This is a genomic window from Shewanella psychropiezotolerans (assembly GCF_007197555.1).
GTDB lineage: Bacteria > Pseudomonadota > Gammaproteobacteria > Enterobacterales > Shewanellaceae > Shewanella > Shewanella psychropiezotolerans.
The window spans coordinates 403,701-519,043 of record NZ_CP041614.1 but is presented as its reverse complement, the minus strand read 5'-3'; the positions used below and the strand labels follow the sequence as shown (position 1 = coordinate 519,043).

Annotated in this window: 96 protein-coding genes and 3 pseudogenes (2 of these 99 cut by a window edge); 30 read left to right on the top strand and 69 right to left on the bottom strand. The window is 46.2% G+C overall.

What is annotated here, in order from left to right; genetic code table 11:
- Positions 1–217, top strand: the 3' portion of a protein-coding gene (locus tag FM037_RS02235) for a hypothetical protein (protein ID WP_144044665.1). 152 nt of this gene lie to the left of the window's left edge; 217 of the gene's 369 nt are visible here — the last part of the coding sequence; its start codon lies off the left edge, out of view; its stop codon occupies positions 215–217.
- Positions 218–252: 35 nt separating this feature from the next.
- Entirely contained in the window at positions 253–618 is a 366-nt protein-coding gene (locus FM037_RS02230) for a hypothetical protein (RefSeq protein WP_227993103.1), read from the top strand.
- 117 nt (positions 619–735) lie between these two features.
- On the opposite strand, the gene FM037_RS02225 is transcribed toward FM037_RS02230, so the two are convergent.
- The 5 genes from FM037_RS02225 to FM037_RS02205 form a co-directional block, all read right to left on the bottom strand.
- A complete protein-coding gene (locus FM037_RS02225) occupies positions 736–1,038 on the bottom strand; it encodes a hypothetical protein (RefSeq protein ID WP_144044663.1) in 303 nt (100 codons plus the stop codon).
- A 238-nt stretch (positions 1,039–1,276) separates the two neighbouring features.
- Positions 1,277–1,690 (bottom strand): hypothetical protein, encoded by a 414-nt coding sequence (locus FM037_RS02220; protein ID WP_144044662.1) that lies wholly within the window; start codon positions 1,688–1,690, stop codon positions 1,277–1,279.
- A gap of 534 nt (positions 1,691–2,224) precedes the next feature.
- A complete protein-coding gene (locus FM037_RS02215; RefSeq protein WP_144044661.1) occupies positions 2,225–4,630 on the bottom strand; it encodes a zinc-dependent metalloprotease in 2,406 nt (801 codons plus the stop codon).
- Positions 4,631–4,848: 218 nt separating this feature from the next.
- The gene (locus FM037_RS02210; protein WP_144044660.1) at positions 4,849–8,556 is read right to left on the bottom strand and encodes a response regulator; all 3,708 of its coding nucleotides are present in this window, start codon (positions 8,554–8,556) and stop codon (positions 4,849–4,851) included.
- A gap of 282 nt (positions 8,557–8,838) precedes the next feature.
- Complete coding sequence (locus FM037_RS02205) at positions 8,839–10,233, bottom strand: PhoH family protein (protein WP_144044659.1); 1,395 nt, start codon at positions 10,231–10,233, stop codon at positions 8,839–8,841.
- 408 nt (positions 10,234–10,641) lie between these two features.
- On the opposite strand from FM037_RS02205, the gene rapA reads away from it, so the two are divergent.
- Positions 10,642–13,548 carry an RNA polymerase-associated protein RapA gene (gene rapA, locus FM037_RS02200; protein WP_144044658.1) on the top strand — a complete coding sequence of 969 codons (2,907 nt, stop codon included), beginning with the start codon at positions 10,642–10,644 and terminating at the stop codon, positions 13,546–13,548.
- 112 nt (positions 13,549–13,660) lie between these two features.
- Entirely contained in the window at positions 13,661–14,587 is a 927-nt protein-coding gene (locus FM037_RS02195) for a DUF3530 family protein (RefSeq protein ID WP_144044657.1), read from the top strand.
- 29 nt (positions 14,588–14,616) lie between these two features.
- Here the strand turns inward: FM037_RS02195 and FM037_RS02190 are convergent, their stop codons facing one another.
- Positions 14,617–15,423, bottom strand: coding sequence for a crotonase/enoyl-CoA hydratase family protein (locus tag FM037_RS02190; protein WP_144044656.1), 807 nt, complete (start codon positions 15,421–15,423; stop codon positions 14,617–14,619).
- A gap of 273 nt (positions 15,424–15,696) precedes the next feature.
- On the opposite strand from FM037_RS02190, the gene FM037_RS02185 reads away from it, so the two are divergent.
- Both FM037_RS02185 and FM037_RS02180 read left to right on the top strand, forming a co-directional pair.
- Positions 15,697–16,692: a response regulator gene (locus tag FM037_RS02185; RefSeq protein ID WP_144044655.1), complete on the top strand. Its 996-nt coding sequence runs from the start codon at positions 15,697–15,699 to the stop codon at positions 16,690–16,692.
- A 13-nt stretch (positions 16,693–16,705) separates the two neighbouring features.
- Positions 16,706–17,674 (top strand): GGDEF domain-containing protein, encoded by a 969-nt coding sequence (locus tag FM037_RS02180; protein ID WP_144044654.1) that lies wholly within the window; start codon positions 16,706–16,708, stop codon positions 17,672–17,674.
- A gap of 128 nt (positions 17,675–17,802) precedes the next feature.
- On the opposite strand, the gene rraB is transcribed toward FM037_RS02180, so the two are convergent.
- The 6 genes from rraB to FM037_RS28380 all read right to left on the bottom strand — a co-directional run bounded on the left by rraB (position 17,803) and on the right by FM037_RS28380 (position 22,788).
- Entirely contained in the window at positions 17,803–18,219 is a 417-nt protein-coding gene (gene rraB / locus FM037_RS02175) for a ribonuclease E inhibitor RraB (RefSeq protein ID WP_144044653.1), read from the bottom strand.
- A 145-nt stretch (positions 18,220–18,364) separates the two neighbouring features.
- The gene (locus FM037_RS02170; RefSeq protein ID WP_144044652.1) at positions 18,365–19,090 is read right to left on the bottom strand and encodes a 1-acylglycerol-3-phosphate O-acyltransferase; all 726 of its coding nucleotides are present in this window, start codon (positions 19,088–19,090) and stop codon (positions 18,365–18,367) included.
- A 163-nt stretch (positions 19,091–19,253) separates the two neighbouring features.
- On the bottom strand, positions 19,254–20,051 hold the full coding sequence (locus FM037_RS02165; RefSeq protein ID WP_144044651.1) for a metal ABC transporter permease: 798 nt from the start codon (positions 20,049–20,051) through the stop codon (positions 19,254–19,256).
- 78 nt (positions 20,052–20,129) lie between these two features.
- On the bottom strand, positions 20,130–21,044 hold the full coding sequence (locus tag FM037_RS02160) for a metal ABC transporter solute-binding protein, Zn/Mn family (RefSeq protein WP_185976940.1): 915 nt from the start codon (positions 21,042–21,044) through the stop codon (positions 20,130–20,132).
- Positions 21,028–22,254: a hypothetical protein gene (locus tag FM037_RS02155; RefSeq protein WP_144044650.1), complete on the bottom strand. Its 1,227-nt coding sequence runs from the start codon at positions 22,252–22,254 to the stop codon at positions 21,028–21,030. The genes FM037_RS02160 and FM037_RS02155 overlap by 17 nt, the downstream gene beginning before the upstream one ends.
- A gap of 249 nt (positions 22,255–22,503) precedes the next feature.
- Entirely contained in the window at positions 22,504–22,788 is a 285-nt protein-coding gene (locus tag FM037_RS28380) for an ABC-type zinc uptake system zinc chaperone (protein ID WP_185976939.1), read from the bottom strand.
- Between the two features lie 342 nt (positions 22,789–23,130).
- Here FM037_RS28380 and FM037_RS29890 point away from each other — a divergent pair, with 342 nt between their 5' ends.
- Complete coding sequence (locus FM037_RS29890; protein ID WP_265575354.1) at positions 23,131–23,256, top strand: hypothetical protein; 126 nt, start codon at positions 23,131–23,133, stop codon at positions 23,254–23,256.
- 33 nt (positions 23,257–23,289) lie between these two features.
- Here FM037_RS29890 and FM037_RS02150 read toward each other — a convergent pair whose 3' ends face one another.
- Positions 23,290–23,625, bottom strand: a complete 336-nt coding sequence (locus FM037_RS02150; RefSeq protein ID WP_144044649.1) for a hypothetical protein — start codon at positions 23,623–23,625, stop codon at positions 23,290–23,292.
- A gap of 216 nt (positions 23,626–23,841) precedes the next feature.
- Here FM037_RS02150 and FM037_RS02145 point away from each other — a divergent pair, with 216 nt between their 5' ends.
- Positions 23,842–25,446, top strand: coding sequence for a mechanosensitive ion channel family protein (locus FM037_RS02145; protein WP_144044648.1), 1,605 nt, complete (start codon positions 23,842–23,844; stop codon positions 25,444–25,446).
- Positions 25,447–25,530: 84 nt separating this feature from the next.
- Here the strand turns inward: FM037_RS02145 and FM037_RS02140 are convergent, their stop codons facing one another.
- The 4 genes from FM037_RS02140 to FM037_RS02125 all read right to left on the bottom strand — a co-directional run bounded on the left by FM037_RS02140 (position 25,531) and on the right by FM037_RS02125 (position 30,400).
- Positions 25,531–27,243, bottom strand: a complete 1,713-nt coding sequence (locus FM037_RS02140; RefSeq protein ID WP_144044647.1) for a formate--tetrahydrofolate ligase — start codon at positions 27,241–27,243, stop codon at positions 25,531–25,533.
- 330 nt (positions 27,244–27,573) lie between these two features.
- Positions 27,574–28,407, bottom strand: coding sequence for a MaoC/PaaZ C-terminal domain-containing protein (locus tag FM037_RS02135; protein ID WP_144048782.1), 834 nt, complete (start codon positions 28,405–28,407; stop codon positions 27,574–27,576).
- A 319-nt stretch (positions 28,408–28,726) separates the two neighbouring features.
- Entirely contained in the window at positions 28,727–29,392 is a 666-nt protein-coding gene (locus tag FM037_RS02130; protein WP_229381048.1) for a chemoreceptor glutamine deamidase CheD, read from the bottom strand.
- Between the two features lie 126 nt (positions 29,393–29,518).
- Positions 29,519–30,400: a TraB/GumN family protein gene (locus FM037_RS02125; protein ID WP_144044646.1), complete on the bottom strand. Its 882-nt coding sequence runs from the start codon at positions 30,398–30,400 to the stop codon at positions 29,519–29,521.
- A gap of 56 nt (positions 30,401–30,456) precedes the next feature.
- On the opposite strand from FM037_RS02125, the gene FM037_RS02120 reads away from it, so the two are divergent.
- A complete protein-coding gene (locus tag FM037_RS02120; RefSeq protein WP_144044645.1) occupies positions 30,457–30,768 on the top strand; it encodes a prephenate dehydrogenase in 312 nt (103 codons plus the stop codon).
- Between the two features lie 108 nt (positions 30,769–30,876).
- On the opposite strand, the gene FM037_RS02115 is transcribed toward FM037_RS02120, so the two are convergent.
- A complete protein-coding gene (locus tag FM037_RS02115; protein WP_144044644.1) occupies positions 30,877–31,413 on the bottom strand; it encodes a DUF3016 domain-containing protein in 537 nt (178 codons plus the stop codon).
- Between the two features lie 226 nt (positions 31,414–31,639).
- Between FM037_RS02115 and FM037_RS02110 the strand changes: the two genes are divergently transcribed.
- The 3 genes from FM037_RS02110 (at position 31,640) to FM037_RS02100 (ending at position 33,064) form a co-directional block, all read left to right on the top strand.
- Positions 31,640–31,945: a hypothetical protein gene (locus FM037_RS02110; RefSeq protein WP_144044643.1), complete on the top strand. Its 306-nt coding sequence runs from the start codon at positions 31,640–31,642 to the stop codon at positions 31,943–31,945.
- Between the two features lie 73 nt (positions 31,946–32,018).
- Positions 32,019–32,339, top strand: a complete 321-nt coding sequence (locus FM037_RS02105; protein WP_144044642.1) for a hypothetical protein — start codon at positions 32,019–32,021, stop codon at positions 32,337–32,339.
- A gap of 407 nt (positions 32,340–32,746) precedes the next feature.
- Entirely contained in the window at positions 32,747–33,064 is a 318-nt protein-coding gene (locus FM037_RS02100) for a hypothetical protein (RefSeq protein WP_144044641.1), read from the top strand.
- Between the two features lie 104 nt (positions 33,065–33,168).
- Here FM037_RS02100 and FM037_RS02095 read toward each other — a convergent pair whose 3' ends face one another.
- Positions 33,169–33,678, bottom strand: a complete 510-nt coding sequence (locus FM037_RS02095) for a DUF4240 domain-containing protein (protein WP_144044640.1) — start codon at positions 33,676–33,678, stop codon at positions 33,169–33,171.
- Positions 33,679–33,939: 261 nt separating this feature from the next.
- On the opposite strand from FM037_RS02095, the gene FM037_RS02090 reads away from it, so the two are divergent.
- The 8 genes and pseudogenes from FM037_RS02090 to FM037_RS02060 all read left to right on the top strand — a co-directional run bounded on the left by FM037_RS02090 (position 33,940) and on the right by FM037_RS02060 (position 40,445).
- Positions 33,940–34,341 (top strand): hypothetical protein, encoded by a 402-nt coding sequence (locus FM037_RS02090; RefSeq protein WP_144044639.1) that lies wholly within the window; start codon positions 33,940–33,942, stop codon positions 34,339–34,341.
- 76 nt (positions 34,342–34,417) lie between these two features.
- Entirely contained in the window at positions 34,418–35,215 is a 798-nt protein-coding gene (locus tag FM037_RS02085; protein ID WP_144044638.1) for a response regulator, read from the top strand.
- Positions 35,216–35,475: 260 nt separating this feature from the next.
- Positions 35,476–35,751, top strand: a complete 276-nt coding sequence (locus FM037_RS02080; RefSeq protein ID WP_144044637.1) for an HU family DNA-binding protein — start codon at positions 35,476–35,478, stop codon at positions 35,749–35,751.
- A 258-nt stretch (positions 35,752–36,009) separates the two neighbouring features.
- Positions 36,010–36,702: a TorF family putative porin gene (locus tag FM037_RS02075; protein WP_144044636.1), complete on the top strand. Its 693-nt coding sequence runs from the start codon at positions 36,010–36,012 to the stop codon at positions 36,700–36,702.
- Positions 36,703–37,102: 400 nt separating this feature from the next.
- The gene (locus FM037_RS28375) at positions 37,103–37,276 is read left to right on the top strand and encodes a hypothetical protein (protein WP_185976938.1); all 174 of its coding nucleotides are present in this window, start codon (positions 37,103–37,105) and stop codon (positions 37,274–37,276) included.
- Positions 37,277–37,443: 167 nt separating this feature from the next.
- Positions 37,444–38,385 (top strand): HlyD family secretion protein, encoded by a 942-nt coding sequence (locus FM037_RS02070; protein WP_144044635.1) that lies wholly within the window; start codon positions 37,444–37,446, stop codon positions 38,383–38,385.
- A pseudogene (locus FM037_RS02065) lies at positions 38,382–39,340 on the top strand (ABC transporter ATP-binding protein). The gene FM037_RS02070 and the pseudogene FM037_RS02065 overlap by 4 nt, the downstream one beginning before the upstream one ends.
- A gap of 1 nt (position 39,341) precedes the next feature.
- A complete protein-coding gene (locus tag FM037_RS02060; protein WP_144044634.1) occupies positions 39,342–40,445 on the top strand; it encodes an ABC transporter permease in 1,104 nt (367 codons plus the stop codon).
- Between the two features lie 91 nt (positions 40,446–40,536).
- On the opposite strand, the gene FM037_RS02055 is transcribed toward FM037_RS02060, so the two are convergent.
- From FM037_RS02055 to FM037_RS02030, 5 genes are all read right to left on the bottom strand, one after another.
- Complete coding sequence (locus FM037_RS02055) at positions 40,537–41,910, bottom strand: alanine/glycine:cation symporter family protein (RefSeq protein WP_144044633.1); 1,374 nt, start codon at positions 41,908–41,910, stop codon at positions 40,537–40,539.
- Positions 41,911–42,689: 779 nt separating this feature from the next.
- Positions 42,690–43,175: an Atu1372/SO_1960 family protein gene (locus FM037_RS02045; RefSeq protein ID WP_227993260.1), complete on the bottom strand. Its 486-nt coding sequence runs from the start codon at positions 43,173–43,175 to the stop codon at positions 42,690–42,692.
- Between the two features lie 27 nt (positions 43,176–43,202).
- Entirely contained in the window at positions 43,203–44,069 is an 867-nt protein-coding gene (locus tag FM037_RS02040; RefSeq protein ID WP_185976937.1) for a glycine betaine ABC transporter substrate-binding protein, read from the bottom strand.
- A 73-nt stretch (positions 44,070–44,142) separates the two neighbouring features.
- Positions 44,143–44,601 (bottom strand): VOC family protein, encoded by a 459-nt coding sequence (locus FM037_RS02035; RefSeq protein ID WP_144044631.1) that lies wholly within the window; start codon positions 44,599–44,601, stop codon positions 44,143–44,145.
- Between the two features lie 414 nt (positions 44,602–45,015).
- A complete protein-coding gene (locus FM037_RS02030) occupies positions 45,016–45,981 on the bottom strand; it encodes a LysR family transcriptional regulator (RefSeq protein WP_227993246.1) in 966 nt (321 codons plus the stop codon).
- A 219-nt stretch (positions 45,982–46,200) separates the two neighbouring features.
- Between FM037_RS02030 and xapA the strand changes: the two genes are divergently transcribed.
- Entirely contained in the window at positions 46,201–47,031 is an 831-nt protein-coding gene (gene xapA / locus FM037_RS02025) for a xanthosine phosphorylase (RefSeq protein ID WP_144044629.1), read from the top strand.
- A 285-nt stretch (positions 47,032–47,316) separates the two neighbouring features.
- Here the strand turns inward: xapA and arsJ are convergent, their stop codons facing one another.
- From arsJ to pmbA, 5 genes are all read right to left on the bottom strand, one after another.
- Positions 47,317–48,564, bottom strand: coding sequence for an organoarsenical effux MFS transporter ArsJ (gene arsJ / locus FM037_RS02020; RefSeq protein ID WP_144044628.1), 1,248 nt, complete (start codon positions 48,562–48,564; stop codon positions 47,317–47,319).
- Between the two features lie 68 nt (positions 48,565–48,632).
- Positions 48,633–49,655 (bottom strand): ArsJ-associated glyceraldehyde-3-phosphate dehydrogenase, encoded by a 1,023-nt coding sequence (locus tag FM037_RS02015; protein WP_144044627.1) that lies wholly within the window; start codon positions 49,653–49,655, stop codon positions 48,633–48,635.
- Between the two features lie 128 nt (positions 49,656–49,783).
- Positions 49,784–50,830 (bottom strand): ACR3 family arsenite efflux transporter, encoded by a 1,047-nt coding sequence (gene arsB / locus FM037_RS02010; RefSeq protein WP_144044626.1) that lies wholly within the window; start codon positions 50,828–50,830, stop codon positions 49,784–49,786.
- Between the two features lie 25 nt (positions 50,831–50,855).
- A complete protein-coding gene (locus tag FM037_RS02005) occupies positions 50,856–51,203 on the bottom strand; it encodes a metalloregulator ArsR/SmtB family transcription factor (RefSeq protein ID WP_144044625.1) in 348 nt (115 codons plus the stop codon).
- A gap of 385 nt (positions 51,204–51,588) precedes the next feature.
- A complete protein-coding gene (pmbA, locus tag FM037_RS02000) occupies positions 51,589–52,929 on the bottom strand; it encodes a metalloprotease PmbA (protein WP_144044624.1) in 1,341 nt (446 codons plus the stop codon).
- A 140-nt stretch (positions 52,930–53,069) separates the two neighbouring features.
- On the opposite strand from pmbA, the gene yjgA reads away from it, so the two are divergent.
- Positions 53,070–53,609: a ribosome biogenesis factor YjgA gene (yjgA, locus tag FM037_RS01995; protein WP_144044623.1), complete on the top strand. Its 540-nt coding sequence runs from the start codon at positions 53,070–53,072 to the stop codon at positions 53,607–53,609.
- A gap of 82 nt (positions 53,610–53,691) precedes the next feature.
- The gene (locus FM037_RS01990; protein ID WP_144044622.1) at positions 53,692–56,238 is read left to right on the top strand and encodes an Ig-like domain-containing protein; all 2,547 of its coding nucleotides are present in this window, start codon (positions 53,692–53,694) and stop codon (positions 56,236–56,238) included.
- A gap of 480 nt (positions 56,239–56,718) precedes the next feature.
- On the opposite strand, the gene FM037_RS01985 is transcribed toward FM037_RS01990, so the two are convergent.
- The 36 genes and pseudogenes from FM037_RS01985 to FM037_RS01810 form a co-directional block, all read right to left on the bottom strand.
- The gene (locus tag FM037_RS01985) at positions 56,719–57,867 is read right to left on the bottom strand and encodes an ABC transporter permease (protein ID WP_144048779.1); all 1,149 of its coding nucleotides are present in this window, start codon (positions 57,865–57,867) and stop codon (positions 56,719–56,721) included.
- Between the two features lie 7 nt (positions 57,868–57,874).
- On the bottom strand, positions 57,875–59,080 hold the full coding sequence (locus tag FM037_RS01980) for an ABC transporter permease (protein WP_144044621.1): 1,206 nt from the start codon (positions 59,078–59,080) through the stop codon (positions 57,875–57,877).
- Between the two features lie 13 nt (positions 59,081–59,093).
- Complete coding sequence (locus FM037_RS01975) at positions 59,094–60,065, bottom strand: HlyD family secretion protein (protein ID WP_144044620.1); 972 nt, start codon at positions 60,063–60,065, stop codon at positions 59,094–59,096.
- A complete protein-coding gene (locus FM037_RS01970) occupies positions 60,055–61,470 on the bottom strand; it encodes a TolC family protein (protein WP_144044619.1) in 1,416 nt (471 codons plus the stop codon). Before FM037_RS01970 ends, FM037_RS01975 begins: the two co-directional genes overlap by 11 nt.
- 127 nt (positions 61,471–61,597) lie before the next feature.
- A complete protein-coding gene (tldD, locus tag FM037_RS01965; protein WP_144044618.1) occupies positions 61,598–63,049 on the bottom strand; it encodes a metalloprotease TldD in 1,452 nt (483 codons plus the stop codon).
- A gap of 51 nt (positions 63,050–63,100) precedes the next feature.
- Positions 63,101–63,949, bottom strand: a complete 849-nt coding sequence (locus FM037_RS01960) for a carbon-nitrogen hydrolase family protein (RefSeq protein ID WP_144044617.1) — start codon at positions 63,947–63,949, stop codon at positions 63,101–63,103.
- The gene (locus FM037_RS01955; RefSeq protein WP_144044616.1) at positions 63,873–68,054 is read right to left on the bottom strand and encodes a YhdP family protein; all 4,182 of its coding nucleotides are present in this window, start codon (positions 68,052–68,054) and stop codon (positions 63,873–63,875) included. The genes FM037_RS01960 and FM037_RS01955 overlap by 77 nt, the downstream gene beginning before the upstream one ends.
- Entirely contained in the window at positions 68,054–69,556 is a 1,503-nt protein-coding gene (rng, locus tag FM037_RS01950; RefSeq protein ID WP_144044615.1) for a ribonuclease G, read from the bottom strand. The genes FM037_RS01955 and rng overlap by 1 nt, the downstream gene beginning before the upstream one ends.
- Before the next feature lie 56 nt (positions 69,557–69,612).
- Positions 69,613–70,209 carry a Maf family protein gene (locus FM037_RS01945; RefSeq protein ID WP_144044614.1) on the bottom strand — a complete coding sequence of 199 codons (597 nt, stop codon included), beginning with the start codon at positions 70,207–70,209 and terminating at the stop codon, positions 69,613–69,615.
- Between the two features lie 2 nt (positions 70,210–70,211).
- Positions 70,212–70,700 (bottom strand): rod shape-determining protein MreD, encoded by a 489-nt coding sequence (gene mreD / locus FM037_RS01940; RefSeq protein WP_144044613.1) that lies wholly within the window; start codon positions 70,698–70,700, stop codon positions 70,212–70,214.
- Positions 70,697–71,593, bottom strand: coding sequence for a rod shape-determining protein MreC (mreC, locus tag FM037_RS01935; RefSeq protein WP_144044612.1), 897 nt, complete (start codon positions 71,591–71,593; stop codon positions 70,697–70,699). Before mreC ends, mreD begins: the two co-directional genes overlap by 4 nt.
- Positions 71,594–71,729: 136 nt before the next feature.
- Positions 71,730–72,778 (bottom strand): annotated as a pseudogene (locus FM037_RS01930) (rod shape-determining protein).
- Positions 72,779–73,053: 275 nt separating this feature from the next.
- Positions 73,054–77,199, bottom strand: a complete 4,146-nt coding sequence (locus tag FM037_RS01925; protein WP_229381047.1) for a DUF6701 domain-containing protein — start codon at positions 77,197–77,199, stop codon at positions 73,054–73,056.
- A gap of 262 nt (positions 77,200–77,461) precedes the next feature.
- The gene (locus tag FM037_RS01920) at positions 77,462–77,938 is read right to left on the bottom strand and encodes an MSHA biogenesis protein MshP (protein ID WP_407695625.1); all 477 of its coding nucleotides are present in this window, start codon (positions 77,936–77,938) and stop codon (positions 77,462–77,464) included.
- Positions 77,928–78,761 carry a PilW family protein gene (locus FM037_RS01915; protein WP_144044611.1) on the bottom strand — a complete coding sequence of 278 codons (834 nt, stop codon included), beginning with the start codon at positions 78,759–78,761 and terminating at the stop codon, positions 77,928–77,930. The genes FM037_RS01920 and FM037_RS01915 overlap by 11 nt, the downstream gene beginning before the upstream one ends.
- Positions 78,761–79,339 (bottom strand): prepilin-type N-terminal cleavage/methylation domain-containing protein, encoded by a 579-nt coding sequence (locus FM037_RS01910; RefSeq protein WP_407695624.1) that lies wholly within the window; start codon positions 79,337–79,339, stop codon positions 78,761–78,763. Before FM037_RS01910 ends, FM037_RS01915 begins: the two co-directional genes overlap by 1 nt.
- The gene (locus tag FM037_RS01905) at positions 79,329–79,784 is read right to left on the bottom strand and encodes a pilus assembly FimT family protein (protein ID WP_144044609.1); all 456 of its coding nucleotides are present in this window, start codon (positions 79,782–79,784) and stop codon (positions 79,329–79,331) included. The genes FM037_RS01910 and FM037_RS01905 overlap by 11 nt, the downstream gene beginning before the upstream one ends.
- 211 nt (positions 79,785–79,995) lie before the next feature.
- A pseudogene (locus FM037_RS30080) lies at positions 79,996–80,516 on the bottom strand (type II secretion system protein).
- A gap of 228 nt (positions 80,517–80,744) precedes the next feature.
- The gene (locus FM037_RS30075) at positions 80,745–81,269 is read right to left on the bottom strand and encodes a prepilin-type N-terminal cleavage/methylation domain-containing protein (RefSeq protein WP_144044607.1); all 525 of its coding nucleotides are present in this window, start codon (positions 81,267–81,269) and stop codon (positions 80,745–80,747) included.
- 36 nt (positions 81,270–81,305) lie between these two features.
- Positions 81,306–81,851: a type II secretion system protein gene (locus tag FM037_RS01890; protein ID WP_144044606.1), complete on the bottom strand. Its 546-nt coding sequence runs from the start codon at positions 81,849–81,851 to the stop codon at positions 81,306–81,308.
- A gap of 98 nt (positions 81,852–81,949) precedes the next feature.
- The gene (locus FM037_RS01885; RefSeq protein WP_144044605.1) at positions 81,950–82,561 is read right to left on the bottom strand and encodes a prepilin-type N-terminal cleavage/methylation domain-containing protein; all 612 of its coding nucleotides are present in this window, start codon (positions 82,559–82,561) and stop codon (positions 81,950–81,952) included.
- A gap of 142 nt (positions 82,562–82,703) precedes the next feature.
- The gene (locus FM037_RS01880; protein WP_144044604.1) at positions 82,704–83,222 is read right to left on the bottom strand and encodes a hypothetical protein; all 519 of its coding nucleotides are present in this window, start codon (positions 83,220–83,222) and stop codon (positions 82,704–82,706) included.
- 350 nt (positions 83,223–83,572) lie between these two features.
- The gene (locus FM037_RS01875) at positions 83,573–84,793 is read right to left on the bottom strand and encodes a type II secretion system F family protein (protein ID WP_144044603.1); all 1,221 of its coding nucleotides are present in this window, start codon (positions 84,791–84,793) and stop codon (positions 83,573–83,575) included.
- Between the two features lie 156 nt (positions 84,794–84,949).
- A complete protein-coding gene (locus FM037_RS01870) occupies positions 84,950–86,695 on the bottom strand; it encodes a GspE/PulE family protein (RefSeq protein WP_144044602.1) in 1,746 nt (581 codons plus the stop codon).
- The gene (locus tag FM037_RS01865; protein WP_144044601.1) at positions 86,692–87,900 is read right to left on the bottom strand and encodes a tetratricopeptide repeat protein; all 1,209 of its coding nucleotides are present in this window, start codon (positions 87,898–87,900) and stop codon (positions 86,692–86,694) included. The genes FM037_RS01870 and FM037_RS01865 overlap by 4 nt, the downstream gene beginning before the upstream one ends.
- Positions 87,897–88,805 (bottom strand): ExeA family protein, encoded by a 909-nt coding sequence (locus tag FM037_RS01860; RefSeq protein ID WP_144044600.1) that lies wholly within the window; start codon positions 88,803–88,805, stop codon positions 87,897–87,899. The genes FM037_RS01865 and FM037_RS01860 overlap by 4 nt, the downstream gene beginning before the upstream one ends.
- A gap of 3 nt (positions 88,806–88,808) precedes the next feature.
- A complete protein-coding gene (gene mshL, locus FM037_RS01855) occupies positions 88,809–90,512 on the bottom strand; it encodes a pilus (MSHA type) biogenesis protein MshL (RefSeq protein WP_144044599.1) in 1,704 nt (567 codons plus the stop codon).
- A 6-nt stretch (positions 90,513–90,518) separates the two neighbouring features.
- A complete protein-coding gene (locus FM037_RS01850; protein WP_144044598.1) occupies positions 90,519–90,848 on the bottom strand; it encodes an MSHA biogenesis protein MshK in 330 nt (109 codons plus the stop codon).
- A complete protein-coding gene (locus FM037_RS01845) occupies positions 90,829–91,485 on the bottom strand; it encodes an MSHA biogenesis protein MshJ (protein WP_144044597.1) in 657 nt (218 codons plus the stop codon). The genes FM037_RS01850 and FM037_RS01845 overlap by 20 nt, the downstream gene beginning before the upstream one ends.
- Entirely contained in the window at positions 91,482–92,087 is a 606-nt protein-coding gene (locus FM037_RS01840) for a PilN domain-containing protein (protein ID WP_144044596.1), read from the bottom strand. Before FM037_RS01840 ends, FM037_RS01845 begins: the two co-directional genes overlap by 4 nt.
- Positions 92,084–93,034, bottom strand: coding sequence for an MSHA biogenesis protein MshI (locus tag FM037_RS01835; RefSeq protein WP_144044595.1), 951 nt, complete (start codon positions 93,032–93,034; stop codon positions 92,084–92,086). The genes FM037_RS01840 and FM037_RS01835 overlap by 4 nt, the downstream gene beginning before the upstream one ends.
- A 332-nt stretch (positions 93,035–93,366) precedes the next feature.
- A complete protein-coding gene (csrD, locus tag FM037_RS01830; RefSeq protein ID WP_144044594.1) occupies positions 93,367–95,277 on the bottom strand; it encodes an RNase E specificity factor CsrD in 1,911 nt (636 codons plus the stop codon).
- A gap of 281 nt (positions 95,278–95,558) precedes the next feature.
- Positions 95,559–96,806, bottom strand: coding sequence for a malic enzyme-like NAD(P)-binding protein (locus FM037_RS01825; RefSeq protein WP_144044593.1), 1,248 nt, complete (start codon positions 96,804–96,806; stop codon positions 95,559–95,561).
- 176 nt (positions 96,807–96,982) lie between these two features.
- Complete coding sequence (locus FM037_RS01820; protein WP_144048776.1) at positions 96,983–97,819, bottom strand: thermonuclease family protein; 837 nt, start codon at positions 97,817–97,819, stop codon at positions 96,983–96,985.
- A gap of 176 nt (positions 97,820–97,995) precedes the next feature.
- Entirely contained in the window at positions 97,996–98,208 is a 213-nt protein-coding gene (rpmE, locus tag FM037_RS01815) for a 50S ribosomal protein L31 (RefSeq protein ID WP_005500300.1), read from the bottom strand.
- A 252-nt stretch (positions 98,209–98,460) separates the two neighbouring features.
- Positions 98,461–99,243, bottom strand: a complete 783-nt coding sequence (locus FM037_RS01810) for a LysM peptidoglycan-binding domain-containing protein (protein ID WP_144044592.1) — start codon at positions 99,241–99,243, stop codon at positions 98,461–98,463.
- Positions 99,244–99,351: 108 nt separating this feature from the next.
- Here FM037_RS01810 and priA point away from each other — a divergent pair, with 108 nt between their 5' ends.
- The 6 genes from priA (at position 99,352) to FM037_RS01780 (ending at position 106,666) form a co-directional block, all read left to right on the top strand.
- The gene (gene priA / locus FM037_RS01805) at positions 99,352–101,547 is read left to right on the top strand and encodes a primosomal protein N' (RefSeq protein ID WP_144044591.1); all 2,196 of its coding nucleotides are present in this window, start codon (positions 99,352–99,354) and stop codon (positions 101,545–101,547) included.
- Positions 101,548–101,682: 135 nt separating this feature from the next.
- Positions 101,683–103,428 (top strand): arginine--tRNA ligase, encoded by a 1,746-nt coding sequence (gene argS, locus FM037_RS01800; protein WP_144044590.1) that lies wholly within the window; start codon positions 101,683–101,685, stop codon positions 103,426–103,428.
- Between the two features lie 20 nt (positions 103,429–103,448).
- Positions 103,449–104,036 carry an SPOR domain-containing protein gene (locus FM037_RS01795; protein WP_144044589.1) on the top strand — a complete coding sequence of 196 codons (588 nt, stop codon included), beginning with the start codon at positions 103,449–103,451 and terminating at the stop codon, positions 104,034–104,036.
- 241 nt (positions 104,037–104,277) lie between these two features.
- Positions 104,278–104,802 carry an ATP-dependent protease subunit HslV gene (gene hslV / locus FM037_RS01790; protein ID WP_144044588.1) on the top strand — a complete coding sequence of 175 codons (525 nt, stop codon included), beginning with the start codon at positions 104,278–104,280 and terminating at the stop codon, positions 104,800–104,802.
- A 77-nt stretch (positions 104,803–104,879) separates the two neighbouring features.
- Positions 104,880–106,205, top strand: a complete 1,326-nt coding sequence (gene hslU, locus FM037_RS01785) for an ATP-dependent protease ATPase subunit HslU (protein WP_144044587.1) — start codon at positions 104,880–104,882, stop codon at positions 106,203–106,205.
- A gap of 65 nt (positions 106,206–106,270) precedes the next feature.
- Positions 106,271–106,666, top strand: coding sequence for a gamma-butyrobetaine hydroxylase-like domain-containing protein (locus FM037_RS01780; RefSeq protein WP_144044586.1), 396 nt, complete (start codon positions 106,271–106,273; stop codon positions 106,664–106,666).
- Between the two features lie 159 nt (positions 106,667–106,825).
- On the opposite strand, the gene acnB is transcribed toward FM037_RS01780, so the two are convergent.
- Positions 106,826–109,423 carry a bifunctional aconitate hydratase 2/2-methylisocitrate dehydratase gene (gene acnB, locus FM037_RS01775; RefSeq protein ID WP_144044585.1) on the bottom strand — a complete coding sequence of 866 codons (2,598 nt, stop codon included), beginning with the start codon at positions 109,421–109,423 and terminating at the stop codon, positions 106,826–106,828.
- 427 nt (positions 109,424–109,850) lie between these two features.
- Between acnB and hxpB the strand changes: the two genes are divergently transcribed.
- Positions 109,851–110,516, top strand: a complete 666-nt coding sequence (hxpB, locus tag FM037_RS01770) for a hexitol phosphatase HxpB (RefSeq protein ID WP_144044584.1) — start codon at positions 109,851–109,853, stop codon at positions 110,514–110,516.
- 101 nt (positions 110,517–110,617) lie between these two features.
- Here hxpB and FM037_RS01765 read toward each other — a convergent pair whose 3' ends face one another.
- From FM037_RS01765 to FM037_RS01755, 3 genes are all read right to left on the bottom strand, one after another.
- Positions 110,618–112,672, bottom strand: coding sequence for a M13 family metallopeptidase (locus tag FM037_RS01765; RefSeq protein ID WP_144044583.1), 2,055 nt, complete (start codon positions 112,670–112,672; stop codon positions 110,618–110,620).
- 134 nt (positions 112,673–112,806) lie between these two features.
- Complete coding sequence (locus FM037_RS01760; protein ID WP_144044582.1) at positions 112,807–115,029, bottom strand: patatin-like phospholipase family protein; 2,223 nt, start codon at positions 115,027–115,029, stop codon at positions 112,807–112,809.
- 104 nt (positions 115,030–115,133) lie between these two features.
- Positions 115,134–115,343: the 3' portion of a bifunctional diguanylate cyclase/phosphodiesterase gene (locus tag FM037_RS01755; protein WP_144044581.1), read on the bottom strand. The gene runs 4,269 nt beyond the window's last position; the window shows 210 of its 4,479 coding nt (coding positions 4,270–4,479); the start codon falls outside the window, past its right edge — the gene reads right to left on this strand; the stop codon is at positions 115,134–115,136.

Below are 115,343 nucleotides of genomic sequence, written 5' to 3'. Positions count from 1 at the left end.
GCCAAATGATACCGAGTCACTCGCCACCATAAGCCAATATGGTACAGATTCACGTTATTACGTGATGATCCGCGGCTGGTTAGTACAGGAACTCGCAGGCGTCCAGAGCCAGTTAGACGCTAGCCAAACAAACGAGTCCAACTCAGAAAATAAACAAAAATTCATCGACAAAGTGACATTTTTACAGCGGGCCATTCGTCGAATTGATTTAGAATGATTGCAACATACGTATCTAGCAACAAAGAAGCTCATATGAAAAAGGCAATCACAGCCGCGCTGATCTCAGCCTTCGTCTGTCCGGGAACAGGCCATTTCTACTTGAAGAAATATAATATCGGCACCCTTATCTCTGCCGTCAGCCTGAGCGGGCTAGTCTATCTCCTCTATCAGGCGGTAGAGCGAGCACAAGAGATCTCAGATCAGATATTATCCGGTGCCGTTCCGCTGGATTTTAATCTGATCTATCAGATGATCACCGAGCAACCCAGTGGCGCAAAGGCACTCTACGCATCTATTGCCACTTGGACATTTATCATTGGCTGGCTGGTTGGGGTTATCGATGCCTATCGACTGGGGCACGCTTTGGATAAGAGCCTGGATAAAGCTGATAAGCGATAAGCAATAAGCAATAAGCAATCAGTGAAAAAAGAAAGGCCCAGAACAATCCATCTTAATCCGGGCCTTTGCTTCTTACTATTTCCTATTTATTAAATTAGTACTTTTAACGGCTAACTCTTAGATACGCTTCATTGCCGTTGTCGTAGAGAAATCATGTTGAGTCGAAGGGTTCACACCCTTTTCGGCGACTGCTGGTTCATTGATAGAAAACAAATATTTGTCGCTTGCCGCTACCGTTTTAGAAAAATCATGTCGGGTCGACACTTGTTGCAACTGATTTCCCTTAGCAGGCTGATTATTTGAAAAATCGTAGCTGGATTTTGCAGCCGATGTCTTAGAAAAATCAGGAATATCTGCAAAAGCAGACGCCGATGAAAACACAAATACTGCAGATAAGGCCACGCTGGTTAATAACTTCATATAAAACTCCAATCTTTTTTGACCACAAGTATGTAACAACAACTCTAAGTTAGTTTTTACAAATTGTGAACAAATTAATTACATTTGATGCAAATTAATACAAGTGTGATTAAGTTGCCAAAATAAACTTTGGGGGCGTGGCTGAGCAATTTCACTACAGGACAACTCCTAAACAAGACCATTGTTAAGTCAGGAATAGAACTGTGAGTAGAAAAGAAAAACCACAAGAGAGTTGGAATTAACTTATTGGAGGGCGATAAACTTGTGCGGCATCGGCAGTCTGAATAGACCAGAGTCGATTAGGGATCCGTTCACTGGATGTAGAAGCTATCAAATCTAGGGAAGATTGGATAAATATACCAGTCATAGAGGCGCAATGAGTCACACAGTGACCACTGGCTAATATGATGCAAGCTAGGTCACACTGAACGACACTTTGGGGGAGATCTGGACTGGTTGAGGTTTTAGCCTCAAGGGTAGAGGTAGCAACAGTTTGTCGGACCTCATCTTTTTGCTGAGAGCCAGCTTCCTGTAGCAAAGCAGATTTATGACTCATGGAATGTAAAAAGTCGGGCATGGCCATCGCCGGCGACAAGAGGTTTTGTCCAACTAATGCGATAAACAACAGCAGATGTATGATCTGTTTTGCCATGAGTTAAATTATTCAGCCTTAAAAAATGCTACAAGGAATGGATGACACAAGGATAGACATTCGTCACCTTAAAAAGTTGCATACCCGACATGTTTTTTACTGTAATACATGGGGTTAAAAGCTAAGACGACGGCTGCGCCCTAAGAGAGCATCATCTCGGCTCAACCAGCGAAGCATCATCTCAGCTCTACCAGCAAAGCATCATCTCGGCTCTACCAGCAAAGCATCATCTCAGCTCTACCAGCGAAGCATCATCTCGGCTCTACCAGCAAAGCATCATCTCAGCTCTACCAGCAAAGCATCATCTCAGCTCTACCAGCAAAGCATCATCTCGGCTCTACCAGCAAAGCATCATCTCGGCTCTACCAGCAAAGCATCATCTCGGCTCAACCAGCGAAGCATCATCTCGGCTCAACCAGCGAAGCATCATCTCGGCTCTACCAGCAAAGCATCATCTCGGCTCTACCAGCAAAGCATCATCTCAGCTCTACCAGCGAAGCGCCCAGCGAAGCATCATCTCGGCTCTACCAGCTGCTAAATCGGCGAGCCAGGTGGCATCTTAAGCGGCTGGGCTATCAGCTTAACCTTAGCATCTTTCATGCCTCTCTCAACGCCATCGGCAAGCCAGGCAAAGTGAGCGGCCTCGTAGGCACTGACCCGCTTCACCTTACGTTTAAGCTGCTTGAGGGTATAACGCAGACGATCCGCCAGTTGCGCCTTCACTTCGGGTCGTGTCTGTTTAGCATGGTAACTCGCTAACAACTCATCGAGTATCACGCTGTTGACCCGCATCCAGACCCCTTGCTCGGCACCATTGGGAATATCCTCATACAGTGTACTGCCAAGCAGCTTATCGACTAATGCCGGAACAGATAGTTGTTCCCTGTCGCCAATATAGCCCTGATTCACTCGATTTAGTCGCTGAGGCGCGAGAAGTTTCTGCACCGTATGACGGCTCAAGACTTCGGCCATACCCAGAGGGTCAGTGATGACACCAAGACCCGAATCAAAACTTTCCCGTGTTCTGTTGTAATTGCCCGCCTTGGGCACTAAGGATTCCTGCAATGTCTGGGAGATAGCTAACGCCTTGGGTGACAAGGTCTCCAGTAAGGCATCCAGGGCACTCTTTTGCAGCTGAGGCGCAATATAGTGCCATGACTCACCTTCGACGCCTTCGCTATAGCTATAATCTGTGCCACCGATGAATTTAGCCGCGGCGGTGATCTGATAACGATTGAGCAGATAAATGGGCACGAAGATATCGCTTAGCTCCCCCCTAGGCTGCCCGGCGAGTAATGCTGAGGGAGAAAAATCAGCGATCGCCTTGGCTCGTACCTTATCGATACGGATAAGCTCGGCAACGGGGTCACTACCATTATCCCAGAGACTGGCATAAGCATTACTGGCCCCTTTCGAGCGAGAATCCGCTTCACCTATGTAGCGTAGCCCCTGGCGCTGCACCTGAGTCATCAATTCAGATAATTTAGCCGATTCCTCGGCAGAGTCGGCATATTCACTATAACCATATTCGACAATATACTTATCCCAGGCACCGACTCCGACGCCATAGGGCGCCGAAATATCTATCTTCTCACCTTTCAATGTCGCCTGTGGATGGGGGTAATCCATCACTGAGGCATTATCATTACTCGAGGCGGCGAAGTTATGATCGAAACCTAAGGTATGGCCAACTTCGTGAGCCGCCAGCTGACGAATTCGAGCCAGTGAAAGCGCCATAGACGCATCTTCAGCAGCCTGTCTATCTTCCCAGCCAGCAGTGAGACCGCGGGCAATCAGATGATCCTGACGGACCCTTTGACTGCCTAAGGTCACATGTCCCTTGATGATCTCGCCGGTTCTGGGATCGGCAACCGCCGAGCCATAAGACCAGCCGCGCGTCGCCCTGTGTACCCATTGGATCACGTTGTAACGAATATCTTGAGGATCGGCATCCTCTGGCAATAACTCGACCTTGAATCCACCGATAAATCCGGCCTGTTCGAATGCCTCTTCCCACCAGCCAGCTCCCTCTAAGAGTGCGCTGCGAATTGGCTCAGGTACACCTGGGTCTAAGTAGTAAATGATAGGTTCGATCACTTCACTGGGCTCAGATCCCGGATTCACCTTCTGCAAGCGATGGCGCAGCAGATGACGCTGACGAATATCCTGATTAACCTGAGTACCGAAATCCAAATACTCATCGGATAGGTAGCCGCTCATGGGGTGGTAATCGCGAGCCACATAGCCCTCTTCCGGCAACTGAATGAAGGAGTAACGCAGACGAACCGACATATGATTAGCATCGGGCGTCACCTGGGCCACATAGTTACCCGCCTTGGCACTGTTGAAGGTCAACAAGACATCCACGTCGCTGTTACGCTCGAAGGACTTAACGCCTTCGGGTAAGATGAGTGAACGGCTTTTATCTAGCTGATAGCTACCCTGCTTAGTGTCTTCGAGCACCGAGGAGATGCCGTGAAGATCGTTAATCACCAGATCATTGATCGACACAAGATCCCGTTTTCCATCTATGATCTTGCCTCGCCAGAGCACTGACTCGGCAAAGGCTTCTTTAACCGCTCTTTGCTCGGCGGCGTTATCGCTACTGGCACGATATTGAGTATTGAGCTGCTTCAAAATCAAGTAGGGACCATGACGCTCAAATTGCACCATGCGGGTATAACCGAGTTGACCACGGTCCAGGCCGATATCATTGGAACCTACGCCATGGGGTAAACTTGTCAGCAACAGGAAAGGCTGATCTAACTTGTTCGCTTCCAGGTAAAGCTCGCCATCGGCTTTAGCGTAAAACAAGTTAATAAAACCGTTTGCAGACTGGCTTTTCTTGATGATAGTGGCGGTATTACTTGGGGCTGCGACGACATCGACGACGGGCACAGAGAGAAGTGCTATCGCCAATGCGAGATTATAGGGCTTCATTGGGTCTCCTTGAATGCGGCTCAGACGGCCTTTAGTACTCAACAATTCAATATTAATTTTTGTTTTAACTGCTGTTCTAATTTTGCACTAAAAATACTAAAGGGATAGCTTAACAGCTATCCCTTTAGTCTCAAGTGCAAATCATTAATTTAGCTCACTCTTATACAATTAGCTTAATTCTTCCTAAGTTAAGAGTGGGCCACAAGATAATTAATCCCTTAATTCACTTCTTCTTTCTGTTTAATCCAATAACTTAAGGTATCGAACAACTCATTGAGAACGATAGGCTTAGTAATATGGGCATTCATCCCCGCCGACAGACTCTTCTCTCTATCTCCCGACATGGCGTGAGCCGTCATGGCTATGATAGGCAGCTCCTGCAGACTAAAGTGCTTCCTGATCTCTCTTGTTGCGGTTAAACCGTCCATCACCGGCATCTGAATATCCATGAGTACCGCATCAAAATCTTTCTCGGCGAGCATGTCTATGGCGATTTGACCGTTATCGGCAACATCGACCTCGTAGCCAGCACTCTTGAGTAGTTCGGTCGCAACCTGCTGGTTGATAAGGTTATCCTCTACCAGCAAGACCACGCCAGCATGTGTATCGACTACCTCTTCGACTGCTACTTCTATCACAGAGCTGACCTTAGGCTCTTCGGCGAAAGCGCCAATGATTTCATCGAACAGAGCCGAGGCTTTAAACGGCTTCTGTAACATGGCGTAAATATTTGAGCGCTCCGCATCTTCCTTGAGAGGCTCTGCGGCATAAGCAGTCATCATGATGACGATAGGACGCTTATCTAATCGACCATCGGCCACCATACGATCCAGCTCTTCGATTACCTGAATACCATCCATCTCCGGCATCATCCAATCGAGCAGCAGAAGATCCACCGATGACTTCTCCAGCTTATATAGCGCCTCAGAACCATTAGCGGCAGTATCCACCTCAAAGTGGAAGTCACGCATCACGGCAGAATAGATCTGTAGTGCGGTCGGGTTATCATCGACCACTAAGGTCTTAAGATGACCTAAACGCTCTGGCACTATCATAGGTTTAATTTCGGCCTCTTCGGCAATCTCGAAGCTGATGGTAAAGCTGAAGGTACTACCGACCCCCATCTCACTCTGGACCTGCATCTGACCACCCATCATGGACACCAGATGTTTACTGATGGAGAGACCTAGGCCGGTACCACCATACTTACGTGTGGTAGAACCATCGGCTTGGGCGAAGGCATCGAACAGGCTGGCCTGCTGCTCATTACTGATCCCTATGCCTGTATCACGGACCCAGAACTTGAGAGTGATGCGATGATCGCGCTCACCCACATCTTCACAACCTAACTCGATCTCACCAGTTTGAGTAAACTTGACCGCATTAGAGAGCATGTTGATCAACACCTGACCCAGACGCAGGGGATCACCCTCGAGGATTAAACCAGCCGTGACAGGGGCGTAGAGGAGCAGCTCGACTCCCTTCTGTTGGGACTTGAGTGCATTAAGATCCAGGGCATGGTCCAGCACCTTATCGAGTGGGAATGCCACCCTCTCAAGCTCTAATTTACCCGCCTCGATCTTAGAGAAATCCAGGATATCGTTGATGATCCTGAGCAGAGACTGGGCCGAGAAGCCAGCCTTCTCCAGATAATCTTGCTGTTTCGGCGTGAGCTCTGTGCGCTGAGCCAGCTGCAGCATGCCGATTATGGCATTCATAGGCGTGCGGATCTCATGGCTCATGTTGGCCAGAAATTCACTCTTATACACGTTGGCCGACTCTGCATCTTGCTTAGCCTCAAGTAGGGCCACCTCGTTACTCTTATGACGAGTAATATCTTTATGGGTACCCACCATACGTTTAGGTTGTTTATTGGGTGTGAACTCCACCACACGACCACGAGAGAGTAACCAGTGGTATTGGCCACTCTTGCCACGCATCCTGAATTCGATATCGAAGGCACCAATAGGATCGCCTAGATACTGTTCGCGATACTCCTGCACCCTGATCCTGTCGTCGGGGTGAATAAGATCGTCTATGGTTGAAACCAATGCCGGGAACTCATTGATCTTGTAGCCAAGCATGGAGTAGTAAGCGGGATTACAGATGATCTGTTTCGAATCCAAATACCAATCCCACAAGCCATCTTCAACCGCATCCATGGCTAAGTGATAACGTTCTTCCGACAACCTTAACTGCTCGGCCGACTCATACTCGCGAGTCACATCACGCCAGACGGCGATCAGGCCTAACAGCTCACCGCGTCGATTATAGAAGGGCAGCTTAAGGGTATCGAGTAGCACTGGCTTGCCGGCGAGTTCCACCTTCTCCTGATAGCGAAGCGGAGTACGTTCCGCCAGAACTCGCTCATCTTCGGCCTTGATACGCACCGACTGTTCTTCGGAGGTAAGTTTTATCGACTCCTGGCCGATGATCTCACTCTCGGTATAGCCCAACATACGTTCGGCCGCCTTGTTGCAACCTAGATACTTACCCTCTCTATCTTTGAAAACAATCGCCTCCGGGATAGCATCGAGCAAAGATCTCAGTAAGGCGTATTCCCGCTCTCGCCTCTCTGTTGTCTCTTTCAGCCTATCGGTACGCCGAGCCACCAGCTTATCGAGTCTCCTGTTTTGTTCCGCCAGGTGCCGGGTATATTGTTGGTTCTCTTCGAATATTCGACTCACCAGTTGGAACCAAGGCTCCCAACCCTGGGTGATCTGCTCAGGGGGCTTACGGGGCTCCTGGGAGCAAGATTCCAGATGCGTCAACAGACGCGAAGCCGGGTTAACGAATGAACGTCGGGTCTGCCAGTGAACTATGGTCACTAATATCGACAGGGCCAATACCACTAAGATAAAGGTCAGCTCCAGCTTTTCCCAAGAATCCTTAAATAGCTCATCTCTATCTTGCAGGTAGAGCAGGCGCCAAGGGGCATTTTGTAGCGCTACCGAGTGGATGTAGTAACCATTTCTGATGATCCCTTCATGGGCATCGAACAGCTCAGACTCAGGAATCGAATGCAGCTCAGAGGGGATCTTCTGACTGATATGGAAGACACGACTAATCTCAGAGTTATCATCATCGCTGTGGGAAAGAATATTGTTCTTTTGATCCAATAGGATAACCGTACCCGGCATCTTGAAGTAGAGACGTATCTGCCTTGCCAGCGAGGCCAAGGTCATATCCAAGTTGATCGAACCGATAAACTCATCTTCCAGATAGATGGGGACGCCTAAGGTGGTCAATAGGCCTTTACCGGTCGGGTCAACGTAAGCGGGGCTCCAGAACACGCTTCGCTGGGGGTTCATCGCCGGCGTCGCTAGCTGAAACTGGTTCTTATTGAGTAACTCATCTCTGAATCTTTGCTCGTCCGATGGCCAGGGGAAATAGGACATGATCCTACGCTTAGAGATGTAATAGATAGATGAGGCTTTGGGAGCTGCTTCGGTTGCCACGGGGAAGGAAAGAGATAACTCGAACAGCATCTCCAGTTCCTGATAGAACTTCTCGCTGCGACCATTGAGGGAGCCCGCACCTGTGATGCGTCCCATATTGGTAAAAGGTTCACCACTCTGGGCGTAACTCGGCTCTAAGGTAAAATACTGGCCACTCTCATTGAATTTCTCATATTGTGGTAAGCGGTCTTTACGCACTAACTCACCGAGCCTGAGATGATCGACGGCCACGTTCCTCAGACTCTTTACCGCTCGGATACTCGATTCCAGCAAGAGATCGATCTGCAAAACATGGCGCTCAACCTGCTCCTCTCTTTGGTCCATAAGCTGAGTTTTCTGGCGTTCGAAGAAGAACCAGGCAGTGATCAGCGCCATAATGATCACGCCAATATAGGTATAAAAAACAGCGCGATTATAGTTTTTCTGTATCGGCGACTTCAGTTGAAGATCTGGCTCAGTCGGTTTCATTCATAGCCCTTGAATAAACCTGCAATTCCCTGCACAGGCTCTAAATTTCATTAACAGTATAGTATCAGGAAGATAGATGAATTGAATACACCATATTAGTCTAATAGCTTAACTTAAGGTGAGATAAAGACTCTAGATAAACACCTAGCTTACAGATAGATACAGAGATGGTTAAAATTTTACCCTAGTGCTACATTTTTCTCTTTACGCAAAATAATAAGACCCCCATAGAGATGGAGGCCTAATTTTTAGGGCTAAAGTAAAGTGAGGAACTCAGGTTATTTAGAGGTTTTCCTCGGCAAATTCGGCCAGACGCGAACGTACGACCCCATTGAGATAGATGTTGGCACTGCCTTCGAAGTTTTTGAAACGCTCCACGATATAGGTCAACCCGGATGTCACTGCGGTGAGATAGTTAGAATCTATCTGCGACAGGTTACCGCTACAGATAAGCTTAGTCCCCTCTCCCATGCGGGTGATCATGGTCTTTATCTGAGAAGCCGTCAGATTCTGGCACTCATCGAGGATCACCACAGAGTTCTGTATCGAGCGACCCCGCATAAAGTTGATGGATTTGAACTGGACATTGGCCTTGTCCATGATGTAGTTCATGCTACCACTGGGGTTCACATCATTCTTGTGTAGCACCTCTAAGGTATCGGTAATCGCCGCAAGCCAAGGCGTCATCTTCTCCTCTTCGGTACCAGGAAGGAAACCTATGGATTCGGCGATTTCCGGCGTATTACGGGTCACGATAATTTTATCGTAGAGCCCTCTCTCCACCACCATTTCCAGCGCTGCAGCCATGGCCAATAATGTCTTACCACAGCCTGCTGGCCCGGTGAGAATCACCAGATCAATATTCGGGTCCAGCAGAGCCTGCATCGCCATGCCCTGATAAATATTCTTTGGCCGTATGCCCCACGCATCCATGTTGAGTAATCTGTCTTTACCGAGATCTAACAATTTAAGATCCCCATTGGTCTTTTCCAACACTCGGGCGCAGAAGTTGGAGTCTTCATCTAACAAGTATTGATTGATATAGAAATTATCATCTCCGACCTCAACCACTGGCACGGTATGTACAGTATGACGTCCATGGGACTCGGTAGAGACGTGTTCCTTGCGCTCCCAAAAATCGCCCTTGAATTGATGAAACCCGGTAGTGAGGAAGCGAATATCATCGATGAGCTGATCGGTGCGATAATCCTCGACCAGTTTAATGCCCGCCCCTTTGGCCTTGAGGCGCATATTGATATCTTTAGTGACGAGAACGACGTTACGGGGTTTATGGATTTTTTGCAGGTGTAATGCTGTATTGATTATGCGGTTATCGTTGTTGTTGTCCGGTAGCGAAGCATGGGTCATTTCGAGTTGATGATCGGGAAAGATGGACAAGGTGCCACAGGCATCGCCGTGATCCTCTCGCCGTGGCAGTTTAACCCCTTGAAGTATCTGCTCTGGGGTGGTTTTACCGCCGAGTATATCTTCGAGTGCCCTGATGGCGACTCGTGCGTCTCTGCTTACGTCTCGTTTTCGATCTTTAATCTGATCCAGTTCTTCCAGAACAGTCATGGGGACAACTACATCGTGCTCCTTAAATGAATAGATGGCTAAGGGTTCGTGTAGTAATACATTGGTATCCAGTACAAACAACTTTCTGTCGTCTTGTTCCATGGCGCCTCCAATTACTTCTATCTATATGATGTTATGTTTTCACAGCTCCCAGTCCTTAATTAGTCCTTTAAAAATAATGTCGAGTTATCCACTTCAGTGTTAACCAAAAGTAAAGAAATAGCTATCACCTTGATTTCATACTGCCACTATTAAAGGGCCGCTTCAATCACTTGCTTAGAACTTTCTATAATTGAGAGTTACTTAGTTAGATTACACAGATATGACAAATTCCAGATAAAGAAACTACTTGTATAATTTGTAATCGGTGCTTTTACTTATTAAGCTTAGGTTCGACACAAAATTGAGGTCGATTAAGCCCCTCGAAAGAGGCTCCGATCCTTGCACTTTGAGGGAGTTTAGGTAAAATACGCGCCCTTTCGTGGTTCACCCGTAGATGAGAAATAGTTAATGCCCTTTTCCTTAGGTCAACGCTGGATAAGTGATACCGAATCAGAACTTGGTTTAGGTACAGTCGTAGGATTAGAAGGCCGTATGGTCACACTAATGTTTCCAGCAACCGATGAGAACAGGTTGTTCTCACGCACCGAGGCTCCCCTGACTCGAGTTATTTACAATCCTGGCGATAAAATTGAAAGCCATGAAGGCTGGAGCCTGACCGTCAGTGAGCTCGAAGAGAAGAATGAGCTCATTATCTACCACGGAATTCACACCGAAACCGGTGAGCAAGTCTCTCTCAGAGAAACTCTGCTTAACTACAATGTTAGATTCAATAAGCCTCAAGACAGGCTATTCGCCGGTCAGATCGATCGCTTAGACAGATTCGGCGTCCGCTATCAGAGTCAATTATTGAGAAATAAGCTGGCCACATCAGATCTTCTGGGATTACAGGGACCAAGAGTCGGCCTGATCCCACATCAGCAGTGGATAGCCCATGAAGTGGGTCGCCGTTTTGCCCCTAGAGTATTACTCGCCGATGAAGTTGGCCTGGGCAAGACAATCGAGGCAGGACTGATCATTCATCAGCAACTGCTTACTGGCCGCGCCGAACGAATTCTGGTTATAGTTCCCGATACCCTGCGTCATCAGTGGTTAGTCGAGATGCTGCGCCGCTTCAACCTTAAGTTCTCTGTATTCGATGAAGACAGATGTATCGAAGCTTACGCCGATAACGAAAATCCATTTTATACCGAACAACTGGTGATCTGCTCACTGGAGCTATTACGTAAGAAGAAGCGCCTGGAACAAGCCATAGATGCCGATTGGGATCTTATGATTGTCGATGAAGCACATCACCTTGAGTGGACCGAAGACGCGCCTAGCCGCGCCTACCGTATCGTTGAGGCCCTGAGTAAAGCCGTACCTGGCGTATTACTGCTAACCGCGACGCCTGATCAACTGGGTCATCAGAGTCATTTTGCCAGATTACGCCTGCTCGATCCCGATCGTTTCTACGATTATGACGCCTTCCTCGAAGAGGAAAAAAGCTACAAGGATGTTGCCAGCGCAGCCGAAGCGCTCGCCAGCGGCGACGCACTCTCGGCCGACGCTGTTGCCCAGCTGACGACCCTGCTCAGTGAGAAAGATATCGGCGCGACTCTGGAGTTAATTCAGTCAAGCAACGCCGATGTCGACAAGCAACAAGCCGCCCGTAATGAACTCTTGCAAGATCTGCTGGACAGACATGGCACAGGTCGTGTGCTCTACCGTAACAGCCGAGCATCGGTTAAAGGCTTCCCGACACGTATCTTCCACGCACATCCACAAGCGATACCAAGCCAATATGTGACGGCCGCGCGAGTCGGTGCCATGATGAATGGCCACTTAGATACTGCCGCCAAGGTCAAACAAGCCCTGAGCCCGGAGAAGATCTATCAGGATTTCGAGAGCAGCAGCGCCAGTTGGTGGAAATTCGATCCCAGAGTCGATTGGCTCATCGAATTTTTGAAGACTAACCGTAGCAAGAAGGTACTGATTATTGCTAGCCAGGCGGAAACAGCTCTTAGTCTGGAAGAAGCCCTGCGTACCCGTGAAGGCATTCAAGCGACCGTGTTCCATGAGGGCATGTCGATTATCGAACGTGATAAGGCCGGCGCCTACTTTGCTCAGGAAACCGGTGGCGCTCAGGCACTCATCTGCAGCGAGATTGGCTCTGAGGGGCGAAACTTCCAGTTTGCCAGCCAGTTAATCCTGTTTGATCTGCCTCTGAATCCGGATCTGCTGGAGCAACGCATAGGCCGTTTAGATCGTATCGGTCAAAACAACGATGTCGAGATCCACTTGCCTTATTTGGCTGGCACGGCCCAAGAGTGTCTGATGCAGTGGTATCACCAGGGACTCAACGCGTTCGAGCAAACCTGTCCCAGTGGACACATACTCTTCAACGAATTTTCTGAACCTCTGCTTTCACAGTTGATCACTCAAGATGAGACACTACTTCAAGAGTTACTCAGTAATACTCAAACTCGTTACCAAGAGCTAAAGACGGCGATGGAACAAGGCCGGGATAAGTTACTTGAGATCAACTCCCATGGCGGCGATCGCGCAGCTAAGCTGGTGCAACGTCTGGCAGAACGTGATGAAGACACGCAACTCATCGGCTCGGTTATCCGTTTATGGGACATCATAGGCGTCGAACAGGAAGACTGTGGTGAAAACACCATAGTACTCAAGACCAGTGAACATATGATGTTCCCGACCTACCCGGGATTATCCGAAGATGGCATGACTATCACCTTCGATAGAGAAGTGGCCCTTTCCCGTGATGATATTGCCCTTATCACCCAGGAGCATCCTCTGGTCCAGACTGGTTTAGACCTAATCACTTCGTCTGAGACGGGTACCACCAGCGTAGCCGTATTGAAGAATAAGGCACTCCCTGCGGGTACCATCTTCCTCGAGCTGATCTACATGGCCGATGCCTCGGCACCTAAATCTAGCCAGCTTTATCGCTATCTACCGCCAACTCCTGTACGTATCTTACTGGACAAGAACGGTAACGACTTGTCTGATAACGTCACCTACGAGAGTTTTAATAAGCAGCTCAGTGCGGTCAATCGACACATTGCCAGTAAGCTGGTTAATGCCTATCAGACCGCTTTACATCCCTTATTTGCTAAGGGAGAAGAATTTGCACAGGTTGAGCTTAAACTGCTTGCCGAGAGTGCCAGAGCAAAAATGACTTCTCAGCTTACGGTGGAGCTCGAGCGTCTCGAAGCACTCAAGGCTGTTAACCCTAACATTCGTGACGAAGAGATCACTCACCTGAAGGATCAGATGACCGAACTCAATGGTTACTTGGATGATAGCTTGCTGCAACTCGATGCCGTGCGTCTGGTGCTAGTGAGTCACGCTTAACATAGGCGACTAGGCCCTAGGTTCGAGAACCTAGGGCCTCTTTTCAATCACCCAACCCATTTATCCTGTTATACTTTATCTATCTTATTCTCTGCCCAAGCTTTGCGTATTTATGCGTTTCAACACAGCTCTTGTTACCACTCTATTCCTCCTTCTCATCGCTCCAACGGCTTTTGCAGCCGATCCCCAAGATGCCTCACCTAACGAAGCTATGACCAAGGAGAGCAAGGCTGAGGATAAAGCCGCTAAGCAGACCAAATATGATTATCTCCCCAAGGAGGAGGTCATTGAAATAACCGTAGGTCAGCAGCAGACTGAGGTATTAGTTAGATCCTGGAGTGGCAAGAAGCAACTGGGCACAGCCATCTTACTTGCTAACCCGGGCATGGGTGCCGATGGCGCTGGATTTCAAGCCTATTTGAGACGGAAATTGAATCCTGCCGGCTGGGCGACAATCGCGATAACACCACCTAAAAAAGTAGCCACACCTAACTTTGCCACCTCCGCAAAAGAGATCGCCAAGGCCGGTGAGATGCAGGGAAATCAAAAAGCCAATGAAGCAACCGAGCAATACTCTGATGCAGTCTGGCAAGATATTCGTGAGAAACAGAGCCAGTTCATCAGTCAGACCATGAACCAGCTTGACGCAATAGGCGCTCCCTATCCAGGTAAACGTTTACTGATAACCAGCGGACAGGGCGCTGGATTAACCATAGCCATGATCAACAAAAACCTCTTGGCCAAGCCCGATATACTGGTACTTATCAACCCCTACCTGAAGATGAAAGGTGAAAACTTGGCGCTAGCTAAGCAACTTGCAGAGTTAGATATTCCTGTACTGGACATCCAATCTGTCGATGGTCATAGGGCCTCATCTGCAACGGCTCATATGAGAGCCGAGCTATCGCCGCAAAATGCCCCCTATCGATACAGTCAGCAGACTTTAGCACTTAACCTCAAAAACCCCATGTCCTGGGAGACAGCCTTGAAGTCCATCGAGGGCTTTGCATTAAGAATAAGCCAAGGCCCAAGAAAATAGGATCTAGTAGGAAAAAGGCTCACTAAGATTTACCACCTGGCTTGCCTGTCTTTATAGGCCTTATCTGGTTCGCTTGTTTGCCGCTTAGCCGCTACCAGTCTATTTTTGCCCAGCAATAACTTAATTTGACTGATGGACTCCCGGGATAACAGGCTGCGGATGCTTGAGCTCCAGCTTTTGTTTATGCTCATCTTAATTGCCGCGTTGGCATCGGGTGAGGTCTTAGCTAAAACTGCGGCTAACTCGAGCGCTCGCACCATAGGCTCATCGACGACTTCGGTCACCAAGCCTTTAGACAAGGCATCTTGTGCACTCAGCACCCCAGCCGTCATCGTCAGCAGTAGCGCCTGATCCTTAGATACCACTTCCCTTAAAGAGACAAGGCCTGCCATATCCGGGACGAGCCCCCACTTAGCTTCCATGATCGACATCTGGGCATCAGAGGCCGCGATGCGAAAATCTGCGCCAAGAGCGATCTGCATGCCACCACCGAAACACACACCCTCAAGTACGGCGATAACAGGCACGGGGAGTCTGCGCCAGCCGATTGAGACCCTTTGGGCCAGGTTGGCATTGCCCGGAAGCCACTTAAACAACAGCTTAACCGCCTGCATGGGTGATTTAATCACGCTCTTCACATCTAAGCCTGAACTAAAGTTGCCATCACTCCCCGAAAGAATAACCCCACGAACCGAGCGGTCATGCTTTATTTCACGTATCACCTCATCGAGTTCACGGAACATATCGAAATTTAGCGCATTGCATTTTCCCGGCCGATTTAAGATGACATGGGCCACCTGCTTATCAACGATTAACTTAACAAACTTCCTTGCCATATTACTCTCCGCCATTAAACTGGTCAGTCCAGAACATGAGGTTAACATATTTGGATTATTTCACTAATAGAGATAACATATAGAGGAAATTTGACTGACGTCAAAAAAATGGCATGACATTTCCACTTTGGACTCATGCTGATAGACAAAAATTGATATAATAAAGTGAACTCAAAAATATAAATAATGCCTCTGAATTTATCATTTGAACAACCGAGTTCAATAATAAGTGTTATCTTGAATATATGGGCAGATTAGGATGTTGAAACGATAATGTCGATCCCAGTACTGATATGCGATGATTCCGCGCTCGCTAGAAAACAGATGGCGAGAACACTCCCCAAAGAGTGGGACGTTGACATCACTTTTGCAAATAATGGTGCCGAAGGTATCGAGGCCATTCGAGCGGGCAAAGGTGAAGTTGTTTTTCTCGATCTCAACATGCCTGTGATGGATGGCTATGAAGTACTACAAACCATACAGCAAGAAGATCTCCCCGCACTAGTCATAGTCGTTTCGGGTGATATTCAGATAAAAGCCCATGAACGGGTCAAGGCGCTGGGTGCACTGGATTTTATCCAGAAACCCGTTAGCGCCGATGCTATCAGTAATATATTACAAGAGTATGGCATTCTCACCATTGCATTAGGCGATGGGGTTGCTGACAGCCCGATGATCGAAGTAGACCTACTTGACGCCTGTCGGGAGGTAGCCAATGTTGCCATGGGACGTGCAGCCGATCTGCTGGCCAAATTGCTCGATGTTTTTGTGCTATTACCTATCCCAAACGTGAATGTGCTCGAAGTCAGCGAACTGACCATGACCCTCAAAGCCACCGAAGAGCACAGTACGGTTTCCGCACTATGCCAAGGCTTTATCGGTGCAGGTATCGCCGGAGAGGCTTTACTGCTGTTCCATGACTCGTCCTTTAAAGATATGGCGAAATTAATGGGACTCGACAATCCCGAAGATAAGAATACCGAGATAGAGGTCATGATAGATACGGGTAACGTATTGATTGGCGCCTTTCTCAATGGCATCTCCGAACAACTGCATATGAAATTCAGCCAAGGCCATCCCGTTGTACTCGGGCGTCACTGCACAGTGAACGATCTTATTCATGACAATTCGGAGAAGTGGTCTCGCACCTTGGCCATGGAGATTAATTATCGAATCGAAGATCATGATATCCAATGTGATCTGCTCTTGCTGTTTACCGAAGACTCATTACCGACGCTCAATTATAAGCTCGGCTATCTGTTAGATTAAGTTGGATCCATCTATGGCATATGACCAAAGCGCAATGAACGAACTCCACTGGTTAATCGATATGGTTCAAACCATAGAAGTTGGCTTGGTAGTATTAGATAAAAACTTTGATATTCAGCTTTGGAATGGCTTCATGGAAAACCATAGTGGAGTCTCTCCTAACTCTATCAAGGGTTCCAATCTGTTTGAACAGTTCGATTACCTTCCCGCCGATTGGCTGAAACAGAAGATGGAATCAGTTTTCTTACTCAAGAACCGGGCATTCATCAGCTGGGAACAGAGACCCTATGTGTTTAAATTTAAAAACTATCGTCCCATTACCGGACGAGCAGATTTTATGTACCAAAATGTCACTCTGTTGCCCCTCTCCTCGCTCACGGGACAGATCACACACATCAGCATGATTGTTTACGATGTGACCGATGTAGCCATCAACAAGTTACAGCTAAAGGCCGTAAATGAACGTTTAGAGCATTTGAGTCAGACCGATGGATTAACTCAACTCCATAACCGCAGATACTGGCAGATATGCATGCAGAAAGAGTTCGATCGCCACGCCCGTTATGGTGATCAAACCAGCCTGGTCATGTTCGATATCGATCATTTCAAGAAGGTTAATGATACCTATGGCCATATGGCAGGTGATAAGGTGATTCAACATATCTCCCACCTGCTTAAGCAGTCTCTGCGTGAAACCGATTGCGCGGGTCGATATGGTGGTGAAGAGTTTTCTGTGGTGCTGGCGAAAACCAGTGCCAAAGATGCCCTCAACTTCGCCGATCGTTTACGCCATAAAATTGAAACCACTGAACTGGTTTATGAGGGCAAGTCTATCAAGGTCACTGTCAGTATGGGGATCAGCGATCTACAAGAACAGGTCGGCAACAGTGGCCAATGGTTATCATTTGCCGATAAAGCCCTTTATGAAGCCAAGAAGGCGGGGCGAAACAATTGTGTGATCTATACCAGTTCCATTAAGTAAGTGATCATTCAGCGCATAAATTTAATGGAATTGGTATTGCCTAAAACATAATCAGCTTATACAAAACCAGAGTGATGAAAACAGAGAAGGCCCATAATGGGCCTTTTTCATGAGATAGCGATTAGCGTCTAATGGATGATATCTTCTTCATCTTCGTCTTCAAACTCATCGTCGCGCACCTCATCACCGTTTTCATCGATGAAATACGTACCCCAACCGTCATAGTCGACTTTCTGCTTAGCCGCTAACGTTAATAAGGCTTCACAAGCCTTATCGAGCAGCTCAACTTCAAGCTTGTGGCTTGCGACAGCATCGAAACAGTAGATAACAGACCCATCTTCCAGCTCCATCTCTTCGGCATCATTGACTTCAAAACCTGATTTAAACGCATCTACTGCCGCTTTTTCCAGGCGATCGAAGTTAGTCGATGAAAAGTGATGCTCAATTGTGTAGTCGGCATCCGGATGTGAACCGTCACCAAGAATAGCATCGACTATCTCTTGGTTTTCTTGTTTCTGTGCCTTAAGTAAACGCTCAATTGACATGGATGACTCCCAATAAAAAATCTTGGCAAATTATATACCAGTTCCATTAAGTAAGTGATCATAAATTTAATGGAATTGGTATTAATCCAGACATAAAAAAACCTCTAAAATGGAGGTTTTTTTGTCAAATATCTACCCATTGGATCTACTTGGCCATTAACGCCGATGCTTCCCGGTTAAGCTGAGTCAACCTGGCTGACATTAGCGCGTGAATACGGGATGAAAGCTCTTTGACCTGATTCTTAGCCAAGCCCTTGGTCTCGATAGGCTCCATCATCTCTATGATAACCACACCATTGTTCCAACGATTCATCTTAATATGCCCCTGACAGGAGGCTAATACAGGCACCATAGAGACACCGGCTTCGATCGCAGTGTGGAAGGCACCTGATTTAAAAGGCAGCAAGCCCTTACCTTTAGAACGTGTACCTTCGGGAAAAATCCAGATAGATAAGCATTTATCTTTAATCTTTTTGGCTGTTTGTGCCATGGTTTCGAAGGCTTTATTACGGTTCTTTCTGTCGATCAGGATATTGCCCGATAACCAATATATCTGTCCGAAAAAAGGTACCCAGGCGAGACTCTTCTTGCCCAGACTCACAGTCCCCTTAGGCACCGCAGCGGTATGAGTGAACATATCGAAGTTATTTTGGTGATTGGCGAGATAGACACAAGGTTCATCTTTCAAGCCTAAACTAGGCTTACGCACTATGACCTTGATGCCTAACACTGGCGCGGCAAAGGAAAATATTTTAGCGAACATGTGTACATTATCTCGATGACGAGGTCTGAGCAGACAAAAAAGGCCACCAAAAATAAATGCTAGCAACAGCATCACAGCTAATATCAACGATCTGAGGATTAACAGCACAACATACTCCCATGATTCTAATCGCGTCATTATAGCCAGCAAGAGGGTATGACTCAATATTTTGTTTACGTTTGTAGCCCGAGACTGATATGCATCAATTAGAGCAAATAGACTAAAAATGCATTATCAGACAAGGAGCACAATCGCGTTCATAAGCATTAGCCTAGTTTTGGTTAACCTGCATAGCGGCTTCCTGAGCGGACTTTTTGGACAAACTCAATACCAGTCTGAACAGGATGGCACTGACCGCGAGCGTAGCGACTATGGCGGCACCACTCGGCAGGTCCAGAGTTGCAGAAAGAAGTAAACCGAGAATGTACCCCGTCAGTCCCACCATATAAGCAGCCCCCAGCCTATATTTAGATCCAAACTTATTGACCGCGAGCGCGGGTAATATCAAGGTACTAAACACCAGATAGACCCCAACCAACTCGACCGATAAGGTGATAACTATGGCGAACAGAATATAGAAACCACTGCCTTCGAGCAGCTTAGGCTTGAGGAAAACCACGGCTAATACCAGTGCGGAGACACAAGCAGGCCAGATGAGTTGCGACCAGTTGACCCAGAGTATTTGCCCCGATAACAACTGTTTAAGCATTTCTGCCCCATGAGGATCATTGGAAAGCAACAACATGGCGGCGACAGCAGACAGCACATAGAAGCAACCAATTATCGCCTCAAGTTCATCGGCCATACGCTTAGATAACCAGGCGATAAACCCCGCTCCAGCGAGGGCGAAAAGTGCTGGCATCCACACATTAGAGAAAGGCAGATGCTCAATATCATGATTGAGATGGGCGACAATCGCTCCCAATGCAGCAACTTGCGCAATAGCTAGATCGATGAAAATAATTCCCCGCTTTAGCACCTGCTGACCGAGTAACACATGGGTCGACAACACCAGCACACCCGCAGCAAGTGCCGGCAAGAGAATTGAGATTAAGTTAATATCAAACATAGGCGAATACTCGCTTTTTGAGCGTAATCGAATAGAAGATAGGGGCAGTGGATAAATCACTGCCCCTACTTATTTTCTCTAGCTAGCTTTTACGCTAAGTAAGAGATCTAACACACTGTCGTAGAGGCTGAAGAGATCTTGACTCTGATCGTTGCCACCAACCGACATAGGTAGCACCTGAACCGGTAAGTTTGCACGCTCTCCCAGCCAATTAGCACCACGCTCATCCTGATAAGATGCCACGATAATCGCCATGACATCACCCGCCTCGGTTCGTGTCAGCAAACTTGCAAGATGACTGCTACTAGGTGGTAAGCCAGGCTTAGGCTCCAGATCGGCAACTTGCTCAATGCCTACCCAATTGAACAGGTATTTGAAGCTCGAGTGATAGGCGATAACCTTCTTGCCGCGCAGAGGCGCCGCTTTCTTCTCCCAAACCGGGATCGCCGCGGTCCATCTCAGACTAAAGTCAGCCAAGGCCGATTCATAATCCGCTTTGCTGTCGGGATCGACGGCTGTGAGCTTAACCGTAAGAGCCTGGGCCACTTTCAACATCCTCTCAGGTGAGAAGTGAAGATGAGGATTCCCCTTAGCGTGGACATCGCCCATGCTTCGATCCACAGATTTAAGCTGATCTATGGTTTCAACCTGCTCGGCGGCATAGAAGAGACCCTGATCAGTTGAGCGAACTTTAGCGTTAGATGATTTCATCTGCAGCATAGGCAGCCAACCAACTTCAAGATCGGCACCGGCACAGACAGCGATATCCGCCTGACGCATCTTAGCGATCAGACTCGGTCTGGCTTGAACCTGGTGGGGGTCTTGCATCGCGGTCGTCGCCGAATAGATCCTGGCATTCGGTGCCAACTCCTTCGCCAGAGACGCGTACTCAGGCTCGCAGGCAAAGATATTCAATTCGGCAGATGCAATGCTCGAATAACTCACTACTATTGCGGCTATCGCCGACTTTACTAACTTAGAATTGATGCGCACCGTGAGCCCCCAGAGTCATAACATATTGAAGAGTTAGAACGTTATCGTCTTCGATACCGAAGTAATTGGTTCCTTTCTGATTGGTGTACTGCAGACGAACCGTAGAGAAATGGCTGTGATGCCAAGCCAGACTGACCTCAGTTTCCTTTAACTTCTGGGCATCGAAATGGTCCCCATGAAGCTCCTGAACATCGGTCTCACCATAACGCACACCGGCGGACCAGTTTGGACTAAACTGATACACACTACTCAGATACCATCCTTGCATATCATCGACACTATCAGCCGAATCATGATCATGGTCATGATCGTGACCATCTTCGAGGGGAGCAAAGTCTGTCACCCTGAAGTATTCACCGCTGACTGTGAGGTGTTGATATTTATAGTTGCCGTTCGGAGCCCACTTATAGACGAAATCGGCAATATAGGTATTCTCACCGGTAAAGGTGGCGCTGTGACTGTGGTCGTGGCCTTCATGTCCAGCTGCCAATGCGGCATGGTCTTCGTGCTCACCTTCGACCATGCGGCCATTCTCGTTACGCATGTAACTTAGACCGGCCTGCCATGAACCATTACCGATATCGCCACCGATCTTGGTATAGGCGGTGTAGACACCGATATTTTTGTACTCACGCTCGGCATGGTCGCTATGACCTTCATGTTCATCATGTTCACCACCAGCGGCGCGCATGCTGTCACCCTTAAAACCTTCCAAACCCATGGTCCAGTAAAGATCCGTTGGTGCCACATAGTTTACGCGCACACCATCATCGAAATAATGGCTGCCGAGGAAGGCACGATATGCGGCAGGACGGTCCGAAAAGGCGTCGGTATGAACATGTTGATTGTTCAAGTAACCCACATCCGACAAGAAGCGGCCCGCACGAATCGAAAATCCCCATGGCATGGCTAAGGTTTGAATGAAGGCTTCTTCCAGACCCAGCTCAGTTTCACCATCGTGCATCTCAATTACGGCGGTCAATTTACCGTAAAACATATCGTCGATATTGGCACTCATGGCTATCTCGGTGTGGCCTAAGCCGAAACCTTCGCCGCGCTCGGCCATCGGACGCTCGGTATTTTGATAGTAGCCATCGAGCACGGCACTGATCGCCGGGTTTGTCAGAGTGGGATCTTCAGCGAAGGCAGAAGTCGTAAAAAAGGCACATGCAGCGGCCACGCATGATACGCGGTTATTTAAAACGGTCATTTGTTTCTCCAAAATACAGCATAAGTCCCCTAACATTTTTATAAATATTAAGTAATTAGGTGCTAGGTGGACTAAATCAAAAAAATCGTATTACTGAAGTTAACTAGACAGGTGCACGCTCAAGCCAAGGGGCTATTAGCCCCAATAGCTTTAGTAAGAAATGGGGTGTCAGACAAGTACAGAAAGTACAGTCATCCCGTCCCAAAACTGAGCTCGCGATTGAAATTAGTTAACTGAGGTTGATTTGATTTACGCGACAGGAGGAGCGCGGCTACGGAAAACGCTGACATGTGATGCCAGGCGCTCACATACCCGATAGGCGACAGGTTCAAATGTTTGAACTAAAACCGGAAGGGTAAATGGAACACTAGGTAAGAGTTTATTAAGCTGATGTTTATGGAAACAGAGGGTACAGTGACCCTTAGCACCATGATCTATATGTTCAACGCTATGGACAGAAGCGGCAAAAGACAGGCAGATCAATATGGCTGATAGCCATAAAGCAATTCCTCTTCTCACACTATTACTGACCATGAATACCACCGTTGAAGACACAAATTAACAGCCTACCTCAAATCAAGACGAGGTAAAAGCGCGTACAATTTTATGCAAACAGAGAGTTAAGTCAAGTTACGCTTTTAATAAAAATAGGTAAAATTCACAAAATAAATGTAAGCAGAAATGAGTCAGTGTCGAAGAAAGTGCGTATAACTGATGATCTTAATTGAAAAATATCATAATAGAATATGATCGCCATCACTCAATTCTGGGCCACAATTAATACTGACTTAAGCTCTAAAGCCTAAAATTACAACAGATAGCTAAATAAACTAATCCTATTTAAGCGAGCGTAAACCCATCAGGGGAGTAAACACCATGTTAGAGTTCCTACGTGAAAACGGTAAAATGATCTTTTGGACCACCTTTTTCTTCATCGCCATAGGTGGCGGGATCTACTATGTCGATGCCGCATTGGAAGCACAGGTTACGGTTATTAATTAAGTTAGGCTTTCAATAAATACATTCCATAAAAAGTTAGCGATACTTCTGCCTATGCTCACTATCGTCGACCTCTTTAACCTCAGGAGCTTGGGTTACTCTTAGGTGATCCATCATATGACTGACAAGTAAGACAATCACAGCCACTATGGCCAGAGGTGTGGTTAGGTTACGCACCTCTGGCTCAAAATAGCCGTAGACTAAAGCAGCGACTCCAGAATAGAAGGCGGCGATTTTTAAACGAGTGAGAATAGGATTCTTACCTAACCAGGCATCACAATGGGGACATTGAATCTGCGCGTTTAGCCCCTTACCACGCTGATTCTTGACCGCATTGACACCAAAAGTTTTACTACAGTGAGTACATAACACAGGCTAGATCTCTTTCGTTTAACAATAATTCGGTGAAAGAGTTTAACAGAATCTGAGTTAAAAAAATGCTGGTTATTCAGCCTCTATATTTCCCCTTCCCTCTGACTACTTAAGCATTAATTGACTTAACGAATAACGATAATTCGCTAATGATAATTTACACTGGCCCGATCAAAGTAATACTATAAGCGCCTAAAAAAGTAACAGGACCTTACTATGTATCGCACATTCACCCTGATCATGCTCACTCTCATGACGCTTATCGGGACTCAAGTACGCGCCGAAGAGGCTGATATAACTTACGAACTCACCTCTTTGCAGCAATCAATCCATCGCGATGTCACCCAGTTGCGAAAGGACAAAGGCGAGTTATCTCAATTCACCGAATACCGTATCAAGCAAAAATCGGCTCAATTACATCAAAGACTCGAAGAGTTAATGAATGTGGCTCCCTTGAACACCGAGCTGCTCACTCCCTATGTTAAAGATCATCTCAAGTTTATTGAGGATGTCGATGTTTATTACCGAGGAAGCATTGGCGCTCTGAAGTTAATGTTGGGTAGAGACAATGACGCCGATATCATGATGCAACTAACCAATAGAGAGTTAGATCGTGATGAGATACTACAAGCCAAATCTGATACTTTAAGCTGGGCAGAGCAGCTGTCTATCGATACCGGTGATGTAAAACAACAATTCACATCTAGCCTGATTGAGCGAGCCGATAACTTAGACAGTCTGGTGCATTTCACTCAAGACAGATTGAAAGCGGCGGTGGATGATGCCAGCCTGGCGGGTAAAGATGTCTCGAGCGATCAAACGACTCAGATCACTCGGCTTAATGAGAGACTGTCCCATAGCAGTTCCAGTTTAGCGGTCGTAATTCAACTGCTGGATAATTTAGGCCAGGACACATCTGAGTTAAAACAGACCCTGTTCAGTACATCTGGCGACATCACTCAGGATGTACTCAACCTAGACGTTGCCAGCAGCCTAGCCGAGCAATGGCTAACAACGGCCAAAAATCAGGCCATAGATAATGGCCCTAGTGTGGTTTTCAAGGTATCTATCTTCCTGCTAATCTTAATGATTGCCAGCTTAGTCGGCAAAGGCGTGGAGAAGCTGGTCAGGAAAGCGGTGGGTAACTCCAAACTTAAGTTCAGCAAGCTGCTGCAAGAGTTTTTCACCTCTTTGTCGGGTAAAGCGGTATTCACTATCGGTGTGCTGATCGCGCTATCTCAACTCGGTTTCGAACTAGGCCCCTTATTAGCAGGCTTCGGTGTTGCCGGTGTCATTATTGGTTTTGCCCTGCAAGACACCTTGTCTAATTTTGCTTCCGGCATGATGATATTGGTCTACCGTCCCTATGACGTCGGCGACCTCATCAATGCGGCTGGCGTGACCGGTAAGGTGAGTCACATGAGTCTGGTGTCGACCACCATTAAGACCTTAGATAACCAGAGACTCATCATCCCGAATAACAAGATCTGGGGTGATACCATCAATAACATCACAGTTGAGCATCAGAGACGTGTCGATATGACTTTCGGCATCGGCTACGGTGATGATATTGAAAAAGCAGAACGTGTGCTGATGGATATCGTCGCATCACATCCTAAAGTACTTAAGAATCCAGAGCCTATGGTCAAGTTGCATACCTTGGGTGAGTCTTCGGTAGACTTTATCGTACGCCCTTGGGCGAAACCTGAAGATTACTGGGATGTTTACTGGGACATCACCCGTGAAGTGAAGATGCGCTTCGACAGAGAGAACATCAGCATTCCGTTCCCACAACGCGATGTACATGTTTATCAGAGCTAACAAGCGCTAATACCGGTTGGTACAGCACCACCGAACAAGAAGCTCTAGGCTCTAGATCCTAGGAGCTTCTTGTTCAGTATTATATTAAGCCAATCCTACTATCTCATCTTGCTCATTAATATCGATATTCAGATACCCTGGCCTCACGCCTAAACCTGGCATAGTCATCACCTTGCCGACCAGTGCCGTAATAAAACCCGCTCCGGCGTTGATCTTAAATTGGATTATTGGTAATTCGAAGTCTGCAGGGATCCCTTTCACCTTAGGGTCATGACAGATAGACAGAGGAGTTTTTGCCACACAAATCCCTAAGCCTTCTAACCCCATGATTTTTATCTGATTGAGCTGCTGTTTTGCTTCATGGGTTAATGTGACCCCTTTCGCCCCATAGCCAGCTTCGGCAATCGTCATTAGCTTTGCTTCCATACTGATATCTAACGGGTAGAGAAATCTAAAATCAGATGTTTGCTGCGTGGCACTCACCACGGCTCTTGCCAGTACTTCAGCGCCGCTAGCCCCCTCACCGAAGGCATCGCTGACTTCACAGCCAAAGGCGGATGTCTCAGCCACAGCCGATTTAAGCCATTTAATTTCGGTGTCGATATCCGTTGGGAAGCGATTAATCGCCACCACGACGGGAACGCCGTATTGACCCACATTGTCTATGTGCCACTTGAGGTTAGCGAAACCAGCCATCAGCCTTTCCATGTCCGGCAGATTAATATCGTGTCGAGACTCGAGCCCAGAATTGGCCTTGAGTGCTTTTAGGGTTACCACAACAACAGCCGCATCGGGCTCTCTGCCAGATTCTCTGACCTTGATATTGCAGAATTTCTCGAAGCCCATATCTGAGCCAAAACCAGCTTCCGTGACCACGAAATCCGACAGTTTTAGTGCGATTCTATCGGCGATAATCGATGAGTTGCCGTGTGCAATATTAGCAAAGGGGCCGGCGTGGATGAGACATGGGTCTCCGGTTAACGTCTGCATCAGGGTCGGCTCGATGGCATCGCGCATGATGACTGTCATAGCGCCAGCAACGCCCACATCTTCTGCCGTAATAGGATTTCCTTGAGTATCCAATGCCAGTATCAGGCGACCGATACGCCGGCGCATATCCTTCAGATCCCGACTCAAGGCGAGTATAGCCATCAGCTCGGATGCCGCCGTGATATCGAAGCCAGAATCATGTACGGGCCCGTTATTCTCCCCTATTCCCACGCTGATATTTCTCAGACTGCGCTCATTATGATCCACAACCCTGCGCCATAGGATCTGCTTAGGATCGATATTGAGAGGCTCAATTCCAGACTGCGCAACATACTCCTCTCGAGATAATCTTGATTCATGAAACAGGCGAGCATCGATAGCCGCGGCCGCTAAATTATGTGCACTGCTGACTGCATGAATGTCGCCGGTGAGGTGCAAGTTAAGCTCCTCCATCGGCACAACTTGGGCATATCCGCCACCAGCCGCTCCCCCTTTTGTACCAAATACGGGCCCCATGCTAGGCTGACGAATACAAGCGGTAGCACGCTTACCTATGGCATTTAATCCTTGGGTCAGGCCAATAGTCGTGACAGTCTTACCTTCACCGAACGGCGTCGGAGTCACGGCCGTGACAATCACCAACTTCCCCTCCTGATTTCCTTGCAGTCGATTTAATATAGATAAACTGATCTTTGCCTTAGTATCGCCAAATAACGATAGTTCACTAGGTTCGATGCCTAACTTATTAGCGATATGCTTGATAGGACTAAGCTTTGATTGACGAGAAATCTCTATATCTGACAGCATTATTTTGCTCCTCTTCTTAAGAGATGAATTTATTTTAGTTGAGTAAATATGTGTAGGATGACAGCCAAGAATATAGGCGATATATGACATGGGCTAAATAGCCTAAGTCAGATTAGTGAAGCTTATTTAAGCTTTTTTGAATCTAAATCAATAAATAGTAATCTAGTAGAATAAAGCCGAAGAATTGAAGCAGCCCTGGCATCGAACCGGATAAAGTTAGACAAACAGCAATGGTTTAACATCTGGCAGGCCACAGCGTTGCTTAATCTCCAATGCTAAAAAACAAAAAAGGCGCCATTGGCGCCTTTTCTATTCGAGTCATACTCATTATTACAGAAAACTGATTTTTCCAGAGAGATGTGGGCGACGACCCCGTTTATCTCTTAATTCGAAGACTAAGTTATCTTCATCAGTCTCGGAATCGAAGGTAACATCGGCTGGCATTAACAGTGGCAGCTTAAATGCAACTTCCACCTTGCAGGGACGCTCGCCAATTTGCGGCATCATCTGGGCGATACAGCGAGCCTTAGACCACATACCGTGAGCTAACACACGATCGAAACCAAAACGTTTCGAGAGTACGGGGTGAAGATGAATAAGGTTATAGTCTCCCGAAGCTTTTGCATAACGGCGACCTAAATCATCGGCTAAGCTCCAAGCCTCGGGTGACTCCCAAGCCATGGCATTAGCCTTAGGTGGGCGAATACGGCGCTTACCGTTCTCGATACGATAGAGATATGTAGACAATGACTCCCAAACCAATTCACCATCGACGAAAGCTTTCGAGACTAAGTCGAATTCTAATCCTGAATCCGTCACAGTGCTGCTCATTAAGGCGCACTCAATATCGAATTTTTCATCGAGATTTAACACTCTGTACTGAGAAATACTGTTCTTAAGATGAATCATTCCAAGCAGAGGGAACGTAATGCCATCATGGGTAAAGATAACCGCATGCAGACGAAATGCCATAACATACATGTAAGTCATGGGCAGTGTCGTGCCGTCGAAGTCGAAGCCGCATACCGAAGAGTATTGAGCAACTTTATCTTGCGACAAGCTGACATTAGGCGTTGAAACGTAGATCCGTGGCAAAGGCTGCTCATCCCACCCAGGCTTACGCCCGAAGAAGATCTTGCGATAGAGGGAAAATAGAGAAGGCATCGCCTTCAATTCAATAGAATAATCATTTTCCACGTTAACCGAACCTTTCAAATTTTATCTCACCAAACAGATTTCAAGCCAGCGAGTATACCTTAAAGTAAGCTAGATACGCTAAATTCAAACAGAATTAATCTATTTCAAATAGGTTTTGAGCGTACACAAGGCGATAGACTTAGATGAAAACATACTGGATTTCTATGGTTAAAAGTGTAAAACAGATACAGCAAGATTTTGAGATGAATTTGGACTGGGTTTTGATTAAAACCCACCTATAAGATGTCGCCGAAAGTATTGTCCTGGCACTAGAGGAAACCAGGCTTCAAAATAGCTCGATCTGATTATCTTCTTGCTTTTTGACGATATTACTAAGATAGACCTTCTCTTCAGTCACCATCTGACCTATACGCGCAGGTGACATACGTTTCAACAAGACTTTACCGCTATTGGGGTGAAACAGTACTTTACGCGGCCAGGGACCGCCCAAGTCCTCCGACTCTATCGCGATCCCCTCGAGTTTCAGGTATTCCTTCACAAACTCTATGTTGGATTGACCGACATTGAGCACTGACGTCTTAGTAATCTGGGCCCCACCAAACACTTTTGCCTTTAATCTCTGACGCTTACCTCCTAAGGTCAAGATCCCATTGATCAGTTGCTCCATGGCCAAGTTTCCATAGCGGCATGAATAACTGGTCAGTTGGTGCCAGTCTTCATGAAGTTCCTTCTCGGGCAAGAGGAAGTGATTCAAGCCCCCGATCCCCAGTAAGGGATCCCAGATACAGGCGGCAACACAGGAGCCCAAACGAGTGAAAATATATTCGTCATGGGAAGATATATAGAAAGCGCCGGGATCGACTCTGGCTATGACCTTGTTATGCTTCTTATCCCAGTTTCTGGGGATCTCCTCGAAACCCAATTTCGGGGAGGAATTGTGACTGCTTGCATTCAGCCTCCTTGCTGCTAATCTCGCCGAATCAAACTCCATCTAAGATGCGAGTATCGTTTTGAATACCAATAGTGAGTCCAAAGTATAGTCAGGCAAATGCAAGCTAGCCCTAATACTTAGTCATGATTTAATCCTTATTGAGTCTGAGATTAACAAGTATCAGCTTCAGTCGCATTCCAGCTGCCAACAGCTTGTCACCTTAGCACCGTGCTGAGTCATCTCCATGGGAATACTTCTAGCGCCAACCAAGTGGCCGGCACCGATAATGATAAATAGCGGTTGCTGAATGCCAGGCTCTAGCATTAGCTCACGAATTCTCGCGGCCATATCTATGTTTCGTTGCCAGAGCAATTTGTCCAACATCAAGAGATCCTCCTCATCTGACATCTGCCCCTCCATCAACTCGGCGATATGTGCCGCATCTCCCGTTCTCCATGCCGTAACCAGGCCACGCATATCTTCGTCCGGTGATTCTATGGCTTCTCTTACCATGGCCCACTGAGACTTCTCATCGAAGGAAGAGAGTAAACGGAACTGGAACTCGGTGCTCTCTAGCTCTAACAGGGGACGGCCTTGATTACTAGCAATAAACCTCTGATCCACGCCATACTCAGCACTGTAACCTAGCTCCTCGAACCGATTCATTCCCAATTGCATCGACTGCAACCAAGGCGCGAATCCACTCAGCGTGGCACACACACTGGCTCTTTGTTTACAGTAGGCATCGAGTACAGTTTTCGTTTCAACGTCTATAGGGAGCTTGTTCAATCCATATTTTCTTATCAAGGCCATTATATCGGCACTGGCGGCATCGGCCTCGACAACTAAAGATCCTGCCGACTCAAATTTAGATTCGATCAGCGGGGCCATGGGATAGAAATTAGCCTGACCCACATGAATGGAACCGAGGAGATAGGCTGTCTGGCCCTGATAGTCTAGCTGAAAGAAAGGGGGCCTATCTTCTACTGCGGCCTGAGCCGACGCGGTAAAACCCGAAAAAACGAGCCATACAACACCAAGTAATAACCTATGCCGACTTGTTGCCATCTGATTAGCCCCTTATAATCTCGATAATTTAAAAGTTTATGCAATGAGAGGCTTTTATGCCACACACACGTGTTATTGAACAATTGAAACAAAACTTACAATCAGCCTATCGTAAATCCATCGATGCAGATGGCAAGCTCGATGAGTTAAAAAAAGCGGGTCATGTAAAATTCAATAGGATTTTCACTCAGACTGAAGGCTTCATCACCAACAGCAATCGCTTTAAGCCCTATGTCCAGGAGCTTGCCGATGAACTCGAAGAGCTGCCGACTGATAGCGAAAATATGCCTGCTGCATTAGAGAAGTTTGTACGCAAGTTGGGCGTATTGATTCAGACATTACAGGCATTTAAAGAGCAATCAAAATAATCTGTACGCTGTGAGCTCTGAATTACGAAACAAAAAAGGCTAAATAAGCGATTCGCTCATTTAGCCTTTTTGCACCTAACACATTAGAACTATTCTATTTCTTAGAACTTAAATTTTAGGCTCTACCGTTTTCTTCATCCAATCGGCAAGTAACTTGTTCTCATATCTTAATGGCTTATCACTCATGCGACCTATATTATGCATGAAGCCCATATCGGTCAGCTTCTCGTTACCTACCATGACCACCTTATCGCCCTCGAGTACCGAATAACTAAAGGTAATGCGAGGCGGATAGATATCTTTGATCAAGCGAATATCATTCATGGTCGCACCGAATGTCGGCCTGACATCGCCGGCAAGATCTAAGTCTGTCACTATCAACTCAAGTTTTTGTTCCGGTTTGAGAATTTTGCTCGCCTCTTTATTCAGGCTCTTGGTTAATGTTTCAAACGTACGAGCCTCATAACGCGACTGAATATCACTCACCGCTTTGACATCACGAAAACTGTTAGGGTCTTGCCAAGTTATCTTGACCACACCTTGCTCTGTCACTGGATTTTCAGCCACTTCATCGGCAACCGCGACACCTGAAAGCATCGCGCCAGAAACCATAGTTCCTGCTAGTAATAGATGGGTTAACTTCATATCAGCCTCCTGGGCTAAGTGTTTTTCATGGCATTTAGCGTACAAAATCTAACCTGAATATGAGCTTAATGCAAAACAATTAATGACTATTCACTTGTATAGTGCACCATTTATATTAGACCGTAACATGCTAGATTTAATTACATAATAATTAGATAAAACTGTATCAAAAATTATCATGGATAAATAGAATAGCGTCACTCAATGCTAATCTATCAAACATCAAATGAAAAATGCCCCCGCGATTATTCTTGTTACGCTAATTTTCATCGCTCTTGGTACTAGCCTCTATCTTATCAATAGCTCAGAGAAGAGTCATTCACCTGAAACCTGGTCCTCTTTCGTGTATACCAATGGCTACAATTCGGGTCGATATAAGAAGCAAGATGACTTTATCAGCTATGAAACCTGCCGTGAACACGCAGTAGAAACCTCGGTCCGGTTTGATAACGCCCCCTGGGAATGCGGGCTAAGATGCCGCTTCGACTCCAGCCGACAAGGCTTTCAATGTGAAACAATGAAAAGAGAGTAAGCCCTCCTTCTTAGCCTATAAACCTTACTGATATCATAACAGTTCAGCAGACATTCAAGTTGGCAATGATAATATGCAACAAAATACCTATCCAAGCACTATGACTATGACTATGACTTCTTCACTAAAAAACATATTAATGATCTCTCTTCTCACCGCATCTTCTTTAGTGAGTGCCACCGACTTATCTAGTTTAGAGATAGATGAGACTAAGGCCACTGCCGACGAAGTGCTTAGCCAGTATCAGGCCCTCACCGATGAGATGGATGCAGAAGCCCAATTAGACAAGATAGATCAGCAACTCGACCAAGAAAACCTCGAACTGCTACAGCCAATTTGTACCGAATACTCTATCGACATGGATACCGGCGAAGAGATCTGCACCTCACAATGATCCGTATAACGAATCCACATATGCAAGTAGCATTGCACTTGCTCATGCTGTCGAAAGAAGTGTAGATAAACTGGATCGAGGCAATCTATGCCTCGCCTTCCTTACACCTCCCAAGCAAACTTACTCAAGAACACATTCTCAAGTCAACTTCCTCAAGATAGCCATTACCGACTCTGAATCAGGCGTCTCACTCCAAATTAAACCGCTCACTTTTCATTCAGCTTAGGTTCATGGTTTACCGTTTAACATACTGAATAAGTTAACGAGCACTAGCACTCTTTTGAGACCAGGTTTCGAAAGAACAAGCTTACTACCAGAGGTGACACTTCTTCATCGACAGTTAAGACGGATGTCGACTAAGTGCAAACGCTTCCTTATCTGGTCACAATACATTTTGGAGACATTTTATGAGCCATGCAATCACGAAAACTAAAGTCAGCTTCTCTGGTAAAATCGCCCTACTCTCAGTCTTTATCATAGGCGCTATGATCACAGGTCAAGCGTCCGCCAATGACTTTACGCCTTCGGAACAAGCCGCCGTCAATCAGCATATGGAATTATTGTCAGAGCAGCAAGGCAGGTCAGATGAAGCTATGATTGATAACCAACAACAAGACTTCGACGCTGGCTTGGAAAAGGCAGAAAACAAATTTATGAGTAATATCTGTAATGAACATGGGCGTCAATACGATAATGCCACCGAAGTCTGTTACGAGCAGAAGTAAGCTAGCAACGAATACCGATAGGTATAAAAAATCAATAAAAAAAGCGAGATTAACCTCGCTTTTTTACGTTCCCTTCTCTAAAAAATCAGCCAGACAAAGCCAGTTTAGAATGGAAATCTTTGGCTCAATTGCGGATAAGTAAGTTTTAGCTGCTTTTTCTTAGTGATGAACTTTTTACCTTGTGGCGTCGCTTTTCCGGAAGGGATAAAAGGAAGTTCTTCTCCAGTTCTATCTTCGAAGATCTGACCGGCTATCAAATCATATTCATCCAAAAACGGATAAGGATAACCATCTTTCTCTGGCCACTGAGTTAACTGAGCAATCTCATCGGGGTTGGCGATCACTTTTTCGTACCAGTCTTGACCCAATGAGATAAGAAAACATCGGTACTCGGCAAAAGCATACTCTGAATCACAGCCAGTGATAATATAAGCCGCTCCCCAAATAGACCAAAAATAGGATCTGCGCATCTGCTGCCCGAATATTTTATCGAATTCGAGCAATTCTTGGTCAGATAGTTGTTCTAATTTACTCTTAAGGTTATCGGCAAGGCTTATCTGGTCTTGCGCGGGTCTCTCTCTCGTTACCAGTTGCCAGAATTCTATTTCAGTCATTGGCTTATCTTCACTCTCATCTACTGCTTTTGACTATTCTAACCAATATACTGACTCGAGACAGTACAAATTCTCAGCCAGGAAGACAGAGCCAGTAAAACTATCAATAGAGGTGTCAGCTAATACCGAGCGTATTGGTACTACAAACTTCCCCTTAAAGAAAAAGGGATATACCTTTGACAGCGCTGATGGACTTTTCTACACTCGCCAACAATTCCTAGCATCAAAATAAACTATCACTTAGGTTCTATGAGACATTTAATGAAAAAACCACCCTTAGGCTTATCTATACTCATGTTCCTATATTTCGCCTTGGCATTAATCGCCCTATTCCGGGCTGTCAATACTCAAGCCGTAGATCTGTTTTCTCTAGGGGTTATCCCGGTTCTTATAGGCCTGCTGCTAAGGACTAACTGGGCCAGCATCGTCTTTAAAGTTTACTTAGGTATACAGACACTGGGATTATCGGCACTGGGTGGCACAGCCATTATCGCCTATCAAATCTCGCCGCAAGATGTCAAAGTCATCCTAGATGGACATGATATTCCCGTTCCCCTTATAGCAATAGTTGCTACCCTACTCTTGTCATTCCAGATCTATCTTGCCCTAGCCAAATCCACTAAGGCCTACCTGCAAGCGGAAGAATCAATCGAACACGAGTAAGCTTGTTTGATCATGCATGATCTTTAATGTAATTTAGCCGCCACACAATGATAACAATATTCCGAGAATCGTGACGATGAGCATGCTACTCCCGAGTGAACTTTCAATATTACTTGTTGAGCCCTCTGATACTCAAAGAAAAATAATCAGTAACAGTTTGAATCAGGAAGGCATTAATAACATTCAGACTGCCAAAACCTTAGATGAAGCCCTCACTATCATAGACAGACATCATCCGGATCTTGTTGCTAGTGCCATGCACTTTGAAGATGGTACGGCATTAGATCTGCTTAAGCAGCTCAAAGGCAATGACGAATATCAAGATATACAGTTTATGTTGGTCTCCAGCGAATGTCGTCGTGAACATCTAGAGGCTTATCGCCAATCCGGTGTAGTATCGATATTGCCAAAGCCTTTCTCTTCTGAGCACTTAGGTAAAGCGCTTAACGCCACCATAGATCTACTCAGTAATGATGAACTCGATCTCAACCATTTCGATGTCCACAACCTTAGGGTATTGCTTGTTGACGACAGCATGATGGCGAGAAACATCATTAAGCGCACCATAAACAATTTAGGCCTTAGATTAGTCACCGAAGCCAGCGATGGGGCCGAAGCCATTGAACTGATGAAGTCGAACATGTTTGATCTGGTGATCACAGATTACAATATGCCAAGTGTAGACGGACTCGCCCTTACCCAGTTTATTCGTAATGATAGCCAACAATCCCATATCCCTATCTTAATGGTGTCATCTGAAGCGAACGAAACACATCTGAGTAACGTGTCTCATGCCGGAGTCAATGCCCTCTGTGACAAACCCTTCGAACCTCAACTGGTTAAGCAACTTCTTTATCAACTGCTCGATGAATAATACCAATTAACCCGAGAAATGCTCAGTGTGGCAAAACAAGAATGGACCAGATAACTGGTCCACCACTGGGCTAAATGCTCGATGATTCGTCAAACAAGCACATTTTGATGATTATTTACTCGAAAATTGACCTAAAACGCCATTTCAGGGCGCTAAAAGCCTTTAAAAATGGCTAAGCTTATGGCATGTTACGTAGAGTAATTACTAAGTACCTAATGTGGTTAGCTTAATTAAATCTACGGAAAGAAGAGACGATTCAAATGAATAAGACTGAACTTGTTGCAAAAATGGCTGAAAATGCGGACCTGACTAAAGCAGAAGCTGCACGCGCACTAAAATCTTTTGAAGAGACAATCACAGAAGCCCTGAAGGGTGGTGATAAAATCTCTATTATTGGCTTTGGTTCTTTTGAAACTACTAATCGAGCTGCACGTACTGGTCGTAACCCACAGACGGGTAAAGAGATCCAGATCCCAGCTGCAACCGTACCTAAGTTTAAAGCAGGCAAAACACTGAAAGATAGCGTTAATCAGTAAGGTTTTTCTGTCTAAAGAAACCTCCTACAGGGAGGTTTTTTTATACCTGAACTTCCTCCTTGCACGATTAAAGTGCACATCTGCTCTAAAATCATACAAACCAGTCCGGCAATCAGCCAAAGTCTAGATCAATCCCTTTAAATTCAAACAATTAAGTTTTGGCATAATACTCGCTTTCCTTTGAGCACATCCACTGCTTAAAAATATATACCAATTCAACTGCAGGGATAAGCACGCTAACCATCAAAGGGAATGAACATGAAACAAGCAATAATATCTGGCTCTATTTTAGCTTCAGCCATCCTGCTCAGCTTCTCAGCAAGTGCTGCCGTTTCGGGAAATGTCGGCGCGACCTCAAACTACCTATGGCGAGGTGTGACTCAGACTCAAGATGCTGTCGCTGTCCAGGGAGGGGTTGATTACGAGCATGATAGCGGACTCTATCTTGGCACTTGGGCATCTAATGTCGATTTCGATGATGGCACCAGTTACGAACTCGATTTTTATGCTGGCTATGCAGGATCAATCGGTGAAGACTTTGGCTATGATGTCGGTTATCTCTATTACGCCTATCCAGACAGTGACTCCAATGTCGATTTTGGGGAGCTCAGCGCTGGTATTAGCTGGAAATGGTTCAGCCTTAGCTACTCATATGTCGTCAACGCAGGCAGCGATGTGGCCAGCGAGCCTTTAGACAATACAGATATGGGATATATAGATGCCGGAGTCAGTTTTCCACTGTCTGAGACTCTATCCATATCGGCACACTATGGCTACTCCAGCGGAGATATTGTCACCGCTTGGTTCGACACCAGCAATTATACCGATTATTCGGTCTCACTCAATAAAGAGACAGATTTTGGCTCCATCTCTTTCAGCTTGAGCGATACCGACCTAAAGGATGATGATCCAAAAATTGTCTTAGGTTACAGCTACAGTTTCGACCTTTAATAAAATCACTATCCTGATGCTAGTTTACGTTAGAGTTTGCTAACTTTGTGATCCAGAATCGGCTAGGTTATCGTTTTTTTGGCGATGACCTAGTTCACGGAACACATTAAATCATTGGTTAAAATACAATTAAATAAAACCCACCCTAAGTTATCCCCACTAACCATTAATTTTTTATTATCTACAAATAATGTTAAATGGATCTCACTTTCCCTCCAAATAGCCTGATATCTTTCTTATCAGCGCTTACTAATATGAAGCCGGATACTTCCAACTCAACAGAGTTAACATCCTAAGCTAAAGCGCTTTTTCTACTAAGTTCCTGACACTTTGTCAGTCTCATTTTTCTCTGGCACACAGATCCACCAGCCATAGAATTTTTAAAATATAGGAGTTCGTTATGGCTCAGATTATTGAACTTGTGCCCAACGATAGAGAGATAGAAGCCTTCACCTCACCAAGAAACCCTAAAGCGGCAGATGAATTGCAACACCGACGAGAAGTGAAAAAACGTTTAGAAGAGTTACTCGCCGAAGCAGAACTTAAACGCGCCATGGGTGGAGACTTTTACTAATATCTTAGATTAGAGGAATACTCGAATGAGACCATTTGAGTATTCCTAATCATAAGTACTCCCTAGCCCCTTCTTTTTACAACTTATTTAACAAAGCGATTGATCTCTTTTTCTGTGCATTCCATTATGACTAGATGAGGCTAAGCTCTAATCAAGGAATAGAACAGATGAAGCAAATCCTGTTAATCACTATGCTCGTATTATTAACCGCCTGTCAGGGAGACATGCCAAATCAGGCATTAGGCACCTTAGAGCGAGATCGCGTATTGCTTCGAGCCACGGCGAGTGAAATTATTACCTCATTGCCCCAGACCGAGGGCAGCCTGGTACAAAAAGGTGATCTACTGGTTCAATTTGATACCCGAAAGCAAGAATCAAGAGTCGCCATCGCCAAAGCCGAGGTCAATAAGGCTCAGGCTTATCTGTTACGATTAACCAACGGCGAACGACCCGAAGATATCGCCACCGCTCAGGCCAATGTCGCCCGTACTAAGGCTGCATTATTAGAAGCCGAACAGAACTTAAAACGCACATCCAGCCTGTTGAAGCAAAACCTAACCAGTCAGGCGACCCAAGACAAGGCGAAGGCCGGCAGAGATCAGGCGCGTGCCGAATTAACCGCAGCACAGGAAAACCTCAGTAAGCTTATCGCCGGCGTCCGGGAAGAGGATATCAATCAGGCCAAGGCTGCGTTAGATGCTAATATTGCCAATCTCTCGCTGGAGCAGCAGACATTAGATGACTTAAGCGTGGTCGCTACCCGTAGCGGACGGCTCGACAGCTTACCCTTTAACCTTGGCGAGCGCGTGCCACCAAATGCCGTCATAGTCGCGATTCAAGCCGACAATGCTCCCTATGCGCGCGTCTACATACCTGAAACCTATATGGCCAAGCTCACCATAGGTCAGAAACTTAACGTACGGGTAGACGGCATAGACAAGGCCTTCATCGGCACTCTACGCCGTTTGAATAAGGAACCCGCATTTACCCCTTACTATGCACTCAATCAAAAAGACAGGGCCCGCCTGGTCTACCTCGCCGAGATAGATCTGGGTCCAGAGGCCGATAATTTGCCTACAGGTATCCCCTCTCAGGTGGACCTGCCATGAACAGCTGTGACACACACGACCATGAACTCGCCATCGATGCCCGAGGCCTGACCAAAATGTTCGGCAAGCTCGCCGCGGTATCAAATCTCAACCTTCGCGTCCCCAAAGGCCAGATCTATGGTTTTCTGGGGCCTAATGGCTGCGGCAAGTCCACCAGCATACGTATGTTAACTGGGCTACTGACCCCTACCGCTGGTGAGATAAGTGTGCTGGGTATGTCTATCCCCAAACAGAGTGAAGCACTCAGGCTACGTATAGGTTATATGACACAGAAGTTCTCCCTGTATGACGATCTCACGGTCAAAGAGAACCTGGAGTTTATTGCGCAGATCTACTGCTTATCCCCCAACGAGAGCAAACGTAAAATAGAACAGCTCATCAGCACCTATCAGCTAACAAAACTGGCTAAGCAGTTTGCCGGCACCTTAAGTGGCGGTCAGAAACAGCGCCTATCTCTTGCCTGCGCTTGCCTCAATGACCCTGAACTCCTGTTCCTTGATGAGCCAACATCGGCCGTAGATCCACAGAGTCGACGTAATTTTTGGGAGCAACTGTTCGATCTTTCCGAAGCGGGAACCAGTATCTTAGTGACCACTCACTATATGGATGAAGCCGAGCGTTGCCATGGCCTGGCGATTATGGATCAGGGCGTTATACTCGCCGACGACAGCCCAAAAGCTTTGATGGAGAATATGGGGGCGAATGTGCTCGAACTCACTCACCCTAACCTGAGACAAGTAAAAGATGAGTTACTCGAATTTAGCGAGGTAAGATCGGCAGCCCAAATAGGGGCACGCTTGCGAGTGCTGGTAGATGACAAGGTTAACCAACCCGATATCTGGCTAAAACGGGCTCTGCCCACACTGGAACAATCTGAAATACACTTAACCCCCCTAATCTCGAAGATGTCTTTGTGACTGTCACTGAGCAATCATCCGCCTTGGAGGTCAGTTAATATGTCCATGATTAACAGCTTTCGCAGAACCATGGCGATAACCACAAAAGAGATAAGGCAGCTTAAGAGAGATCGCATTACTTTTGCCATGGTGGTGATGATCCCTCTGATCCAACTGCTGCTGTTTGGTTATGCCATCAACACAGACGTAAGAGACGTGCCCGTTGCCATCGTCGATCAAAGTGACTCCGCCGCGGGTCGCTGGATAGTCGAGGCAATTAAAGTAACCCAGGTCGTATCTGTGGAGGCCTATTACAAAACCAGCGGTGAAGCCGAAGCCGCTATTACCCGCGGCGAGATCAGAGCCGCCCTCATCCTGCCACCAAATTTAACCGAGAAGCTGGCCAACAAGGAGACCTTAGGTCAATGGTTAGTGGATGGCTCGGACACCATGATAGCCGGCGCAATTATGCAACTGCGCAACATGCCTCTGGATCAGATAACCAACCTAGTCTCAAAACAGGCACCGACATTTGAAGTCGCACTTTTTTATAATCCTGAGCAAAGATCCGCGGTCAATATTATTCCCGGGCTTATCGCGGTGATCTTAACCATGACCATGATCTTGTTTACTTCGGCCGCCATAGTCCGTGAACGTGAGAAAGGTAATTTGGAGCTGTTGATCACCACCCCAATCAAGCCTCTGGAATTGATGTTAGGTAAAATATTACCCTATATATTCGTCGGTCTGATCCAGATGACCATCATTCTTGGCCTGGGCCACCTCATCTTCGATGTGCCGATCAATGGTGATATCGCTCAGTTGCTGTTAGGCACCTTATTGTTTATCGCCGCGAGTCTCACTCTGGGACTGATCATCTCAACCATAGCCAAGACTCAGCTTCAGGCTATGCAGATGACCATATTTATTATCTTGCCCACCATATTGCTGTCAGGCTTCATGTTCCCCTTCGAGGCTATGCCCAAACCTGCTCAGTGGCTTGCCGAAATTCTTCCTGCAACTCACTTCATGCGCATCATTCGCGCGGTGGTGCTCCGAGGCGGAGAGATAAGCGACATGAGTTTCGATGCCCTCTGGCTGGTCGGCTTTACCATCATAGGTATTATCATAGCCTCACTAAGATTCAATAAGCGCCTGGATTGATACCTATCGGTATAAACAGGATCTGGAAATCACAGACATAAAAAAGCGCCTCTCGGCGCTTTTTGTTTTCGATTATGTAGCTATTGATAGATTAAGCTTTAGCAGCCGCCTCTTCTTCGCGCTTCTTAAGAAAATATTCCCGAGTCAGTTTAAACACTACCGGACTGAGTAATGCCAGAGCGATAAGGTTTGGAATCGCCATCATGGCATTGAGCGTATCCGCCAGTAACCAGATGAAATCCAGTGAGCTAACCGCACCTAATGGCACCACCAGAATCCATAGAATTCTGAAAGGCTTCACCGCCTTCACGCCAAATAGATACTGCACACACTTCTCGCTATACACACTCCAACCTAAGATGGTGGTGAAGGCGAACACAGATAGGGCTATTGCCACAATATAGTTACCCATAGGCAGCGCCGTTGAGAATGCCAAAGACGTCATCGCCGCGCCATTCTCACCCGATGTCCAGGCACCCGATACTATGATTGCCAGGCCTGTGATAGAACAGACGATTAAGGTATCGATAAAAGTACCCAACATGGCAACCAGGCCTTGAGCGACCGGGTTATTAGTCTGAGCCGAAGCGTGAGCAATCGGTGCACTACCTAGGCCCGCTTCATTAGAGAAGATGCCTCGTGCCACACCGAAACGAATCGCTGCCCATACCGCTGCACCGGCGAAGCCACCTTGAGCCGCAACCGGATTAAATGCACTGTGAATAATCAAGGCAATGGCATCCGGAATCTCGGCTGCATTAACGGCTAATACGGCAAGACCTGCAGCGATATAGAACAGGGTCATGAGTGGTACCAGCTTACCCGCCACATCGGCGATACGCTTAATACCGCCCATCAGCACAGCGCCTACCAGCACCATAAGTACTAGACCAGTTACCCAAGTCGGCACGCCAAAATTACTGCTTAAAGCGTCGGCTACCGAGTTTGACTGTACTGTATTACCGATACCGAAACCGGCAAAAGAACCGAACAGGGCAAATGCGGTACCTAACCAGGCCCACTTGCTGCTGAGTCCATTTTTGATGTAGTACATAGGGCCACCGATGTGGTTGCCATTTGCATCTATTTCACGATACTTTACCGCGAGTACTGCCTCGGCAAACTTAGTCGCCATACCCACCAGCGCCGTACACCACATCCAGAATAACGCGCCCGGACCACCAATAAAGATAGCTGTAGCAACACCGGCAATATTACCTGTACCGATTGTTGCTGAAAGCGAAGTCATTAACGCATTGAAAGGGCTTATCTCCCCTTCCATCGACTTATCTTTATCAGGGATCCGACCAGACCAGAGCAGTTTAAAGCCTGTTCCCAATTTTAAAATTGGCATCAGTTTCAAACCTACGGAGAGAAACAGACCAACACCTAAGATCATGACCAGCATGGGGACACCCCATACAAAGCCATTGATCATACTGACAAATTCAGTTATTCCTTCCATTTAAACCTCTTCAATTCTTGCTGATTATTTTTATGTTTTTTGCGTTTAGCTCTATGGCTAATATTTTTGATTGCGCCCCAGAGTACAACGAATAGTTAAGGTTTGGAAAGGGTGGAGGAGGAAACTAATGGTGAATAGTTTTACACATAGAATACGGTAACTTGTCGGATAACAAGTTTGATTCAAATATCTTTTTTGGGTTCATTGGGCGGGGTTGTGAGTTTTCAAATAAAAAGTTTACAAATATCTAGGTTATTTTATCTAACAGTTATGATAGCGGCCAATGAATTTAACAACCAAACTTCATTTTTATTTATCACCTGCCGTGGGTACCGTGCATGAATGCACCAATGTCGTGAAGGCCGGTCAATGATGCTCCTTTCATCATAATGGCATTCTCCATATCCATATGGGTCAGATGTCTAGGAGCGACCTTAAGTGCAAACAATTGTGGGCGTCTCAGTTCTTCATCACATTACACAACAACATGTACTTCTCTTGCACCTGCACCTAAAGCTATTTCCCTAAGTACGCGATCTTCGACTTCAGATAAACCACCCTCAAGATATTCATGTGGTAGTAAAAGGTTCTTTGGATATGAAAGTCATAGTACGTTCATTGGTAGACAGCACCATTTTATTTGAATATACATCTACTTTGATTTCCATATTCCCTCTACCTGAAAAAGTAACGCACTAATAACGGGCAAAAAATTGTTGGCTAATATGTTGAAGAACGAAAATAGCCTGCATTAACAATGGAAGACCTGATTTATCGCCTCATTTACAAAGTATATCAGATTTTAATTCGGCAAATAAATACACCAAACAAAGGCTATTAAGTGGCATCACAGGGTTAGTCCAAATCATACGAGTATGACGTCCCCGCTCACCAAATACCTCAAGCATAAGATCCGATGAGCCATCCAGAGCCTTAGGATGGTCAAAGCAGTTTTCACCTACATTCAACACGCCTTCTAATCTATAGATCTGCTTTATTTGTGAAAGGTCACCACAAGCCTGCTTAAGTTGTGCAATTGCATTCAACGCTGCCAGTCGACAGGCTTGATAGCCTTGCTCTAGTGAAAACTCCCGCCCTAATTGGCCTTGATATTGTAGCTCTCCATTTAAATATGGAAACTGACCCGATGTCATAAGTGTATTGCCTACAATACAATAAGGCTCATAATTCCCCAGAGCCGAAGCAACATCGGGTAGAGTTAGTCCTAATCGCTTTATTCTCATTTCAGCTGAATCATCTACCAAGATGTTTACTCCTTAAGACTCAGTCATCTAGGCTTTATCGATTTGCATCAGAGGTTCTAGCCATTGAGCAAGGTGGGTTGGATTATCTGTCAACCACTTAGCAGCAGCCTCATCCTCCGTTAGCCCAAGTCGATTGACGCCATAATCGAGCTCAGCAACAATCTCATTTGAGAGATGAATATTATCCAGTACAGCAATCTGTTGCGACGTAAAGTGTGCATTGAGGCTATCTTCTCTAGCAAGCAATACCGCTCTATCTTTACCGCCAAGCAGATATTTAGGATCCCCTAACTCTCGGATTTTATATTGGTGATGCAAAAATTGTGGGTGCCATAACGGCACTATGACCCAATCTTTCACCGCTACAGCCGCTTCAAAGGCAGCGACACAATCCGCCTGAGTACCTGTCCTAAATTGATAACCTGATGCACTAAGCTCGTAATCCAGCATGATTTTCTTAGAGAAGCGAGTGATCCCAGCCCCCTCTCCTATCCCCTGAATAAAGGGACGCATTTTGGCAATAACGTCTGGCTTAAGCAGATCTCCTATCTCCTCCACATCAGAGACAGGAACATAATCCGGTACACCCCAAAGCGCATAGGGTTGATAATGCAAACCCAGCTCACGAGTCGGAATAGTCTCTTCGACAGAAGTTTGATAAAGACCATGGCTATGTGGCAACCAAGCGGAACTGACAAAATCAACATTGCCATCTTTTAGCCGATTAAAATTAGCTTCATGTAGATCATAACTACGAATAACCTGCTTCCCCATGACGCTCATCACCTGCGCGACAACCGCAGCCGTTACACGATGAAAACTCAAATTAGTCACGCCCAATTTAACTGAGGACAAACCACTCCCTGCCAGCACTTTAGTTGATGAAAAGCTCATTAATCCTGCCGCTCCTAAAGACATTAAAATTTTCCGGCGTAGCTCACTATAATTATCCATTTATTCCTTCTACTTACTCGTTAATAAATAGTAAATTTTTCATTGGGGTACCAACAAACTTATTGTCAATATCGTGCGTAAAAATCATCTCTACAGTGATCCCATTAGGATCTTCAACAAATAACTGATGCTCACCAATCTCAGGCACCACTCTCTCTCGAAATGATATTGCCAGTGACGCTAGCCGCTGTTGCATTTCCGCTAGACGATGGCCACGAAAGGCAAGGTGGTCTATCATTCCTGAGCCAGAAGCCGTATCTCGCTTTCCCAAATAAGCCTGTAATTCAGCATCATCAGGATTAACTTCAACCAAATGCAACAAGGGCTTATTCGAGGCGTACAACCAATGCCCTACAAACCTAAACTCAGGTCGCTCCCCTTCAATTAAACCAATAATGTTTTGATAAAAATCTAATGTTTGCGATAGATGAACCGTCCTGATCGTAAAATGATCTAAGCCAGTAATATTCATAATTTAACTCCTTATTTCAGGGCTCTGATTCTTTATGGTGTTAATTGAATTTAGATTGAACTAATTACCTTGAGCTTCTTTTTCTAGGGGCTTGAATCGAAAAATATAGCAATAGACTTCATGCACAAACCTAGAAATTATCGTTTACGTGCAACCTATCTTAATGAATTTATTTATTTTTATAAGTCAGATAATAGTGGCATCAGTTTCAAAAAAATATTGATAATAAAGGACTGATGTAAGACAGTTTACTAAAACCACTTGGCATGACTAAATATAAGGAAAAGTTCAATACCAACAAGATTGCCACTCATTGTTAATCAATAACCTACCCAGTATTTTACTGGTTATCACTACTAAACTTTAGAGCTAAAATCGAGCTGTACATGGTCCAATTTATTGACCTGGTTTATCTTATGAGGGGATACTACGGGGAGCCGCGTTCATAAAGACATTTAAAGACTGAATGAGTGCCTGCTTGTCTTCAGTTATCTTTTGCGGATGGTATACAGCACAAATATTGGCAGGAATGTGCTGCTTAAGCTCAACAAAACGAATATGCTTCCAGCTCTGTCGACTAAAACTATTAGGGACTATAGATATACCTTCATGATTTTCAATCACATTCATCAAGGTCATCGGCTCGACAACTTCCTGAATAATATGCGGAATAAAACCTTCTTTTATGCAGTGTTCTACCACTAATAGAGCCGAAGCTGAGTTTTTCTGGCTCATCATGACAAACTGTTCATTAGCAAGGTCTGATAAACAAAGTTGCTTTCGCCTACAGAGTCTATGTTTGTCTGGCAGTGCAATCGACATCGACTCACAATAGAGATCACAGGACTCTAACGGCGTGATATTAAGAGTGTCAGCATAACGTACAAAACCAATGTCAATTTCATTGTTAAACAAAGCCACTTTTTGCCGCTGTGGCGACAGCTCAATAAACTCAAACTGAATCTTAGGGTATTGTTTCTTTAATTGCTGACAAGCATATCCAAAACCAGCCCAAAAAATCGAACTGACAATCCCAAAACGCAAGTGACCTTGAGTTTCTCGTTCAAATTGGGTCACTTTATTAACTGAGCGTTCGATAACTTCAAAAATGGACTGACACTCTTGGCGTAGTAGAACTCCAGCTGCGGTCAATTGAATACTCCGTTGTTCACGGTTAAATAATTCAACACTTAAAATAGCTTCAAGTTCTCGCATCTGAGCGCTCAGTGGCGACTTTGAAATATGCAGACGCTCAGCGGCTTGAGTTAAGTTTTGACTATGGCTCGCCACATAAAAGTACCTAAGCATTTTCATGCTTAAGCGTTCAGCCCAATAGAGGCTTTTAAGATCGAGTAGCATATCAAGATGGTCTTTTTTCAAAAATATATCACCCATTAAATTGCGATAACTGGCACTTCATTGAGTCAAATTTCATCAAAAACACATTCTATCAATGTATTAAATAACGGTATTAATTCTTTGAATTACAGTATTTGAGAATGTGCTGAAAAACAGCACATTAAGGCCGATTTAAGTGATTTTAATTAGCATCGCTTAAGAATATCGTGAGTATAGTAAAAATCCACTTAGGAATAAATTATGTCTAGCTACGATCCGGTCTCAAATACTGTCGCCACGATTAACAAATACAAGCCAGGTTTTAAGCCACAAATAGCCATGATCTTAGGTTCCGGTTTAGGTGTGCTCGCAGACAAACTCGAAGATAAAGTAAGTATTAGCTACCAAGAACTAGCTGGTTTCCCAGTAAGCACTGTCGAAGGTCACAGTGGTGAGCTGGTTTTAGGTTATTTAAATGGTGTGCCTATAGTCTGCATGAAAGGTCGGGGCCATTTCTATGAACATGAAACCATGAAAGTCATGACCACACCAGTGCGGACATTCAAGACTCTAGGTTGTGACCTATTATTGGTCACCAATGCTGCAGGTTCGCTGCGCCCGGAGCGTATTGATGTTGGCTCTTTGGTTGTATTCTCCGATCATATTAATACTATGCCTAGCACCCCTATGACTGGCGAAAATGATGACAAATATGGACCACGCTTCTTCAGTCTAGCCAACGCTTATGACAAAGATCTCCGCCAACAAGCGCTTAGCATAGCTAAAGCGCAAGATATTGTGTTAAACGAAGGTATATTTGTTTCTTACTCAGGACCTTGTTTTGAAACTGCAGCAGAGATCCGCATGATGCAAATTATTGGTGGCGATGTTGTGGGTATGTCTGTTGTACCTGAAGTGATCTCTGCCGCACATTGTAGCTTACCTGTGCTTGCGATTTGCGCCATTACCAATATGGCTGAGGGCCTAGGTGATGTAAAACTGTCACACGAGCAAACCCTCAAGAGTGCAAAGTTAGCCGAAAATGACTTCCTTAAATTAATTCAGTCATTTGTCGAAAGCACGAAAAAATAATAAAAGGGTCAGTGTGCACCAAGTTAAATCGAAGAAACACACTGCTTACTCTTTGCTTGTAATAACAAGTGTAGATGCGGCTGCGAGCTTCCAAAACATGGACGTTTTGGCAGAGCCCACAGCGATATGCTTGTGGCGACTCGTAGAACCTTCTCAAAATAAAGAGTGCACATCCCGCGCTGGGAAGCGATAAATCACCATGAAGGTCCGCCTTGCAATAACCAACCAAATGCAAACTCAGCCGACGCTAAATAAAAAATGTAACCTAGCCTTCATTCCAAGGCGCTAATCTTTTGGTAGATAGATACTAATAACAGCCGTCAGCCCCAGCATAACGGATGAGATCCACAAACAAGCTTCTAACCCTGCTACCTGATACACATAACCAGAAAGCACTGTGCCGATTAAGCGTCCCATGGCGTTGGCCATGTAGTAGAAGCCTACATCCAGAGAGACACCATCGTCACTGGCATAGTTGACGATCAAAAAACTATGTAGTGAAGAGTTAACCGCGAATACTGCACCGAAGAGCATCAATCCAGCTAACAAGCTCAACTGAGGGCTGATATTAAAGGTCAAGGCTAATGCAATCAGCCCGGGGATAGCCGTGAGTGCACAAACCCATAACAGGGCTTCCCTTCCTCCTGGCGCAGAGCCATCGGATTTAGAGGTCAACCTTGGAGCTTGAGTCTGCACGAAACCATAAGCGATCACCCAAAGCGCCAGGAATCCTCCCACATAATAGTGATCCCAGCCAAACTGGCTGCCGAGATAGAGGGGCAATGCCACCACAAACCAGACATCACGGGCAGCAAACAGGAACATGCGCGCCGCCGATAGAATATTGATGCTGCGGCTCTTAGAAAATATCTCGCTGAACTTGGGCTTGTTCTTGGCCTTGCCCAGATCTCGCTTGAGAGTAAACAGACTCAAAACCCAGACTAAGGTTAGCGCGATTGCCATGATAGCGATGGCAACAGTGAAGCCAAACAGGCTCAAAAGGACTCCACCGAGAAAGAATCCCGCTCCCTTGAGGGCGTTTTTAGAACCGGTAAGCTTGGCAATCCAGCTATAGAGTTTCTGTTGCTTAGCAACATCTCCAGCCTTCGTCTGGCCATCAACCTGCTCAGTAACCAGCAGCATCTTGATTGAGCTCTTGGCACTCATCTTATTTAGATCTTTGGCTATGCCGGAAATACCCTGCGCCATCATAACCCAAACTAAGGTGAGCATGGAGCTTGGCACCAGCAACATGACAAGCGCCGCGACCTGTAAACCAAGACCAATATTCATGGTCTTATTAAGCCCTATCCGCGCCCCCAGGTAACCACCAACTAAGTTAGTAATCACTCCGAAGATCTCATAGAAGAGAAACAGCATGGCGATAGCGAGAGGGCTATAACCTAGCTGATGAAAATGCAGCACTACCAGCATGCGCAGGGCACCATCGGTCAAGGTAAATGCCCAATAGTTGCCTGTGACGAGCAGATATTGTTTAACCTGCTCAGGCAGGGCTTTGATACTGGATAACATAAGTTCCTTAGTTTCGAGTTTCTAGGATCTAGGATCTAGATTCTAGGAACTAGTTACTCGCTTCCTTCTTAACCTTTATCTTGAAGACCAATCATTCGCGCAAGTTCTGCTGTGCGATTCGCATATCCCCACTCATTGTCATACCAGACATACAGTTTCACCTGAGTGCCATTAACGACCATGGTCGATGGTGCATCTATAATGCAAGAGCGTGGATCTGTCTTGTAATCTACCGAAACCAGAGGACGTTCTTCGAAGCCTAAGATATCTTTGAGCTCTCCCGCCGCAGCCTCTTTCAAGAGGGCGTTGACTTCATTCTCTGTAGTGCCGCGCTCAAGTTCGAATACACAGTCGGTCAGCGAAGCATTGGCCAAGGGGACGCGCACCGCATGGCCGTTAAGCTTACCTATAAGCTCAGGGAAGATATGGGTGATCGCGGTAGCCGAACCTGTCGTGGTCGGGATAAGACTCAAACCACAGGCTCTAGCACGGCGCAGATCTTTATGGGGCGCATCGAGTATGGTCTGGGTGTTAGTAATATCGTGTATCGTGGTCATGGAGCCATGCTTGATACCGATCTTCTCGTGTAGAACTTTCACCACAGGCGCTAAACAGTTGGTGGTACAGGAAGCCGCTGTGACTATAGGGTGGAGGTCCTTGTCATATAGATGATGATTGACTCCCATCACCACATTAAGTACACCTTCCTCTTTCACTGGCGCCGTCACCACAACGCGCTTCACACCTTGATCCAGGTAAGCCTGCAGCTTAGCCTTAGTCTTCATCACGCCAGACGCCTCGATAACGAGATCACAATCTGACCAGTCTGTATCCGCAATAGCTGTATTGCGACTCGTAGAAATGCGCTTATCACCGATCACTATGTAATGGGAATCGCAAGTTTCATCTGCTGTCGCTTCATATTGCCAGCGTCCATGGACCGAATCGAACGTTAACAAGTGAGCCAAAGTATGAGCATCGCCAGCGGGATCGTTGATATGCACAAATTCGACATCATCCCAATCCCAGGCGGCTCTTAATGCTAAGCGGCCCATACGGCCAAACCCATTGATACCTATCTTAATACTCATGACTCAGTTCCTTGATTGCTTCTATTCCAATTCAGCTATTACGATTCAGCTATTGCTAACTCCAGAATCTAGCTCTTAAGCCAACTTCCAAGACCTAGGTTCTAAATCCTAGGTCCTGTTGTGCATAATTATGTTTCTACTGCTTGAGTGCCTGTATCGGCTTCAAATTTACTTCGTCGACTATTCACGAAAGCCACCAGAGTGAGCATAACCGGGACCTCGACCAGGACACCAACAACCGTAGCCAGAGCCGCTCCTGAGTGCAGACCAAATAGCGAGATAGCCACGGCGACGGCTAACTCGAAGAAGTTAGAGGTCGCTATCATGCAGGCTGGAGCCGCTATCTTATGGGACAGCTTCATCTTCTTAGCGATATAGTAAGTAATGAAGAAGATGCCATAGGTCTGGATCATCAGAGGGATGGCAATGAGTAAGATGTTCTGTGGCTCATCGATAATCGTCTGGGCCTGGAAGCCAAATAGCAACACTACAGTACCGAGCAGACCAAGCATTGACCAAGGCTTTAGCTTGCCAACAAACCTATTTAAAGACTCGGCATCGCCGTCTGCTTCTAGCTTTTTACGGGTTAACGCACCGGCAACCAGAGGTAAAACCACGTAGAGAAATACCGAAGAGAGCAAGGTTTCCCAAGGTACCTGGATATCATTCACACCCAGCAGTAATGCACAGATAGGGGCGAAAGCCACCACCATGATGAGGTCGTTTACCGACACCTGAACTAAGGTATAGTTTGGATCGCCCTTGGTAAGCTGACTCCAGACAAACACCATGGCCGTACAGGGAGCCACGCCGAGTAGAATCATGCCAGCGATGTATTCGGTCGCGCTCTGAGGGTCGACCCAATCGACAAACAGCACCTTGAAAAATAACCAGGCCAAGAGTGCCATTGTAAAGGGCTTAACCAGCCAGTTGATGACGACTGTCAGAATTAGCCCCTGTGGGCTCTTTTTAACATCTTTAATCGATGAAAAGTCGATCTGCACCATCATGGGGTAAATCATCACCCAGATGAGTACGGCGATAACTAAATTTACATGGGCATATTCCAGCGATGCCACCAAGGCAAACATATCTGGCAGTAGATTGCCCAAAACCAAACCAGCAAGGATAGCTAACCCCACCCAAACACTGAGATAACGTTCAAATATTCCCATTTTTATTTCCTCAATTTATACCTGTTTAATTACAACAAGCACGTACACGTTCCGGACGTTCGCCCATTTGATGTAACCTAGTGATATTGCCAGAAATAAGTGCCTTATTGTTTGCACTGATCTCTGCAAGCGTCTTATTGATCCAATCTGGTAACTCAGGATTTACTCTATAAAACACCCACTGTCCCTGGCGTTTATCCAGCAGCAGACCAGCCTTTCTCATTTGAGCCAAGTGCCTTGAAACCTTAGGCTGACTCTCGTCTAGTGCCTGCATTAACTCACAGACACACAACTCCTTCTCTTCAATGATCAACAGCAAACTGAGTAGTCTGGTTTCATCGGATAACAGTTTGAAAAACTCTAAAGTGGTCATTTTTACTCCATACAAGCCTGTCTTCGACATATAGCCTCAGGTTCACAATACCTGGGACACTCAGAAGAAATAAGATATATGCCAAAACGAATATATGATAAATAGTATATCTGTTTATCCATATATGCAATGGATAAGTTATTCTAAAAAAGTGAGGGGGCTGATAATTTTGGAATAAAAAAACTAACTTATTAGTTTGACTTGATTTATATGCTTATACTCAGAGTTCAGACTTTATGAGGGGATTCGACGAAGACCATGTGAGTATTCTAAAGAGTTCACACTTGCATCGGGCCATAGCCGAGTTTTGGAGAGAAGCAGAAGAAAAGGAAAGCGTTCCTAGAACCTAGATTCTAAATTCTAGGTTCTAGGAACGTTCAAAAATCTAATTACCCGCTATTTTCATATCGCTGAGTAACATACCACCAGTACGGATCGAAGATCTTAGATCGCGATCCTTACTCACTGCAACGATATTCTGGTACATATCTTTGAGGTTACCCGCTATGGTGATCTCTTCAACCGGATAGAGGATCACGCCGTTTTCGACATAGAAGCCCGCCGCGCCGCGAGAATAATCTCCAGTCACAGCATTGACACCTTGACCCATGACCTCGGTCACGATAAGACCCGTGCCCATCTCTTTCACTAACTCATCGAAGGTTTGTCCTGTATGAGAGAGTGTCCAGTTGTATATACCACCCGCATGTCCGGTATTCTTCAGGCCCAGTTTTCGTGCCGAATAACTGGTTAACAGATAGGTAGAGAGCACCCCGTCCTGAATAATTGCGCGTTCCTGAGTCGCAACTCCTTCACTGTCATAGCTAGCACTCGCTAAGCCACCCACGATATGCGGCTGCTCTTCGATGCTAAACCAATCAGGGAATATCTTAGTATCGATAGAGTCGAGTAGGAAGCTCGACTTGCGGTAGAGGCTACCGCCGCTGATAGCACCTACTAAATGACCCATGAGTCCGGTGGCGATTTCAGGTGCCAACAATACCGGCAGCTCAGTGGTAGCAATTTTACGTCCACCAAGACGACCTAACGTCTTCTCTGATGCCTTGCGTCCCACCTCTTCCGGTGATAGCAGCTCACTCAATTTTCGAGAGATGGTGTAATCATAATCACGCTGCATATTGCCATCAGTCTCACCGATAACCACGCAGCTTAGACTGTAACGAGAACTGGAATAGCCATTTAAAAATCCGTGGCTGTTACCGTAAACTTTTATACCTGTGTGGGCATTAGCACTGGCACCATCAGAGTTTGTGATCCGGCTATCGACATCCAATGCAGCTTCTTCTGAACGCGCAGCTAACTCAATTAACTCTTCTGGAGTAACTTCCTGAGGATGATACAAGCCTAGATCAGGAAAGTCCTTTGCCATGAGCTCAGCTTCGGCTAGTCCATTGTAAGGATCCGATGAGGTAAACTTTGCAATACCATCGGCAGCCTTGACCGCTTCTTTTATAGCTTCAGGGCTCAAATCTGAGGTCGATGAGCTGCCTTTACAGCCATCACGAAACAAGGTGATACCTAACGCGCCATCTTTATTAAACTCAACCGTTTCAACCTCCTTCATTCGAGTCGATACGGATAATCCTTGTTGTTTACTGATAGCAACTTCTGCACCCGATGTACCGAGTTGCTTGGCATACTCGAGTGCCATAGATACAGCGTCTTTTAATGAATCTAATTCGATGTCAATGCTAGGTGTCGTCACAAATCTGCTCTTTTGTTATCAGGGATCTTGATAGCATAACAAACCCAATACCCAAGTACATTAAATAACTTGCCTCGCTGATAGGCGATTTTCTAATGAAATGTTATTATTACCTTAGTTTAAGAGAGAGATATTTATATATGAAAGTAGTCGGTGATTCAGAACATTTTAAACAGCCCTTCGACCATGATGAAGATTATGTCAGTAGAGCTGAAACCAAACGTGAAATTGCGATATATCAAGAGCTAGGAAAGAAACTCGTTGCGCTGAGCAAAACTCAGATCGACAGATTGGAACTTGATGAACTGTTACATGATAACGTATTCAAAACTAAGACCATAAAAATAAATACTGAGGCTTACCGTCGTCAGCTGCAATTTATTGGCAAGTTAATGCGTTATGTCGACATCGAAGAGCTGCAACTCAACATGAAAAATATGTTGAATCAGAACAGTAACGAGAGTGCTAAGCAAAATGTCGCTGAAAAATTTAAAGATCAACTTCTAAGCGAAGGTGACAGTGCTGTGCAGGCCCTCATCGAAAAATATCCAGACTTAGAAAGACAGAAGCTGCGCCAACTCGTACGCCAGTCTAAAAAAGAACTCACGAAAAAGCCCGATGAGGCATCTAAATCTTCAATAGAGTTAGTTAAATATATACGTAACGAACTTGCTGAATAATCTGGCGTAAAATATCGATAAAAATATATTCGCCCTATAACGTTGAATTTACGACTATTTTAGTTTCACAAGGATGTTGCTGATGCGACTGATAAAATCTGCTCCTGCTGCACTATTCACCCTGCTTGCCTTATTGTTTATCGGAGGTTGTAACGGCTCATCCGATGACAGTGGCGATAATGGCGGAAATACCGGAGAGTTCGCCCTCTCCCTGAGTTATAAAACCGTTGTCGACGGCCAATGTGCCGAGGCAACCAGCGACTTGAGTTTTGCCAGCAATGCCAGTATCTGCGCAGTGGCAAAACTCACTCAAGGTGGCAGTAATAGCAGCGGTGGCTTAATCAGTTTCAGTGCCACGTTAGGCACTTTGACTCCAGCGACTAAATTGACGGATTCCAGTGGTATAGCTCACGTCATACTCAGCAATCCTGATCTAGCCTTAGGCGCGGGAACCTTAACGGCTCAATTCGATACCGGAGCCGCCGAGAACAATATTCTTTCGGCTATCAGGAACTACGAATTTACCAGCAGTACTACGACTCCTGGTGAAGAGACCCCTAAGATCAGTGCCAGCATCATCAATGGTGCCGCGATAGTCACTCAGTTCAAGGTCGATGAGACAGTACAGCTACAGGCACAGTTTTTAGACCCATCGAGTCAAGGCATAGCTAATCAGCTGGTGACCTTTACCGCAGGCAGTGTAAGCTTAACCCCAAGTACTGCACTGACTAATGCTCAAGGTATCGCGCAGGTTAACTATACCCCAAGCACCAGTGACCTAGGGGCAGCAAACCTCAATGTATCTTTAGACTATCAAGAACAAAATTACCAAACTAATAGTTTGTATGAGGTCCTTTCAGCCGATGCTATCGGTGGTGAAGGTATACTTAAATTAGGTCATTTCGATAGTAATGATCAATTTGTAGAAAGTGAATTAACCAGTTCACTGATCCCTGTCGATGGTAAATACATCATCAGTGCAGGCGGAAGTTTTGGTATCACAGCAACTCTTATCAGCCAAGCAGATGACGGCACTATTACCCGGGTGCAGACTCCTTCTTCAATCAGCTTCAGCTCAGATTGTGTACTTGGTAACAACGCCAGCCTGGACACTCCAGTCACCACACTTTCAGGCAGTGCCAGCTCTACCTTCCAGGACACCAGCTGCAGCGGCAACAGTGAGCGAGACGATCAGGTAATTGCCTCTACACTCGTTGGAAATCAAACACTAACTGCCAGCTTTCCTTTCACCCTGGCGCGTCAGACACTCGCTAGCCTTAGCTTCGTCTCGGCAGAACCGACTAACATTCGCATCAAGGGTGCGGGCGGTACAGGTAGCACAGAATCTTCACTGGTCTCATTTAAGGTCACAGGTTCAAATGGACAAGCCAGCGCTCAGCAAACTGTTAGCTTTTCCCTCGATACTCTTGTCGGCGGCTTGAGTTTTTCCAATGGACTCGCCACAGCGGAAAGTATCACTAACTCGGAAGGTGTGGTCAGCGTTCGAGTTCAGGCAGGCACTGTGCCTACGCCAGTACGTGTGGTCGCTTCGGCAACCGATGCAGACACGGGTGAGATTATTACCAGTCAATCGGAGCAATTAACGGTAAACACAGGCCTGCCTCAGCAACTTGGCTTTAGCCTGTCGGCTTCAGTATTTAACCCCGAAGCCGATCAATTCAATGGTGAGAAGTCCACAATTACAGCTTATGCCTCGGATAGCTTCGGTAACCCGGCTCCCGATGACACCACAATCAATTTCACAGCGGAAGGTGGGCAGATAGTCTCTAACTGCTTAACCGTCGATGGTAACTGTAGCGTCGAGTGGACATCGGCTAGCGCTAGAGTACCTAATCATAGGATCACTGTACTGGCCTATGCACTCGGCCATGAAACCTTCTTCGACACTAACGGCAATAATATCTTCGATGATGCTGACGGTGGACCAGTGAATGCTTGTCTGGACTCGAATAATAACTCAATAGCCTGTTCCGGTAATGGCATGGATCGTGAAGCTTACATGCCTAATGGTTTTAGCGATTTAGGTGATGCCTTCCGCGATGACGATGAAACAGGTCAACATAGTGAAGGTGAGAAGTACTTTAATACTGAGAATAGTACTAGTTATGCGGGACCCGATGGCAAGTTTAATGGCCCACAGTGCGAAGGTAGCCTCTGCGGCATAGATCAAGCCAACAAGACCTATATCCGTAAGGCTCTGGTGATGACCATGTCAGGATCTCATGCAGAATTCACCCTCTGGCAAGATGGTAAGCTCATCTCAGATGATTCAGAGAAAGAAACAGATCCTATCGTTTCATTGACCGATATCGCTCCGGGCCAATCATCACAATTTTCTGTACAGCTCTATGACAGCGCCTACCAGATAATGCCAGCCGACTCCCAAGTGGCGGTAACAGCTTCATCCGGAGAGCTTAATTTCGATGCTTTTTCAGTACTTAACATCACCCGAAATGGCGGAACAACGACTGGATTTATAATCACCAATGACATAGATCCAGCCAGTGTCGGAGAAGCGCCGAAGACGAGTAACATCAGTATCGATGTCACTACACCTAAACAGATAAAATCCAGCCACGCTTTTTCTGTCACCCTAACAGGGACATAGACATATTTTCTCATGAGAGAGAATTTGATACTTAAAAGCCCATTTAGATGACTTCTACATGGGCTTTCTTATACTTCCACCCAAAAATTATAAGGCCAAATGCAAGGATCTTAAGATCGCCAGTAGCTGCTACGTAGGCTCAGTACAGGGAGAAAAGGCGAATTTGGTATTACAACAGCCTGGCATTTAGCAGAAACCAGCTAGTCTCATTACCTACTGATTCTAGCCTTCGCATGACGCATACCAAGCCAGCATAAAGAACACAGCGAACAAGCCCCATAACTGCAGCCATTTCGGCATAACACTGGACCTGTAGGCATCGACCATCTGATTAAGAACTAACTCGTCTCATCAACTGCCGATTTGAGTCTTCGCGTGACGCCATACAGAGCCAGCACAAAAAACACAGCGAACAAGCCCCATAACTGCAGCCATTTAGGCATGACACTGGACCTGAGGCATCGACCATCTGATTAAGAACTAACTCGTCTCATCAACTGCCGATTTGAGTCTTCGCGTGACGCCATACAGAGCCAGCACAAAAAATACAGCGAACAAGCCCCATAACTGCAGCCATTTAGGCATGACACTGGACCAAGACGCCCCCATCTGATTAAGCTCTAACATCCCCATGATAGCGGGGACGGCAGGGATCACCTGAGACAGCCAAATCAGAGGCTCTGGGATAAGCGCCAATGGCCAGACAAAGCCGGAGACGAACATGATGGGCATAGAGACTAACAACAAGACTTGAGTCGGTAGGTCCCGGCGGACAAACAAGCTACTCAAGGCAATACCGGCAGCGCTGGTTGCCAATAAAAAGGGTAACATCCACAGGGCCACCAGACTAAGGCTTGCCTGCACGCTGACCTGATACCAGTAAAAACAGAAACCGACATAAAAGCTGCTGAAAAATAGGTAAATCAACATGAATGCCGAGATGCGACCACAGACGAGTTGCAGAGGTGAAACATCTCGCCAATAACCCTTTCTCCGCCATTGGCCGGCACCTAAGATCCCGGTTCCTATCAGTAAAGTCTGATGCAAGATCAACAAGAAGAGTCCAGGCACCACATAGGGAGTGTATCCCAGGCTAGGGTTAAACGCAGGCACACTGTTGATCTTCACCGAGTTTAGGCTTAAATTCGCTTGTTTAGGCGCCTCACCTTTAGCCAGCATGCCGAGCAGTTGTACTTGTTTACCCGCATCCATGCCAGCCGTAACTAGGCCCTCAGCAACCGCGGAATAGATAAGGAAGTAGCTAGCATCACCGCCATAGCTTAAGGTTACCCCCTTGCCCAATAACAGATCTCGCCTGAAGCCTTCGGGAATGACCAGCAGGCCATGAGCGCGGCCGGATTCTATCCAGCTCTGAGCTTGACTGATACTGGTCACCTGGCCGATGACACTGACTTTCGCACTGGCATCCGCATGACGGATCAGACGGCGGCTCAATGAAGAGCGATCCAGATCAACCACAACCAGCTGTTGTTCAGTCGGTACCTGATGAAGATAAGGTAAGGGGTATAAAACAGAATAAAACAGCACACCACCAAATAGGGTCACTGCGATGGCCTTATCTGCCACTATTGCCTTTAGCTCGGCTGATACTAGTTGCCAAAAACTCATCATCTTATTACTCATCACAGATCCGCCCCTGTCTTTTAGACGCCAGATCCGGGTCTATCATCTGCTGACTGGGCTCGGACTTCGAGGCCTTTTCAATGCGGCGTGATAGCAAAAAAAGTACTGGTATGATGCAGAGGAAGCCCCAATAGCTAGTAAGCTGTATAGCTATGGTCTCCCAACCCACTCCATAACTGACGATGCTGACATGTGAGTCCACATAGTGACTGGACGGCATAATTAAACGCCACCACTGGGCGAGTATAGGCATCTCATGGACCGGAAACGTGATCCCCATAAACGCAAATGCTGGCGCGAATAATGCGGTACCGAAACTCACCATGCGGGCACTGTCTCGCATGATGAAAAAGACCAGCAATACCAGCAGCCAGACCGCCAATAACATCGCCAGTTGCGCCAAGACTAATAGGGCTAAGCTACCCGCTACAGGCAGGGCTAAATACTGATATAGCAGGGCCAGAATGAAGCCACCATGCATGAGTAAAATCGGAGTAAACACGGCAATCTTGGCCCAAATCCTAGGCCAGATACCGCTATCTGCAGCGAAGCACCCTTCTGGGGTTAACTCCCGGCTTAAGCTATTAGAGAAGATTAGCATGGCCAGTAATTGCCAAAGGGCAACTAGCACAGGTGGCACCAGGAAGCTCACATAGTTATTATTGCGATTAAACAGTGCCGTGGTCTGGCTGGTCACCGGGCTCAAATGCGAGGCTACCTGAGACTTAGGCACGCCTTGAAGCAGCTGTTTCACTCCTGCGACCTCGAGAAGTCCCGAGCCTAATGTGAGTTGAATCTGGCTGGATAAGAGTTTACCCACCAGCAAGAACTGACTGTTATAGCGAACATCTATGACCGGGCTATGACCCGTTATAAGATCCCGTTGCAACCCGTAGGGAAGCACCACGATGCCATATACTTGGGACTGTTTCATGGCGGTTACCGCCGAGGCTAAGTCTACAAAATTCTGCGGAGCAACCACTGGGTTGGCCTGTAATTTACGGGTTAGCATACGGCTCAATTGGCTATGGTCCGAATCCACGACGGCCACAGGTAACTGTCTCGGTAAACCCGCACTGAACAGCCACCATAAACAGAGTATGCTCAAGATGGGAATATAGCTAACCAGGGCGAGCTGCCATGGCGAGTTCCACAGTGCGTGGAGCTCACGACGAATAAGGGCCACTAAACTGTTCATGATAATCTCAGGTTTAGCGAGTTAAGATCGCTGACATGCCGACCCTTAAATCTTTAATGTCTGAATTAGGGCGCAGCTCCACCTCGAAGGTACGCATGTCGAAATCATGGCCACTCTCAGTCGAACGCCAAGTCGCAAAGTCACCCATCACACTAATATGAGACACAGTAAATTCGACCTCACGTTCGAGAGCCGGCAGGGTTAGCATCAGCTTCTGTCCTTTAGAGAACTGCTTAAGCTGATCTTCTCTGACTTGAAATACGGCCCAGGCGTCTTGCATATCTATCAAACTAACCACAGGGAAGCCGCTAGGAGCAAGCTCACCAGGTTGCAGTAACACTTCGCTTATCTCACCGGACTTAGGTGCGCGCATCTGGCTATCGGCTAAAATAGCATTAACTTCGTGGACGGCGCCTTCGGCCATACGAGCATTACCCGCGGCGGCGGCCTTAGTCTCTACCCTCGCCCCTTCCTGAGCCATCTGATACATGGCTAAGGCTGCCTGCTCCGTGTATTTGGCCGCCTGATACTGAGTAAATGCTTCATCACGTTTCTGTCTGGCGAGTACGCCTTCGACAAACAAGTTCTCTACCCGATCGTAGGTAGTCTTGGCTAATGTGGCTCCCGCCTTCGCTTTCAGCCACTGCTCACGGGAGGCCATCACCTGCTGCTTACGGGCGCCGCTATCGGCTTCTGACTGCATTGCCTGAGCTGCATCTCTGCCACCTTCGGCCTGCATCAACTTGGCATTAAGTTCTGGGCTATCGATGGCAAACAAGAGATCGCCGACCTCTACACTGTCGCCACGTCTCACCAGTACCTGCTCGACACGCCCGGGAACCTTTGAGGAGATATTGTATTCTCTCGCCTCTATCTGCCCCTGCAGATAGAGGATTTTCGGGGTATAGGCCAGTTTAAGTCCATAGCCCAATACCCCCACTAAGCCCACCAGGGCCACAACTGCAATTATACGATTAGCCTGCATTCTTACTCTCCTGCATCGCGCTAGTCTCAATACTGCTGCGACCTAAAAATTCATCCAGTTGCCCACTCACCGCCATCAAACGGGCATAGGCCTGAACATAACGGTACTTGGCAGCCAGTTGCTGCATCTCAACACCTGTGAGCTTAAGCTCTGCGTCTACCTTCTCGATGGAAGTGGATAATCCCTGACGAAAGGCCAGATCCCGTAGACGTTTATTCTCTGTTGCCAGGCTCAGTGATAAGTCTAAAGACTCTACCTCTTCTTGAGCCTGTAGCAGTTGACGATAGCTTTGATCCAGCAACAAGCTGAGATCTTGCTGAGTCTGCGCCTTGGTATAACGCGCCTGCAGCAGCGCACTCTTAGCCGCCTCGACTTTGCCGCTACGTCCATCTCTGCTCAGCAGGGGGATCTTGACGCCCACGCCTAACATCCAGTCCGGCTCCATCTTGGAAAACAAACTGTCATCTTCATATAGTGTGTAGTTACCGTAGAGAAAAACCGTCGGTAAATACTGACCTTTCTCAACATCCACCAGACCCTGTGCCTGAGCCTCTTTTGCCTCGAGTAGTTTCAATGCCGGATGTTGCGCCAGAGTTAGCTGACTTAATCGGGGCAGTGACGGAGCATTATTTAGCATAAATAGCTGAGAGATTGGGTTCACTTCTCGCTCATGTAGCATGCGCGACAGGGCTATTTCTGCCATCTCGGCCTGACGCCTGGCGCTGGCAAAATTGACCTTGGCATTCTCTAATGCAACTTGAGCATTTAATCGCTCAACTTTCGCTATCTGACCTTGCTCTTCCAGCTTAACCGCATGCTCCGAATGTTCTTCAAGAGAGACAACAAGCTCACCTCGAGTACGGGCCATGGCTTGGCTCACTGCGACGCCGTAATAACGATCCACCAGTTGAATGAAGAGATCTCGTGTGGTCAGTTGAAACTGCTGCTCTTTCTCAGCCACTTGAGCCGCATGAATACCCTGGGCTGCGGTAATCTTGCCACCAGTATAGATGGGCCACATAGCCTGAAGGCTGGAGCGAAAGATATCTTGCTCGGTAAAGGGAGTGATAAACATGGAGCCTGGAATGGCCGCTAGTGCACCACCAAGTGCAGGAGGAAGCGAAGCGGGATCCATAGATGCCAAAGGGTTAAGATCCCTCAGATCCATCTCGATAGGTTTCTCTAATCTGGTGTAGCTGCCATTGAGGCTAATTGAGGGAAGGTTGAGATCTTTCCCCGCTTCATGCTTGGCCTCTGCACGTCGTACTTCCTGTGCGCTGGCCTGTAGTTTATCGCTGACGGTTAGCAACTGCTTCCAGGCTTGTTCGAAGCCCAGGTTCGATGCCTGTGCAGTAAAAGAGCCCAATGCCAAAAACGACACTAGAGCTAACTTTGAAAACTTCATCCCCTTTCCTCTGCACCTTGGTGTGCACAACCTAGAGTGTTTACTCTAATTCCTTGGTCAATCTTAGCATTCATTGAAGTTGAATAGAAGGAGCTAAACCTGCGGCCTAGCTCCTTCTAACTTTTTCTTACGCCGTTCCACCTACGGTTAATTTATCTATCTTGAGTGTAGGCTGGCCAACACCGACTGGAACGCTCTGACCATCCTTACCACAGACGCCGACACCTTGGTCTAATGCCAGATCGTTACCCACCATAGAGATCTGACCCATGGCTTCCGGACCATTGCCGATAAGGGTTGCACCTTTAATCGCCTGAGTCACTTCACCATTCTCAATCAAATAGGCTTCTGAAGCCGAGAACACAAACTTACCGGAAGTAATGTCGACCTGACCACCACCGAAGTTAGGCGCATAGATGCCATTCTTAACTGACTTGATCATCTCAGCCGGATCCGACTCGCCAGCTTCCATATAAGTGTTAGTCATTCTCGGCATAGGCAAGTGTGCATAAGATTCACGACGCCCATTACCCGTGGACTGCTCACCCATAAGGCGCGCATTTAATTTATCCTGCATATAGCCTTTCAAGATCCCATCTTGGATCAGCACAGTCTTCTGAGTCTGCACACCTTCATCATCGATACTCAAAGAGCCGCGTCTGTTTACCATGGTGCCGTCATCGACCACAGTCACCAGCTTAGAGGCGACCTGCTGGCCTACCTTACCACTGAATGCACTGCTGCCCTTACGGTTGAAGTCACCTTCCAAGCCATGGCCAACCGCCTCATGAAGTAATACACCAGGCCAACCAGGGCCTAAGATCACCGGCATTTCGCCGGCTGGTGCATCTACCGCGTGCAAATTAACCGAGGCTTGTCTTACCGCTTCTCGAGCGAAATCGAAACAAACCGGCAGACCTGCATCATCTGTCTCCATCATCACCTGATAGTCGTGACGTCCACCGCCGCCACTGGCACCGCGTTCGCGTTTGCCATTTTCTTCCAGGATCACGCTGCAATTAAAGCGAACCAATGGACGAATATCTGCCGCCAAGGTGCCATCGCTCGCGACAATAAGTATCTCTTCGTGTACACCTGAGAGGCTGATGACCACCTGAATAATACGGCTATCTAGACTACGAATATAAGCATCGGCCTGCTTAAGCAGCGCGATCTTCTTGGCCTCTTCCATCGCCGCGATTGGATCGGCACTCTGGTATAGGGCCTTCATCTCTTTACGCTTCCAGGCTTGTACCGAAGCGCTCTCGCCGCCATGGGCTGCGATACTGCGAGCCGCCTCGGCCGATGCAGTTAATGCAGCAGGAGTGATCTCATCGGCATAAGCGAAGCCCGTTTTCTCACCTGTGATGGCCCGAACACCCACACCTCTCTCGATATGAAAGCTGCCCTCTTTCACTATGCCATCTTCTAGTACCCAAGACTCATGACGGCTGCCCTGAAAATAGAGATCAGAAAAGTCGACATCATGTTGATGGATTAGCTTGAGATAACCCTGCAGGTCATCCAGCGATAGTCCATCTTGTAAAAGGCTCTGCTCAACTTGGGTTAAAAATGGCATTAATTACTCTCTCTTTGTGCATAATTTTTATAAGACACTGACATCAACTTTCTATGGATTAGCATCTTTGTGTTGTAACTTTGGCTCAGCAAATCGGTTATTACTGGCTATTGGCATCTGTTGCCTAATTTTTATCATTTCATCTCTATCCAGCTTCGACTGAACCCAACCGCAACCTGTCATCTTCTGGGCGTTAATTCGTCCCCATGGGTCAACAACCATACTCTGACCCCAGGTTTCCCGGCCTCCCTGATTATGCTGTCCCCATTGAGCCGCCGCGAGAATAAAACACTGATTCTCAATCGCTCTGGCCTGGATCAAGGTTTGCCAATGGGCCTCTCCCGTCACCTTAGTGAAGGCTGCCGGTAGGGCAATCAGTTCGGCTCCGGCTAATCTCATGGCTCTGAATAGATCCGGGAAACGCAGATCGTAACATATCGCTAACCCTAACTTACCAAAGGGAGTGTCGATTACACTAATTTTATCTCCGGCGCAGAAGGTATCGCTCTCACGATACTCCTTAGTCCCATCGGAAACATCGACATCGAACAGGTGTATTTTATCGTATTCGCCCAAGACCAGGCCTTGGTTATCAAACAGATAAGTACGGTTATAGACTCGGCCATCGCCGACGGCTACAGGAATACTCCCAGCCACCAGATAAATATCATAACGACGCGCCAGATCTGCGAGTACCGTTTTAAAAGGATTCGATTGGTTATCGCCGGCATACTCGAGTTGCTGGCTTTCGTGACCACCAAACAGGAGGCAACACTCTGGCAGGACCACGAGTTGCGCTTCACCTTGAACTCTAGGGAGTTGGCTAAGCTGCGATTCGATATACTCCAGATTCTTGGATACGTCTTGACTGCTTTGGCACTGAAGTAGGTTGATCTGCATCTTCTGGCTCCTTATCTATACGCTTACTTTCTTTAAAGGTAGGCATCTCTATTACGTTCGTTGCCGGTATTTCGACACCTGAATCTAACTCTTTAGACTGTTGTTTCTTCTGAGATGATTCATTTTGCTGAGAATTTTCGTCAGGCTGAGGCTCCTTAACACGAGGCAGCACAGATTCAGGGATCTCTATCTCTTTACTCTTACGTCCTATCTCTTCCAACTTAGGTTCAGCCATGGTACCGGTTAGTTGAAAACGTATCTCAGTAATCACTTCGATCACAGGCTCTAATACCTTAGTTAGCGCTAACGCACCCAGGCCGAATGTCCAGCCACCTGTGGTCAAGAGAACAACCGTAGGCACACTCGATGCTAATTGAGGCACAAATCGAATATCATAGTTCAGGCTTTCAGTCATCAGGTCCGTATAGCCTCTAACCTTCATATTCCCCGCTACCGCGTCCATCTCGGTATCATGGGTTTTAACCACGCCATTATCGATATTCAAGGTGCCGGTAAAGGAATTAAAATATAAACCTTTGCCAAATACATCTGAGAAATCCAGAGACAGCTTTCTCAGTAACGAGTCCAGGCTAAACAGGGAGAAGATTCTGGCACCTTTATCGCTAACTTCGGAAAGGTGTCCCTTACCTAACTCGAAATTCACCAGGCCATTGAGGCTTTCTAGCGAGAACTGATATGGTGCGCCTTGCCATGATATTTCAGCATTGACCTCAACTGGCGCATCCTTTAAGCCTGGGTCCATGCCGACAATCGCCGATATGGCATCAAATTTTGTCGCCGTTAATTTCACATCGAATTGAGTTAAGTTCTCGTTATTATCATTCTGCCAAACGCCTTTACCCCTTAACTTGACCTCAGGTGTGGTCAGCGACAGGGTCTGAATTTGGTAGCTATCGCCCTTAGGGGAGCCTTGCAGAACCAGATGTCCGAGAGGACTGCCATAGAAAGAAAATTCATCCACATCCACGGCTAGAGGAGGTAGGTTGTCCAACACGGTATCAGTTTTAAAGTCAGCATCTTCCGGTGCCTTAACATTGGGTGCTAGATGGAACTTAGTCGCGACCAATTTGAGCCCCTGGGTCGCCCAGTCCGGATAGAAGTCGACTCTACCGTCAAACTCATTCGAACTCGCCTCGAAACGCCAACTGTCAGGGGTGGGATAGGCTGTCATCTTCAGATCTGATAAGGTTTGCCCCATCAAATTAAAGTCGGCAATGTCTGCATCCAGGCTTATCAATGGCGGGAAAAACGATTCCTGTGTACTCAGCTCTTCAGGTGCTGCATTCGCAATATTGGCCTGAACTTCTGAGCCAGGCTCAACGCCAATAAGTCCAGCTTCCTCAATAACCTTAGTCGCGTCGCTCACCTTATCCCCAGCGGTAAACTTATTGATTATGGGTAGCCAAGGGGCTAATTCGGTATGCGCTATGTCTAACTGCAGATGCCCTTGATTTTTTTTCAGTTGATCTCCAGGCTTAAACAAGCGGCCCAATAGTAGATCATAATGCGCGAGTTGATTGCCCGATTCTTGATCGAATCCACCCCAGAACTCCATCTGTTTACCCAGCTTAATGCCTAGAGACGATTGTTTGTTATCGCCAATCAGCTCGGCCGTCAGCTTTCTTGACTCATCTTTCGCCTTGGCAAATGGCGCTGGCAGTGCCAACTCGGCACCTAATAGATCCGTCTCGACCTGAGCCTGTATGCGATAGCCAGATGGGTCGAAAACTAAAGTCATGGCCCCCTTCCAGCTAACGTCACCGGAATAGAAATCTTGCAGTGGGTTGTTTAGCTCTTCTGGCAAGTCAGCGAGTGACCATGCTCCCTTCATATCCAGATTGAGGCCATAATTTCTGCCGACATTACCCGTGTCGAACGTCAAAGAGATGGGTTGTTGATACAGTAAGGCTGAAATATCGCTCCCTTTAACGATGTCGTTAACGAAACTCACCTGCCCGGTCACTTCATCGAGTAATACACCCGGCTCAGTGATATAAACTGGCGTCTTATCAAAAGTGATTAAACCGCGAATATCTTCTTCGACAAACTCCCCAGCCTCTGCCTCATACAGAGGAATGTCGAGATCCAATGACGCCGACACATCACCATTTATCTGTACTACGGCTAAGGTCGAGCCAACGGAATCCACTAGTGGAGAGGCCTGTATGACTCGGGTCGCGGCTTTACCCGAGGTTTTCAAATCAGCCTTAACCTTCAGGAGTGATCTCGGTCCTAGCTGAGGAATACTCACCTTAGCGCCATCGACAACCACATCTAATAAATGGCCTCGCTCGATGGTGAGTATCATAGCTTCATTTTCAAACTGCGCCATTAGATTCAAATCGGTCACAGCCGGCCAATCGGGCTGAAACTTAAACTCTGCATCTTCCAGAGTAAAATTGGCATTGAATACTCCAGAATGGTCCAGATATGGGTAATCACTTAAGGCGCCATTCCAAACCACTACACCGTCTTGAATACGTCCTGCGACTAATCCGACGTTGAGGTAATCGATCAGACCTTGACTCATACCGTCCAGTGGCAGGTAATTGCCCACGTTGGCGACATCATTAACCTTCAATGTTGACAGTAAAGCCAGATGGACCTGCTCCCCCAACTCTAACTTCATTGCAGCATCGATAGCTATGTCCTGATTACTCAGCATCAGTTGTGGAAGGATTATCGCCTGAGCGGCGAGATCATACTTTGCCTCGAAGGCTTCCCCCGAGAGAGATAAGGGCTGTTTCAACCCGCTGCCAAAATCTAATCGATAATCTTGCTTCGGCGCCGAGATATAGAGCGACTCATTTCCCCAACCAAGCTGAAAATCTATGGGGTCACTTCCCGGGATCCCGCCATCTTGTGACCAAGTCAGCTGATTTACGGATAAAGACAGCTGAGGATCTTGGTCCTTCAGCTTAGTCAGTTTGATGGACTCGATTGCACCTTGAGGATCCAACTTCTGCCAATTTTTAAGACCTGCTAATTCCATTCCCGGCACTAGGGGCAACAGAGGCAATAGTGAGCCGGTATCGAGTCGATTGAGATAGGTGAATAATCCCTGCTCTCGCTTCTCGGCAACGAAGTTAAAGTCAGGCCAAGCTTGTTGATTAGACTCGAAAGCTAGATCGCGACTCGTGAAGCGCCAACCGGTTTGTGTCGGCAACCACTCGAGCTGGCCCCCCTTGATCTCGAAATGTTGCTTTCGATCATTGAGATCCCATTCGAGCCAGCTAGGAGAGAATTCGATAATACTGGATTCAACCGTGCGGTTAGCTAAGCTCATCCAGGCTTGAAGGTTAATAACCCCCTCTAACTCCAGCTTAGCCTTATCATCATAAGGATTTTTCTGTCTCGAAGCCCATTCCCCCAAATCTAATGACTGAGCGGCTAAGTAGACTTGCCCTTTAAGCCCATCAGGCTTATTACCACTACCACGAATATCTAATTGCAGTGACAATAATTCCACCTCTGACGCATCTTGGTCGAGATAGAGTTTACCTTGACCGCGATGACGATTTGGAGAGTTAGACCACTTAAGATCTTTTACAAATATCGGTCGGTAATCATGCTTCTTGCTCAGAAGTTGCAGGCTAGCCTGTTTAATCGAAAAACGTTCCAACTGTTCTAATAAGAGGCGATACAACCAGTCGGTATCCATCTCCCGAGCACTCGTGGTATCGCTGCCCTCATTGAGCTTATCTAAGTCTAGGGCAACATAGACACCATCGAAGATCACATTCTCAATTTGTGGTGATGCAGTGAACAGGCTTTCCCAGAAATCTAATTTAATATGAACATCGTTCACCACTAAGGTAAATGGCAGGCTCTCTTGGGGAGGGATGACGAGTTTGCTTACCGTTAAGGCTGGCCCAAAAGCCTGCCATTCGGCACTCAGCAGGCCAACATTGACCCGAACCTGGTATTGCTGTTCGACATACTTTACTAACTCAGTTCTGACTTCATCGAGCTGAGGCAAGAGTCCACGAAATAGGCTCACCACCAGCGCAAATAACACCAGAATGATCGCTAAAATTTGCCAGCAAAACCGGCTGAACTTTCGAGGACAAAATTTACCGGACACTACATTATTACCACATCGAACTTATTTTGAGCATACATGGGCTCATTTTTAAGCTTAACTTGTTTACCAATATAGACGCCGAGCTCGGCGACTAGATGGCTCTCTTCACCCGTCAAACTGCCATGAACCGCAGGCGAGCAGTACACTAAAAACTCATCTGCATCATAGCTGCGGTTGAGCCTGATGATCTCTCTGAAGATCTCATAAGACACAGTCTCAACCGTCTTCAAGCTACCCGTACCTAGACACACTGGGCACTCTCCACATAAAACATGCTCTAAACTCTCTCGAGTACGTTTACGAGTCATCTCCACTAAACCTAAACCGGAGAAACCACTAATATTAGTTTTAACCCTATCCAGAGATAGTGCCAGTTCCAGGCTATTAAGCACACGTTTTTGATGCTCAGCATCCAACATGTCGATAAAATCTATGATGATGATGCCGCCAAGATTACGCAGCCTCAACTGACGTGCAATGGCTTGAGTCGCTTCGAGGTTGGTATTGAAGATGGTATCTTCGAGATTGCGATGGCCGACGAAAGCACCTGTGTTGATATCCACCGTCGTCATGGCTTCGGTCTGATCTATGATCAGGTAGCCACCCGATTTCAACTCAACTTTTCTCCCCAATGCTCTCTGCACTTCGTTTTCAACATCATAGAGATCGAAAATAGGTACAGGGCCTGAATAATGCTCAATCTTGTCGGCAATCTCAGGCATAAACTCTTGGGTGAATGTCTGTAGCTCATCGAAGGTCTTGCTTGAATCAACCTGGATCTGATCCAGCTCGGTACCGACAAAATCACGAACGATGCGTACAGGCAGTGCCAGATCTTGATACAACAGAGACACACCCGGACGCTTACGTCGTTCACTGACTTTCGCCCACACACGACGAAGAAATGCGGCATCCTGGACTAACTCTTGCTCACCGGCACTCTCTGCCGCGGTGCGAATGATAAAGCCGCCATCTTCATCGACGAAAGGCTGAGTTAAGCCTTTCAAACGAGCACGAACCTCTTCAGACTCGATACGCTGAGAAACCCCGATATGACTCGACCCAGGCATAAACACCAGGTAGCGAGAGGGTAAGGTAATATCCGTAGTCAGGCGAGCACCTTTGGTACCTAAGGGGTCTTTCACCACTTGTACCATGATATCTTGCCCTTGCCTGACCAGCTGAGCGATATCGCGTACCACAAAGTTACCCTTCTCTACATCGGCAACACACTCGGTGTGGGGTACGATATCAGAGGCATGTAAGAAGGCCGCCTTATCCAGGCCGATATCCACAAATGCCGCCTGCATTCCCGGTAAGACACGACTCACCTTGCCCTTGTAAATATTGCCCACTAGGCCACGCTTCATCCGCCTCTCTATATGGACTTCCTGCAACACACCATGTTCAACCAAGGCGACTCTGGCTTCCGTGGGAGTCACATTGATCAATAGTTCAGAACCAATCTTTCTCTGTACTCTGTTTTTGACTATGCGACTCATATTTACACTCACTTTTAGTAGGGTTTCAGTTTCCAGATTCTAGGGCCTAGATAACTTTATAAAATGTTCATCTCTTGTAATAGTTCCCGGGTCTCTACCATGGGCAAGCCCACTACAGCAGAATAACTGCCATCAATGCGCTCGACAAAGCTGCCACCTAACGCTTGAATACCATAGGCTCCGGCTTTATCCATGGGTTCGCCAGTAGCTATATAGGCCAAAATATCCTGCTCGGTTAACCGGCAAAATTGTACCTTGGTCTCAACGAGGCGCGTCACTGTCTTGTTCCCATCCGTTAAAGCGACAGCCGTCATGACACTATGAACCTCACCCGATAGCTGGGATAGTATCTTCAGGGCATCGGCTTCATCGATTGGTTTACCTAAAATTTTATCGCCTAATAGCACTATAGTATCTGAGCCAAGTACAACTGGGGCTCCCTCGACTCGACACAAGTCCAGCCCGGCAAGAGCCTTTTCTACTGCCAGACGAGACACGAACACTTGAGGCGTCTCTCCGGATATATGACTCTCATCGATATCCGCTGCCAAGGTCGTAAAACTAAAGTCGGCACGTGAAAAACCTAACTGAGTCAGTATCTCTTTTCTACGCGGGGAGGCCGAAGCCAAAACGAGTGGACCGGAAAATGGCATTTCTATCTCACCTTATATAAACGTCGTAAGCGACGTAACATCCAAAATACCCAAGGCCAGATAATCAAACTGGAAATAGCGGGTAAAAACAGGTTCTCATCAAATGTGACTGTCGACACCACAAACTGAACCCAAAACACCACCAGATGATGCAGGCAGACTAAACTTGAAATCATCAAGGCCTGCTGCCACATAGGGAAGTTACGCAAGCGCTGAAAATGAAGTACGACTACATAGACGACTAATGACATAGATAGCGCACGAATACCTAAGTGAGCACCCAGCAAGATATCTAACATCACCCCTAATGCAAAGGCTGATAAAATATTGTATCTGTGGGGTAACGCCATAGCCCAATAGATGATAACCAGTAATAACCAGTCGGGACGCCAAGCTTCAACTATGTCCGGCAAGGGCATGATCTGTAATAACATGGCACCAAGAAGGCTTAACCACACCACCCAACGGCCATTGGCTATATGCATGCTCATCCGCTCACCTCTTGCTTAGCTTCAGGCTTAACATCACTGGATTCTTGTACCGGAATGTCATTATGATCTTGGCCGTGTTCTGGTTCATCGGGCCAAATCAGCAGCAGGTATCGAATACGATCTAATGCCGCCAATGGTTGAGCCGTAACAGTGGCGTAACTCTGGCCATCATCTTTAATCACTCTCATCACCCGGGCTACAGGATAACCTTCGGGAAAACGATTACCTAGCCCAGAGGACACCAGCAGATCGCCAACACGAATATCTGTGCTCTTTGACACAAATTTAAGTTCAAGCTCATCGAGAACACCTGTGCCATTCACCACCAGACGTACATCATTACGTGTTATACGCACAGGTATACCGTGAGTGACATCCGAGATAAGCAGCACTCGACTGGTTAACTCGCTGATTTGCACGACTTGGCCTACGACACCCTGTGCATCTACCACAGGCTGGCCGACAAAAACGCCGGTTCTCGCCCCTTGGTTTAACACAACATATTGATGATAGGGATCGCTGGCGACTTCCATCACCTCGGCAACCACTTTCTTGGAATCCATGTGTACCGGAGAACCCAACAAACCACGCAGACGATCGTTTTCCTGTCTTAGTTGTTCGAAACGCTGCAGGCGTTCACTCATCAGTAGCTGTTGACGCAATAGCTCTTTGTTTTGTTTAGCGAGCATGTTGCGAGTCGCAAGGCTCTCGGCAGACCAATCGAGCAGAGCGCCGGGGACATTAGCAACGTATTGAAGTGGGCTTAGAACAGAAGAGATAGATTTACGAACAGGATCGAGCCGGCCGTTGGCCACAATGAGGATCACCGACAAAATAATAGCCAGTGTTAATCTAAACTGGTTTGAAATACCACGTGCAAAAATGGGCTTCATAAAAAACTATAAATGGTTACGAAATACTAATTAGTATTCATGGGATCATAAAAATAATATCAGGCTTTTATACCCTGTGGCGATAATGAGGAACAGAATAAAAAAGGCGGTTTAACACCGCCTCATTCGACCCTAATTAGGTTTCTTCGGAGAAGAGATCACCGCCATGCATATCGATCATCTCTAGCGCCTTGCCACCACCTCGAGCAACACAGGTTAATGGGTCATCGGCAACCATGACCGGAATACCCGTTTCCTGCATGAGTAAACGGTCCAGATCGCGGATTAATGCGCCCCCCCCGTTAATACCATGCCACGCTCAGAGATATCTGAGGCTAATTCCGGTGGAGATTGCTCTAGTGCAACCATCACAGCACTAACAATGCCAGACAAAGGCTCTTGCAATGCTTCTAAAATTTCGTTGCTGTTCAGGGTAAAGCTACGAGGTACGCCTTCGGCTAAATTACGGCCGCGAACTTCGATCTCTAATACTTCATCACCTGGATACGCGGTACCTATGGTGTGCTTGATGCGTTCGGCTGTTGCCTCACCGATCAGACTACCGTAGTTACGACGCACATAGTTGATGATTGCATCATCAAACTTGTCACCACCGATGCGAACAGAAGATGAATACACCACACCATTGAGTGAGATGATTGCAACTTCGGTAGTACCACCACCGATATCGACAACCATAGAACCCGTCGCTTCAGAAACAGGAAGGCCCGCACCTATCGCAGCCGCCATAGGCTCTTCGATCAAGTAAACTTCACGAGCGCCTGCGCCCATAGCAGATTCACGAATCGCACGGCGTTCGACCTGTGTCGCACCAACAGGTACACAAACCAAGACTCTAGGGCTTGGGCGGAACACACTGTTGTTGTGCACTTGCTTGATAAAATGTTGCAACATCTTCTCAGTCACATAGAAGTCGGCAATCACGCCGTCTTTCATCGGACGTATAGCCTGGATATTACCCGGAGTACGCCCCAACATCTGCTTAGCTTCTGTACCTACAGCCGCCACGGACTTCTGTCCGCTATTCCCTCGTTCACTACGAATAGCCACAACTGAAGGTTCGTTAAGTACTATCCCTTCATCGCGAACGTAAATTAAGGTGTTAGCCGTACCCAAATCGATCGAAAGATCGTTAGAAAAAATGCCACGCAGCTTCTTGAACATGTAACCAGCCTGTCTCAGTCGAGTCCGAAAAATAAAAAATCAGCTAACTTTAACAACGACACCCCTATGACACAAGGGCGATGAGGTTAACATTTGCTAATGAAGCGTTTTATTTTTAAATATCATGGAAAAAGAGGAAAAAATTGGCCTTTGTCCTAAGAGAATGAACATCCTCCTCTAATGTAATAAAGAAGGATTTCGAGTGAACCTATGAGTTGACTAAGAGATGGGGATAAGATCTCGAAGCCGCTCTTTAACGCAATCTTAATCTAACGTTAGTTAACTTCCCGCCAGTAGATCACCTTGTCATGACCTCGATAAGTACCGAAGAAAGCACTGGCTCTTGGATCGTATAAACCATTAACATTACTGGCATCGTAATTCCAATACCATTTAAGCCAAGGTGCAACATGTTGCTTAAGTGGTACTACACCAGTAGCATTTGGAACAGTGAAATATATTTGATTAATACCACTTTGTATTATGCCGCTTTGTAAAGTTAGTTCATCATTACTATGCGCCGTAATCGATGGGAAGCCTGTAGGAAACTGCATATTCATACCTGTAGTTACCGTTTCCCCATTATCCGATGAAGAAGCAGTATTATAAATAGAACACTGATCCTCATCATTGACTACCCAAGTCGGAACACTCTCGGCTACTGAGCCCACATATTCAGTTCGTATTGGCAAGCGCAGGCTTTCAGACTCAGGTCCATAGCCATTTTCAAGAATCATACGGCCATAGCGTTGTTGCATGCTTTTATCTTTACCAATATCGGTAAAGGTAAAGCCAATACATTGCGAATTAGCATCAGATTGGAAACAAATTCCATCATCATCAGTCACATCTAAGGCAAGTAAATTCAAATTAAATAAAGCATTGAATGGTGCAACAGCCGAAGCAGTTCTTAAATAATTAACCTGAGCACCAGCAAGGTAGGCAGCAGGTTCACTCGAAAACATCACTGTGCCAGAAAGAGCTGGTTCATCTCTGTCATCAACCGTTGCAATGCTGCTATTATCGCTATAACTACGACCCGACCATCGGTTCTGTTCAGAAGAGTCTTTGTCTTTATAGCGCCACCATGGATCTATTTGGTAATTACTGGTCACACTTGAAGAGGTAGACTTCCCAATGGCTTGTATCTTAGGTTCTGTTCCAGATAAGAAGCTAAAAGGCTGATATATATAGGTAAAGCTACCACATGCGTGCGAAATTTCTGGGGTATTTCCAATTATTTCCAAATATGCAGGCGTAAAACGACCAAAGACTTCGCTACTCGACTTATCTTGGGTAATGGTAACCCCTTCATAATTTAAATCTTGACTGAGTGAGGCAGTCACTGTTCCCACCTCACTCCAACTTTGAACTATAGTTTCCGAAGTCTCCCCAGTAATAAGATCAAAGTTAATTGAAGTATCTCCAAAACTACCATCACTACCTGTAGATGGCTGATCTACTTTTGCTGTAATTCCTATATTGTCCAACTGAAAGTTTTGTAGTGCAGTATTATTACTAAAGTCTGTGTCGCCATCAGACTCCCAACAAACAGCCTTCATTCCCATATTAAAATCTTCACCAGCTTTAGCGAACACCTCACAGTTGGCACCGTATGGGTCGCCGCCAATACAAGTCTTATTACTACTTATATTAAAGAAATGAAAACCAGCAGGAGCAGCGGTAAAATCATCTGAATATTCAAGTAGCAGCTCTTCGGTACCATTAGGAGTGTTCACACTATGAATATGAGATGCTTTTAACGTGACCACCCCAGCTTCTGGGTAATTTGCCTTTAACTCGGCTTTACCATTCGTATCAAAGCTCACATTTAAACTCTTTGTATCACCACCATCAATGCTTACAATAGCTGTTGGCACATGCAAACTACTAAGTATCAATGAAGCCTCATTACTAACAGAGCTAGGTTTTTTGTACTCAAAGTTAAAATCTATTGCTTTAGTTTGATTACTGAAAAGGGGGACACATTCTTGTGTCTGAGAGTCCTTTTTCACTGCAAACAATTCAAAGCTAGCAGTATCTTTGCAAGAGCTAGTATTAGGCACATCAAAGTAAAAACCAGTATCTTCATAAACTAATTTACATTGATCAATATCTAACACCTCTGTGCCATCTATAAAACAACGATAAGAACCGGACGGAGCTGTAGCACCAAGACCTACGACTACAACTCCACCGTCAGTATGCCAGAGCGATGTGGGAGGTATTGTATGTCCAGTAAAGTTAATCGTACTGTAGACGCCACCATTTTTGGTCAAGTCAACAGTGGATAAAACTGAAGTTTCAGCAGTACAATCAGTATTAGCACAAGCACGAATAAGTATATCCTTTGCCGCGCAGCTAATTGCGCCAGATGAGAATTCTATACGGTAATGGTTTGTCGCTGGTGGCTCTGCAACAGCTTCAAAGGCAAAGTAACCAATATCTTCAGCAAGGTGATTGCGCTCTGCATCCAACAGTTGATCTTCATCAACCACAAAGCTAACAGAGTTAGCAAAATTTTCCTGGCGGCAGCGTCTGATCCAACCACCATCGCCTCCACGACGAGAATTCTTATTTGCGATTAGGTAAGGTTGACTTGGGTAGGTATTTTCATAGTTCGTCGAATAAGCACATTGCTGCGTCAGTGTGCGAGTACTGCCCCCCGCACTGTGATTGAGTGCATAGTCAAACTCGTACAAGATGACCTCGCCATTGACCTGCAAGGAGCCTGAACCTAACCCGGCAACATAACCTAAGGTTTCATCTTGAGTTATCGAACCATTCACCTCTGATGCTTCGATGGCAATATCAAATTCGTCACCTTGTGAACTCACATTATTTATCACAGTGGTAATAAATCGATTATTTTCTCGTGTTAACGTTTGTCCGACCATAGCAGGCTTAGCGCCAAACTTATGCCAGAAACTAACATCTTCATATCCTCTTCCTGAAGAAGGCAGTCGCTTACCTTGATACTTTTCCGTCTCTATCTTTCCCGCTTGCAGCGCCTTGCCCCGAGCTAAGAAACGATAACCAGACTCCATCACAAAATAATCCACCTCAGGCATATCATCGGCCGATACTCGGTTACCCGGAGGGTCATTTTGAGAGATATTCGCAGTAGTAGCACTACTCGAAACTAGCCTTACGCTAGAAGGGCCATCGTTGGTGGGAGTTTCTCCATCAATGGTAGGCATCAGCATTACCACAGGTGCTGTTGCATAGCTATTTTCAAAATTAATGACAGCGCTTCCGCTGCCCAAGCTGACCCGACCAAATTCAAATTGAGGAAATGGGCAGGTTAGATATGCCGACTCGGGTACTTTTACTGGACTTGATGCCGAAGGTGGCTGCCAATACAGGTGATACGCCTCAGCACCAGTAGCTTCATGAAAACGCATCTCGATTTTATGTGTTCCCTGAGCTAATGCAATATCTCCGGTTCGACACGGCCAACCACATTGGCCATGTAGACCATAAAACCCGACCACAACTTGATCGTCAATCAAGAGCTCTATCGAATCATCACCATCAATGCCAAAGGTATAATTACCCGTTTCAGGCACATCTAAGTAACCTTCAAAGATGCCTGCATAGTTATCACCCTGATTAGAATGGGGACTGATGTTGACACCATATCCTTCAATTCGTGACTCTATAGATTCACCTAGCTGGTTGATCGTGGTTTTAACCGTAGCAACAAGGTCATTAAAGTCATCGTGATCGACCGGACTGGTATATTGCCCAGGCTTCCAGTTTGTCGCGTCATAAGTACGATAAGTTATCCCAGCAACTCCAGCTTGTTCTGCTGGGCATTGCAATGGCACAACCGGTAATACAGGCTCTGCATTACAATCTGGAATAACATTAATTTCACCAGTTCGATTGATAAAATTAATAACTGCGCCACCTTTTAATTCAATCTCTTCACTCGTAACTGCACCGTTAAGCGTTGAACTTCCCTCCAATAAAACATCGTCCTCACCTACAAGGTATGCATTAAGGTTAAGGCCTCCCATGAGTTTGATATCATCATAGGAATAAATTAAAAAACGAGTAGGATCTGCAGGGGAGTCATCATTTACTATGTCGTAGCCCCCATCAATAAAAAAGCTTACCGTACCTGTAGAGGGGAAGACAATTGTAACACCTTGATTAATTTCTAAATTTCCAATCCAATACTGACCCGAAGATAACTCTAGGCGACCACTCTTAGCCTGCAATGTTTTTAGCTTGTATATACCATCGACAGTAGTAAAACGTATGGTTCTATTAGAGCCGCCTTCCAACTTTACATCGCCATACTCCCCTTCTGGAACATCGATGGTAGGGTTGCCATTACTAGGCGGGCCTATATTGTTATTACTATTGGATTTACACTGAGAGAAGTTCACTCTTTCTGCTGGAAGTTGGGCCAACTGATTCGACTTTTTACACTTTTTAGCATTACCGCCATTGGGGTAACAAGCCTTACCACTGTCATCAACTTTAGGCGCTGGGAGTTGGCCATTTTGTGGCGCATTATTAAGCCTCGCAGAATTTTCAAACTTGATCTCCCCATCCCTATCGAAAGAGTTGGCACCTTCAATAAAAGTCAGACTCCAGTCAGTGGCTTCAGCAGTGGCAATTGCTCCTGAAAAAATAAACAGTAACACGACTGCAAATGGATGCTTAATTGTATTAATCACGGGCTTCTACCTCCACCTGGCGGTTTACTCTCAAACAGTTGCCATTATCATTGTCACAATCTCCTGTTTCACAGGTTGCGCTACTGGTTATCCGATAGTGATTTACCGTATCTACTAGCATAGCGTTACAGGTCAAAGCGACTCTACAGGCATGAAAACCCGGCACATCCGGTACCGCCCAGTCACTGGTAGCAGCACAAATTGCAGTAGATGCATCTAAAGGGAACAGTTGTGCAAGGGCACTATCTGCGCCTGAGTTAGCCGCCGCTAACGCGCGGGTTCCCCATACTTCCAGATTTACCTGTTCATCGGCATCCTCAAGAACATTAATCAAAGCTGACGCCATTAAAAACATCACAGTAATCACAAAAATACCAATCACCAAGGCACTGCCCTGCTGCTTAGCTGGACTAGTAGTTGCAAACCCTTGAAATGATATTTGAGTACGTCGATTCATATTAGGGGACATTGACCACCTGCACTTGATGTTGATATTGGAACGCTTGACCATTGACCTCAAACTGCGGTGTTAACTGCACCACCGCGCTGTTAGCTAAGGTACCTGGGGTATAGGAAATAGGCCAAGCACCATTTATCACTACATTCTCCGCCATTAATGCACTACTAGCGTCGCCTCCCATTTGAACAGGAGTTGGCTGAGTCGCATTAAACATATTATAACCTTGGTAACGTCTGATATCGCCATTGACAAAAAAGCAGTAACTCACCGCATTATCCACCAAAAAGTAACGACTTCGTGGCGAGGCCTCACTAAAACGCACTAAACGGTCGAAAGTGACGGTTCCCGTATTTGGAGCAATATCTGGAACAAAACTAGTGATATCAAGCAAGCGGCTTTGCGCCCCTGTAGGTGTAGCAGAGTAGATATGCCCAGGCTGTAAAGGATAAACCAGCATTCGATGAGTAGCATTAATACCTTGAGATGGTGTCATTACTATCCCGGTCTCACTAGCAGCGCCAGGAGAAATGGGGATATCCAGATATGAAGCACTGGCCTGAATCGGCACGAATTCGATACATTGAAACGTTGCTGGATTAATAGTTACACGTAGACTATTCGGTACTGCATTGCGAAGTTCACGAGTCATACGTTCCATAACAAAGCGACTCTGACTAAGCACCTGATCGACTGAGGTCGACTCTACGAAGATGCGTGTACCTAGGATGACAAAACTACTGATTCCAAGCACCATAACACCAAGGATAATGATCACCATCACCATCTCAACTAGTGTAAACCCAGATGACTTAGATCTCCTTAAAGAACGCATCAGTAATTACTCCGAACCGCATTGTAAATTATCACCTCATTATTCGGCGTAGTCACGGCTATGGTGATTATCTTGGTATCCATATCGGAAGCATTAGGATAAGCAACTGTTACGTTAAGCTGATAATTAGGATATTCACTGCCATAGGTATTAACCGAGTTAAGCATTAAACTCGCTTGGGTTAAGCCATGATAATCGTCAACATCATTAAAGTTGTTTCGGTTCTCTCCGGGATCAGGCCCCAAATTGGCAGCAAGCGTGCACGCAAGCCCTGCGGGTAAACCTAGCACAGGCCTTACAGCCGCACCACAAGCGGGTACGCCGCCATTGGCATTGGTGTTTTGATCATAACGTTTGCTCCAAATCTCATTAAGAATAGAGTGAGCCAGCTCGGCGGAGCGCACCCTGTGCAAGGTCTCTGCAGCACGATCGGCTTGAGGGAATAACATACTGGTTAGCAAGACTAAGGCGATGCTCAATACTACAATGCCAACAACCAGCTCGATTAAAGTAAACCCTTTAGACTTATAAGATGGTGCTGAAAGTTTTGATAATTTCATAAAAGAGTTAACGCCCATGAATATACCCCTGACTCTCGATATTGATGGTCAAGGTCTCGTCGGCAATAACATTGATACATGTGCCACTACACCCCATATTAGAGATGCCAGAGATATTAAAGCTAACATTGAAGGTGTTATTGTCATCTGAGGCGCGCATCAAGCTAGCACCTCCCGAAAATGCTTGTTTAGCTTCCGTGCGGCTGGTTCCGGTACAGGTATTATTATCAAAACGGCGCAACTGATAACCGTCGGCATCGACATCGACTCGATAACAGCGGTCTTGATTATTCATCGCCAACAGCTGAGCTTTGCGTAACTCACTGATAAACTCGTCACGCAGGGTAAAGGCACTGTAACTAGAGCTAGTCATTAGACGTGGCAAGACCACCACAGAGAGAATGGCAATGAGCATGATAGTGGTGACTAGCTCTACTAGAGTAAAGCCCGCATTTTTTCTCATCTTTATACCGAAAGTTTGAATTGGGTACCACAAAACACTTACCGCTAAGTATGACAAAAAACTGTGATATTTTATATGTATATAATATCTATCGACTTAAAAATTGGTGTTTTGCTAAAGAGTGTTTATTTTGGAAGCTATAAACAAGAAAACCTCCAGTTTTAGCCAGAGGTTCAATTTTATGCACTAAATCTATTGTTAAGGTTATCGTCTAACAATCAGTACCAACAAGATTATAAGTAGGTAAAGTAATCACATCATTAGTTTCTGATGCTTCTGTATAGTCTAAACGGCAGTCACCATTTGGGGTTTTGCCTTTAGGTACGAACGTAATGGTAGACCCAGTTGAACGAACCCCCAGTCTTCTGTAGCTGCTGTACCGGCAGCAGTTATCTCTTCAAATTGCATATCCAATGCTATTTCAAGGTTCAAAATCGTAGTAACCTCAGCACCAAAGCTTTTGATATAGCCATAATCAAGCTCTATCGTCACGCCAGTTGCAAGCTCAACATCTTGATTATTTTCTGTTTCAACCCCCGCAATTGCAGCTTTCGAGAAAACGAGGGAGTTCGCTCCTTGGAGTGCAGCCTGCATACCGCTAAGGGTCGATTCTCTGGCATCAGACTGAAGATTAATAAACTTAGGAGCTGCCGTAACCGCTAAAATACCTAAGATAATGATCACCACTACCAATTCAATTAAGGTAAAACCTTGCTGCTTAATCTTATTCATACCGCATATTCCTCTAGTCTACGCATCCATGCAATATCTATTAATTCTAGTCAAATAATACCATCGTTAACAATAAAGCAACACATTGAAACGATATGGATAGTTATTGGAAGTAAATTAGAGGGTTATCAGGCGGAGAGAAAAGCTAAGCAGATTAAGGTTATTCAGCCAAAACCAATAGGCACAAAAAAGGCCTGCTTAGCAGGCCTTTAAGATTATACATTCTATTTAACAATCATCATCTGTCACTACATAGGTAGGAGCAGCTGTAGTTGATGTTGTTGGTGTATAAGTCACATAACATCTATTAGTCGTCGTTGTTGTGTTACCAAAACGAGCAGAACCAGCTTGATAAAGTTGCGCAGATTTCGCGCCATCATCACCTTCAGCAATATACCAATCAACAGTATCATCTTCATCGTTACTGATACTCAGATCCATAGCATTTGTTAATTGAGTAGCTGTTGATTGTAAGTAACCATAGTTTGTTGCAGCAGGAGTTCCCGTTCCAATATCAACCGAGCCTGTTGTTGAAGCATCTGCTGAACCTTTTTTCTCTTCAGCTGATATAGCTGCTTTTGAAAAAATAAGAGAATTAGCTCCTTGGAGAGCCCCCTTCATCCCATCTAGCGTAGACTTACGTGCATCGCTTTGAAGGTTTATAAACTTAGGTGCAGCCGTAACGGCAAGGATCCCCAAGATAATAATAACTACGACTAGCTCTATAAGAGTAAAACCATTTTGTCTTTTCATTCGATCATCCACTTAGCTTATAATAAGTAAAATACATTAACAGCTTGAAGCTTCTGGCATAGCTGAGAATTGAGGAATAGCCCCTTCAGCTGTAGACTCTGTATAGTTGAATCTACAGGTCGCTGGAGCCCCTGTCTGCCAAATAGTTGCAACGCCTGAATCAACAAAAATAATCCAATCAGCATTATTATCTGTCGCAATTGTAGGATCCGTTGCAGAAGTCCCGATGTTAAAATCTACATCTATTGCATTTTCAAGTTCCGCTTGTAAGCCTTGCAGATAACCAAAGTTAGTTTTTGCCTTGGTACCTGTACCGATATCAACTCCTCCCTTTTCATCTGCTGAATCCGTAGCATCACCAGTCCAATATGCCTTAGCTCTCTTCTCACCACCAGAAATAGCAGCTTTAGAAAAAACTAAACTGTTTGCCCCCTGAATGGCTCCCTTCATACCTTGTAGTGAAGATTCACGTGCATCACCTTGTAAGTTAATAAACTTAGGTGCAGCTGTTACAGCAAGAATACCTAAGATGATAATAACGACCACTAATTCGATTAGCGTAAAACCATTTTGTTTTTTCATCTATCTACTACCTTTTCCTACTCTTTTAATCGCCACTTTCAGCAGCGAACATTAATTCTTAAATTAGCTCTTTAGCCATCAAGAGCTACATACTAATTTTAGTTAGTAAAACTAACTACCGTGCCCGTACCTGGGTTATAGGTGATCCCTTTACCCACATTCAAATCGGGAGTGGGTGTTGCAACCCCAGTTGATTGATCTAACGCTAAAGAAGCGACCTGATGATAAACACATAAATCGATACTATTTACAGTATCACCATTAAGATCTATTGCATTTCCACCGACTCCGTCTAAGAAGCGTACTGTGTAACGCTGATTACGGGCATCATCTGTGTATTGTACATTTCGCGGTGCACTCTGAAGAATGCTGTTAAACACTTGCTGACAACGATTATCATTCATAGCCGTTACGTCTGTGCCATTGGCACCAGTTCCTGTAGGGAAACCAAAACGTGTATCAAGAGACACACTCGTGCCATCTAAGATCACCGTATTGTTATTACGACCATCGACTTCCCACTGCGCACGCACAAAACCGACAGCGGTAGCAAGACCACCAGCAACACCATCTAAACTGGCATCTTCAGCGTCATCAGTGACATTGAGAAAACGTGGGATAGCGGTTGCGGCGAGCAAACCGAGGATCACTATTACAATCACAAGCTCTATTAAAGAGAAACCTTGCTGACGGCTTCGAGAGTTAGTCATAGTTAGCCCTTTATTACATTGCTCTTTCATTTGAATTCTCATTTGATAACTGACCTGCTTATCCATATAAGCCCCCATAGCATATTTTACAATTCTAACAGTTCGGTGAATTTTAGAAACCTATGAAACGACTCTATTTTCTCTATTCTTTGTCATTCGTCAAAAAAATTACGCGCCCGGTTGTCAGCTGATAACCAAGACGATCCAAGTTGTTAGCAACGTAGCTACAAACATCTCCCCCCTGACTAAGCGAAGATACAACTTGTTGTGACGCGGTATCCAAACCTAGTAAGCGATACCAAAGTTGTTCACAACCTGCAGAATCCAACTTATTAGGTAATGGCCAGCCTCCTGAGCTCATTTTAACAAGATTCATCTCTTCCAATTCAGTCACCTGATTATTAACGCTTATTACGCTACCAGTATCCCAATCCAGCCTCATCTCTTTGGGTCGACCTTGAGCTAACCATTGTGCCTTGATCATACCCAACACATTTAAAAAACGAGTATGATCGATCCGCAAGCCCTGAGCAGCTATATTATTCACCGAACCAAAATACCTAAAACCTAATACGCCTAGTAAGGCGAGCAACAAGACAATTGCTATCATCTTGCCATATAGTTCCAATAACTCTCCATCGGCTTTCTGCTGGCTTAGCATTAGGTTTTTCCTGCCTTATCCAGACAATTATCTAATTTCATCTACTTCCCGCCTTTTACCACGTTGAACATAACCCGCCAAAGAGCTAGGTAAATACCTGCTTTAAACTGGCAACAAAATCTACCTTCCACCTTTGACCACACTGAGCATATTCCACCATATGGCTAGATATATACCTGCTTTAAACTAGCAACAGAAGTTACCCTCCACCTTTGACCACACTGAGCATGTCCCATCATAAAAAGCTAGGTATATACCGGTTTAAACTAGCAACAGAAGTTACCTTCCGCCTTTGACCACGTTGACCATATCCCACCATATGGTTAGATATATACCTGCTAGCCCAAAGTTTACCTTCCACCTTTGACCACATTGAGCATATCCCACATGGGAAGATATATACCTAGTGCCAATATCAATACGATGCCCGCGACGAAGCCAATTAAGATAGGTTCAAGTTTAGCGGTGAGATTTTTAAGGTCGTAATCCACTTCACCCTCATAAAAGTCTGCGGCGTCGTTAAGCAACTGATCTATCTGACCTGTTTCTTCGCCGACTGCAACCATCTGTAGCACAAGAGGAGTAAACAATTCGCTATGATTCGATACCCGTAGCATAGAATCACCGGATTCTATGCCCCGGCGCATGGCAACAATTCGATCGTGCATGTAGGCGTTATCTACGGCATCGGCAACCAGGCTTAACGCCTGCGTCATGGGGACTCCGGCACTGAGCATCATGGAAAAACTACGACAATACCGGGATAAGGTAGAACGCTCAATAATGCTACCTACGGCGGGAATATGTAGCTTCCACCTATCCCATTGTTTCTCACCTTTCTCAGAATTGTGCCAGTAGCGAATACCGATAAATGCCCCTATGGCACCAACCAGCATGGCCGGCCAATAGTTTACAAATAGGCTAGATGTACCGATTAATAGCTTAGTTGCCCAAGGTAACTCTGCACCGAAACGAGAAAACATATCGGCAAATTTGGGGATCACCATGATGTTCAAGATCACCATAGCTATGGTGATGGCAATCAAGACAAATATTGGATAACGCATCGCGGCCTTAATCCGGCGCCGGGTCTCCTGCTCACGTTCGATATAACCCGCTAACTGCATAAAAGCATCTTCGAGTTTACCTGTGTTCTCCCCTACATGAACCATGGAGACAAACAGCGCATCGAACACATCCTGATGATGATTCATTGCCGATGACAAGGGCCGCCCGGCAGTTAACTGCTCAGAAATATCATCGAGGGCATCACGCATACGTTGAGAATGGGTCGTTTCTGACAGGCCAGCGATGGCGCGCAAAATAGGAATGCCGGAACGGGTTAAAGAATACATCTGTCTGCTAAAAATCTGTAGCTCGGAGAGACTCACCTTAGCTTTAAACAGTTCCGTCAGAGAGAAGTCTTGCTTCTCCTTAGTCTCAGTGAGCTCTAATGGAATAACCGAGCGAGACATTAGCTGATCTGCAGCAGCACTCTCAGAGGTGGCATCAACCACTCCTGTAACTTGTTGTCCCTGGGCGTCACGCCCTCGGTATTTATAGACTGCCATTAATTAATTGCCACCATCATTATTCAAGTCATTTCTTACACTACGGATAAGACTGCCACTAATATTTGCCATCATGATTATTCAAGTCATTTCTTACACTACGGATAAGACTGCCACTAATATTTGCCATCATGATTATTCAGGTCATTTCTTACACTATTGATTAACCATATCTACCGACAATGGAATTTGAGACTCGGTCACATCTTCGACTAGCTTGGCTACCTCTTCGATAGTAGTCATCCCCTCTGCCAGGTATTTAAGTGCAGATTCTGCTAAAGGAGTGAAATTAGGACTCTCTTTGGCCGCATTGGCAAAATTTTGTGGGTTACCGGACCGCATGGCTTCTACCATAGAATCATCTAATTCAAGGATCTCAAACACACCGATACGGCCACGGTAACCACTGCCATTACAGCTCTGGCAACCCGAGCCAATCTTTAATTTAGCCTGTGAGAAGTCCAAATGACTGACCGAGTTTAACCAGACACTGTCTTGCGCCGTTAGCTGATAATCAACGGAGCAATTCTGGCACACTCGTCTCACCAATCGTTGAGCAATGATGACCCTTAAGGCACTCGCAACTAAGTAGCTCGCCGCGCCCATATCGAGCAGACGCAGCGCACTCGTTACCGCATCATTGGTGTGTAAGGTCGACAACACGAAGTGACCGGTTAAGGCACCTCGAAGGCCTATCTCAACTGTCTCCTGATCTCGCATCTCACCCACCATGATGATATCAGGATCTTGACGTAGTGTGGTACGCAGCACATGGGAGAAGTCTAAGCCAATTTTATGATTGACCTGAACTTGGTTAATACGCGGTAGCTGGTATTCAACCGGGTCTTCAACTGTGATAATTTTTCTGTCTGCGGTGTTGAGCTCACTCAATATGCCGTACAGGGTGGTGGTCTTACCGCTACCCGTTGGCCCGGTCACCAATAACATACCGTGCGGGCGCTTAATCTGCTTTCGAATTCGCGCTAAAATCTCCGGCGGCATACCCGTTTCATTCAGAGTCAGTAAGCCAGCGGATTGATCGAGCAGACGCATCACCACAGATTCACCATGGTAAATAGGCATGGTCGACATACGCACATCGATCTGATGTCCTTTAATCTCCATATGAAATCGGCCATCCTGCGGCAGACGTTTCTCGGAGATATCCAGGCCAGCCATCAGTTTTAGCCTCAGAACTAAAGCCGCGGCAATACTCACTTCTGGCAAAATATTCTCATGTAATTGGCCATCGATACGTTGCCTGATACGTAGTACCTTCTCACCAGGTTCGATATGGATATCCGAGGCCCGCATCTGCACTGCATCTTCGAAGATGGACTGAAGTAGCTTGACGACAGTGGTTTCATTATCACTGTCACCCTCGGTGAAGCTGGCAAGATCAAACTGATCATCGGCGGCATATTCCTCTTCGAGCTTACCCGCAATCTGTGCTATCTCATCGGTACGCCTATAGAGATTATCGAAGGCGTCCAGCAGTTGACTCTCGGTCACCACGGCAATCTTCAATAACTTAGGCAGCAACTGCACCTCAAGGTTATCCATGGCCTGTAAGTCGGCCGGGTCGCTCATGGCAACCAAGACACTATCGCCATTATCTTCGACGACCAGCGCACGGTAACGTCTCGCTTGAACTTCTGGCAGCAAGGTGACGACTTCGTTGGAAATGGGGCGCTTACTGATATCGATAAATGGAATATTCAGCTGTTGAGAGAGAAATCGTAGCAGTTGCTCTTCAGTGATAGAGTTAAGGTCGATCAGTGTGCGGCCCAATTTTTTGCCACTACTTCTCTGCTCGGCTAACGCTTCCAGTAGCTGATCCTCACCTATGATCTGTTCCAGAACCAGAAGATCACCCAGACGCATCTTTAACTTCGGTTTCACTCGCTCTCTCCTAACTGGACTAGTCTATTTTCAATATATTCGCTCGCCTGCTTAGATAAGCCGTCTGCTGACAAGGCTTGTCTGTAGGCCTGCTTGGCTGAATCATATTTCTGCTGTGAATCCAAGGCATAGCCAAGCCCCATCCACCATCTAGCCTGACCGGCCTCTATGCGTAATAATTTTCGGTAACTTTCTTCGGCCAATTGATAGTTGTCGCTCTTCTGTGCCAAGCTAGATTGCATGGTCCATTTTTGCTTGGCCCGTTGGCTTACATCTGGGATCTGCTCCAGACTGGACATGGCCAACTTAATATCACCAGAGGCTTGCTGTACTCTGGCGAGCAAGAAGGGGTAATCGTATTCCTCGGGGAAAAGAGCCATGCCTTTTATCAGCATGTCACTGGCTGAGTCGAGACGACCCTGACCGTAATAAAGAGCCGCGAGCTTTCGTCTAGCCTTGTGCATCACTGGAGTTAACGCCAATACTTCGCTGTAATAGACGATGGCATCGCTTAGCAAGCCCTGATTCTCAGCTTCTGTCGCCAGACGATACCTTCTCAGAGCAAGCTGTTCATTGGAAACTTGCACTTCAGTGACTGCCATCGAACTGGGCTTAGATGCAACGGGGGAAACTCTAACGAGTGTAGGATTTTCGGTGGTATCAGGTTGAATAACAGGCTTAATTATATCCTCTGGAGCGGTTGTTCTCACTGGTTTTACATCACTATCGACCACTTTCAGATTTGCAGATAAAGGCTCTTCCGATCCTTCTATCGAAGATACTGATCCATCGCCTGATGTTACCGCTTGAACCGACTCAATCTCAACTTGGCTAGCTAGCTTACTAACCCTCGTTTCATCTTGCATTGAAGATGAAGGAGCATCTACCGCAACGACTTTAGCCTGCTCCAGTTGAGCATCTGATTCGCTACTCTGAACTTCTGTAATTGAAGTAATATCAGATTCTGCGACATTCGATAACTGATTCGATAGGGCATTTGATGACCCCTGCTGAGAATTAGACAAGGCTTGCCAGCTATACGCTATTCCAGATAGCAGTATAACGGAGACAATCGCCAGCAATATCCAAGGTAGCTTTGAGGCAGACTTAGCCTGATATTGTACTGGGGCAACGTTTAGGTTTTCCAGATCATGGGATTGCTGACGTTTATCCAGATCTTTAAGCATAGAATTGATAACGCTCATACACTGGCTCCATAAAATAGGTGTACCCCTAGCCCGCTAGTCACAGATATGAGGCTCAAGCTCATAAACCAAAACCATCTAGCCCTATAGCTAAGTTTAGTATCTTGAGTGTCAATGATGGCGCCTTTAACGTGACGGTATTCGACTCGCTTGGCACCCTCACCAAAACTCAATAACAGGGCCTTGTGAGCTAAAATATTTATCAATCTGGGGATCCCTTTCGATGCAGCTGCCAACACTCGCGTATTTTTATGGTCAAATAATGGCTGACCCACACTGCCTGCGACTGATAGCCTGTGCTGAACATAGGCATCGGCTTCATCCAAGGTCAGTGGGCGCAGGCAGTAACTGAAGGTGATCCTCTGTCTCAACTGCCTGAAACTGTGTTGATTTAATCTTTCATCCAACTCAGGCTGAGCAAACAGCACCACCTGTAGCAACTTGCGACTCTCGGTCTCTAAGTTTGTGAACAGGCGCAGTGCTTCCAGGCTCTCATCGGGAAGGGCCTGAGCCTCATCCAAAACCAGTACAATTGAATGGCCATGGGCGCACAGAGCAAGCAATTGTTGCTGTATAAGTCCGGTAAGTTGTATCTGATCGATATCGGCGGAATATTTAAGCCCCAGTTCTAGCGCAACGGCCCAACGCAATTCCGCCGGAGATAGATAGGGGTTAGGTAGATAAGCACAATGAAAGCGCTGTGGTAGCTCATTGATCAACTTGCGGCAGATGAGGGTTTTTCCCGTACCAACCTCGCCGGTCACCTTGATAAAGCCTTCACCCGTCTGCAACGCAGTCTGTAATACCTGCAACGCCTCGACATGAGGCGCGAGCCCAAAGAAAAACTCGGTATTTGGGGTAAGTGAGAAAGGCGTTTCCGCTAACCCAAAATGTTGCAGGTACAAAATTTACTGCCCTTGTTCTGTTTCATCTTGCGCTTCTGGATACCAACGATCTAACAGTTCTTTAGAGCGCTGTAGCTCCTTCTTCCAGGTATCGGCACCCACTACGGTAGGTTTTAATAAGATAACCAGTTCCGTTTTTTTCAATGATTTAACACGGTTCGTAAACAGTTCACCAAGCAGAGGAATATCGCCTAACAATGGAACCTTGGAGACCAATTCTATATTCTCACTCTTCATCAAGCCACCAATCACCACCACATCACCACTTCTGGCCATGATAACGGTATCCGATTCACGAATATCACTCTGTGCCAAAGGTAGCTCCAATGTGCTATTAGAGATTTTAATCGTTTTAGTCTGCTCCTTGATATCGATAACCGATGGGTGAATATGCAGTAATACATTACCCTCCCCATCGATCTGTGGCGTCACATCCAGAGCGATACCGGAGAAAAAGGGCGTCAATTCGACTTCAGGTGTCGTTATTGGTGTAGTGCCAGCAACAGTAGTTGACGATACATCGGTCACAAAATACTCATCGGTGCCCACCTTAATAACGGCCTTTTGATTATTTAATGCCGTAACACGAGGACTCGATAGTACATCTACATCACCTTGGGTATCGAGCAGACTGATCATGGCGGTAAAATTGGTACCCGATAGCTTGAGTGAAGTCACCCCGCCAATCACGCTGGTGATCTGATCCGATAAACCTTCTCCAGCAGGTTCCGATGTATCAAATTTAATATCGGTATCACCCACATGGCCTAAGACATTCTGCCAATTGATCCCTTGCTGATAGCCATCAGATAAAGTGACTTCTAAGATCTTAGCCTCTATGATCACCTGCCGCTGTAGATGAGTCTCGGCAGTTTTCAAGAAGGTGCGTACCTGCCTCAACTCATTTGGATATGCTCGAACAGTAACTAACCCTGCTTGGGGAGTAATAACGACCTGACGCCCACCACCAGTGTTGCCCACAATCGATACCAAGGTCTTTTTTAGCTCTCCCCAGAAATCACTCTTAGTCGTCGAGCGAATGAAGGTACCATTAGTCGTTTCATTACTACTATTACTACTCGAACCAGAACTGTTATTGGACGAGCTATTACTGTTATTACTGTTGCTGTTGCTATTGTTGCTACCCGAACTCGAATTGTTATTATTATCTGAAATACGTCCCGAGTTCACCGACGTCAAAGACAGACCATGGCGCTCCATGTACAGGTAATTCAATGGGAATGTCTCGGTGCGCATACCGGCGGGATAGATACGTAAAATTCGCCCCACACGACTGACTTCATAGCCGTAGATATCTTCGACGACTTGTAGCGCCTCGCTCAATGTGACCCCTTTTAACGACAAAGAGATATTACCGCTCACATCAGGATGCACGGCAACACTCAAGGGTGTACCTTGTACCAAACTGGGGAAAAATACCTTAGCATCAACGTCATGAGCAGACACATCGAAACGGCGCTCGGCTTTCCGGCTCGGTGCTAATCCTGCAAGTAACTCAGCAGAAGCGAGTTCCTTCTGAATAGACTCAGGCATTTTCGCTGGAGGAGGCGTGCCCTGTTTACTAGATTCTGTTTGTACCGACTCAGCCAGTGCCTCTTTAGCGGCCACCGGCTCTGGTCTATTGGTTGTTTGACACGCAACCAATAACAGAGTTAACAGAGGCGTAATAATTTTTAGCGCATTCATTTGTATTTAATTTTCCTTTGACTCTGTTATCACTTGGAACATGGTGAGTTTACGACCATCTGATAATGAAACTGAATTAATCTCAATAGCAGTGATATTCACCCCTTGTACCCGATCCCCGACTTCGAAGATTTCATTATTAATCACAGCGCGGGATACAGGTCCAGCCTTGATCACACTATTGAGTATCAAGTCACTGCTATGACTCGAAGCTACAGACGCGATAACCAGTGCCCCATAACCCGGCCTTGTCGGATCCCTTAATGTCTCAGCCTGAGTGCTAGTCACAAGCAACATCAGCAATGCAATGAGCGGGCTAACCTTGAGTAGCGACACTGATAAAGTCCTTATTTATGCTTAAGGTATAAAGTTCCAGCACGACACTCGCAATTGGATACTCATCGACCTTATAATCTATTTCTTTCCAATACAGCTTGCTGGGCATTCCCTCTACGGCTTCGATAAACTTAAGCACCGAAAAGTAATCTCCCTCCAGAGTCAGACGGATCCCATGACTGTATAGATTCATCTTCTTATCATCCCCAATGGCGAGCAAGGGAGTGGGTGCTATCGATTTGAATTCGTGCAGTGTGATGCCAGTGACTTTCCCCAGCAATTCACTCAATAACGCAGGCATATGATTAGCGGGAACCATATCTACCATCTGAAAAGATAGCTGATCATCTAAATCGGCATCTTGCCGCTTCAACACCTTCAAACGCTTGTTATATTCATCATTAGGATTTTGCGCTAATCGCTGCTGATACAGATCAATCTGCTGCAATGAAATCTTATTCTCACTGGCGATAGCTTTATTCTGCCTAGCAAGAGACTGATGCTCTAACAATAATGACTCTAACGGGAGGTAGCACAGCATACCTATCACAATCAAGGCCGCACTCGCCACCATGACTCTTTCTCTTTGGGTCAGTACATCAAATCGAGCGGCCCATTCATTCCATTGCTGCTTCACTTGGCCTCCTCGGTTTCCGCCTTGCTGGTCAAGGTAAATGCTAACGGTTTACCCTCACCCCGACTCATTGCCATCGCCGCAAATGCGTGACCTTTCAGAGTTTCTGTCGACTTTAGGCGTTCAACCCACAGAGGAACGCTATTGGGCGCCGAGCTAAAACCCTCGAAGATGAATTCATTATTTTCAACTCTGATGCGGTTGAGCCAGATATTGCTATTAGCTACACGAGCGAGATCTTTAAATAACATAGAGTATCCATGACTCGTAAGCGCTTCTCGCTGACTCAGCTCACCTATGAGCATCTGCTTGAGTTCAATTTGCTGAGTGAGAAGTTCCACTTGGTCCACGAGTTCGGCATCGGGTGCACGTTTTGCCATTGCCGCTTCGAGGGATTTTTTCTGCTTATCCAGGTTAGATTTTTGCTTAGCAAGTACAAGCTTATCGGCCTCGAGTCCTGACACTAAGATGTAGCTCGCTGAGCTTGCCATAGCAAACAGAACAAGCATAAAAACCAATACCTGAGCCAAACGCTTAAAGCTAAGCCTTTGCACCGGAGGCAACAAGGTATCTGAATACAGATTGACTCTCGTCTTCAACGTCATACCTGCACTCCTGATTCTCTGGACTCGTCACGGTGAAACTCACCACAGGTCAGCAGGGCAATCTTAGCCTCAACGGTATCAACAGGAATCGCATTGACCTTCTGGTCAAAATTGGCACTCACTAATTCAGAGAGTTTATCGACTTGACCATTAATCAATAGTTCAATCGAAACCACAGGCGCCTGACGCAGTTGACTCTCGAAATAATCCATAGAACGCTGTAGTTCTAAACTTAAACTATCGGCCATCCCCATGGCTAAATCATCGACGCTAACGGTATCTAACTTGTCAAAGCCCCGCACGCGTCGCTGCATATAAAGCTGCCCCTGTTTTACTACGGTCAGCAATAATTCCTGCCCGGGGGTATGACACAAAACCAACTTGGCTTGATTATCTTTGGCAAAGAGGCTGGTAACAGCCATCTCTTCGATGCTTATGCCTAAAACTTGCATATGATGCTCTTGAGCTGCTAATACCATAGCGGATAATCTTGCCTTCTCGGCAACGACAACACTTAACTTAGCACTATTGGGCAAGGGTGAATCAAAGTAATCAATATGGATATCGGTTACTGCGTGAGTCACCATATCTTTGACCGACCAAAGTAATGCCTGAGACATCTCACTGGGCTCTACGTTGGGTTTGTCGACAATTAACAATTGATAAAATGAAGAACTCAAGGTGATGTGCAGCTTGGCGGGTTTGAATTGCTTAGCAATCGAGGCAAACACACCGGACCAATTTGAACCATTAAACGCAAATTCGTGAGTAATACTTTCGGTTTCAACGCCCTCGCCGACATGAGGTTCGGTTTCGATAGACGAGATGACATCAGGGTGCTTAGCTTGGTACACGACAAGCTTATCCTGACAAACGTAGATGCCAAGCTCGAGTTTCGACTGCTTGTTTTGCCAGAAAGCCAATCTAGTTAAAAGACTTTTTTCCATTTAAAAAATGTCCATAATCTCATTTATCATATGCCAACTCATACCTTAGATTTAAAGTATTGGAATCCATAAAACTTGAGCTATATTCGCGAAGTGACAAGATGGTGCCCATCAATAATCAACAAACCAAGCAAGCGTCAAAATACTTACACTCATTGTAGCGGCTAATCTGCTAATTTTATAGAAAAAACACAGAATGAAACGTTCACCGAGTGATTTGTATCATCTAAGCTGAAATTTCACACTCCCCAAGCTAAACATGAAACATTTGTTAAACAAGTTGACTGAGGGGGAGTTTGATTTTTGGCCAAGTCAATATTTTGTACCTTGGTTTATATTTCTTCAACTGGCTCACTGAACAAGTTTCCCTGTCCGGCACTAACACCTAAAATTTTCAGGGTCTGCCACTCCTCGAAAGACTCTATTCCTTCGGCAAAGACCTGAACATCAGTTCTATATAAACCACCGATAAGACTTCTCACAAACAACTGATTTTCTTGACGAAGATGTATTTGAGTCACGATTGAACGATCCAGTTTGATCAGATCGAAATGACACTCTTTGATGTATTGAGTACTGACTACCTGCTGCCCCACGCGGTCGACGCATAAGCTTGCGCCCATTTTCTTAATCATATCGAGTCTGGATTTTAGCTGCTCCTTATGATGCACGACTATATCCTCATTGATCTCGAAAATCAGCCAGGGAGTGAGATGTCGATACTCTAACAGGGTCGTTTTAAGCCAGCGGATAAATGCCCTACTCATCAGGGTGTCTAAGCTGAGATTGATGCTGAACTTAGTGGTTCTGCCCTTAGGATCACAGAGGAGATCGAACAACACGGTCTCAATAACCTGACGTTCAAATTGAGGTGTCAGACCACATTTTATCGCCATAGGTATATACAGCGTTGCTCTAACCAGGTTGTTTTTATTGTCACGTATTCGACTGGATATCTCTAAGTGGTGAGTTTCCATATCACTGTCGACCACAGGCTGGGAAAAGACCACTAAACGTCTATTTACCAGAGCATACTCGAGAAAGCTGCGCCACCTAACAGACCCCTTCGCCAACTCCTCATCCACGGCCCCTTTATCATACATAAACCAGCCACTGGTTCCCTGAAACTGAGCCGCCCTAAGGGCTCTCTCTGACTCATCGAGTAACTGCTCCTTACTGTCACCGACTTTAAAGTAGGCTGCACCTATGTGGAAAAAATCTTCGCTGTTCTCTGTCTCGGGTACGTTTTGACTCAAGCACACCTTGAGTAATTTAGCGGCTAATTTTTCAACGTCTTTTAAAGAGATTTGAGGAACGACGATGGCGAACTGATTGAAAGAACGACGAGAAAAAATACTGTTAGCCTGACTGTCCAAGATCTGATTAATATCGCTAATCGTCTGATGCAACATCTCATCTATAGAGTCATCACCAAGCTCTTGCTGCAGCAGATCCATATCTTCCATCTCGAGTAAAAACAGCACACCAGGAGCCATCATACCTTTATCGTTACTCAAGGCGTCGAGACGATTCTTGAGAAATAGCCGATTTCCTATCCCAGTTTCCGGATCCAAAAACGTATTTGAGCGGATAAATTGATCGAATCTAGCTCTATGCTTCTCTGCATCATCTAGCTCTAATAATAGATGTGTCAGGGCACGATTTATCATTCTCGGCCTGCCATCTCCTCTCTCGGCTAAGGCCTTATCATATTCATTCTCTAGAATCAGTTTACTGCGCACTGCCAGATCTTCTATGCCCTGTAGCTGTATCGATAACCATCTGTGGCCGAAGAAAACAAACACAGAGATAGAAAGTAAGCCAATAACTAAGATGGAGAATTCATACCAGGAAAGTGAGTACATTTTAAATGGCTGAGGTAAGGTGATCACTAAGATGAGATTGTCAGCCTTGAGCAGCTGCCTCTCATAGGTGATCATCCCTGCACCAAGTTTTTCAGGTCCATACTCGTAGAGTATTTGACCTTCGGCGCGCAAGGTCAAACTCACAGTGTTATACGCGGTTAAGATGGAGGGGAGCCAGGTAGAGAGTGCTTTATTGTTCTCATGCTCATAATGATGAATGAGCATAGACTCGAGTTCAGTTACCTTCTGCTGTTGAAATTTATAGGTCAATTGCGTGAAGCTGACTAGGGCAACAAGCAAAAATATAAATGCAACGGCTGCCAAAGAAAGTAGCCAAAAGCTGGTCAATTTATTAGTTAAAAGTCGTGTCAGTTTCATTATCCGCTTCCTGCAGAATTTATTATTCTTATTAAAATCGAAAGCGAGCCTAAGCTTATGACAACTGAATTCGATTCATCGTTTAGAAAGTCGTTTAACACTAATGTATAAAATCAGCATATAAAACCAGAAAATGAGCTCTATCTAAAATTCCACAATACAAACAAATCCCCCTCGCTACAATCTTTGAATGATTTTCAAGCAGAAGATCAAATTGAATGGCCTAAGATTACAAAAACAAAAAAGGGCCCAATGGCCCTTTAAATACTACCCAAACAAGCTTAGCTCATGTAGTTTTCCGGTAATTCAGTAATCACAGCAACACCCGAATCGATTGCCGCTTGGGCCACGGCTTTAGCCACATTCGAGAGTAGACGAGGATCCATAGGCTTAGGGATCACATAGTCAGGACCGAAGCTCAAGGACGTCACATCCGGATACGCAGCGAGTACAGATGCTGGAACCTCTTCTCTCGCTAAGGCTGCAATGGCGTGTACAGCTGCAATCTTCATTTCATCATTGATTTTCGATGCACGCACATCCAATGCACCGCGGAAGATAAATGGGAAACAGAGTACATTGTTCACTTGGTTAGGGTAGTCACTACGTCCCGTACCCATGATCAAATCATTACGAACATTATGAGCTATTTCTGGTCTGATTTCGGGGTCCGGGTTTGAACAAGCGAAGATTACCGGCTTTTCAGCCATCATGGCGACGTCTTCAGCGCCCAGCACATCGGGACCCGATAGGCCTAAGAAGGCATCGGCGCCCTTAATCACGTCTTGCAGAGTACGCTTGTCAGTATTATTAGCAAATAATGCCTTATACTCATTAATATCTTCACGGCGAGTGTGGATAACGCCTTTTCTGTCGAGCATATAAACATTTTCACGCTGCACGCCACACTTAACCATCATGGTCATACAAGCAATTGCTGCCGCACCGGCACCCATACAAACAATGACAGCTTCTTCGATAGACTTACCCTGGATCTCTAAGGCGTTGATCATACCTGCGGTGGTCACAATTGCCGTACCGTGCTGATCGTCGTGAAAAACGGGGACACTACAGCGCTCAATAAGCGCCTTCTCGATCTCGAAGCACTCTGGCGCCTTGATATCTTCCAGGTTAATTCCACCGAATGTATCGGCAATCGCTTCAACCGTATTGATAAACTCTTCTGTTGTACGATGCTTAACTTCAATATCTGTCGCATCTATGTTCGCAAAATGCTTGAACAGCAGCGCCTTACCTTCCATCACCGGCTTAGAAGCCAATGGGCCTAAGTTACCTAGACCTAAGATAGCCGTACCATTGGTAATCACAGCGACGGTATTGCCTTTGGCTGTATAGCGATAAGCATTATCCGGGTTCGCGGCGATTTCCCGCACAGGCTCAGCAACACCCGGGCTATAAGCCAGGGAGAGATCTAAACTAGTTTCGGCAGGTTTCGTCAGGCTAACTGCAGTTTTTCCTGGTACGGGGAACTCATGGTAATCGAGGGCTTGTTGGCGAAGATCTGACATTTTTTTAATCCTGAAAATGCGTCGGGTTAACTTATCTATGAGGTCTATTTTAGCAAGAAATCAGGTCCACCTTATTTGGTGCTCACCTAAGGGGCTAAAGTGGGTACGATACTTTAAATGTCACACTTTTTAAACAAGATATTAGTAAAATTCAACTGAAGCCTGCAATTGTCGCTCTAAGGTCTGTTTTGCAAACTTATCTGTGATGGATGGGAGGCGATCAACTGCCATTTTTTGTAGGAATAATACAACGTACCACGGGCAATAACTGAGGTTTCAAGCAGTTTCAGGTTCAAAATGTTGCTAAACTTACTAGAATCTTCTCTAGGTATACCAATATAGAATTTGTTATCCAAAATTAACCATAAATGCTGACCCTTTCTTTCAAAACCGGTCACAACACCTCTTACCTCTCCCCAGTGGTTTAAATCATCACGCGTTAGCTCATCGACTGACCTAGCCCGATAATCTGGATGAGACCAAAGGCCTAGCTTTTCATCTCGCGCTGTCAGTTCGACATCGTTGAAACATTCCCAAAAATAGTCATTCTGATACACATGAGTCTTCGCCAATCCCATTTGTAACAAAATTTCCTGTAAGTGCTCCCCGGTTTCCGTATAGACATAAGCTAAGGTTCTCCCGAAAGGATCGAGTTTCTTACGATCGAAAAATAAATTGAGCCTTTGGCCTGGTTGCAGTTTTCTTTGTAAAAAATGGCGCGCCTCTTGGGCATAGGGCTGTGACAGTTCGGGGGATTGAAAGTCTATCTCCGGTGAATCGATGCCAATCAAACGCACCAAACGACCATCCTTCAAGGTAAGTGTGTCACCATCGTTGACATATTCAAGCTCAACTTGCTCATCAAAACTTTGTGGCACACACAGGCTTTCTGATGCGAGAGTATCTTGGATATAAAGCGATTGAATTGTTATGAATACAAACAGAGCAATTGACGCCATTCTCTGCTGGATCTGCGCTCTGTGAAAAATCGGACTCAGCCTTAAATTAATCATCACAGTATCCCCTCAAGCAGAGCCACGTTTGCATTGGTGCAACCTAGCAGTACTAATTCGTAGTACTAGAGGAATATAACAGATTAATCAGGAGTAGGCAGAGATAAGACTAAAAACAAAAAAGGCACCATATAGGCACCTTTTTTGTTCGATATAAAAGAACTTTTAAGTAAAAGTTACTTCTTACCAAGAGCACCGAAGCGCTTGTTGAACTTATCGATACGTCCACCAGTGTCCACAATTTTCTGTGTACCAGTGTAGAATGGGTGACATGCACCACATACGTCCAAGTGCAGTGACTTACCTGCAGTTGAATTTATCTTGATAACGTTACCACAAGTACAAGTTGCAGTGATTTCTGCATAATCAGGATGAATGCCTGTTTTCATTTGGATTACCTCAAGTTGAAGGCCATGTCGCTCTTCCAACCCGAAGTCGGACACCACATGCGGTTAATAGAATATTCAGGCGCAAAATACTACAGGGTTTTAAAAAATATGCAAGAGGCAAAACAAACCGCTTCACAATTGCATTCTATGTATGTGATTTTTCTCTAATCTTGTATTACCAGCAGGCACGCAGTGCCGTCCTCGAAGGCGCAGCCGCTCTAAAAGCCTAGCGTTCGTCTCGGCTCTATACGTCTATAACGCTTCAAACGTTTGCTTCGCCATCTTAGGGTTCGAATACTTGTCCCTCAATCCATGCGAAGGACAGCGCAATGAGGCATCTGCCCGCAGGCCACCGATTTCACCTTGGTTGAAAGCCTTTGGGTTTGCTTCAAAAATGGCAATCATGGCACCGTAGGTGCTTATTCCCCACTCTTTCCCATGTTCAGTCCCAATGCGCCAGAGTGTCATTTCAGGAGTGTAAGAGAGTGTGCAGGATTTATCGATCAATGTATCCCGATATTGTGCTGATTTTTTACCCTGAGTAGTGGGAAGCTGAGTCGACATCTGACTCATGGTTGCGATCTTATAGCTTGAACTCGGCGCTTTCGATGATCTGTTCTCGACACTTAGGTGAGTGGCCGAAGACTTGACGGCAAGTTCCTGTGGTAACTGCTGCCCCTTAAACAAGGTAAATACTTTCACATCTCGCCATTTGTTGACCCGATACTCTCTGATCACTAAGGTTGCGCTCGGATCCACTACGTCTTCGACACCTGTCACCAACAAGAGAAAATTATTGATAGGCTTAACCATTAGCCTTTCTTCACCACTCGTCTGGCGGACAACAAACTGCATCTTGTCCAAACTGGCATCCTGAGAAACGATATTTAATCTGAATTTTGGATAGCCACCTAAAATAAATTGCTGTTCATTGATACTTACGTGGGAAATTTGTGCATCAGCATAACCAACCCCGATGAAGGGAGCTGTGATAAAAAGGATCAAGCACAGTGTCACTTTTATAATTATTTTCATTGAGTTAATTCCTTTTCTATACCTATTGGCATTATATAACAGTAGCCCTAATCGATCAGCCTAGGTACACTGTTTTATTCTTTGCTCTTTGATTAAGCCTGTCTGTCTATGCCCCTGTTCGTTGAGGTTGCTCTTCCCGTTCCTATGCGACAAACCTTCAGTTATAACGTACCTGAATCTGTCACATCTGTGCCTAAAAAGGGCATGAGAGTCAAAGTTCCATTCGGTCGTCAGCAGTTAATAGGTCTAGTCACTAAAACTAGCGATACATGTAACTTAGCACCTAATCAAATAAAATCTATCCTTGAACTGCTAGATGACGAACCTTTACTGCCTGATTCTCTTTATAAACTCACTGCGTGGGCGGCTAGATATTATTTCTGTAGTTTAGGCCAAATGCTGTCTCAGGCCCTTCCCGTCGCACTCCGTAAAGGCGCCGAAGTTAGCGCTGAAACCACAACATTTTGGTCCATGACTGCCGCAGGAACGGCTGCCTCGTTGGACACGCTAAAACGAGCTCCGGCACAGAAGAAGGTGATGGAAGCGCTACTCGCAGCTGAGATGACTCAAGAAGAACTCACCAGTTTAGCCCTGAGTAAGTCGGCAATTAAGGCCTTACAAGATAAAGGCTGGATAGCTAAAGATGAGCGCAGGAACCAGATAGATCTCAGTTGGCGAGACAATCTTGAGCTAGGGGAAGAGCCATTGACGCTCAACCCCGAGCAGGCAATAGCAGTCGCGACCCTCAATCAGCAATCAGGCTACCACTGCACCTTGCTCGAAGGCATCACAGGCTCAGGCAAAACTGAAGTTTACCTCTCCTTACTCGAATCTGTACTCAAACAAGGAAAACAGGCACTAATACTAGTTCCTGAGATAGGCCTGACACCTCAAACCATCAGTCGCTTCAAGAGCCGCTTCAAAGTTAAGGTCGCGGTCATCCATTCAGGATTAACCGACAACCAAAGATTAGCGGCATGGCGTCAGGCAAAAACCGGCGAAGCCGCCATCATCATAGGTACACGCTCGGCGCTCTTCACCCCTATGGCTTATCCCGGGACGATAATTTTAGACGAGGAGCACGATTCAAGTTTTAAACAACAGGAAGGTGTCGGCTATCATGCTAGGGACCTGGCAGTCATGCGTGGGCATCTGGAGAAGATCCCTGTCTTACTCGGTACTGCAACGCCATCACTGGAGAGTCTGCAAAATGCACTCAGCGGACGCTACAAGCACCTCGAATTAGGCCAACGAGCGGGCAACGCCGAGAAAGTCCGTCAGGGCATTATCGACATCAGCAACCAGCCCCTGAAAACAGGTCTGTCCCATGCTCTGCTCAACGAGATGCGGATCCATTTAGATGCCGGTAACCAGGTGCTCCTGTTCCTCAATCGCAGAGGGTTTGCACCCGCCTTACTATGCCATGAATGTGGCCATCTCCATGAATGCGATCGCTGCGACGCCTTCTTTACCGTACATCAATCTCTGGGTGAGATTCGTTGCCATCATTGCGGCAATCATTACGCCATTCCACGTCAATGTCATAAGTGTGGCAGCACCATGTTGATGGGCCAAGGTGTCGGCACTGAGCAGCTCGCCGAGGCATTGGAAAAAGAGTTCCCTAAATATCCAGTGGTTCGCATCGATCGCGATACCACCAGCAGAAAAGGCGCACTCGAGGCCCACCTTAATGCTATCCATAAGGGGGAATATAAGATACTGGTGGGTACTCAGATGCTAGCTAAGGGCCACCATTTCCCAGACGTCACCTTAGTCGGCTTGCTCGATGTCGATGGCGCCCTGTTTAGTGCCGACTTCAGAGCACCGGAACGTTTCGGGCAACTCTATACCCAAGTTTCAGGACGAGCGGGACGTGCCAGAAAACCAGGCACAGTCCTGATGCAGACACATCAGGCCAATAACGCCATTTTACGTGAACTCATGCATAAAGGTTATGGCGAGTTTGCCAGAGCACAGCTTAATGAACGTAAACAAGCACTATTACCACCGGCCTGGCATATGCTGTTGATACGCGCCGAAGCCCATCAGGCCATAGATGCCGATAACTTTCTTTCCCAAGTGGCTCAATTTCTCCCCCAAAACGATGAGTCCGAAGTTATAGGTCCCATGCCAGCGCCTATGGACAAAAAAGCCGGGAAATTCCGCAGACACCTGATTTTTCAGACTAAATCAAGAAACCAACTGCAACAGGCATTCGAACATGCACAGCCTCAAATTGAAGCTCTGCCGCTGGCTAAGCGTTGTAAATGGAGCTTAGACAGAGATCCACAAGATCTGCTGTAGGCTAAATTAACCTGAATTAACATAAAAAAATGCAATTTAATTGCCTCAGAGGATAGCAATTGACCACCAGTAGCGGCTAAAATATGCGGTTATCCCTAAATCTTTTTATCATTAGTAAGTAGCAATTAAACGCCAATGAAATCACATATTCAATCTTTGCTCATCCAAGCCCTAGACGTCCTTAAACAACAGGGGATTATCCCTACTGATTTCGAAGCTCGAATTCAGGTGGACCGAACAAAAGATAAAACCCATGGTGATTTCGCTACCAACCTGGCAATGATGCTCACTAAGATTGCCCGCAAGAACCCAAGAGAGATAGCTCAGCTCATCATAGACAGCTTGCCTCAAGACAGCCAGGTGGAAAAAGTTGAGATCGCGGGTCCTGGATTTATCAACTTCTTCATCGATGAAGATGCCTTAGCGAATCAACTGATGGCAGCACTAAAGGATGACCACTTAGGCATCAGCCTACCAGAGCAGCAAACCATAGTCGTCGATTACTCTTCGCCAAATTTGGCCAAAGAGATGCATGTTGGCCACCTACGTTCGACCATCATAGGCGACAGTGTGGTACGTGCCCTGGAATTCCAAGGCCATAAGGTGATACGTCAAAACCATGTGGGTGACTGGGGAACTCAGTTCGGCATGCTACTGGCCTATATGGAAGAGTTACGCGCTAAAAATGGCGAGCAAGCTCAGATGGAGCTTTCCGATCTCGAAACCTTCTATCGCGCCGCGAAAGTACGTTTCGACGAGTCGGAAGAGTTTGCCGTTCGTGCCCGTAAACTTGTGGTGTCACTGCAATCAGGCGATGAATACTGTAACAAGCTGTGGCGTGAATTTAACGACATTTCCCTTAAACATTGCCATGACGTTTATACGCGTTTGGGCGTGAGCCTGACCCGTGAAGATGTGCGTGGTGAGAGTGCTTACAACGCAGAGCTGGCTGAAGTAGTTAAGGAATTAGATACACAAGGGCTCTTGTCTGAAAGTAATGGCGCTAAAGTCGTCTTTCAGGATGAGTTTAAGAATAAAGAAGGCGAGCCCCTACCCGTTATTATACAGAAAGCGGACGGTGGCTACCTGTATGCAACCAGTGATATGGCGGCGATGCGTTACCGCTCAAACGTGCTAAATGCAGACCGGGTGCTCTACTTTGTCGATCTACGCCAGGCACTACACTTCCAGCAAGTCTTTAAATTAGCCCGTAAGGCAAACTTTGTTCGTCCGGAACTCAGCCTAGAGCATATGGGCTTCGGTACCATGAACGGTGCAGACGGACGTCCATTTAAGACTCGCTCCGGTGGTGTGGTTAAATTAGTCGACCTTCTGAATGAAGCCGATACCCGTGCATTGGAACTGGTTCGTAGCAAGAATCCAGACATGGATCAGGCGGAACTAGAAAAGATAGCCAAAGTGGTCGGAATAAGCTCAGTCAAATATGCCGATCTATCTAAGAACCGCACCAGCGATTACATTTTCAGCTTCGAGCAGATGCTAAGCTTCGAAGGTAATACCGCACCTTACCTGCTTTATGCTTACACTCGTGTAGCCGGTATCTTTAAGCGTGCTGCAGATATAGACCTAAGCGATGCTAAGATCGTATTGGCACACGACAAAGAGAAAAATCTGGGCAATAAACTCGCGCAATTTGGTGAGGTTCTGTCTCGTATGGTAGCAAAGGGGCAACCCCATGCCATGTGCGCTTACCTATTTGAACTTGCCGGTGCCTTCTCTAGCTTCTATGAAGCCTGTCCGGTTCTGGCTGCAGAAACCGAAGAACAGAAGAAGAGCCGCATGCTAATTGCACAACTTACGGCTAAGACACTGAAACAAGGTCTCGAGCTACTTGGTATTGAAACCTTAGACCGCATGTAACCAGACGGTATTTCAATACTATGACAAATCGCGATTACGCTAATAGAAAGCCAGCCAGGAAAGGTAAGGCAAAACCCAAAACGATACGTAGAAAGAGTCAGGCGCCTGCGCCCAGACGCTTTCCGCTGGTTTTGTTGCTGGTGACCCTAGGCCTAATCACAGGCTTCGGTTACTTCCTCTGGACCATCAACAACAGTGCTGAAGAGCTTGATGAAACAAAGGCTCCTGTGGTTGAGCAAACTGATATCAAGCTCACTCAAAAGAAAGATCCTAAGGCTCTTCCTCCTAAGCCTGAAGAGAAATGGACCTATCAACAGGAACTGGTAAATAAGCAAGTTGAAGTCGATATTCCCGAGACCGCTGTCCAGACTCACCTCTATCAGATGCAATGTGGCTCTTTCAGGACCCAAGCTCAAGCTGAGCAGATGAAAGCGGTCATCGCCTTCCAGGGACTAGAATCCGACATTTCTAAAGTAAGAGGTACCACGGGTGACTGGTATAAGGTCAGCCTAGGTCCATACGAGCGCAAGCGTCAGGCCGAAAAACATAGACACATCTTACAGAAAGCTGGCATCAATGGCTGTTTCTTGATGTATGTGAAGAAGTAATAGCAAGCCTAATAAATATGCAGCCCGCAGCTAGATGAAACTTGGCAGAAAATGCTAAGACGACATACGCGGGCTATTTATAAGTCAGGCTATCGACCAGACAAAACTGACAAGGTGAACGTTACCTAGGCTATTTTCCTTTTTCCATACTTACTCCTTGATATTTCACTCACTCCCCCCCATATATTCTCTATCACCCGCTGATGCCATAGCAGCATCAGTTTGAGAAGAGGATTCATTCGTGACCACAATCGTATCAGTTCGCCGTAATAACCAAGTCGTCATAGCCGGAGATGGCCAAGTATCACTTGGTAATACCGTGATGAAAGGTAATGCCAGAAAAGTTCGTCGCCTTTATCATAACAAAGTCCTGGCAGGTTTTGCTGGCGGTACCGCCGATGCTTTTACCCTATTCGAACGCTTCGAAGCCAAGTTAGAGATGCATCAGGGACATCTGATGAAAGCCGCCGTTGAGATGGCAAAAGATTGGCGTAGCGATAAGATGCTACGTAAATTAGAGGCTCTTTTGGCCGTTGCCGATTCAGAGTGCTCGCTGATCATCACGGGTAATGGTGATGTAATACAGCCGGAAAATGATCTTATTGCTATCGGCTCGGGTGGCCCATTTGCCCAATCGGCGGCCACAGCTCTACTTGAAAATACCGAACTGACAGCAACTGAGATAGCAGAGAAGTCACTCACTATCGCTGGTGGTATCTGTGTGTTCACCAACCAGTTCAAAACTATCGAAGAATTAAATTACTGATCTCGAGTCGCATAGTTTCTATGACCAATGACAAGTAACGACTCCAGATTAAATGCTGAGATGCATGAGGAAAAAATATGTCTGAAATGACTCCACGTGAGATTGTCCATGAGTTAGACAGTCACATCATAGGCCAACAGAATGCCAAGCGCGCCGTGGCTATCGCACTGCGTAACCGCTGGCGTCGTATGCAACTCGATGCCGATCTGCGCCAGGAAGTGACCCCAAAAAATATCTTGATGATCGGCCCGACTGGTGTCGGTAAAACTGAAATTGCTCGCCGACTCGCTAAGCTAGCGAAGGCACCTTTTATCAAGGTTGAAGCCACCAAGTTCACCGAAGTGGGCTACGTAGGCAAAGAAGTTGAGCAGATTATCCGTGATCTCACCGATTCAGCCATCAAGCTGACTCGTGAAGAACATATGAAAAAGTGTAAGTTCAGGGCCGAAGAAGCCGCCGAAGAGCGAATTCTGGATGCTTTACTGCCTAAGCCTAAAGAGGATTGGGACAGTGAAACTAAAGATGACTCAGGCACACGCCAGATCTTTCGCAAGAAACTGCGTGAAGGTCAGCTGGACGATAAAGAGATAGAGATAGATGTTTCCGCACCTCAGGTTGGCATAGAGATAATGTCACCTCCAGGCATGGAAGAGATGACTAATCAGCTGCAAAGCATGTTCCAAAATATGGGGCCCGGTGCCAGTAAGCGTCGCAAGATGCCGATCAAGGAAGCTTACAAGCTAATGATCGAAGAGGAAGCGGCTAAACTCGTTAACCAAGAAGATCTGAAAGATCAGGCTATCGAACTCGTTGAGCAGCACGGCATCGTCTTCCTCGATGAGATCGATAAGATCTGTAGGCGCGGCGAAAGCTCGGGTCCAGATGTCTCACGAGAAGGTGTTCAACGTGATCTGCTGCCACTGGTAGAAGGTTGTACGGTTAACACTAAACACGGCATGGTTAAAACCGACCATATCTTGTTCATCGCCTCTGGTGCATTCCAGATGTCTAAACCATCGGATCTGATCCCTGAGCTTCAGGGCCGCTTACCTATCCGTGTTGAGCTGCAAGCTCTGACAGCCGATGACTTCAAACGTATCTTAACTGAGCCGCACGCGTCATTGACTGAGCAATACGTTGCCTTGATGGCAACCGAAGGCGTAAAAATCGAGTTTACCAAAGACGGTATCGATGCTATTGCCCAGGCAGCATGGCAGGTCAACGAACGCACAGAGAATATCGGTGCTCGTCGATTACATACTGTAATGGAACGCTTGATGGAAGAGCTATCCTATGGCGCCTCCGATAAGTCTGGCACTGAGTCTGTGATCGATGAAAAATACGTCAAAGACCATCTCGATGAGCTGGTACAAGATGAAGATCTAAGCCGCTTTATTCTATAATGTGCTTATAGGGCTTAGGCACTCAAACCTAGGCCCTGACTTTTTTTATACCACAGGCCAATATTATGACTTCTCCAGACTATAATCCGGTCGTTACCGCCCTCAAGCTTAAACGAAAATCTCGCCTGTTAGAGGTGACCTTTGATGACGGCAAGACCTATCAACTCAGTTGTGAGATGCTACGTGTCTATTCTCCCTCGGCCGAAGTCCACGGCCATGGCAATCCGGTACTCGTCACCCACAAGAAAAACGTCAATATCAAGGCCCTGGATCCCGTGGGAAACTACGCGGTCAAGATAACCTTCGACGATGGTCATAACACAGGCCTATTTTCCTGGAAGGTGTTATATGACCTCGCCACTCATCAGGTCGATTTGTGGGAGCAATACCTAGCCAGACTCAGAGCAGAAAAAGCCAGTCGTGAGCCCTTAATTGATATGGCAGTTAAGTATCATAATTAGTGTTAAGTCGAAAACAACACCCATAAAAAAAGCTAGATTCATATTAATGAATCTAGCTTTTTTGTTTAAGCTTTCACTATTTCTTGCAGCGAAAGGTCTTAGCAGGACCAAATACTCTCACTGAGCCTAGCGCTCAAGAGCACTAGGTCAGTGGTGAGTTTATACTGCCGACTGAAAGATGACTTCAGCCGCTTTTTCAGTATAAGACTGCATCTTATCGAAGTTCAGGTAACGATAGGTATCGGCCGCAGTCGCGTCCAACTCTTTCGCATAAGTCTGATATTCATCGGCAGAAGGCAGACGACCCAGCAGAGCCGCAACGGCAGCCAGTTCGGCAGAAGCCAGGTAAACATTAGCACCAGTACCTAGACGGTTAGGGAAGTTACGCGTTGAAGTCGAAACAACTGTGGCACCTTCGGCAACACGAGCCTGGTTACCCATACATAGAGAACAACCTGGGATCTCGATGCGAGCGCCTACACGACCGAATATGGCGTAGTAGCCCTCTTCGGTAAGCTGGTCACGATCCATCTTAGTCGGTGGCGCAATCCATAGACGTGTCGGCAAGGTAGTGGCAAACTTATCCAGCATCTTACCCGTAGCACGGAAGTGGCCAATGTTGGTCATACAAGAACCGACGAAGACTTCGTCAATCTTAGTGTCCTTAACGTCTGATAGCAGTACCGCATCATCAGGATCGTTTGGAGCACAAAGAATTGGCTCTTTAATGTCGCTCAAGTCAATTTCGATAACTGCCGCATATTCGGCATCGGCATCGGCTGCCAGCAACTCAGGGTTAGCTAACCAATCTTGCATCGCGATAATACGACGCTCGATAGTACGACGATCCCCATAACCTTCGGCAATCATCCACTTCAACATCACTATGTTGGAGTTTAGATATTCGATGATAGGCTCTTTGTCCAGCTTGATGCTACAACCTGCAGCACTACGCTCGGCTGAAGCGTCAGACAATTCAAATGCCTGCTCAACCTTCAAACTTTCAAGACCTTCAATCTCAAGCACTCGGCCGGAGAAGAAGTTAACTTTACCTTGCTTCTCTACGGTCAAGAGACCCATATCGATAGCTTTAAGCGGAATTGCGTGTACCAGATCACGTAGTGTGATACCCGGTTGCATTTCACCTTTGAAACGAACTAAGACGGACTCAGGCATATCCAGAGGCATAACGCCTGTCGCCGCGGCGAAAGCCACCAGACCTGAACCCGCAGGGAAAGAGATACCAATTGGGAAGCGAGTATGCGAATCACCACCTGTACCTACGGTATCAGGCAGCAACATACGATTTAACCAAGAGTGAATTACTCCATCACCAGGACGAAGAGACACACCGCCACGGTTCATGATGAAATCAGGAAGCGTATGGTGAGTGTTCACGTCGACAGGCTTAGGATAAGCCGCCGTGTGACAGAAAGACTGCATGGTCAGATCGGCACTGAAACCAAGACAAGCCAGATCTTTAAGCTCATCACGAGTCATAGGACCGGTAGTATCTTGCGAACCCACAGAAGTCATCTTAGGCTCACAGTATTGGCCCGGACGAATACCGGCAACACCACAGGCTTTACCAACCATCTTCTGAGCAAGCGTATAACCTTTGCCCGTATCGGCCACGTCTTTTGGTAATACAAAGACTGTTGAGTCCTCAAGCTTAAGCACTTCACGAGCACGAGCTGTAAGACCACGTCCGATGATCAATGGAATGCGGCCACCAGCGCGAACTTCATCCATCAAGACAGCAGTTTTGAGACTAAACTCGGAGATAACTTCATCGCTATCGTGACGCTTAACTAGGCCTTGGTATGGGTAGATATCGATAACATCGCCCATGTCCATCTTGGTCACATCTAGCTCTATCGGTAGAGCGCCGGCATCTTCCATGGTATTGAAGAAAATAGGAGCAATCTTACCACCCAGACAGAAACCACCAGCGCGCTTGTTAGGCACATTAGGGATATCATCACCCATAAACCATAGCACTGAGTTAGTTGCCGACTTACGTGAAGACCCTGTACCGACAACATCACCCACATAGACGAGTGGGAAACCTTTAGTCTTAAGTTGTTCGATCTCCTTGATTGGACCGATAGTGCCAGCCTCATCGGGTACGATACCGTCACGCGCATTCTTTAGCATAGCTAATGCATGCAAAGGAATATCGGGGCGAGACCAGGCATCCGGGGCCGGAGACAAGTCATCGGTGTTAGTTTCACCTGTGACTTTAAACACGGTGAGAGAGATCTTCTCTTCAAGCTTAGGACGATTCAGGAACCAATCGGCATCGGCCCATGCATGAACGACCTGCTTAGCAAACTCATTGCCTGCTTGCATCTTCTCAACCACATCGTGAAAAGAATCAAACATAAGCAAAGTTTTTGATAAAGCTTTAACAGCAAGTGGCGCCAGTGCTTCAACATCTAGCTGATCAATCAAGGGCTCGATGTTATAACCACCCTGCATGGTACCAAGCAGTTCAACGGCGTGTGCCGATGTCAGAATTGGCGATGTAACTTCACCTTTGGCCACAGCATCCAGGAACCCGGCTTTAACATAGGCGGCTTCATCTACTCCCGGTGGAATTCTGTTCTCAAGCAGGTCGAGGATAAATGCCTCTTCTCCCGCAGGTGGGTTCTTGAAGATTTCAACTAACTCGGCCACTTGATGGGCATCTAATGGCTTAGGGACTACGCCCTCTGAAGCACGTTCTGCGACGTGTTTACGATATGCTTCTAGCACGGCAACATTCCTCTTTGTTTGGCGTTCTAACAACGAAACTGCACTTCCTGATATTGAAAGCTGACAGTCCTGCAGGCTCGACCTTTTTCTCACGACTTTTTTCTGGTGATTATTATACTATAGCTAAGCAAAAGTTTGAATCAGATCACACTCTTATCAGTCATCACCGAACCAAATAACCATGCCCATACCATGGTTACTAGCTTAGTTAATCTATAAATACCGCGAATAACATCAGTAAGCCCCAACACAAAAAAGCTAACACATTGAACCTTATAAGGTTAAATAAAGACCTAACAGTATCTATCTCCCCACACATTGGGTTTTAAGGTAAAAAACACTCAATAAATTATAGGTGATTTCCCAAGAAACTGACGAAAAATAGGGGTACTATTCATGCTAGTTATAACGAATATATTGGAGCACTATGACCTCACCTAAGTTAAAAGCCATCATTTTCGACATGGATGGCGTCTTGATCGATTCTGAACCCAGCTGGCAAGAAGCTGAATTTCAGACCATGAAACTCTTAGGGCTACCTATATGTTATGAGGACACACTTCAAACGACGGGGTTGAGAATCGATCAGGTCGTCGGCTACTGGTATCAGAGATTCCCCTGGGATAATTATGACAATAAACACACGGCTAACACCATAGTCAATCAGGTTGTGAGCGCGATTACGACTAGTGGCCAAGCCATGACAGGTGTAGAGAGTGCACTCGTATATTGCCGGGATAATGACTATAAGATAGGTTTAGCCACCTCCTCGTCGAGCCCAATCATAGAGGCTGTTTTAAACAAGCTCAACATAGCTCACTATTTCGATGCTATAGAGTCCGCCGAGCATCTTGCCTATGGCAAACCTCATCCAGAAGTGTACCTGAAGTGTGCCAAGGCCCTAGGTCTTGAGCCTATGACTTGTGTCGCCATAGAAGACTCCTTCAATGGCCTGGTTGCCGCGAGGGCCGCCAATATGCAGACCATAGCAATACCGGCTGTAGAACAACAAGATGAGCCCAAATGGATCATCGCCCACCAGCAGCTCAGAGACCTGACAGAATTGCCGGAATACCTAGGTGCTAGTTCCTAGCGTATAAATAAAAAGCCCACCAAATTGGCGGGCTAAAAATTTTCAGACTCTGCTCCCTCTCAAACCACGAAGTGGTATCAATAGAGTGCGTAGCAGATCTATTACCAGATCTTGACGCGATCTTCCGGTACTAAGAACATCTTATCACCCTCTTTCACATCGAAGGCCTGATAGAATGCTGGAATGTTACGCGGTGTGCCCATGGCGCGGAAGTGACTCGGTGAGTGAGAATCTGTCATCAGGCGACGACCCAACTCCTCGTCACGATAGTTACGACGCCACACCTGAGACCAACCAATGAATAAGCGCTGCTCGCCAGTTAAGCCATCGATAACCGGTGACGGTTTTCCATTTAGGCTCAGATGATAAGCACGAGCCGCAACGGTCAAACCACCCAGATCGCCAATATTCTCACCCAGAGTTAAGTCACCATTTACGTTTTTCCCCGGCAGTGCCTCATAACCCGCATATTGGGCCGAAAGTTGAGCAGCACGTTTCTGGAATTCGGCGCGATCGGCATCGGTCCACCAATCTCTCAGATTGCCATCCCCATCATACTTAGCACCTTGATCATCGAAACCATGACTGATCTCATGACCGATAACTGCACCTATGCCGCCGAAATTCACCGCATCATCGGCATCCATATTGAAAAAAGGAGGCTGTAGGATAGCTGCTGGGAATACGATCTCATTCATCACAGGATTATAGTAAGCATTTACCGTCTGCGGTGTCATGTGCCACTCGGTGCGATCGATAGGCTTACCCAGTTTATCGAGCATGGTCTTATACTCGAACTCAGCATAGCCTTGATAGTTACCCACCAGCTGATCCGCTTTTATCTTGAGATCTGTGTAGTCTTTCCACTTATCCGGGTAACCTATCTTATAGGTAAACTTAGCGAGTTTCTCTTGAGCCGCAACCTTGGTCTCGGGAGACATCCATTCGAGTTCATTGATGCTGACCTCGAAGCCTTTAATCAAGTCTTTAATCAAACCTTCCATTCTCTGTTTAGCTTCAGGCTTAAAGTACTGCTTAACGTACTCTTTACCCACGAGCTCTCCGATCACTTGATCGGATGCATCCACAGCCCTCTTCCAGCGCGGCTTCTGCTCTTCGATGCCCATCAGGGTTTTACTATGAAAATCGAAGTAAAGATCGACGAAGTTTTTACTCAGTAGTTCGGCATAGCTGTCTACCAGATGAAAAGCCAGGTAGTCCTGCCACTGGGCCACTGAGAAATGAGTAAACTCGGCACCGAACTTCTCAAAATAGGAAGGCTGACGCACGATCACTTCGGTAACTTTAGCTATATTGGCACTGGCAGCAAACTGCACAAAGTCGAAGTTAGTAACCTTAGACTGCAGCTCGGCTCTATCCATCTTGTTATAGCTCTTATTGGCATCACGGGACTCGACACGACTCCACTGACTCTGAGCAATAAACATCTCAATTTGGGCGACACTGTCTGCGACTCGCTCAGCATCTTTGCTACCAGCTTGGACCATGATATCTATAACATAGGCATTCAAGGCGGCTCGATTCGCGACAAACTTATCATCATCTTTAAGGTAATAATCACGATCCGGCAGAGTCAGACCCGATTGATACAAATAGACCGCATACTGAGTCGAATTTTTAGCATCATTGTTAACGTAGAAACCAAAAGGAATCTGCACACCACTGACAAGCAAGCTTCCCATCAGGCTGGCGATATCGTCATGATCTTTTGCCAGCGCGATATCCCCAAGCTGATTGCTTAGGGGGCTGTTCCCTAGTTTTTCGATGACATCGGTGTTCATGTAGCTGGCATAAAAGTCACCGACTTTCTGCTCACTGGAGCCTTCGGCTTTATTCGGCTTAGCCGCAGTTTCATCGATAATTTTCTTCAACGCATTTTGGCTCCGCTCATAAAGCACAGAGAAGGCACCGTAATTGGATTTATCCGCAGGGATAGGAGTGTTGGCAAGCCAATGTCCGTTAACGCTATAGTAGAAGTCATCTTGATGACGAACTGAGCTATCGAAATTTGCCTTCTCTACACCTGATACCTTGGCTGCTTGTTGTACTACAGGTGTCGTAGGTTCGTTACTACTACATGCTGCCAGGCCTAAGCTTAAGGCTATGCCTACTGCCAATTTACTTACTCTCTTCATTTTCATCCCCGATTTATCCTTTTGAGAATAGTGGCCTGCTATCTTCAAGCCTGCTATAAATTATCCCATGACACCCTATCATCGTAGGATTTAACGCAACAGCCAATATTTGTAATCTGGTATTAACGCACTATTTACCAATTCTTACCTATAAACAGGAATATGGCCTTCTCGCCATCATCCGCCCAACCGAAACCAATTGCCGCTGGCCCCATGCTGGTATCGGTTCCAAAATACAGGCTACCGGAATAGATGAGATCATCCAGATCCACATGTTCTCTTAACTTCCAGACATTACCCGCCTCGATACTCGCTCCCAAATAGAGAGGGTAATCTGTCATGCCCAGCACATCCCTGCCTAGATCATATTGATACACGAATGCACCGAAAATCTTATGGGGTCCAACCAAGGCATTTTTATGGTAACCGGAAAGATTCAAGAATCCACCGAGTTCAGACACATGTAGGCTAAAGCCTTGCTCCATATCCACAGTGGCCAGTGAAGCAATACCAACAAATGCATGGTTACCCAAACTCAATGCCCCGCGCCAATCCAATTCAAGTTGAATAGAATACTCTTCGTGTCCACCTAACTCCGAAAAGGAAATATTTGGGTTATTTTCTTTTCGATAGTAGGCATCAAAAGTAAAGCGATTACCCGATGTAGGGAAGTTGATGCTATCTAAATCGTCATAACCAAACTTAAAATACCCACCATAGGAATTGTATTCTAAATCCTCAAAAAATAATCCATTCTCCAAATCACCTGTTTCACCGGTAATCCCAAGTTCAATCATGCCCTCTTTGACATAGTTATACCCAATTCCGATATCGGCGCGGTACTGCTTCTGTTTAAGTTGCAGTATTCTGGAGTTGGCATCGAAGAACTCCCAGTCTTTAATCTCATAGCCCACTTTGGCCCGGCTATAGAAGGCCTGATCGTAATCCAGAGGTTGATAAAATTCGGTTGAGATCAGCTTTTCATAACCTAACTTAAGTTCATTGCGCCATTCACCGCCGGTATCGGTCAAATCGGTCAAGGTATAAGCCAGATCGAATGAGACGGCCGAGTCCAGAGAAAAATCATCTTCCCAGCTAAAGCCCAACTGGAAATAATTTGGCCCCCATGATTTAGCATGGGTATTGAGGGTCAATACTCTGCCTTGGTCGGTATCGATAAACTCTGCATTGACGCGCTCAAATTTATCCAACGAGTAAATAGCGGCGATTCCCTCTGCCAGTCTCTCTTGAGTGACAACATCTCCCTCTTCAATATCTAAGGTCTCTCTCAATAGAGACTCACTGACTTTCGACTCATTGTCGAACACAATATTAACTATGGGATGATCGATATCATCGAGCCATTGACGGCTCAACTGCTTCTTTCTGGCTAAATAAGCTTCAAACTCCTCTTCACCGATACTCAAGCCTTGTAGACTTATCAAATGCTCAAGCGCCGCCTGTTTACCTAATGAGAAAGCCTCAGGCATAATGGTAAAGTCTGTGGTACTCATATCCCCAACATCGGGACGGATAAGAATATCGTCTTGCGTCAATAACAGCTTTTGTCTATCGGTACTGGCATTAGTCAGCATGGTTGAGAGCTGATTGAGCACGGCAATAGTACTGGTTAACTCCTCTTTCTTCACCAAGGATGAACCTATATCCACGGCAATGATGATGTCCGCCCCCATGGCTTTGACGACATCCACGGGCATGTTATTGCCAATACCGCCATCTATTAGTAGTTTTCCCTCATATTCCACAGGCTGAAGCGCACCGGGTACAGTCGCCGATGCCTGCATCGCCTTGACTATGCTGCCATTTGCAATAACCACAGCATTGCTTGTTTCCAGATCTGTCGCCACGGCGCGATAGGGAATGGCAAGCTCATCGAAATGGCCAAATTGATTCACTAAGCCAGTTGAACGTTGCAACAACTGCGACATGGTTTGCCCTCGCAACAGCCCATTAGGCACTTTAACTTCATCATCGCTATAACCCATGTTTAGCGGAAGGTTAAACCTATCTCTCTGCTGCTTGTTACGGTAACTCAAAGACTGCCTTGGAATGGTATCTGAATAACCATCCGACCAGGTCTCATTGAGCATGATCTTCTCAATTTCTGTGGCGCTATAACCAAGAGCATACATACCGGCGACATAGGCTCCTATGCTGGTTCCGGCAATATAGTCGACAGGAATACGATTCTCTTCCAATATTTTAAGTACACCAATATGTGCGGCACCTTTAGCCCCTCCACCACTGAGAACCAGGCCAATTTTAGGACGCACCTCGTCGGAGAATACCGAAAAACTTAGAGAGAGCATGAGAAATAAGGTGAGTAAACGTATCATATTCATTTTCTTTAATTATTGGTTACACTTGGCGCAGTTATTCTAACAAAAACTTAGCAAAAAGTTTAAGTGCAAATCAAAGGCGTTTCAGCTTAGTAATTCTATCAATCTGCAGATGAGTTTTTATCGGAAAATAGGCTCGAGTTATCCATATAAGACTCCATCTCGGTCACAGTTAAGGGCTTGGAAAAATAATATCCCTGGATCACATAGCAACCGCGACTAAAGACCTGTTCAAGCTGCTCCTTAGTCTCCACACCTTCGGCAACAACATTTAACTTTAGGTTCCTGGCAAGCTCTATAATACTGCTAGC

Bases quoted from the DNA above. Each gene is read 5' to 3' on its own strand.
- FM037_RS01960 (WP_144044617.1), bottom strand. From the start codon at position 63,949: ATGCAGATCAACCTACTTCAGTGCCAAAGCAGTCAAGACGTATCCAAG.
- FM037_RS02125 (WP_144044646.1), bottom strand. From the start codon at position 30,400: ATGGCAACAAGTCGGCATAGGTTATTACTTGGTGTTGTATGGCTCGTT.
- FM037_RS01920 (WP_407695625.1), bottom strand. From the start codon at position 77,938: ATGTCCCCTAATATGAATCGACGTACTCAAATATCATTTCAAGGGTTT.
- FM037_RS02060 (WP_144044634.1), top strand. From the start codon at position 39,342: ATGTCCATGATTAACAGCTTTCGCAGAACCATGGCGATAACCACAAAA.
- FM037_RS01820 (WP_144048776.1), bottom strand. From the start codon at position 97,819: ATGATTAATTTAAGGCTGAGTCCGATTTTTCACAGAGCGCAGATCCAG.
- yjgA (WP_144044623.1), top strand. From the start codon at position 53,070: ATGAAAGTAGTCGGTGATTCAGAACATTTTAAACAGCCCTTCGACCAT.
- mshL (WP_144044599.1), bottom strand. From the start codon at position 90,512: ATGAATGCGCTAAAAATTATTACGCCTCTGTTAACTCTGTTATTGGTT.
- FM037_RS02135 (WP_144048782.1), bottom strand. From the start codon at position 28,407: ATGCCTTCTCTATTTTCCCTCTATCGCAAGATCTTCTTCGGGCGTAAG.
- FM037_RS02205 (WP_144044659.1), bottom strand. From the start codon at position 10,233: ATGGAACAAGACGACAGAAAGTTGTTTGTACTGGATACCAATGTATTA.
- FM037_RS02180 (WP_144044654.1), top strand. From the start codon at position 16,706: ATGGCATATGACCAAAGCGCAATGAACGAACTCCACTGGTTAATCGAT.
- rpmE (WP_005500300.1), bottom strand. From the start codon at position 98,208: ATGAAAACAGGCATTCATCCTGATTATGCAGAAATCACTGCAACTTGT.
- FM037_RS02215 (WP_144044661.1), bottom strand. From the start codon at position 4,630: ATGAAGCCCTATAATCTCGCATTGGCGATAGCACTTCTCTCTGTGCCC.
- rapA (WP_144044658.1), top strand. From the start codon at position 10,642: ATGCCCTTTTCCTTAGGTCAACGCTGGATAAGTGATACCGAATCAGAA.
- FM037_RS28375 (WP_185976938.1), top strand. From the start codon at position 37,103: ATGGCTCAGATTATTGAACTTGTGCCCAACGATAGAGAGATAGAAGCC.
- FM037_RS02225 (WP_144044663.1), bottom strand. From the start codon at position 1,038: ATGAAGTTATTAACCAGCGTGGCCTTATCTGCAGTATTTGTGTTTTCA.
- FM037_RS02155 (WP_144044650.1), bottom strand. From the start codon at position 22,254: ATGACCGTTTTAAATAACCGCGTATCATGCGTGGCCGCTGCATGTGCC.
- FM037_RS02220 (WP_144044662.1), bottom strand. From the start codon at position 1,690: ATGGCAAAACAGATCATACATCTGCTGTTGTTTATCGCATTAGTTGGA.
- FM037_RS02130 (WP_229381048.1), bottom strand. From the start codon at position 29,392: ATGGAGTTTGATTCGGCGAGATTAGCAGCAAGGAGGCTGAATGCAAGC.
- FM037_RS30075 (WP_144044607.1), bottom strand. From the start codon at position 81,269: ATGAAAAGACAAAATGGTTTTACTCTTATAGAGCTAGTCGTAGTTATT.
- FM037_RS02115 (WP_144044644.1), bottom strand. From the start codon at position 31,413: ATGAAGTTAACCCATCTATTACTAGCAGGAACTATGGTTTCTGGCGCG.
- argS (WP_144044590.1), top strand. From the start codon at position 101,683: ATGAAATCACATATTCAATCTTTGCTCATCCAAGCCCTAGACGTCCTT.
- FM037_RS28380 (WP_185976939.1), bottom strand. From the start codon at position 22,788: ATGGTCAGTAATAGTGTGAGAAGAGGAATTGCTTTATGGCTATCAGCC.
- hslU (WP_144044587.1), top strand. From the start codon at position 104,880: ATGTCTGAAATGACTCCACGTGAGATTGTCCATGAGTTAGACAGTCAC.
- FM037_RS01990 (WP_144044622.1), top strand. From the start codon at position 53,692: ATGCGACTGATAAAATCTGCTCCTGCTGCACTATTCACCCTGCTTGCC.
- arsJ (WP_144044628.1), bottom strand. From the start codon at position 48,564: ATGTTATCCAGTATCAAAGCCCTGCCTGAGCAGGTTAAACAATATCTG.
- FM037_RS01835 (WP_144044595.1), bottom strand. From the start codon at position 93,034: ATGGAAAAAAGTCTTTTAACTAGATTGGCTTTCTGGCAAAACAAGCAG.
- priA (WP_144044591.1), top strand. From the start codon at position 99,352: ATGCCCCTGTTCGTTGAGGTTGCTCTTCCCGTTCCTATGCGACAAACC.
- FM037_RS01890 (WP_144044606.1), bottom strand. From the start codon at position 81,851: ATGAAAAAACAAAATGGTTTTACGCTAATCGAATTAGTGGTCGTTATT.
- FM037_RS02040 (WP_185976937.1), bottom strand. From the start codon at position 44,069: ATGAGCTTTTCATCAACTAAAGTGCTGGCAGGGAGTGGTTTGTCCTCA.
- FM037_RS01825 (WP_144044593.1), bottom strand. From the start codon at position 96,806: ATGTCAGATCTTCGCCAACAAGCCCTCGATTACCATGAGTTCCCCGTA.
- rng (WP_144044615.1), bottom strand. From the start codon at position 69,556: ATGAGTCGCATAGTCAAAAACAGAGTACAGAGAAAGATTGGTTCTGAA.
- FM037_RS01840 (WP_144044596.1), bottom strand. From the start codon at position 92,087: ATGACGTTGAAGACGAGAGTCAATCTGTATTCAGATACCTTGTTGCCT.
- FM037_RS02035 (WP_144044631.1), bottom strand. From the start codon at position 44,601: ATGAATATTACTGGCTTAGATCATTTTACGATCAGGACGGTTCATCTA.
- FM037_RS01910 (WP_407695624.1), bottom strand. From the start codon at position 79,339: ATGGGCGTTAACTCTTTTATGAAATTATCAAAACTTTCAGCACCATCT.
- FM037_RS02070 (WP_144044635.1), top strand. From the start codon at position 37,444: ATGAAGCAAATCCTGTTAATCACTATGCTCGTATTATTAACCGCCTGT.
- FM037_RS01970 (WP_144044619.1), bottom strand. From the start codon at position 61,470: ATGAAGTTTTCAAAGTTAGCTCTAGTGTCGTTTTTGGCATTGGGCTCT.
- hxpB (WP_144044584.1), top strand. From the start codon at position 109,851: ATGACCTCACCTAAGTTAAAAGCCATCATTTTCGACATGGATGGCGTC.
- FM037_RS02005 (WP_144044625.1), bottom strand. From the start codon at position 51,203: ATGACCACTTTAGAGTTTTTCAAACTGTTATCCGATGAAACCAGACTA.
- FM037_RS01760 (WP_144044582.1), bottom strand. From the start codon at position 115,029: ATGATACGTTTACTCACCTTATTTCTCATGCTCTCTCTAAGTTTTTCG.
- FM037_RS02095 (WP_144044640.1), bottom strand. From the start codon at position 33,678: ATGACTGAAATAGAATTCTGGCAACTGGTAACGAGAGAGAGACCCGCG.
- FM037_RS02140 (WP_144044647.1), bottom strand. From the start codon at position 27,243: ATGCTGTCAGATATAGAGATTTCTCGTCAATCAAAGCTTAGTCCTATC.
- FM037_RS02075 (WP_144044636.1), top strand. From the start codon at position 36,010: ATGAAACAAGCAATAATATCTGGCTCTATTTTAGCTTCAGCCATCCTG.
- FM037_RS01905 (WP_144044609.1), bottom strand. From the start codon at position 79,784: ATGAGAAAAAATGCGGGCTTTACTCTAGTAGAGCTAGTCACCACTATC.
- arsB (WP_144044626.1), bottom strand. From the start codon at position 50,830: ATGGGAATATTTGAACGTTATCTCAGTGTTTGGGTGGGGTTAGCTATC.
- FM037_RS01875 (WP_144044603.1), bottom strand. From the start codon at position 84,793: ATGGCAGTCTATAAATACCGAGGGCGTGACGCCCAGGGACAACAAGTT.
- FM037_RS02055 (WP_144044633.1), bottom strand. From the start codon at position 41,910: ATGGAAGGAATAACTGAATTTGTCAGTATGATCAATGGCTTTGTATGG.
- rraB (WP_144044653.1), bottom strand. From the start codon at position 18,219: ATGTCAATTGAGCGTTTACTTAAGGCACAGAAACAAGAAAACCAAGAG.
- FM037_RS02090 (WP_144044639.1), top strand. From the start codon at position 33,940: ATGAAAAAACCACCCTTAGGCTTATCTATACTCATGTTCCTATATTTC.
- FM037_RS02100 (WP_144044641.1), top strand. From the start codon at position 32,747: ATGAGCCATGCAATCACGAAAACTAAAGTCAGCTTCTCTGGTAAAATC.
- FM037_RS01975 (WP_144044620.1), bottom strand. From the start codon at position 60,065: ATGCAGGCTAATCGTATAATTGCAGTTGTGGCCCTGGTGGGCTTAGTG.
- FM037_RS02080 (WP_144044637.1), top strand. From the start codon at position 35,476: ATGAATAAGACTGAACTTGTTGCAAAAATGGCTGAAAATGCGGACCTG.
- FM037_RS01945 (WP_144044614.1), bottom strand. From the start codon at position 70,209: ATGCCATTTTCCGGTCCACTCGTTTTGGCTTCGGCCTCCCCGCGTAGA.
- FM037_RS29890 (WP_265575354.1), top strand. From the start codon at position 23,131: ATGTTAGAGTTCCTACGTGAAAACGGTAAAATGATCTTTTGGACCACC.
- FM037_RS01795 (WP_144044589.1), top strand. From the start codon at position 103,449: ATGACAAATCGCGATTACGCTAATAGAAAGCCAGCCAGGAAAGGTAAG.
- FM037_RS02120 (WP_144044645.1), top strand. From the start codon at position 30,457: ATGCCACACACACGTGTTATTGAACAATTGAAACAAAACTTACAATCA.
- FM037_RS02165 (WP_144044651.1), bottom strand. From the start codon at position 20,051: ATGTTTGATATTAACTTAATCTCAATTCTCTTGCCGGCACTTGCTGCG.
- FM037_RS01980 (WP_144044621.1), bottom strand. From the start codon at position 59,080: ATGAACAGTTTAGTGGCCCTTATTCGTCGTGAGCTCCACGCACTGTGG.
- FM037_RS01915 (WP_144044611.1), bottom strand. From the start codon at position 78,761: ATGCGTTCTTTAAGGAGATCTAAGTCATCTGGGTTTACACTAGTTGAG.
- xapA (WP_144044629.1), top strand. From the start codon at position 46,201: ATGTCTAGCTACGATCCGGTCTCAAATACTGTCGCCACGATTAACAAA.
- FM037_RS02105 (WP_144044642.1), top strand. From the start codon at position 32,019: ATGCAACAAAATACCTATCCAAGCACTATGACTATGACTATGACTTCT.
- FM037_RS02015 (WP_144044627.1), bottom strand. From the start codon at position 49,655: ATGAGTATTAAGATAGGTATCAATGGGTTTGGCCGTATGGGCCGCTTA.
- mreC (WP_144044612.1), bottom strand. From the start codon at position 71,593: ATGAAGCCCATTTTTGCACGTGGTATTTCAAACCAGTTTAGATTAACA.
- FM037_RS01780 (WP_144044586.1), top strand. From the start codon at position 106,271: ATGACTTCTCCAGACTATAATCCGGTCGTTACCGCCCTCAAGCTTAAA.
- FM037_RS02085 (WP_144044638.1), top strand. From the start codon at position 34,418: ATGAGCATGCTACTCCCGAGTGAACTTTCAATATTACTTGTTGAGCCC.
- FM037_RS02210 (WP_144044660.1), bottom strand. From the start codon at position 8,556: ATGAAACCGACTGAGCCAGATCTTCAACTGAAGTCGCCGATACAGAAA.
- FM037_RS02145 (WP_144044648.1), top strand. From the start codon at position 23,842: ATGTATCGCACATTCACCCTGATCATGCTCACTCTCATGACGCTTATC.
- csrD (WP_144044594.1), bottom strand. From the start codon at position 95,277: ATGAAACTGACACGACTTTTAACTAATAAATTGACCAGCTTTTGGCTA.
- FM037_RS02185 (WP_144044655.1), top strand. From the start codon at position 15,697: ATGTCGATCCCAGTACTGATATGCGATGATTCCGCGCTCGCTAGAAAA.
- FM037_RS02110 (WP_144044643.1), top strand. From the start codon at position 31,640: ATGAAAAATGCCCCCGCGATTATTCTTGTTACGCTAATTTTCATCGCT.
- FM037_RS02230 (WP_227993103.1), top strand. From the start codon at position 253: ATGAAAAAGGCAATCACAGCCGCGCTGATCTCAGCCTTCGTCTGTCCG.
- FM037_RS01880 (WP_144044604.1), bottom strand. From the start codon at position 83,222: ATGCTAAGCCAGCAGAAAGCCGATGGAGAGTTATTGGAACTATATGGC.
- FM037_RS02195 (WP_144044657.1), top strand. From the start codon at position 13,661: ATGCGTTTCAACACAGCTCTTGTTACCACTCTATTCCTCCTTCTCATC.
- FM037_RS01985 (WP_144048779.1), bottom strand. From the start codon at position 57,867: ATGAGTTTTTGGCAACTAGTATCAGCCGAGCTAAAGGCAATAGTGGCA.
- FM037_RS02190 (WP_144044656.1), bottom strand. From the start codon at position 15,423: ATGGCAAGGAAGTTTGTTAAGTTAATCGTTGATAAGCAGGTGGCCCAT.
- FM037_RS01885 (WP_144044605.1), bottom strand. From the start codon at position 82,561: ATGACTAACTCTCGAAGCCGTCAGCAAGGTTTCTCTTTAATAGAGCTT.
- mreD (WP_144044613.1), bottom strand. From the start codon at position 70,700: ATGAGCATGCATATAGCCAATGGCCGTTGGGTGGTGTGGTTAAGCCTT.
- FM037_RS01765 (WP_144044583.1), bottom strand. From the start codon at position 112,672: ATGAAGAGAGTAAGTAAATTGGCAGTAGGCATAGCCTTAAGCTTAGGC.
- FM037_RS01865 (WP_144044601.1), bottom strand. From the start codon at position 87,900: ATGAGCGTTATCAATTCTATGCTTAAAGATCTGGATAAACGTCAGCAA.
- FM037_RS01810 (WP_144044592.1), bottom strand. From the start codon at position 99,243: ATGAAAATAATTATAAAAGTGACACTGTGCTTGATCCTTTTTATCACA.
- tldD (WP_144044618.1), bottom strand. From the start codon at position 63,049: ATGCCATTTTTAACCCAAGTTGAGCAGAGCCTTTTACAAGATGGACTA.